At 49.5% G+C, this 113,159-nt stretch carries 118 protein-coding genes, 8 tRNA genes, 2 pseudogenes and 1 riboswitch (2 of these 129 running past the window's edge); of the genes and pseudogenes, 61 read left to right on the top strand and 67 right to left on the bottom strand.

All coding sequences use genetic code 11. The annotated features are described in order from the left end of the window. A protein-coding gene (gene aspS, locus AACS80_RS14305) for an aspartate--tRNA ligase (RefSeq protein ID WP_130208496.1) crosses the window boundary here: on the bottom strand, nucleotides 1-1,743 show its 5' portion. 30 nt of this gene lie to the left of the window's left edge; the window shows 1,743 of its 1,773 coding nt (coding positions 1-1,743); it begins with the start codon at nucleotides 1,741-1,743; its stop codon lies off the left edge, out of view. 310 nt (nucleotides 1,744-2,053) lie between these two features. On the opposite strand from aspS, the gene AACS80_RS14300 reads away from it, so the two are divergent. Genes AACS80_RS14300 through cmoB form a run of 5 tightly spaced genes read left to right on the top strand, consistent with a single transcriptional unit; the run spans nucleotide 2,054 to nucleotide 5,635 of the window. Continuing rightward, nucleotides 2,054-2,620, top strand: coding sequence for a hydrolase (locus AACS80_RS14300; RefSeq protein ID WP_135410084.1), 567 nt, complete (start codon nucleotides 2,054-2,056; stop codon nucleotides 2,618-2,620). After that, nucleotides 2,617-3,435: a DUF72 domain-containing protein gene (locus tag AACS80_RS14295; RefSeq protein ID WP_135410085.1), complete on the top strand. Its 819-nt coding sequence runs from the start codon at nucleotides 2,617-2,619 to the stop codon at nucleotides 3,433-3,435. Before AACS80_RS14300 ends, AACS80_RS14295 begins: the two co-directional genes overlap by 4 nt. 52 nt (nucleotides 3,436-3,487) lie before the next feature. After that, nucleotides 3,488-3,883, top strand: coding sequence for an MAPEG family protein (locus AACS80_RS14290; RefSeq protein ID WP_130208499.1), 396 nt, complete (start codon nucleotides 3,488-3,490; stop codon nucleotides 3,881-3,883). Nucleotides 3,884-3,923: 40 nt separating this feature from the next. Further along, complete coding sequence (cmoA, locus tag AACS80_RS14285; protein ID WP_130208500.1) at nucleotides 3,924-4,667, top strand: carboxy-S-adenosyl-L-methionine synthase CmoA; 744 nt, start codon at nucleotides 3,924-3,926, stop codon at nucleotides 4,665-4,667. Then, nucleotides 4,664-5,635 carry a tRNA 5-methoxyuridine(34)/uridine 5-oxyacetic acid(34) synthase CmoB gene (cmoB, locus tag AACS80_RS14280; protein ID WP_000564727.1) on the top strand — a complete coding sequence of 324 codons (972 nt, stop codon included), beginning with the start codon at nucleotides 4,664-4,666 and terminating at the stop codon, nucleotides 5,633-5,635. The genes cmoA and cmoB overlap by 4 nt, the downstream gene beginning before the upstream one ends. Nucleotides 5,636-5,799: 164 nt before the next feature. Here the strand turns inward: cmoB and torZ are convergent, their stop codons facing one another. The 4 genes from torZ to AACS80_RS14260 all read right to left on the bottom strand — a co-directional run bounded on the left by torZ (nucleotide 5,800) and on the right by AACS80_RS14260 (nucleotide 11,068). After that, nucleotides 5,800-8,229, bottom strand: coding sequence for a trimethylamine N-oxide reductase TorZ (torZ, locus tag AACS80_RS14275; RefSeq protein ID WP_138183839.1), 2,430 nt, complete (start codon nucleotides 8,227-8,229; stop codon nucleotides 5,800-5,802). 24 nt (nucleotides 8,230-8,253) lie between these two features. After that, the gene (locus AACS80_RS14270) at nucleotides 8,254-9,354 is read right to left on the bottom strand and encodes a NapC/NirT family cytochrome c (protein WP_138183838.1); all 1,101 of its coding nucleotides are present in this window, start codon (nucleotides 9,352-9,354) and stop codon (nucleotides 8,254-8,256) included. 387 nt (nucleotides 9,355-9,741) lie between these two features. Beyond that, the gene (gene cutC / locus AACS80_RS14265; RefSeq protein ID WP_135410087.1) at nucleotides 9,742-10,488 is read right to left on the bottom strand and encodes a copper homeostasis protein CutC; all 747 of its coding nucleotides are present in this window, start codon (nucleotides 10,486-10,488) and stop codon (nucleotides 9,742-9,744) included. 13 nt (nucleotides 10,489-10,501) lie between these two features. Continuing rightward, nucleotides 10,502-11,068 (bottom strand): VOC family protein, encoded by a 567-nt coding sequence (locus AACS80_RS14260; protein ID WP_130218686.1) that lies wholly within the window; start codon nucleotides 11,066-11,068, stop codon nucleotides 10,502-10,504. A 215-nt stretch (nucleotides 11,069-11,283) separates the two neighbouring features. On the opposite strand from AACS80_RS14260, the gene argS reads away from it, so the two are divergent. Next, nucleotides 11,284-13,017, top strand: coding sequence for an arginine--tRNA ligase (argS, locus tag AACS80_RS14255; protein WP_130208507.1), 1,734 nt, complete (start codon nucleotides 11,284-11,286; stop codon nucleotides 13,015-13,017). Nucleotides 13,018-13,069: 52 nt separating this feature from the next. Here the strand turns inward: argS and flhE are convergent, their stop codons facing one another. From flhE to flhD, 15 genes are all read right to left on the bottom strand, one after another. Then, on the bottom strand, nucleotides 13,070-13,465 hold the full coding sequence (flhE, locus tag AACS80_RS14250; protein WP_167852409.1) for a flagellar protein FlhE: 396 nt from the start codon (nucleotides 13,463-13,465) through the stop codon (nucleotides 13,070-13,072). Beyond that, nucleotides 13,465-15,543, bottom strand: coding sequence for a flagellar biosynthesis protein FlhA (gene flhA, locus AACS80_RS14245; RefSeq protein ID WP_000066967.1), 2,079 nt, complete (start codon nucleotides 15,541-15,543; stop codon nucleotides 13,465-13,467). The genes flhE and flhA overlap by 1 nt, the downstream gene beginning before the upstream one ends. Next, entirely contained in the window at nucleotides 15,536-16,684 is a 1,149-nt protein-coding gene (gene flhB, locus AACS80_RS14240; protein WP_130208511.1) for a flagellar biosynthesis protein FlhB, read from the bottom strand. Before flhB ends, flhA begins: the two co-directional genes overlap by 8 nt. 193 nt (nucleotides 16,685-16,877) lie before the next feature. After that, nucleotides 16,878-17,522: a protein phosphatase CheZ gene (gene cheZ / locus AACS80_RS14235; RefSeq protein ID WP_064529292.1), complete on the bottom strand. Its 645-nt coding sequence runs from the start codon at nucleotides 17,520-17,522 to the stop codon at nucleotides 16,878-16,880. Between the two features lie 10 nt (nucleotides 17,523-17,532). After that, a complete protein-coding gene (cheY, locus tag AACS80_RS14230) occupies nucleotides 17,533-17,922 on the bottom strand; it encodes a chemotaxis response regulator CheY (protein ID WP_000763855.1) in 390 nt (129 codons plus the stop codon). Between the two features lie 14 nt (nucleotides 17,923-17,936). Continuing rightward, nucleotides 17,937-18,986, bottom strand: a complete 1,050-nt coding sequence (gene cheB / locus AACS80_RS14225) for a protein-glutamate methylesterase/protein glutamine deamidase (RefSeq protein WP_064529294.1) — start codon at nucleotides 18,984-18,986, stop codon at nucleotides 17,937-17,939. Nucleotides 18,987-18,988: 2 nt separating this feature from the next. Further along, nucleotides 18,989-19,849: a protein-glutamate O-methyltransferase CheR gene (gene cheR, locus AACS80_RS14220; RefSeq protein ID WP_135410089.1), complete on the bottom strand. Its 861-nt coding sequence runs from the start codon at nucleotides 19,847-19,849 to the stop codon at nucleotides 18,989-18,991. After that, nucleotides 19,846-19,983, bottom strand: coding sequence for a hypothetical protein (locus tag AACS80_RS14215; RefSeq protein ID WP_165383289.1), 138 nt, complete (start codon nucleotides 19,981-19,983; stop codon nucleotides 19,846-19,848). Before AACS80_RS14215 ends, cheR begins: the two co-directional genes overlap by 4 nt. Next, entirely contained in the window at nucleotides 19,983-21,638 is a 1,656-nt protein-coding gene (gene tar / locus AACS80_RS14210; protein WP_138183837.1) for a methyl-accepting chemotaxis protein II, read from the bottom strand. Before tar ends, AACS80_RS14215 begins: the two co-directional genes overlap by 1 nt. Before the next feature lie 145 nt (nucleotides 21,639-21,783). Further along, nucleotides 21,784-22,287 carry a chemotaxis protein CheW gene (gene cheW / locus AACS80_RS14205; RefSeq protein ID WP_130218676.1) on the bottom strand — a complete coding sequence of 168 codons (504 nt, stop codon included), beginning with the start codon at nucleotides 22,285-22,287 and terminating at the stop codon, nucleotides 21,784-21,786. A 21-nt stretch (nucleotides 22,288-22,308) separates the two neighbouring features. Beyond that, nucleotides 22,309-24,273 (bottom strand): chemotaxis protein CheA, encoded by a 1,965-nt coding sequence (cheA, locus tag AACS80_RS14200; protein WP_138183836.1) that lies wholly within the window; start codon nucleotides 24,271-24,273, stop codon nucleotides 22,309-22,311. 4 nt (nucleotides 24,274-24,277) lie between these two features. Next, nucleotides 24,278-25,204 (bottom strand): flagellar motor protein MotB, encoded by a 927-nt coding sequence (gene motB, locus AACS80_RS14195; protein ID WP_131161115.1) that lies wholly within the window; start codon nucleotides 25,202-25,204, stop codon nucleotides 24,278-24,280. Then, a complete protein-coding gene (motA, locus tag AACS80_RS14190) occupies nucleotides 25,201-26,088 on the bottom strand; it encodes a flagellar motor stator protein MotA (RefSeq protein ID WP_130208527.1) in 888 nt (295 codons plus the stop codon). The genes motB and motA overlap by 4 nt, the downstream gene beginning before the upstream one ends. Before the next feature lie 125 nt (nucleotides 26,089-26,213). Next, complete coding sequence (flhC, locus tag AACS80_RS14185; RefSeq protein ID WP_064529301.1) at nucleotides 26,214-26,792, bottom strand: flagellar transcriptional regulator FlhC; 579 nt, start codon at nucleotides 26,790-26,792, stop codon at nucleotides 26,214-26,216. A 2-nt stretch (nucleotides 26,793-26,794) separates the two neighbouring features. After that, nucleotides 26,795-27,145 (bottom strand): flagellar transcriptional regulator FlhD, encoded by a 351-nt coding sequence (flhD, locus tag AACS80_RS14180; RefSeq protein ID WP_130208529.1) that lies wholly within the window; start codon nucleotides 27,143-27,145, stop codon nucleotides 26,795-26,797. A gap of 780 nt (nucleotides 27,146-27,925) precedes the next feature. On the opposite strand from flhD, the gene uspC reads away from it, so the two are divergent. Continuing rightward, entirely contained in the window at nucleotides 27,926-28,354 is a 429-nt protein-coding gene (uspC, locus tag AACS80_RS14175) for a universal stress protein UspC (protein ID WP_130208531.1), read from the top strand. Between the two features lie 6 nt (nucleotides 28,355-28,360). On the opposite strand, the gene otsA is transcribed toward uspC, so the two are convergent. From otsA to araF, 5 genes are all read right to left on the bottom strand, one after another. Beyond that, entirely contained in the window at nucleotides 28,361-29,785 is a 1,425-nt protein-coding gene (gene otsA / locus AACS80_RS14170) for an alpha,alpha-trehalose-phosphate synthase (protein WP_135410090.1), read from the bottom strand. Beyond that, nucleotides 29,760-30,563: a trehalose-phosphatase gene (gene otsB / locus AACS80_RS14165; protein ID WP_135410091.1), complete on the bottom strand. Its 804-nt coding sequence runs from the start codon at nucleotides 30,561-30,563 to the stop codon at nucleotides 29,760-29,762. Before otsB ends, otsA begins: the two co-directional genes overlap by 26 nt. Nucleotides 30,564-30,725: 162 nt before the next feature. Continuing rightward, nucleotides 30,726-31,712 (bottom strand): arabinose ABC transporter permease AraH, encoded by a 987-nt coding sequence (araH, locus tag AACS80_RS14160; protein WP_130208537.1) that lies wholly within the window; start codon nucleotides 31,710-31,712, stop codon nucleotides 30,726-30,728. 14 nt (nucleotides 31,713-31,726) lie between these two features. Continuing rightward, nucleotides 31,727-33,241 carry an arabinose ABC transporter ATP-binding protein AraG gene (araG, locus tag AACS80_RS14155; protein WP_130259923.1) on the bottom strand — a complete coding sequence of 505 codons (1,515 nt, stop codon included), beginning with the start codon at nucleotides 33,239-33,241 and terminating at the stop codon, nucleotides 31,727-31,729. 70 nt (nucleotides 33,242-33,311) lie between these two features. Then, nucleotides 33,312-34,301: an arabinose ABC transporter substrate-binding protein AraF gene (araF, locus tag AACS80_RS14150; protein ID WP_130208541.1), complete on the bottom strand. Its 990-nt coding sequence runs from the start codon at nucleotides 34,299-34,301 to the stop codon at nucleotides 33,312-33,314. Between the two features lie 791 nt (nucleotides 34,302-35,092). On the opposite strand from araF, the gene AACS80_RS14145 reads away from it, so the two are divergent. Further along, entirely contained in the window at nucleotides 35,093-35,596 is a 504-nt protein-coding gene (locus AACS80_RS14145) for a non-heme ferritin-like protein (RefSeq protein ID WP_130208543.1), read from the top strand. A gap of 82 nt (nucleotides 35,597-35,678) precedes the next feature. Here the strand turns inward: AACS80_RS14145 and yecJ are convergent, their stop codons facing one another. Together yecJ and azuC are read right to left on the bottom strand one after the other, a co-directional pair. After that, on the bottom strand, nucleotides 35,679-35,930 hold the full coding sequence (gene yecJ, locus AACS80_RS14140; protein ID WP_064529310.1) for a DUF2766 family protein YecJ: 252 nt from the start codon (nucleotides 35,928-35,930) through the stop codon (nucleotides 35,679-35,681). A gap of 115 nt (nucleotides 35,931-36,045) precedes the next feature. Next, entirely contained in the window at nucleotides 36,046-36,132 is an 87-nt protein-coding gene (azuC, locus tag AACS80_RS14135; RefSeq protein ID WP_010723106.1) for a stress response protein AzuC, read from the bottom strand. Between the two features lie 253 nt (nucleotides 36,133-36,385). On the opposite strand from azuC, the gene yecR reads away from it, so the two are divergent. Both yecR and ftnA read left to right on the top strand, forming a co-directional pair. Beyond that, a complete protein-coding gene (gene yecR, locus AACS80_RS14130) occupies nucleotides 36,386-36,709 on the top strand; it encodes a YecR family lipoprotein (RefSeq protein WP_135410093.1) in 324 nt (107 codons plus the stop codon). A 178-nt stretch (nucleotides 36,710-36,887) separates the two neighbouring features. Beyond that, the gene (gene ftnA, locus AACS80_RS14125; RefSeq protein ID WP_000917208.1) at nucleotides 36,888-37,385 is read left to right on the top strand and encodes a non-heme ferritin; all 498 of its coding nucleotides are present in this window, start codon (nucleotides 36,888-36,890) and stop codon (nucleotides 37,383-37,385) included. 37 nt (nucleotides 37,386-37,422) lie between these two features. On the opposite strand, the gene AACS80_RS14120 is transcribed toward ftnA, so the two are convergent. After that, complete coding sequence (locus AACS80_RS14120; RefSeq protein WP_130208547.1) at nucleotides 37,423-37,662, bottom strand: YecH family metal-binding protein; 240 nt, start codon at nucleotides 37,660-37,662, stop codon at nucleotides 37,423-37,425. Nucleotides 37,663-37,851: 189 nt separating this feature from the next. Here AACS80_RS14120 and tyrP point away from each other — a divergent pair, with 189 nt between their 5' ends. Next, a complete protein-coding gene (gene tyrP, locus AACS80_RS14115; RefSeq protein WP_130208549.1) occupies nucleotides 37,852-39,063 on the top strand; it encodes a tyrosine transporter TyrP in 1,212 nt (403 codons plus the stop codon). A 93-nt stretch (nucleotides 39,064-39,156) separates the two neighbouring features. Here the strand turns inward: tyrP and yecA are convergent, their stop codons facing one another. The 7 genes from yecA to uvrY form a co-directional block, all read right to left on the bottom strand. Then, complete coding sequence (gene yecA, locus AACS80_RS14110) at nucleotides 39,157-39,822, bottom strand: UPF0149 family protein YecA (protein WP_130208551.1); 666 nt, start codon at nucleotides 39,820-39,822, stop codon at nucleotides 39,157-39,159. A gap of 193 nt (nucleotides 39,823-40,015) precedes the next feature. Continuing rightward, nucleotides 40,016-40,102 (bottom strand) — tRNA-Leu (locus AACS80_RS14105). A gap of 11 nt (nucleotides 40,103-40,113) precedes the next feature. Next, nucleotides 40,114-40,187 (bottom strand) — tRNA-Cys (locus tag AACS80_RS14100). Between the two features lie 54 nt (nucleotides 40,188-40,241). Beyond that, nucleotides 40,242-40,317: transfer RNA gene (locus AACS80_RS14095), tRNA-Gly, on the bottom strand. Between the two features lie 151 nt (nucleotides 40,318-40,468). Next, entirely contained in the window at nucleotides 40,469-41,017 is a 549-nt protein-coding gene (pgsA, locus tag AACS80_RS14090; protein WP_001160187.1) for a CDP-diacylglycerol--glycerol-3-phosphate 3-phosphatidyltransferase, read from the bottom strand. A gap of 56 nt (nucleotides 41,018-41,073) precedes the next feature. Next, entirely contained in the window at nucleotides 41,074-42,906 is a 1,833-nt protein-coding gene (gene uvrC, locus AACS80_RS14085; protein WP_138183835.1) for an excinuclease ABC subunit UvrC, read from the bottom strand. Beyond that, nucleotides 42,903-43,559, bottom strand: coding sequence for a UvrY/SirA/GacA family response regulator transcription factor (gene uvrY, locus AACS80_RS14080; RefSeq protein ID WP_064529316.1), 657 nt, complete (start codon nucleotides 43,557-43,559; stop codon nucleotides 42,903-42,905). The genes uvrC and uvrY overlap by 4 nt, the downstream gene beginning before the upstream one ends. Before the next feature lie 338 nt (nucleotides 43,560-43,897). Between uvrY and AACS80_RS14075 the strand changes: the two genes are divergently transcribed. Together AACS80_RS14075 and yecF are read left to right on the top strand one after the other, a co-directional pair. Further along, nucleotides 43,898-44,032, top strand: a complete 135-nt coding sequence (locus AACS80_RS14075; RefSeq protein ID WP_240725831.1) for a hypothetical protein — start codon at nucleotides 43,898-43,900, stop codon at nucleotides 44,030-44,032. Continuing rightward, on the top strand, nucleotides 44,019-44,243 hold the full coding sequence (gene yecF / locus AACS80_RS14070) for a DUF2594 family protein YecF (protein WP_000106474.1): 225 nt from the start codon (nucleotides 44,019-44,021) through the stop codon (nucleotides 44,241-44,243). Before AACS80_RS14075 ends, yecF begins: the two co-directional genes overlap by 14 nt. A 66-nt stretch (nucleotides 44,244-44,309) precedes the next feature. Here the strand turns inward: yecF and sdiA are convergent, their stop codons facing one another. The 4 genes from sdiA to dcyD all read right to left on the bottom strand — a co-directional run bounded on the left by sdiA (nucleotide 44,310) and on the right by dcyD (nucleotide 47,680). Next, nucleotides 44,310-45,032, bottom strand: coding sequence for a transcriptional regulator SdiA (gene sdiA / locus AACS80_RS14065; RefSeq protein WP_130208555.1), 723 nt, complete (start codon nucleotides 45,030-45,032; stop codon nucleotides 44,310-44,312). 229 nt (nucleotides 45,033-45,261) lie between these two features. Further along, entirely contained in the window at nucleotides 45,262-46,014 is a 753-nt protein-coding gene (gene tcyN / locus AACS80_RS14060; RefSeq protein WP_130218658.1) for an L-cystine ABC transporter ATP-binding protein TcyN, read from the bottom strand. Next, nucleotides 46,011-46,679 carry a cystine ABC transporter permease gene (tcyL, locus tag AACS80_RS14055; RefSeq protein ID WP_130223595.1) on the bottom strand — a complete coding sequence of 223 codons (669 nt, stop codon included), beginning with the start codon at nucleotides 46,677-46,679 and terminating at the stop codon, nucleotides 46,011-46,013. Before tcyL ends, tcyN begins: the two co-directional genes overlap by 4 nt. 14 nt (nucleotides 46,680-46,693) lie before the next feature. Then, complete coding sequence (dcyD, locus tag AACS80_RS14050) at nucleotides 46,694-47,680, bottom strand: D-cysteine desulfhydrase (protein ID WP_135407089.1); 987 nt, start codon at nucleotides 47,678-47,680, stop codon at nucleotides 46,694-46,696. A 239-nt stretch (nucleotides 47,681-47,919) separates the two neighbouring features. Here dcyD and AACS80_RS14045 point away from each other — a divergent pair. The 5 genes and pseudogenes from AACS80_RS14045 to AACS80_RS14025 all read left to right on the top strand — a co-directional run. After that, a pseudogene (locus tag AACS80_RS14045) lies at nucleotides 47,920-48,054 on the top strand (tyrosine-type recombinase/integrase); the annotation flags it as partial. Nucleotides 48,055-48,494: 440 nt separating this feature from the next. Then, on the top strand, nucleotides 48,495-49,355 hold the full coding sequence (locus AACS80_RS14040; RefSeq protein ID WP_240730952.1) for a hypothetical protein: 861 nt from the start codon (nucleotides 48,495-48,497) through the stop codon (nucleotides 49,353-49,355). Nucleotides 49,356-49,636: 281 nt separating this feature from the next. Next, nucleotides 49,637-49,786, top strand: a complete 150-nt coding sequence (locus AACS80_RS14035) for a hypothetical protein (protein ID WP_240727124.1) — start codon at nucleotides 49,637-49,639, stop codon at nucleotides 49,784-49,786. A 176-nt stretch (nucleotides 49,787-49,962) separates the two neighbouring features. Further along, complete coding sequence (locus AACS80_RS14030) at nucleotides 49,963-52,473, top strand: autotransporter outer membrane beta-barrel domain-containing protein (protein WP_240727125.1); 2,511 nt, start codon at nucleotides 49,963-49,965, stop codon at nucleotides 52,471-52,473. Nucleotides 52,474-52,484: 11 nt separating this feature from the next. After that, nucleotides 52,485-52,730: pseudogene (locus AACS80_RS14025) on the top strand (integrase core domain-containing protein); the annotation flags it as partial. 21 nt (nucleotides 52,731-52,751) lie between these two features. Here the strand turns inward: AACS80_RS14025 and tcyJ are convergent. The 4 genes from tcyJ to AACS80_RS14005 all read right to left on the bottom strand — a co-directional run bounded on the left by tcyJ (nucleotide 52,752) and on the right by AACS80_RS14005 (nucleotide 56,617). Then, nucleotides 52,752-53,552 (bottom strand): cystine ABC transporter substrate-binding protein, encoded by an 801-nt coding sequence (tcyJ, locus tag AACS80_RS14020; RefSeq protein ID WP_130218652.1) that lies wholly within the window; start codon nucleotides 53,550-53,552, stop codon nucleotides 52,752-52,754. 87 nt (nucleotides 53,553-53,639) lie between these two features. Beyond that, nucleotides 53,640-54,191 (bottom strand): flagella biosynthesis regulatory protein FliZ, encoded by a 552-nt coding sequence (gene fliZ / locus AACS80_RS14015; RefSeq protein WP_130260045.1) that lies wholly within the window; start codon nucleotides 54,189-54,191, stop codon nucleotides 53,640-53,642. A gap of 45 nt (nucleotides 54,192-54,236) precedes the next feature. After that, nucleotides 54,237-54,956 (bottom strand): RNA polymerase sigma factor FliA, encoded by a 720-nt coding sequence (gene fliA, locus AACS80_RS14010; protein ID WP_135410095.1) that lies wholly within the window; start codon nucleotides 54,954-54,956, stop codon nucleotides 54,237-54,239. Nucleotides 54,957-55,273: 317 nt separating this feature from the next. Further along, nucleotides 55,274-56,617: a FliC/FljB family flagellin gene (locus tag AACS80_RS14005; RefSeq protein WP_135410096.1), complete on the bottom strand. Its 1,344-nt coding sequence runs from the start codon at nucleotides 56,615-56,617 to the stop codon at nucleotides 55,274-55,276. A gap of 246 nt (nucleotides 56,618-56,863) precedes the next feature. Here AACS80_RS14005 and fliD point away from each other — a divergent pair, with 246 nt between their 5' ends. From fliD to amyA, 4 genes are all read left to right on the top strand, one after another. Beyond that, complete coding sequence (fliD, locus tag AACS80_RS14000) at nucleotides 56,864-58,279, top strand: flagellar filament capping protein FliD (protein WP_135410097.1); 1,416 nt, start codon at nucleotides 56,864-56,866, stop codon at nucleotides 58,277-58,279. A gap of 15 nt (nucleotides 58,280-58,294) precedes the next feature. Further along, nucleotides 58,295-58,705, top strand: coding sequence for a flagellar export chaperone FliS (gene fliS / locus AACS80_RS13995; RefSeq protein WP_130208571.1), 411 nt, complete (start codon nucleotides 58,295-58,297; stop codon nucleotides 58,703-58,705). Continuing rightward, nucleotides 58,705-59,103 (top strand): flagella biosynthesis regulatory protein FliT, encoded by a 399-nt coding sequence (gene fliT / locus AACS80_RS13990; protein WP_135410098.1) that lies wholly within the window; start codon nucleotides 58,705-58,707, stop codon nucleotides 59,101-59,103. Before fliS ends, fliT begins: the two co-directional genes overlap by 1 nt. A gap of 70 nt (nucleotides 59,104-59,173) precedes the next feature. Next, nucleotides 59,174-60,661: an alpha-amylase gene (amyA, locus tag AACS80_RS13985; RefSeq protein WP_130259932.1), complete on the top strand. Its 1,488-nt coding sequence runs from the start codon at nucleotides 59,174-59,176 to the stop codon at nucleotides 60,659-60,661. A 120-nt stretch (nucleotides 60,662-60,781) separates the two neighbouring features. Here the strand turns inward: amyA and yedD are convergent, their stop codons facing one another. After that, nucleotides 60,782-61,195 carry a lipoprotein YedD gene (gene yedD / locus AACS80_RS13980; protein ID WP_064529329.1) on the bottom strand — a complete coding sequence of 138 codons (414 nt, stop codon included), beginning with the start codon at nucleotides 61,193-61,195 and terminating at the stop codon, nucleotides 60,782-60,784. 185 nt (nucleotides 61,196-61,380) lie between these two features. Between yedD and yedE the strand changes: the two genes are divergently transcribed. From yedE to AACS80_RS13965, 3 genes are all read left to right on the top strand, one after another. Then, nucleotides 61,381-62,586, top strand: a complete 1,206-nt coding sequence (gene yedE, locus AACS80_RS13975; RefSeq protein ID WP_135410099.1) for a selenium metabolism membrane protein YedE/FdhT — start codon at nucleotides 61,381-61,383, stop codon at nucleotides 62,584-62,586. Continuing rightward, nucleotides 62,583-62,816: a sulfurtransferase-like selenium metabolism protein YedF gene (gene yedF / locus AACS80_RS13970; protein ID WP_000790504.1), complete on the top strand. Its 234-nt coding sequence runs from the start codon at nucleotides 62,583-62,585 to the stop codon at nucleotides 62,814-62,816. Before yedE ends, yedF begins: the two co-directional genes overlap by 4 nt. A gap of 189 nt (nucleotides 62,817-63,005) precedes the next feature. Beyond that, the gene (locus AACS80_RS13965; RefSeq protein ID WP_135410100.1) at nucleotides 63,006-63,410 is read left to right on the top strand and encodes a DUF1398 domain-containing protein; all 405 of its coding nucleotides are present in this window, start codon (nucleotides 63,006-63,008) and stop codon (nucleotides 63,408-63,410) included. 334 nt (nucleotides 63,411-63,744) lie between these two features. On the opposite strand, the gene fliE is transcribed toward AACS80_RS13965, so the two are convergent. Beyond that, a complete protein-coding gene (fliE, locus tag AACS80_RS13960) occupies nucleotides 63,745-64,059 on the bottom strand; it encodes a flagellar hook-basal body complex protein FliE (protein ID WP_130259938.1) in 315 nt (104 codons plus the stop codon). A gap of 214 nt (nucleotides 64,060-64,273) precedes the next feature. Here fliE and fliF point away from each other — a divergent pair, with 214 nt between their 5' ends. The 14 genes from fliF to rcsA all read left to right on the top strand — a co-directional run bounded on the left by fliF (nucleotide 64,274) and on the right by rcsA (nucleotide 75,637). Then, a complete protein-coding gene (fliF, locus tag AACS80_RS13955; protein ID WP_130223611.1) occupies nucleotides 64,274-65,932 on the top strand; it encodes a flagellar basal-body MS-ring/collar protein FliF in 1,659 nt (552 codons plus the stop codon). Beyond that, a complete protein-coding gene (fliG, locus tag AACS80_RS13950) occupies nucleotides 65,925-66,920 on the top strand; it encodes a flagellar motor switch protein FliG (RefSeq protein ID WP_032184453.1) in 996 nt (331 codons plus the stop codon). Before fliF ends, fliG begins: the two co-directional genes overlap by 8 nt. Beyond that, entirely contained in the window at nucleotides 66,913-67,599 is a 687-nt protein-coding gene (gene fliH / locus AACS80_RS13945; protein WP_130216477.1) for a flagellar assembly protein FliH, read from the top strand. The genes fliG and fliH overlap by 8 nt, the downstream gene beginning before the upstream one ends. Continuing rightward, on the top strand, nucleotides 67,599-68,969 hold the full coding sequence (gene fliI, locus AACS80_RS13940) for a flagellar protein export ATPase FliI (RefSeq protein ID WP_130208589.1): 1,371 nt from the start codon (nucleotides 67,599-67,601) through the stop codon (nucleotides 68,967-68,969). Before fliH ends, fliI begins: the two co-directional genes overlap by 1 nt. 21 nt (nucleotides 68,970-68,990) lie before the next feature. Then, nucleotides 68,991-69,434 (top strand): flagellar export protein FliJ, encoded by a 444-nt coding sequence (fliJ, locus tag AACS80_RS13935; protein ID WP_130208591.1) that lies wholly within the window; start codon nucleotides 68,991-68,993, stop codon nucleotides 69,432-69,434. Further along, nucleotides 69,431-70,558, top strand: coding sequence for a flagellar hook-length control protein FliK (locus AACS80_RS13930; protein ID WP_135410101.1), 1,128 nt, complete (start codon nucleotides 69,431-69,433; stop codon nucleotides 70,556-70,558). The genes fliJ and AACS80_RS13930 overlap by 4 nt, the downstream gene beginning before the upstream one ends. 104 nt (nucleotides 70,559-70,662) lie before the next feature. Then, nucleotides 70,663-71,127 (top strand): flagellar basal body-associated protein FliL, encoded by a 465-nt coding sequence (gene fliL, locus AACS80_RS13925; RefSeq protein WP_135410102.1) that lies wholly within the window; start codon nucleotides 70,663-70,665, stop codon nucleotides 71,125-71,127. A gap of 4 nt (nucleotides 71,128-71,131) precedes the next feature. After that, entirely contained in the window at nucleotides 71,132-72,136 is a 1,005-nt protein-coding gene (gene fliM / locus AACS80_RS13920; RefSeq protein ID WP_024212474.1) for a flagellar motor switch protein FliM, read from the top strand. After that, nucleotides 72,133-72,546 (top strand): flagellar motor switch protein FliN, encoded by a 414-nt coding sequence (gene fliN / locus AACS80_RS13915; RefSeq protein ID WP_001281689.1) that lies wholly within the window; start codon nucleotides 72,133-72,135, stop codon nucleotides 72,544-72,546. Before fliM ends, fliN begins: the two co-directional genes overlap by 4 nt. 2 nt (nucleotides 72,547-72,548) lie before the next feature. Continuing rightward, complete coding sequence (gene fliO / locus AACS80_RS13910; RefSeq protein WP_135410214.1) at nucleotides 72,549-72,914, top strand: flagellar biosynthetic protein FliO; 366 nt, start codon at nucleotides 72,549-72,551, stop codon at nucleotides 72,912-72,914. Beyond that, nucleotides 72,914-73,651: a flagellar type III secretion system pore protein FliP gene (fliP, locus tag AACS80_RS13905; protein ID WP_130208599.1), complete on the top strand. Its 738-nt coding sequence runs from the start codon at nucleotides 72,914-72,916 to the stop codon at nucleotides 73,649-73,651. Before fliO ends, fliP begins: the two co-directional genes overlap by 1 nt. A gap of 9 nt (nucleotides 73,652-73,660) precedes the next feature. Then, nucleotides 73,661-73,930, top strand: coding sequence for a flagellar biosynthesis protein FliQ (gene fliQ, locus AACS80_RS13900; protein WP_000187358.1), 270 nt, complete (start codon nucleotides 73,661-73,663; stop codon nucleotides 73,928-73,930). A gap of 8 nt (nucleotides 73,931-73,938) precedes the next feature. Continuing rightward, nucleotides 73,939-74,724 carry a flagellar biosynthetic protein FliR gene (gene fliR / locus AACS80_RS13895; protein WP_130259943.1) on the top strand — a complete coding sequence of 262 codons (786 nt, stop codon included), beginning with the start codon at nucleotides 73,939-73,941 and terminating at the stop codon, nucleotides 74,722-74,724. Between the two features lie 289 nt (nucleotides 74,725-75,013). After that, nucleotides 75,014-75,637: a transcriptional regulator RcsA gene (gene rcsA / locus AACS80_RS13890; RefSeq protein WP_130208603.1), complete on the top strand. Its 624-nt coding sequence runs from the start codon at nucleotides 75,014-75,016 to the stop codon at nucleotides 75,635-75,637. A 43-nt stretch (nucleotides 75,638-75,680) separates the two neighbouring features. Here the strand turns inward: rcsA and dsrB are convergent, their stop codons facing one another. Next, nucleotides 75,681-75,869 (bottom strand): protein DsrB, encoded by a 189-nt coding sequence (gene dsrB, locus AACS80_RS13885; RefSeq protein ID WP_000867217.1) that lies wholly within the window; start codon nucleotides 75,867-75,869, stop codon nucleotides 75,681-75,683. 163 nt (nucleotides 75,870-76,032) lie between these two features. Here dsrB and yodD point away from each other — a divergent pair, with 163 nt between their 5' ends. Together yodD and AACS80_RS13875 are read left to right on the top strand one after the other, a co-directional pair. Further along, on the top strand, nucleotides 76,033-76,260 hold the full coding sequence (gene yodD / locus AACS80_RS13880; RefSeq protein WP_104895130.1) for a peroxide/acid resistance protein YodD: 228 nt from the start codon (nucleotides 76,033-76,035) through the stop codon (nucleotides 76,258-76,260). Nucleotides 76,261-76,557: 297 nt separating this feature from the next. After that, nucleotides 76,558-77,373, top strand: coding sequence for a mannosyl-3-phosphoglycerate phosphatase-related protein (locus AACS80_RS13875; protein WP_135410103.1), 816 nt, complete (start codon nucleotides 76,558-76,560; stop codon nucleotides 77,371-77,373). Here the strand turns inward: AACS80_RS13875 and dgcQ are convergent. From dgcQ to AACS80_RS13860, 3 genes are all read right to left on the bottom strand, one after another. Then, entirely contained in the window at nucleotides 77,370-79,064 is a 1,695-nt protein-coding gene (dgcQ, locus tag AACS80_RS13870; protein ID WP_130259945.1) for a cellulose biosynthesis regulator diguanylate cyclase DgcQ, read from the bottom strand. The genes AACS80_RS13875 and dgcQ overlap by 4 nt on opposite strands. Before the next feature lie 315 nt (nucleotides 79,065-79,379). Further along, nucleotides 79,380-79,562, bottom strand: a complete 183-nt coding sequence (locus AACS80_RS13865) for a YodC family protein (protein ID WP_130208609.1) — start codon at nucleotides 79,560-79,562, stop codon at nucleotides 79,380-79,382. 78 nt (nucleotides 79,563-79,640) lie between these two features. Further along, nucleotides 79,641-80,558: a DUF808 domain-containing protein gene (locus tag AACS80_RS13860; RefSeq protein ID WP_130216453.1), complete on the bottom strand. Its 918-nt coding sequence runs from the start codon at nucleotides 80,556-80,558 to the stop codon at nucleotides 79,641-79,643. Nucleotides 80,559-80,729: 171 nt separating this feature from the next. Here AACS80_RS13860 and yedA point away from each other — a divergent pair, with 171 nt between their 5' ends. Continuing rightward, complete coding sequence (gene yedA / locus AACS80_RS13855; protein WP_135410105.1) at nucleotides 80,730-81,650, top strand: drug/metabolite exporter YedA; 921 nt, start codon at nucleotides 80,730-80,732, stop codon at nucleotides 81,648-81,650. Here yedA and vsr read toward each other — a convergent pair. From vsr to drpB, 4 genes are read right to left on the bottom strand one after another with little or no spacing between them, the layout of a single operon-like run. Then, nucleotides 81,639-82,109 (bottom strand): VSPR family DNA mismatch endonuclease, encoded by a 471-nt coding sequence (gene vsr, locus AACS80_RS13850; RefSeq protein WP_130259948.1) that lies wholly within the window; start codon nucleotides 82,107-82,109, stop codon nucleotides 81,639-81,641. The genes yedA and vsr overlap by 12 nt on opposite strands. Then, nucleotides 82,090-83,508 (bottom strand): DNA-cytosine methyltransferase, encoded by a 1,419-nt coding sequence (gene dcm / locus AACS80_RS13845; RefSeq protein ID WP_135410106.1) that lies wholly within the window; start codon nucleotides 83,506-83,508, stop codon nucleotides 82,090-82,092. Before dcm ends, vsr begins: the two co-directional genes overlap by 20 nt. A 42-nt stretch (nucleotides 83,509-83,550) precedes the next feature. Beyond that, nucleotides 83,551-84,270: a phosphohydrolase gene (locus AACS80_RS13840; protein ID WP_135410107.1), complete on the bottom strand. Its 720-nt coding sequence runs from the start codon at nucleotides 84,268-84,270 to the stop codon at nucleotides 83,551-83,553. A gap of 39 nt (nucleotides 84,271-84,309) precedes the next feature. Beyond that, nucleotides 84,310-84,591: a cell division protein DrpB gene (gene drpB, locus AACS80_RS13835; RefSeq protein WP_246769576.1), complete on the bottom strand. Its 282-nt coding sequence runs from the start codon at nucleotides 84,589-84,591 to the stop codon at nucleotides 84,310-84,312. 648 nt (nucleotides 84,592-85,239) lie between these two features. Here drpB and AACS80_RS13830 point away from each other — a divergent pair. Next, on the top strand, nucleotides 85,240-86,313 hold the full coding sequence (locus AACS80_RS13830; RefSeq protein ID WP_135410108.1) for a porin: 1,074 nt from the start codon (nucleotides 85,240-85,242) through the stop codon (nucleotides 86,311-86,313). Nucleotides 86,314-86,401: 88 nt separating this feature from the next. On the opposite strand, the gene AACS80_RS13825 is transcribed toward AACS80_RS13830, so the two are convergent. After that, nucleotides 86,402-86,806, bottom strand: a complete 405-nt coding sequence (locus AACS80_RS13825) for a universal stress protein (protein ID WP_135410109.1) — start codon at nucleotides 86,804-86,806, stop codon at nucleotides 86,402-86,404. 691 nt (nucleotides 86,807-87,497) lie between these two features. On the opposite strand from AACS80_RS13825, the gene hchA reads away from it, so the two are divergent. Beyond that, nucleotides 87,498-88,349: a glyoxalase III HchA gene (gene hchA / locus AACS80_RS13820; RefSeq protein WP_131161099.1), complete on the top strand. Its 852-nt coding sequence runs from the start codon at nucleotides 87,498-87,500 to the stop codon at nucleotides 88,347-88,349. Between the two features lie 291 nt (nucleotides 88,350-88,640). After that, nucleotides 88,641-89,705: a glycosyltransferase family 9 protein gene (locus AACS80_RS13815; RefSeq protein WP_138183847.1), complete on the top strand. Its 1,065-nt coding sequence runs from the start codon at nucleotides 88,641-88,643 to the stop codon at nucleotides 89,703-89,705. Nucleotides 89,706-89,788: 83 nt separating this feature from the next. Here AACS80_RS13815 and AACS80_RS13810 read toward each other — a convergent pair. After that, a tRNA-Asn gene (locus tag AACS80_RS13810) sits at nucleotides 89,789-89,864 on the bottom strand. Between the two features lie 100 nt (nucleotides 89,865-89,964). Beyond that, nucleotides 89,965-90,762, bottom strand: a complete 798-nt coding sequence (gene mtfA, locus AACS80_RS13805; protein WP_130259958.1) for a DgsA anti-repressor MtfA — start codon at nucleotides 90,760-90,762, stop codon at nucleotides 89,965-89,967. Between the two features lie 93 nt (nucleotides 90,763-90,855). Here mtfA and AACS80_RS13800 point away from each other — a divergent pair. The 3 genes from AACS80_RS13800 to amn all read left to right on the top strand — a co-directional run bounded on the left by AACS80_RS13800 (nucleotide 90,856) and on the right by amn (nucleotide 94,165). Next, nucleotides 90,856-90,945, top strand: a tRNA-Ser gene (locus AACS80_RS13800). A gap of 347 nt (nucleotides 90,946-91,292) precedes the next feature. Continuing rightward, on the top strand, nucleotides 91,293-92,609 hold the full coding sequence (gene shiA / locus AACS80_RS13795; RefSeq protein ID WP_135410110.1) for a shikimate transporter: 1,317 nt from the start codon (nucleotides 91,293-91,295) through the stop codon (nucleotides 92,607-92,609). Nucleotides 92,610-92,710: 101 nt separating this feature from the next. Continuing rightward, nucleotides 92,711-94,165: an AMP nucleosidase gene (amn, locus tag AACS80_RS13790; RefSeq protein WP_135407118.1), complete on the top strand. Its 1,455-nt coding sequence runs from the start codon at nucleotides 92,711-92,713 to the stop codon at nucleotides 94,163-94,165. A 94-nt stretch (nucleotides 94,166-94,259) separates the two neighbouring features. On the opposite strand, the gene AACS80_RS13785 is transcribed toward amn, so the two are convergent. Together AACS80_RS13785 and yeeO are read right to left on the bottom strand one after the other, a co-directional pair. Then, a tRNA-Asn gene (locus AACS80_RS13785) sits at nucleotides 94,260-94,335 on the bottom strand. Between the two features lie 130 nt (nucleotides 94,336-94,465). Then, the gene (yeeO, locus tag AACS80_RS13780) at nucleotides 94,466-95,923 is read right to left on the bottom strand and encodes a toxic metabolite efflux MATE transporter YeeO (protein WP_339374555.1); all 1,458 of its coding nucleotides are present in this window, start codon (nucleotides 95,921-95,923) and stop codon (nucleotides 94,466-94,468) included. Nucleotides 95,924-96,083: 160 nt separating this feature from the next. On the opposite strand from yeeO, the gene AACS80_RS13775 reads away from it, so the two are divergent. After that, a tRNA-Asn gene (locus AACS80_RS13775) sits at nucleotides 96,084-96,159 on the top strand. A gap of 36 nt (nucleotides 96,160-96,195) precedes the next feature. Here AACS80_RS13775 and cbl read toward each other — a convergent pair. Beyond that, nucleotides 96,196-97,146, bottom strand: coding sequence for an HTH-type transcriptional regulator Cbl (gene cbl / locus AACS80_RS13770; protein ID WP_130208637.1), 951 nt, complete (start codon nucleotides 97,144-97,146; stop codon nucleotides 96,196-96,198). Nucleotides 97,147-97,247: 101 nt separating this feature from the next. Further along, nucleotides 97,248-98,165 carry a nitrogen assimilation transcriptional regulator NAC gene (gene nac, locus AACS80_RS13765; protein ID WP_135410112.1) on the bottom strand — a complete coding sequence of 306 codons (918 nt, stop codon included), beginning with the start codon at nucleotides 98,163-98,165 and terminating at the stop codon, nucleotides 97,248-97,250. 323 nt (nucleotides 98,166-98,488) lie between these two features. On the opposite strand from nac, the gene AACS80_RS13760 reads away from it, so the two are divergent. Beyond that, a tRNA-Asn gene (locus AACS80_RS13760) sits at nucleotides 98,489-98,564 on the top strand. Between the two features lie 55 nt (nucleotides 98,565-98,619). Here the strand turns inward: AACS80_RS13760 and ldtA are convergent. The 7 genes from ldtA to pduF all read right to left on the bottom strand — a co-directional run bounded on the left by ldtA (nucleotide 98,620) and on the right by pduF (nucleotide 104,980). Beyond that, a complete protein-coding gene (gene ldtA / locus AACS80_RS13755; protein ID WP_135410113.1) occupies nucleotides 98,620-99,555 on the bottom strand; it encodes a L,D-transpeptidase in 936 nt (311 codons plus the stop codon). Nucleotides 99,556-99,616: 61 nt separating this feature from the next. Next, nucleotides 99,617-100,696, bottom strand: a complete 1,080-nt coding sequence (cobT, locus tag AACS80_RS13750; protein ID WP_135410114.1) for a nicotinate-nucleotide--dimethylbenzimidazole phosphoribosyltransferase — start codon at nucleotides 100,694-100,696, stop codon at nucleotides 99,617-99,619. 24 nt (nucleotides 100,697-100,720) lie between these two features. Then, nucleotides 100,721-101,464: an adenosylcobinamide-GDP ribazoletransferase gene (cobS, locus tag AACS80_RS13745; RefSeq protein WP_135410115.1), complete on the bottom strand. Its 744-nt coding sequence runs from the start codon at nucleotides 101,462-101,464 to the stop codon at nucleotides 100,721-100,723. Further along, nucleotides 101,461-102,006, bottom strand: coding sequence for a bifunctional adenosylcobinamide kinase/adenosylcobinamide-phosphate guanylyltransferase (gene cobU, locus AACS80_RS13740; protein ID WP_131161076.1), 546 nt, complete (start codon nucleotides 102,004-102,006; stop codon nucleotides 101,461-101,463). Before cobU ends, cobS begins: the two co-directional genes overlap by 4 nt. A 134-nt stretch (nucleotides 102,007-102,140) precedes the next feature. After that, complete coding sequence (locus AACS80_RS13735; RefSeq protein WP_135410116.1) at nucleotides 102,141-102,575, bottom strand: cobalamin biosynthesis protein; 435 nt, start codon at nucleotides 102,573-102,575, stop codon at nucleotides 102,141-102,143. Nucleotides 102,576-102,793: 218 nt separating this feature from the next. Further along, nucleotides 102,794-102,968, bottom strand: a riboswitch (cobalamin riboswitch). Nucleotides 102,969-103,051: 83 nt separating this feature from the next. Beyond that, nucleotides 103,052-103,966 (bottom strand): transcriptional regulator PocR, encoded by a 915-nt coding sequence (gene pocR / locus AACS80_RS13730; RefSeq protein WP_135410117.1) that lies wholly within the window; start codon nucleotides 103,964-103,966, stop codon nucleotides 103,052-103,054. A gap of 204 nt (nucleotides 103,967-104,170) precedes the next feature. Beyond that, nucleotides 104,171-104,980 (bottom strand): propanediol diffusion facilitator PduF, encoded by an 810-nt coding sequence (gene pduF, locus AACS80_RS13725; RefSeq protein WP_135492821.1) that lies wholly within the window; start codon nucleotides 104,978-104,980, stop codon nucleotides 104,171-104,173. A gap of 511 nt (nucleotides 104,981-105,491) precedes the next feature. Between pduF and pduA the strand changes: the two genes are divergently transcribed. The 11 genes in view from pduA to pduM are tightly spaced (at most 19 nt apart) and all read left to right on the top strand, a layout consistent with a single transcriptional unit that may run on beyond the window. Continuing rightward, nucleotides 105,492-105,776 (top strand): propanediol utilization microcompartment protein PduA, encoded by a 285-nt coding sequence (gene pduA, locus AACS80_RS13720; protein ID WP_001183614.1) that lies wholly within the window; start codon nucleotides 105,492-105,494, stop codon nucleotides 105,774-105,776. Continuing rightward, nucleotides 105,773-106,585, top strand: a complete 813-nt coding sequence (gene pduB, locus AACS80_RS13715) for a propanediol utilization microcompartment protein PduB (protein ID WP_000097479.1) — start codon at nucleotides 105,773-105,775, stop codon at nucleotides 106,583-106,585. Before pduA ends, pduB begins: the two co-directional genes overlap by 4 nt. A gap of 18 nt (nucleotides 106,586-106,603) precedes the next feature. Then, nucleotides 106,604-108,268, top strand: a complete 1,665-nt coding sequence (gene pduC / locus AACS80_RS13710; protein WP_130259966.1) for a propanediol dehydratase large subunit PduC — start codon at nucleotides 106,604-106,606, stop codon at nucleotides 108,266-108,268. A gap of 9 nt (nucleotides 108,269-108,277) precedes the next feature. Further along, nucleotides 108,278-108,946 carry a propanediol/glycerol family dehydratase medium subunit gene (locus tag AACS80_RS13705; RefSeq protein ID WP_135491580.1) on the top strand — a complete coding sequence of 223 codons (669 nt, stop codon included), beginning with the start codon at nucleotides 108,278-108,280 and terminating at the stop codon, nucleotides 108,944-108,946. 14 nt (nucleotides 108,947-108,960) lie between these two features. Further along, a complete protein-coding gene (gene pduE / locus AACS80_RS13700) occupies nucleotides 108,961-109,479 on the top strand; it encodes a propanediol dehydratase small subunit PduE (protein WP_131161073.1) in 519 nt (172 codons plus the stop codon). Between the two features lie 9 nt (nucleotides 109,480-109,488). Continuing rightward, a complete protein-coding gene (locus AACS80_RS13695; RefSeq protein WP_138183834.1) occupies nucleotides 109,489-111,321 on the top strand; it encodes a diol dehydratase reactivase subunit alpha in 1,833 nt (610 codons plus the stop codon). Then, entirely contained in the window at nucleotides 111,311-111,661 is a 351-nt protein-coding gene (locus AACS80_RS13690) for a glycerol dehydratase reactivase beta/small subunit family protein (protein ID WP_135410118.1), read from the top strand. Before AACS80_RS13695 ends, AACS80_RS13690 begins: the two co-directional genes overlap by 11 nt. Before the next feature lie 19 nt (nucleotides 111,662-111,680). Beyond that, nucleotides 111,681-111,956 carry a propanediol utilization microcompartment protein PduJ gene (pduJ, locus tag AACS80_RS13685; RefSeq protein WP_001057752.1) on the top strand — a complete coding sequence of 92 codons (276 nt, stop codon included), beginning with the start codon at nucleotides 111,681-111,683 and terminating at the stop codon, nucleotides 111,954-111,956. Next, nucleotides 111,953-112,402 carry a BMC domain-containing protein gene (locus tag AACS80_RS13680; RefSeq protein ID WP_135410119.1) on the top strand — a complete coding sequence of 150 codons (450 nt, stop codon included), beginning with the start codon at nucleotides 111,953-111,955 and terminating at the stop codon, nucleotides 112,400-112,402. Before pduJ ends, AACS80_RS13680 begins: the two co-directional genes overlap by 4 nt. 2 nt (nucleotides 112,403-112,404) lie before the next feature. Continuing rightward, complete coding sequence (locus tag AACS80_RS13675; protein ID WP_135410120.1) at nucleotides 112,405-113,037, top strand: phosphate propanoyltransferase; 633 nt, start codon at nucleotides 112,405-112,407, stop codon at nucleotides 113,035-113,037. Then, nucleotides 113,034-113,159, top strand: the 5' end (the start) of a protein-coding gene (gene pduM / locus AACS80_RS13670) for a microcompartment protein PduM (RefSeq protein ID WP_135410121.1). The gene runs 366 nt beyond the window's last position; 126 of the gene's 492 nt are visible here — the first part of the coding sequence; it begins with the start codon at nucleotides 113,034-113,036; the stop codon falls past the right edge of the window. The genes AACS80_RS13675 and pduM overlap by 4 nt, the downstream gene beginning before the upstream one ends.

Here is a 113,159-nt window from a genome sequence, read left to right as displayed (position 1 = left end):
AATGCTCAGCTCAGCCAGTGCAGTCGGGTTAGCAAAGCTCGGTGCTTCAGTCATCAGACACGCTGCTGCCGTGGTTTTCGGGAAGGCGATAACGTCACGAATGTTGTCGGTGCCAGTCAGCAGCATGGTCAGACGGTCAAGACCAAATGCCAGACCTGCGTGCGGCGGAGTACCGTATTTCAGGGCGTCGAGCAGGAAGCCGAATTTCTCGCGCTGTTCCTCTTCGGTGATCCCCAGAATGCCAAACACCGTCTGCTGCATATCACCATTATGGATACGCACTGAACCACCGCCCACTTCGTAACCATTGATGACCATATCGTAAGCATTCGCCACCGCATTTTCCGGTGCAGCTTTCAGTTCTGCCGCCGTCATGTCTTTCGGCGCGGTGAACGGATGGTGCATTGCCGTCAGGCCGCCTTCACCGTCGTCTTCAAACATCGGGAAGTCGATAACCCACAGCGGTGCCCATTTGCTTTCGTCGGTCAGGCCAAGGTCTTTACCCACTTTCAGACGTAGTGCGCCCATCGCGTCGGCAACAATTTTCTTGTTGTCGGCACCGAAGAAAATCATATCGCCATCTTGCGCGGCAGTACGATCCAGAATGGCTTCGATGATTTCCGCATTAAGGAACTTCGCTACCGGGCTGTTGATACCTTCCAGACCTTTCGCGCGTTCGTTAACTTTGATGTAAGCCAGACCTTTCGCGCCGTAGATTTTAACGAAGTTACCGTATTCGTCGATCTGCTTACGGGTCAGCGATGCGCCACCCGGAACACGCAGAGCGGCAACACGGCCTTTCGGATCGTTCGCTGGACCTGCAAATACTGCAAACTCAACGGATTTCAGCAGATCGGCAACGTCGGTCAGTTCCATCGGGTTACGCAGGTCCGGTTTGTCGGAGCCGTAACGGCGTTCAGCTTCCGCAAAGGTCATTACCGGGAAATCGCCCAGGTCAATGCCCTTCACTTCCAGCCACAAATGGCGCACCAGCGCTTCCATCACTTCACGCACTTGCGGCGCGGTCATGAAAGAGGTTTCCACATCGATCTGAGTAAATTCAGGCTGACGATCAGCGCGCAGGTCTTCGTCACGGAAGCATTTAACGATCTGATAGTAGCGGTCAAAACCGGACATCATCAGCAGCTGTTTGAACAACTGCGGGGATTGCGGCAGCGCGTAGAATTTACCTTTGTGCACACGAGAAGGCACCAGGTAGTCACGCGCGCCTTCCGGCGTGGCTTTAGTCAGCATCGGAGTTTCGATGTCGAGGAAACCGTGGTCGTCCATAAAACGACGCACCAGACTGGTGATTTTCGCACGGGTTTTCAGGCGCTGAGCCATTTCCGGGCGACGCAGGTCAAGATAGCGGTACTTCAGACGCGCTTCTTCGGTGTTGACGTGGTTGGAGTCAAGCGGCAGAACGTCTGCGCGGTTGATGATGGTCAGCGAGGAAGCCAGCACTTCGATTTCGCCAGTCGCCATATCGCGGTTGATATTTTTTTCGTCACGCGCACGTACGGTGCCCGTGACCTGAATGCAGAACTCATTACGCAGTTCAGAGGCCAGCTTTAACGCGTCCGCACGATCCGGATCGAAAAATACCTGCACGATACCTTCGCGGTCGCGCATATCGATAAAGATCAAGCTACCAAGATCACGACGACGGTTGACCCAACCACACAGAGTCACCTGCTGCCCCACGTGGGACAAACGGAGCTGTCCACAATATTCTGTACGCATGAGATATCCCTTAACTTAGCTGCTGGCGGATGTCCCCTGCTGTGCAGGTGACCTGAGTCGCAGCGTTAGCTGTATGTCACAACTGAATGAAAAAAGGCGGCTATTATACTGGAAATTCTGCCGCACCGTAAGAGCCTGGCCCGCGCTGGAACGCCTCGTTACCACTTTATGTCGGGCCTGAAATCAGACTCTACGCCAGTTTGCTATAAAGGTGTTGCCCGAACTCATAAAAATTAACAAAATTTGTCGTTCCGCCATCGGCTAATCGCATTAAGGTGAGAGGCACAATTTTGTTTTATCTGGAGTGATCATGCTTGAACTTAATGCCAAAACCACAGCGCTAGTGGTGATTGATTTACAGGAAGGCATCTTGCCTTTTGCCGGTGGTCCGCATACTGCCGAAGACGTGGTGAATCGCGCAGGAAAACTGGCGGCGAAATTTCGCGCGAGCGGTCAGCCCGTGTTTCTGGTGCGTGTTGGCTGGTCTGCCGATTATGCTGAAGCATTAAAACAGCCGGTCGATGCGCCCTCACCGGCTAAAGTGTTGCCCGAAAATTGGTGGCAACATCCTGCTGCATTAGGTGCAACCGACAGCGATATCGAAATCATCAAACGTCAATGGGGTGCGTTTTACGGTACGGATCTGGAGTTGCAATTACGCCGCCGAGGTATCGATACAATAGTGTTATGTGGGATCTCGACCAATATCGGCGTTGAGTCCACCGCCCGCAATGCCTGGGAACTCGGTTTTAATCTGGTGATTGCCGAAGATGCCTGTAGCGCCGCCAGTGCCGAGCAGCACAATAACAGCATCAACCATATCTATCCACGCATCGCCCGTGTGCGCAGTGTGGAAGAGATCCTCAACGCGTTATGATTTACATCGGTCTGCCGCAATGGTCGCATCCTAAATGGGGGCGTCTGGGGATAACCAGCCTGGAAGAGTATGCCCGCTACTTTAATTGCGTGGAGGGCAACACCACGCTATACGCCCTGCCGAAACCCGAGGTTGTCCTGCGCTGGCGTGAGCAGACCACAGATGACTTCCGCTTCTGTTTTAAGTTTCCGGCGACCATTTCGCATCAGGCAGCGTTGCGTCATTGCGATGATTTAGTGACTGAATTTTTGACCCGTATGTCACCGTTAGCACCGCGTATTGGTCAATACTGGCTGCAACTGCCTGCCACCTTCGGCCCGCAGGATCTGCCAGCGCTTTGGCACTTTCTCGATTCTCTTCCTGGTGAATTTACCTATGGCGTGGAAGTGCGTCATCCGTTGTTTTTCGCCAAAGGGGAAGCGGAACAAACGCTTAATCGCGGTTTGCATCATCGCGGCGTTAATCGGGTGATTTTAGATAGCCGCCCGGTTCATGCTGCACCTCCGCATAATGAAGCCATACGCGACGCTCAACGGAAGAAACCGAAGGTTCCGGTACATGCCGTACTAACGGCGACAAATCCGCTGATCCGTTTTATCGGCAGCGATGATATGGCGCAAAACAGGGAATTATTTCAGGTCTGGTTACAGAAATTAGCGCAGTGGCAGCAGAGCACCACGCCTTATCTTTTTCTGCACACGCCAGATATTGCCCAGGCACCGGAGCTGGTACATACACTGTGGGAAGACTTACGTAAAATGCTTCCAGAGATCGGAGCAGTCCCGGCTATTCCACAGCAATCTTCTCTTTTCTGAATTTGCCACCTATCATAGACAAGTGCCATCGGCCATTTTAAAGGGAGTTTGTATGGTAAGCGCGCTGTATGCCGTTTTAGGTGCGTTGTTATTAATGAAGTTCTCTTTTGATGTTGTTCGCCTGCGAATGCAGTATCGCGTTGCCTATGGCGACGGCGGTTTTAGCGAACTACAAAGCGCTATTCGTATTCATGGCAATGCGGTGGAATATATTCCCATCGCGATTGTATTGATGCTATTTATGGAAATGAATGGTGCTGAAACCTGGATGGTGCATATTTGCGGCCTCGTTTTGCTCGCTGGTCGTCTGATGCATTATTACGGTTTCCATCACCGTCTGTTTCGCTGGCGACGTTCTGGTATGAGCGCCACCTGGTGTGCGCTATTGCTGATGGTGCTGGCGAATCTTTGGTATATGCCCTGGGAGTTGGTTTTCTCCCTACGTTAGCGCACAATACGCCACTTTCTTTTTCCCGGATTTTTACGTTATGTCTCACCGCGACACGCTATTTTCTGCTCCTATCGCCAGACTGGGCGACTGGACCTTTGATGAACGGGTAGCTGAAGTCTTCCCGGATATGATCCAACGTTCCGTTCCCGGCTACTCCAATATTATTTCAATGATTGGTATGTTAGCTGAACGCTTCGTTCAACCGGGTACGCAGATTTACGATCTGGGCTGTTCTTTGGGCGCGGCGACGCTCTCAGTGCGTCGCAACATTCATCATGATAATTGTAAAATTATCGCCATCGACAATTCCCCGGCAATGATTGAACGCTGCCGTCGTCATATTGACGCCTATAAAGCGCCTACGCCTGTTGACGTTATTGAGGGTGATATTCGTGATATTGCCATTGAAAACGCGTCGATGGTGGTACTGAATTTTACCCTGCAATTCCTGGAACCTTCCGAGCGCCAGGCGTTACTGGATAAAATTTATCAAGGGCTAAACCCGGGCGGCGCGCTGGTGCTTTCGGAAAAATTCAGTTTCGAAGATGCCAAAGTTGGTGAACTGCTGTTCAACATGCACCACGATTTTAAACGTGCCAACGGCTACAGCGAGCTGGAAATCAGCCAGAAGCGCAGCATGTTAGAAAACGTAATGCTGACCGATTCCGTGGAAACCCACAAGGCACGCCTGCATAAAGCCGGTTTTGAGCATAGCGAGCTGTGGTTCCAGTGCTTTAACTTTGGTTCACTGGTGGCATTAAAAGCAGAGGACGCTGCATGATCGACTTTGGTAACTTTTATTCTCTGATTGCCAAAAATCATCTTTCACACTGGCTCGAAACGCTGCCCGCGCAGATTGCTAACTGGCAGCGCGAGCAGCAGCACGGTCTGTTTAAACAGTGGTCCAACGCGGTGGAATTTCTGCCTGAAATTAAACCGTATCGTCTGGATTTATTGCATAGCGTAACGGCAGAAAGCGAAGAACCACTCAGCGCAGGGCAGATTAAGCGCATTGAAACGCTGATGCGCAACCTGATGCCGTGGCGCAAAGGGCCGTTCTCACTGTATGGCGTCAACATCGATACCGAGTGGCGTTCCGACTGGAAATGGGATCGTGTTCTGCCCCATCTTTCTGATTTAACCGGGCGCACCATTCTTGATGTCGGCTGCGGCAGCGGCTATCACATGTGGCGCATGATTGGCGCAGGCGCACACCTTGCGGTGGGTATCGACCCTACGCAACTCTTCCTCTGCCAGTTTGAAGCAGTGCGTAAACTGTTGGGTAACGACCAACGGGCGCATCTGCTGCCGTTAGGGATTGAACAACTTCCGGCACTGAAAGCCTTTGATACCGTCTTTTCGATGGGCGTGCTTTATCATCGTCGTTCACCGCTGGAGCATCTCTGGCAGTTGAAAGATCAACTGGTGAATGAGGGTGAACTGGTGCTTGAAACGCTGGTTATTGATGGCGACGAAAACACGGTGCTGGTACCAGGCGATCGTTACGCACAAATGCGTAATGTTTATTTCATCCCGTCGGCCCTGGCGTTGAAAAACTGGCTGAAGAAGTGTGGTTTTGTTGATATTCGCATTGCGGATGTGAGCGTCACCACTACAGAAGAGCAGCGTCGTACCGAGTGGATGGTCACCGAATCGCTGGCCGATTTTCTTGATTCACATGATCCGGGTAAAACGGTGGAAGGTTATCCTGCGCCTAAACGCGCGGTGCTAATTGCACGTAAGCCGTAAAGGTCTGGTAATACTGCCGGATGCGGCGTGAACGCCTTATCCGGCCTACAAAGTCTTGTTAATTCAATATATTGCAGGGACTATGTAGGCCTGATAAGCATAGCGCATCAGGCAGTTTTTCGTTTGCATAACCTCAGCGCCCGTATCCGGGCGCTATTTACTTCTTACGCCTGAATAGCTGGCTGATCAAACGCCGTTAACTTCGGCGCATTGCCCGTATATTTTTCGATATACACCAGCGCAGAGTTACCGGCACAGGCATTCGCCAGCTGCGAGCTGGGGATATCCGCCGTTAACACGTTCGCACTGCCGTTTTTACACAAGCCATTTTCCAGATCCGGCCATGCACCTTCATGCACGCATACCACGCCTTTTTTGATCCCGTCAGTCACCACAGCGCCTGTCAGGATCTGACCACGTTTATTCCAGACACGGACCAGATCGCCATTCGCAATACCAAAGCGAGCAGCATCGTCGGTGTGAATTGTGATCGGCTCACGATCGGCAACCGCATATTTTTTACGCAGTTCCGCATAGTTAAGCTGACTGTGTAAACGGTGTGCCGGATGTGCGGTCAGAAGCTGTAACTGCTTCTCGTCGGCGGTACCTTTCCATTCATCAGGAGCCAGCCAGGTTGGGTGTGCCGGGCAATCCTTATAGCCAAATTTTTCCAGTGTTTTGGAGTAAATCTCAATTTTGCCGCTTGGCGTACCCAGCGCATTTTTCACCGGATCGGCGCGGAAATCACCATAGCGAACATATTGCTCGTTCTTCTCGCTGCGGCGCATTTCAAGCAGTTTATTTTGCTGCCAGAAGGCATTAAACATTGGCATAGTCACGCGTTGCGCACGCGCACCTTTCTGGGCGGCATCATAGAAAAATTTCAGCCACGCCATTTCATCTTTACCTTCGGTATAGATCTCTTTTCCGCCAGGTTTCAGTAATTCCGCAAGATCGGCAAACACGTCAAAATCGTTACGCGCTTCAAATTGCGGAGCGACAGCCTGCTTCATCGGCACAATATGCTGGTTGCTGTAATCACCGGTCATCGTCAGGTCATTGCGCTCAAACGATGTGGTGATCGGTAATACGATATCTGCGTGTTTGGCTGCTGCGGTCCAGTAGCATTCAGAAACGACGATCATCTCCGGTTTCTGCCATGCTTTGATCAGACGATTCGTATCCTGGTGATGGGTAAAGTTACCGCCACCCGCCCACCAGATCATTTTGATATTTGGGTACGTTTGCTCTTTACCGTTGTGCTGATATTTCCCGCCAGGATTTTCCAGCGCATCGACAATACGGGCGACCGGAATCGCGGTCATTCCGCCATCATCAGCTTCCTCACTTGCCTGTCCGGCAATCGCCGCAGACATTTCTGGCAGCACGCCGCCAACTCGCGTCGGGTTGCCACCGTTGGAGTAATGATAAGAGAATCCAAAACCGCCGCCCGGTGTACCAATTTGCCCTAACATCGCCGCCAGCGTCACCAGCATCCAGTGTTTCTGTTCACCGTATTGCTGGCGTTGGATCCCCCAACCAGCCATCAGCATCGTGCGATTCGCCGCCATCAGTTCTGCAAGTTTGACAATCTGCGCTTCCGGTACACCAGTAATTTCTGCCGCCCAGGCCGCGCTCTTCGGCGTATTATCATTCTTGCCGGTCAGATACTCTTCAAACTGCGAATAGCCGGTGGTGTATTTCTCAAGGTAGGCTTTATCGTGCTTACCTTGTGTCATCAGGGTATGCGCGATGCCTAACATCAGCGCCACGTCGGTCCCCATATTCGGCGCAATCCAGGTCGCGTTATCGCCAAAGAACTCGATGGTTTCGGAACGGATAGGGTCGATGGCAATCACTGGTTTGCCCGATTTTTTCAGCTGATGGAAGTATTCCAGCCCTTGCTCATCGGTACTGCTCCAGGCAATTTTTAAGGTATTCAGCGGGTTCATGCCCCACAACACCACCACCTGACTGTTTTCCAGAATCAGTGGCCAGGAAGTCTGCTGTTCATAGACCTCCACAGAACCGACAACGTGCGGCATGATCACCTGCGCAGCCCCGGTTGAATAATCGCCACTATGCCCGGAATATCCCCCCGCCAGATTCATATAACGTTGCAGTAAGGTTTGCGCTTTATGCAACACGCCAGAAGAGCGCCAGCCGTACGATCCAGCAAAAATGGCCGATGGTCCGTTAGCTTTACGAATGCGATCGTGTTGCTCATGAATCAGTTTTAATGCCTGTTCCCAGCTCACCTGAACGTAACTGTCTTCGCCACGGCCTTTTGCCGGTTGCAGTGGATTGTCGAGATAACTTTTTCTCACCATCGGATGCTGAATACGCGCCGTGGTGTGTACCTGATCCGCCGCCGTAGACTGTAAGGAGTTCGGGATGGTCTTCGCCAGCGCGCCTGTAGAAGAAACAATCTTACCGTCCTTCACTTCTACGTTCATCGCTCCCCAACGACCCGCGGTGAGGATTTTTCCGCCCTTCTCTTCTGCCCATGCGGGTAACGGCGTAGCCGATGTCACCACCAGCGCCCCGGCAGCAATACCGCTATGTTTAATAAACTCACGTCTTGTTAATGTCATAACTTCCTCCCTGATCTACGAGGATCACTGTTTTTCGGTAATATCTTTGGCGTTGTACTGGAAGTACCGCGTCAAAATGTCCAGTTCGTTTTCGCTCATGCTGGTTCGCGCCCCCATTCCTTTGGCGATAGAGGGCCAGGCATTGACGGTGTAATGGTCAGCGGCAATAGGCGCATGGCATCCAGCACAATAGGTGTCATCGAGTTTTTCAGCGTATTGCCATAATGGTTTACGATCCGCTAATACGGGATCGATTAGCGCCCCTTGTAATGACGCCTGACGCCATTGATTACCGTATTCGTCAGCCTGCCATTCCCCGTTTACTGTTAGCGCCTTGATACCTTCATCACTTAATGTGGCAAGCGCCAGACGTTGACCTGCCGCCAGGTAAAGTGTGTTTTCACTGCCCTGCATTTGATAACCCTGCAACAGAATGATCGGCTGTTTGCCACTGGCATCAACGACGGTGAGATCGGTACCAGGATTCACAGTGGCCAGTTCGCCTATGTGGGAAGGTTTGAAAGGATAAATATGTGCGCCATTGGTCACAGAAGTGGCAGCCTGACTTTCCAGTTCATGCGCCGCGTTGTCATCCATTTTTATTTCTGGCGGGAAATGGGCAATTCCTTTATGACAATCAATACACGTTTCACCCTCCTTTTGCGCTTTGGTATGCATTTTCTGCGCAGATTCACTTTGCGAGGCAATATCCATCGCATCAAAAGAATGGCAACTACGGCACGTTGCAGAATCCGATGCTTTTAATTCTTTCCATACTGTTTCGGCCATTTCCTGACGATGCGCTTCGAACTTATCGTCACTGTCTATTTTGCCGCTAACAAATTCATGATAAATATCTTTAGATGCTTTTAATTTGGCAAATAAATAATCCATCCCTGACTTTGGAATATGGCAATCGGCACATTCCGCACGTATACCTTTCTGGTTCGCAAAGTGGACAGTTCCCTGATATTCCTCAAAAGGTTTACTCATCGAGTGGCAGGAAAGACAAAATGCTGTATCCGACGTTTTATGTAAGGCTTTTTGCGCAAGCAATAACCCGCCGCCACCAACCACAAGCGCTATCAGCAGAAAAAATAACCCAATGCGTTTTTTCCCTCGCATAGATTCCTCTAATTAAATTCCAGGACACCGACATCATTGTATAAATAAATATACAACGAATTGACTACTTGCTTAATTCGGCACAACACTGCCTGAAATAATCGATAAAGAATATGATTTATTACAATGTAATCATTAATTGCGAAAGAATAACCCAGTCGTTATTTATAATATATATTTGTCAGTTTTAGTAATTTAAATCGCATAATTAATATGAATATATAAAATATTTTTAGCACAACGCTATGCGCACTGTCACCCGTTCTACACATCACAGTAATCGTTCATTTTTTATACTAACAGGGAATAAAAAAAGGCCCCTGTTGAAATTGCAGGGGCCTGGTACGAGCAAGCATCATATTGGGCGACATGATGCAACGGTAAAAATCATTTGGCCTGATGGCGTTCAATGATTCCTTTCATTTCAGCAACCGCCGCCCCGTCTACGACATAACGCGAATACTCGTCCGCGTGTGCATCTGATGACATGGACAATCCTTGATTACGATAACGCATCGGTGAGGCTTGCCACGCTCCCGCGGAGCTATGGACTTCCAGCACTCCGGCATCGAGGAAGTGGTGCAGGTTTTCTGCACGGACTCCTGCTCCGGCCATGATGATTGGAGTATCACCATAGGCAATAAGTTCCATAATTTTTGATAAACCTTGCAGAGCGTCTGATTTTTGCCCGGAAGTCAGTACCCGGGCAATGCCCAATTGCGCAAGATTATTCAGTATATTTAATGGGTTAGCACACATATCGAAGGCACGATGAAAAGTAACGGCCAACGGACCGGCAGCAGACATTATTTTTTCCATTCGTGGCATATCGACATTACCGTCAACATCGAGAACGCCCGTCACCAGTCCCGGAAAGCCTAATTCGCGGACAGTACGAACATCCTCAAGAATGGCGGCAAACTCGCCGTCGCTGTAGCAAAAATCACCACCGCGCGGGCGGATGATCGGATGCACGGGAATCGTTATCTGCTGACGCACGGATTTAAGCACGCCCAGCGACGGCGTTAAGCCCCCTTCTTTCGGAGCCGCACACAATTCAATTCTGTCAGCGCCATTTTGCTGCGCCGTTAGTGCGCATTCCATGCTGTAACAGCAAATTTCCAGTAATGCCATTTTTGCTCCTTAATTACGCCGACTGCTCGCTGGCCACGATCTCTTCAATGGACCATGGATGAAATTTAATCGTCGTTTTGCCATCGGTGACCGCCAGCGTCGGATTCGGTAATCGCTCATGCTCACCTTTTGGCGAACTGGTTTTAACTGAGATCCCTGGCAGGCTGAGTCCTTCATCAGAAAGCAACGCCAGCGCACGGGCATTCAGCGTTTCTGGCTCGCCCGGCAGAACGATTTCAATATGTTCCCAACCTTCGTGCGGGTAACGTTTTTCCCCGGGCCACGGTAGCTCCACAATGGAAAACTGCCAGTGCGCAACCTGTACCGGTTCATGCAATTTAAACAGACAAATCGGCCTGCCATTGATCATATTTTCTGACAGGAGTTCGCCGCACTGTTCAAACCCGCGACGCCAGCGTTCAGCGGTGGCGTTTTGATGGCAACGCAAAGAAATGTGATCGGCAGTCAGCGGAGTGATATCCAGCCCCAGACGGCGGGAAAGTTCATCTAATGCGTGGGTAAATCGCGGTAAATCCGATGCAATATCCTGCAGCTCGTCGATAGATTGCCAGTTCGCCATAATCACTCTTCGTCTTTCAGTAAAAGCGTTAATTTACCCTGTTGCCCTGTGCCAACCAACCGCTGATTTCACGCCGCTTCTGATGCAATAGTGAAAACGGCAATACGCCGCGCGCACGTTGCTGACGAAAACAGCCATTTGCAGTATACTCCCGCCCTAATTTCTTTAACTGGTGCGGGCAATTTTTGCTCGCTTCATCAATGTAAGGTATTCCGGTGAATATTCAGGCTCTTCTCTCAGAAAAAGTCCGTCAGGCCATGATTGCGGCAGGCGCGCCTGCGGATTGCGAACCGCAGGTTCGTCAGTCAGCAAAAGTTCAGTTCGGCGACTATCAGGCTAACGGCATGATGGCAGTTGCTAAAAAACTGGGTATGGCACCGCGACAATTAGCAGAGCAGGTGCTGACTCATCTGGATCTTAACGGTATCGCCAGCAAAGTTGAGATCGCCGGTCCAGGCTTTATCAACATTTTCCTTGATCCGGCATTCCTGGCTGAACATGTTCAGCAGGCGCTGGCGTCAGATCGTCTCGGTGTTGCTACGCCAGAAAAACAGACCATTGTGGTTGACTACTCCGCACCGAACGTGGCGAAAGAGATGCACGTCGGTCACCTGCGCTCTACCATTATTGGTGACGCAGCAGTTCGTACTCTGGAGTTCCTCGGTCACAAAGTGATTCGCGCGAACCACGTCGGCGACTGGGGTACTCAGTTCGGTATGCTGATTGCGTGGCTGGAAAAACAGCAGCAGGAAAACGCCGGTGAAATGGAACTGGCTGACCTTGAAGGTTTCTACCGCGATGCGAAAAAGCATTACGATGAAGATGAAGAGTTCGCTGAGCGCGCACGTAACTACGTGGTAAAACTGCAAAGCGGTGACGAATACTTCCGCGAGATGTGGCGCAAACTGGTCGACATCACCATGACGCAGAACCAGATCACCTACGATCGTCTGAACGTGACGCTGACCCGCGATGACGTGATGGGCGAAAGCCTCTACAACCCGATGCTGCCGGGTATCGTAGCGGACCTGAAAGCCAAAGGTCTGGCAGTAGAAAGCGAAGGCGCAACCGTCGTATTCCTTGATGAGTTCAAAAACAAGGAAGGCGAACCGATGGGCGTGATCATTCAGAAGAAAGATGGCGGCTATCTTTACACCACTACTGATATCGCCTGTGCGAAATATCGTTATGAAACACTGCATGCCGATCGCGTGCTGTATTACATCGACTCCCGTCAGCATCAACACCTGATGCAGGCATGGGCGATCGTCCGTAAAGCAGGCTATGTGCCGGAATCCGTACCGCTGGAACACCACATGTTCGGCATGATGCTGGGCAAAGACGGCAAACCGTTCAAAACCCGTGCGGGCGGTACGGTGAAACTGGCCGATCTGCTGGATGAAGCCCTGGAGCGTGCACGTCGTCTGGTGGCAGAAAAGAACCCGGATATGCCAGCTGACGAGCTGGAAAAACTGGCCAATGCGGTGGGTATCGGCGCGGTGAAATACGCGGATCTCTCCAAAAACCGCACTACCGACTACATCTTCGACTGGGACAACATGCTGGCGTTTGAGGGTAATACCGCGCCATACATGCAGTATGCTTACACGCGTGTTTTGTCTGTGTTCCGTAAAGCAGAAATTAACGAAGAGCAACTGGCTTCAGCTCCGGTAATCATCCGTGAAGATCGTGAAGCGCAACTGGCTGCTCGTCTGCTGCAGTTTGAAGAAACCCTCACCGTGGTTGCCCGTGAAGGCACGCCGCATGTGATGTGTGCTTATCTGTACGATCTGGCCGGTCTGTTCTCTGGCTTCTACGAGCACTGCCCGATCCTCAGCGCAGAAAACGAAGAAGTGCGTAACAGCCGTCTGAAACTGGCACAACTGACGGCGAAGACGCTGAAGCTGGGTCTGGATACGCTGGGTATTGAGACTGTAGAGCGTATGTAATCGCGTTATGTGTCAAAGGCCGATGTCGCAGTTACGGACATCGGCTTTTTTATCACCGCCGATAATTCACAATCACTTCATTACGTTGTACTTTCAGCGGCGGAATTAACCGCCCACCGCCAGGCACTTCCCAGATAAAGCGCAACGGTTCTGCTGCCGCTATACCGGAAAAAGCCACGGTGGTTCCGCTCTGCCCCTCTAATTCGACACAACGAGATTGTGAGCATAAACGTACCCGCAGTCCCGCGGGGGTCGGACCGATAAGCTGATAATGCCACGCTACCAGCGTCATCAATCCTGAAGCAGGTTGTCGCGTAGAAAGAGGCGCAGACGACATCGACTCACCGCGATGATTTAGCGTAATTCCGACACTACTTGCCTGCCACATCCCCTCCCCGGCGGCTTGCGCAATCACCGGAAACAACAGCATAGCCAATAAGGTTCTCATCATTTACCGCCAATTGTCGCCGTCATGCGGATATGTCGGTTATCAGATAGTTCCAGATTCGACAGCACCACTAACTGCGGCAAGCTGCGGCGCAGGAAGCGAGACAATAATGGTCGCAGCGCGTGGTTCACCAACAATACAGGCGGCGCACCCAGCATCTCCTGACGGGATAGCGCTTCCTGAGTTTGCGCCAGTAAACGATCCGCCAGCCCTGGTTCCAGTCCGCCCCCGCCCTGCAACGCCTGTAGTAACAAACGTTCCAGCGGTGTATCGAGGCCAATAACATGGACTTCATCTTTGCCAGGAAACCACTGCTGGGTAATCGCCCGTCCCAACGCCACGCGCACGACGGCGGTTAATTCATGTGGATCGCTTTGGATGGGCGCATGCTCCGCCAGCGTTTCGAGAATGGTGCGCATATCGCGAATCGGCACCTTTTCATCGAGCAGATTTTGCAGCACTTTATGTAGCGTGGTGAGCGTGACAACACCAGGAACGAGATCTTCCGTCAGCTTTGGCATCTCCTGGGCGACGCGATCCAGCAATTGTTGCGCCTCCTGGCGACCAAACAACTCTGCGGCGTGCTGGCTAATGAGATGGTTAAGATGCGTTGCCACCACTGTGCTGGCCTCAACCACGGTGTACCCCTGAATCTGCGCCTGTTCTTTTAGCGCACTTTCGATCCAGATAGCGTTCAGACCAAAAGCCGGATCGACGGTCGCTTCACCAGGTAACGTCCCGGCAGCGGTACCAGGGTTAATCGCCAACCAACGCCCCGGATAAGCATCGCCACTGCCAATCTCTACGCCTTTCATCAAAATACGATAACGTGCCGGTTGCAGATCCATATTGTCACGAATGTGCACCACTGGCGGCAGGAAGCCCATTTCCTGAGCAAATTTCTTGCGGATACTGCGTATACGGCCCAACAACTCGCCATCTTGTTGGAAATCAACCATCGGGATCAGTCGATAGCCCACTTCCATTCCCAGAGAATCTTCCAGTTGTACATCGTTCCACGTCGCTTCGACAACGGCATTATTCTCTGCCATTTTTACCGGTTTGGGTTCGGCAGGCGCTTTTTGTTCGCGTCCGCGGATCCACCAGGCCAGCCCGAGCAATCCGGCCGTGAACAGCAAAAATACCAGGTTCGGCATTCCAGGCACCAGGCCGAGTAAACCGAGCACGGCTGCGCTTAACAACATAACGCTTGGGTTACTGAAAAGCTGATTCACCATCTGCTCGCCAACATCCTGATCGGTGCTGACACGCGTAACGATGACCCCCGCGGCGGTAGAAATCACCAGTGCCGGGATTTGAGCCACCAGACCGTCGCCAATGGTCAATAGCGTATAACTTTCCGCCGCGTGTCCCATGCTCATGCCATGTTGCAGCACACCGACCAGCAATCCGCCGACAACGTTAATGACCATGATGAGGATCCCGGCGATGGCATCGCCGCGAACAAACTTACTTGCCCCGTCCATTGAGCCGTAAAAATCGGCTTCCTGAGTCACTTCGGAGCGGCGTTTTTTCGCCTCATCTTCACCAATCAATCCGGCGTTCAGGTCGGCGTCAATCGCCATCTGCTTACCCGGCATACCATCGAGAACAAAGCGCGCGCCCACTTCTGCGATACGCCCAGCACCTTTGGTAATGACCATAAAGTTGATGATCACGAGAATGACGAACACCACGATACCGATAGCGAAATTGCCACCAACGAGGAAGTGACCGAACGCTTCGACCACCTTCCCAGCCGCCGCCGCGCCGGTATGCCCTTCCATCAAAATAATACGGGTTGAAGCTACGTTAAGAGCCAGACGCAACAGCGTGGTGAACAGTAAGATTGTCGGAAACGCGGCAAACTCGAGCGTACGCTGGGTAAACATCGCCACCAGCAACACCATAATCGACAACGCGATATTAAAGGTAAACAGCAGGTCGAGAATGAATGCAGGCAATGGCAGCACCATCATCGACAAAATCAGCAAGATCAAAATCGGTCCGGCAAGGATCTGCCATTGTGTCGATTTCAGGTTTGCAGGCAGGCGCAGCATCGCGGCCAGATTACTCATGGGTCGGTTTCTCGTTAATAAAATCCAGGGCTTCCGGCACCGGAAGATGAGTAGGTTGTACAGGGCGCTGTCCACCAGCCAGACGCCAACGTTTCAGTTGCCAGACCCAGGCCAGCACTTCCGCCACGGCGGCATATAGTTGACCCGGTATTTGTTGACCGATTTCAGCATGTCGATACAGCGCACGCGCCAGCGGCGGCGCTTCGAGGGTCGGGACGTTATTTTCAGCGGCTATTTCACGAATGCGTAATGCCACCAGCCCCGCGCCCTTGGCAACGACTTTTGGCGCACTCATTTTGTTTTCGTCGTACTGCAAAGCCACTGAGTAGTGAGTTGGGTTATTGACGATAACGTCCGCTTTCGGCACATCGGCCATCATCCGCCGCCGCGCCGCTGCTCGCTGCATCTGACGGATTCGCCCTTTGACATGAGGGTCGCCTTCGCTTTGTTTGAACTCATCACGAATATCCTGCCGTGACATACGCAGCTTTTTCAGGTGGCTGAAGATTTGGAAAAAGACGTCAAATCCCACCATCGGAATGACACCAAGCACCACCAGCAGTGCGCACAGCCCTACCAGATCCATCGCATTACCCATGGCGGTAATGGGGGACTCCGCCATTAAGCGCATCATTTGCGGCCAGTGGTGCCAGAGATAAAACCCCGTCACACTGCCGACCAGGATGGATTTCAAAATCGCTTTAAGCAACTCCGCACCGGTTTGTGCCGAGAACATCCGTTTAATGCCCGGTAGCGGGTTGAGTTTGGAAAACTTCGGCTGCAAGGATTTGCCGCTAAATACCAGCCCACCCAGCATCACCGGAGAAATGAGCGCCACCAGCACCACGCCGCTAATCAGCGGCAGCAGCGCCAGCATGGCTTCTCTGATCAGCAAAATAATCTGCCCGAGGATCAGGTTCGGGTCATTGATAATACTGTGATCAAAATGCAATCCCGCGGAGAGCATGCCCGACAATCGACGAGCCAGCGACACACCGCCAAACCAGATAACACACACGCCCACTAACAAAATCAGCAGCGACGTTAATTCACGGGAACGCGGGATTTGCCCCTCTTCCCGCGCTTTTTCAAGTCGGTGAGGTGTGGGGGCTTCTGTTTTGTCGTCGCTCTCGTCAGACACGTCGCCAATCCTGGAAAGAGTAATAAGCGTGAATGATGCCAGAGCGCAAAGCGTTCAATGGTTTGAGTAAGGGGTAAAAAAGGCGGGATTTAGGGCTTTTGCTGCCACACATCATGCATAGTGTGCGTTTGTCGGATGCGGCGTCATCCGACCGCCTGATGTGACGCGGCCGCGTCACATCAGGCAATACAAATCAGAATCCAAGGCTATCCAACAAATCGTCCACCTGGTCCTGACTGGCTACCACACCGGCTTTGCTGGTATCAACCTGTGGTCCATTCAGCAAACTCTGGCTTTCACGTTTCGGACGTGCATCCTGTTCTGGGATATTTTCCAGCAGCACCATTAGCAACTGGCGTTCAATCTCCTGAATGACATCCATCATTCGTTTAATGACCTGCCCGGTGAGGTCCTGAAAATCCTGCGCCATCATGATTTCCAGCAACTGCGCATTGGTAAAACCGGTATGCGTCGGCACATCCGCCAGAAATTGCCGTGTATCGGTCACCAGTTCGCGAGCGTCGGCAAGGTCAATGGGATCGGCAAACCAGTCATCCCAGCGTTGGGTTAACGCTTTTGCTGATTTCTCCATGTGATCCTGATGCGGTTGTGAAGCCTCAACACTGTTGAGCGCCCTTTCCGCAGCCTGGGCAGTCATCTGCACAACGTAGTACAAACGATCGCGAGCATCAGGGATGGCTTCCGCCGCTTCTGCAATGGCCTGGTCCAGCCCCAGCTCCCGCAGACTATCGCGCAGCATACGCGTCAGGCTGCCGATGCGCGCAATGATATCGCCAGCAGAATTTTCATCAGCAGGTTTAATTGATGGTTGCATCATAGTCGCATCCTCACATGCCCAGTTTCTCAAAGATTTTGTTGAGTTTTTCCTCCAGCGTCGCGGCGGTAAATGGCTTAACCACGTAGCCACTGGCCCCCGCTTGTGCTGCGGCAATAATGTTTTCTTTCTTCGCTTCCGCAGTCACCATTAACACCGGCAATGCTGACATCGCGCCATCAGCACGAATCGTTTTCAGCAATTCCAGGCCGTCCATGTTTGGCATGTTCCAGTCGGAGATAACAAAACCATATCCTCCCGCCTGCAACTTATTGAGAGCATCGGCGCCATCCTCCGCTTCCTCAACATTATTAAATCCAAGCTCTTTCAGCAGGTTACGCACGATGCGTCGCATGGTGGAAAAGTCATCCACAACCAAAAATTTAAGCTCTTTATCCGCCATCTCACACTCCTGATTTAAATACGTATCGCCTGTCCGGCACTGATTTTTGCCAGCATTTGCTGGCTTACCTGGCTAAGATCGACCACTTCGCAGACGCCACCCATATTGATGGCCTCGCGCGGCATGCCGAACACCACGCTGCTTGCTTCATTTTGCGCAAGAGTCCATGCCCCCGCCTGACGCATTGCTAACATTCCCGCCGCGCCGTCGTTGCCCATGCCCGTCAGGATCACCCCAACCGCATTACGCCCCGCCTGTTTGGCCACCGAATGGAACAACACATCTACCGATGGCCGATGGCGATTAACCGCCGGGCCATCGTGAATTTTGATTTGATAATTCGCGCCGCTACGCGCCAGTTCCATATGCCGATCGCCCGGGGCGATATAGGCATGCCCCGGCAAGACGCGTTCTCCGTCCTCGGCTTCTTTCACGCCGATTTGGCACAGCTTATTTAGTCTGTCGGCAAAAGAGCGGGTAAAACCGGGCGGCATATGCTGGGTAATTAACAGTGCCGGGCTGGAAAGCGGCAACGGTTGCAATACGTGACGAATCGCCTCTGTTCCCCCCGTTGAGGCGCCAATCGCAATCAGCTTTTCTGAGCTCAAGAGCGGTCCGGCCTTCAGCGTTGTCGGTGCCGATAACGGTTTATGCGCAGTAAGGCTTGCCCTTGCTGCTGTACGCACCTTTTCGGCAATCATTTCGCTATACGCCAGCATTCCTTCGCGGATCCCCAGTTGCGGTTTGGTGACAAAATCTATCGCCCCCAACTCCAGAGCACGCAGCGTGACTTCGGAACCTTTGCCAGTCAGAGAAGAAACCATCACTACTGGCATCGGTCGCAAACGCATTAATTTTTCGAGGAAATCCAGTCCGTCCATACGCGGCATTTCGACGTCCAGCGTCAGCACATCAGGGTTGAATTTCTTAATCAAATCACGCGCGACCAGCGGATCGGGAGCCGTCGCTACCATTTCCATGTCACTATGACTATTGATGATTTCTGTCATTATCTGGCGCATCAGTGCCGAGTCATCGACCGACAACACCCTGATTTTGCTCATCGTTAATCCTTACTTAGCGCATACACCGTCTGTCCACGCAATGTGAAGCTGCGCTCAAGGTGGCTAAAGTTTTCAGAGTGACCCGCAAACAATAATCCGTCGGGTTTAAGCAGCGGTACAAAGCGGCGCAAAATCTCCTGCTGGGTCGCTTGATCGAAGTAGATCATGACGTTACGACAGAAGATCGCATCGAACGGCCCCGGCGCAGCGTACTGTTTCGCCAGCAAATTCAGCGGGGAAAAATCGATGTAGTTCGCCAGTGCCTGACGCACACGCACCAGCCCTTGATGCGGCCCTGTGCCGCGCATGAAGTAGCGCTGGAGTTGTTGCGGCGTCAGGTTTTTCAGCTCTTCATGGCGATAAATGCCGCTTCTGGCTTTCTCCAGCACTTCGGTGTCGATATCGCTGGCGAACACTTTCCAGCGTCCGGGCGCGGTGCCCAGCGTGTCCGCCAGCGTCATCGCAATGCTGTACGGTTCTTCACCTGTCGATGCCGCCGCACTCCATACGCGATATTCACCAGAGGCGTGGCGGGCGTGCTCCGCGAGCAATGGGAAATGATGCCCCTCGCGGAAAAATGCCGTCAGGTTTGTAGTCAACGAATTAATAAACGCCTGCCACTCGCCGCTGTGCTGATTAGATTCCAGTAAATTCAGATAATGGCCGAAGTCTGCAAGCCCCAGCGAGCGCAAACGGCGCACCAGGCGGTTGTAAACCATGTCGCGTTTGTGGTCCGCCAGGACTATCCCCGCACGTTGATAGATCAATTGACTTATCCGCCGAAAATGCGCGTCGGAAAGCGCCAGGCGCTCGGTCATCTGTAACAATAAAGACGTTTGCCCGCAGGGCAGAGATGATGTCATAGCGCCTTCTCAGTCACTTCAGGAAACCACTGATTCACCCGTTGTGCCGTTGCCGCCGCTTCTTCTGCCAGTGCGACGTTTTGTTGCATCACCTGATCCATCTGGCTGAAATGACCGAGTGAGTAAATACTCATCAAAATGTTTCCCAGTTTGGATCTTGTTCAGTAATACGCAGTCGCGGCTGTGCGGGTGGTTGTTCAGTGGTTGGACGGGATTGTGGTTTATTCGTTTGCGAGCTTGCAGCCAGACGGAATGTGGAAACTGCTTGCGTTAAACGGCTGGCCTGCTCTTCAAGGGCCGCCGCCGCCGCGGCAGACTCCTGCACCAGCGATGCGTTTTGTTGGGTGACGCGATCCATTTCCGACACTGCCAACGCCACTTGATCGATACCGCGACTCTGTTCATCCGATGCAGAGGCAATCTCGCCCATAATGTCGGTAACACGGGTGACGGCATTGACAATATTCGTCATGGTTTCCCCGGCACTTTCTACCAGCACCGAACCGGTATCAACGCGGGAGGCGGAATCTTCAATCAGCGCTTTGATCTCTTTTGCCGCCTGGGCGCTGCGACTGGCGAGATTACGCACTTCGCCCGCCACCACGGCAAAACCACGCCCCTGTTCCCCTGCTCGGGCGGCTTCAACAGCCGCGTTCAGTGCCAGGATATTGGTCTGGAAAGCAATGCCATCAATAACGCTAATAATGTCAGCAATTTTCTGCGAACTGTCGGCAATTTCGTGCATGGTTTTCACCACACCGTCCACGACTTTGCCACCATGCTGAGCAGTATCGGAGGCACTTTGCGCCAGTTGCGAGGCTTGACGGGCGTTATCGGCGTTCTGTTTCACTGTTGCTGTGAGCTGTTCCATGCTGGCGGCCGTTTCTTCCAGCGCCGATGCCTGCTGTTCAGTACGGGAGGAAAGATCGGTATTCCCCGCAGCAATCTCACGAGTACCAGCATAGATAGCGTCTGAACCTTCTCGCACATGGTTGACCGTGTCAGTCAGAGAGCGTTGCATATGTGAAACGCTCTGTGCCAGGTCGCCCATTTCGCTGCGTCCAGCAATGCTGAGGGTATGCGCCAGATTGCCACCAGCAATTTCCCGGATGTGAGAAATGATCTTCGCTAACGGGTTAAGTAGCATGCGGCGGATGCCGTACCACGCCACCAGCAGAATCAATACCACCACCAGCGCGATAACCGCCAGTTGCCACTGGGCAAATCGGTAATCATCCGCGTTGTCAGTGACGATATCTTGATACCGTTTTTCACTACTGAGGGCGTACTGGGCAAAGGCTTCGCCCATCGCATTTTGCATTCCCTGGGTTGGCTGAGCGAAATAGGCTCCGGTATTGCCATAATCAAGATAATCAATCAGTTCTGTTAATGCTGTGTGATAGTTTTTATATTTTTCGTCGATATTACGACTGGTAGCGACCATTTCAGGTAACGGTGCCATGATTTTGAATTTTTTATAATGGATTGCAGCCTGGGCCAATGTTTTCCTGGCGCTATCAAGCAATTCAACTTTAGCGTTACTTTGTTGATTGGATGAATCCATCATCATCCGCACCGCTGAACGACTCAGGTTAATGCGCGTTTGCAGCATTAAATCCCAGGTTGAGGTCAGCTCGCTTTGTTGTTCCCGTAATTGATTGGAAACCACAAAACTTTTCTGGCTATGGTGAAGAGAAGAAAAAAACAGACTTCCGGAAATAAGCTGTAACAGTGCGAATACCCCCAGCACCATTACCAACAGCGTGACTACGCGGATACGGTTAATCATAAGGCACCTTCCTGAAAACAAGTTGGTTTCGTTATCGGCAGGAAGGAGGGAAACTTTATTTCTGATGCCAGTCATGGCGAAATTAAAATGAAAAACCCGATCCGCAGGGTATCGGGCTCATTTCATTTGAGTACAGCGGGATAAATTATGCGACTTCTGATGCCGTGCTATCCAACAGAGCCATCTCTTCGCTATTCAGCAGTTTTTCGATATTAACCAGAATTAGCATGCGATCGCCCAGCGCGCCCAGGCCGGTGAGGTATTCTGTGGAAAGCGTCACAGCAAATTCCGGTGCCGGGCGAATTTGTTCCGTCGTCAACGAAAGAACATCTGAAACGCCATCTACCACAATGCCGACCACCCGCTGCCCAAGATTCAGAACGATAACCACCGTGTTATCGTTGTACTCCACATCCACCTGGCTGAACTTAATACGCAAATCGATAATTGGCACAATCACGCCGCGCAGATTAGTGACGCCTTTGATAAACGCGGGTGTATTGGCAATCCGCGTAACCTGATCGTAGCCACGGATCTCCTGCACTTTCAGAATATCGATGCCGTACTCTTCGTCACCGAGGGTAAATACCAGAAACTCCTGGCCTGACGGTTCGCTGGCCAGCTTTGTTACATTTGTCATACCGGTCATATTTATTCCCTTTTTACTCAATCAGGCGGCGGTATTCGCCATACGTTGTTCGCGGTTTATCGCCTGCAAGGCGGAGACATCAACAATCAGTGCCACGCTGCCGTCGCCAAGAATGGTTGCAGCAGAAATGCCAGGGACTTTGCGATAGTTACTTTCAAGGTTTTTAACCACCACCTGATGTTGACCAATTAACTGATCCACCAGCAAGGCGTAGCGGCGACCGCCACTTTGCAGAATGACAACAATCCCCTCTGTAGCTTCGGTTTTCGCGCCTGTGACGTTGAACACTTTCCACAGTTCGACGATGGGCAGATATTCACCACGCACTTCCAGTACTCGCTCGCCGCCTGCCAGTGGATGGAGATCGGCTTCACGAGGTTGTAGTGATTCCATGACGGCGTTAAGCGGCAGAATGAAAACTTCGTCAGCAACGCGTACCGACATGCCATCGAGGATCGCCAGCGTTAGCGGCAGTAAAATGCGGATTGTGGTGCCAACGCCCTGCTTCGACTGGATTTCAACGTGGCCACCCATCTCCTGGATATTACGTTTGACGACATCCATGCCGACGCCGCGCCCGGAGACATCGGTGACCTGCTCCGCCGTGGAAAAACCAGGGGCGAATATCAACATCGCCACTTCGTCGTCAGTCATGTTGTCGCTAACGCTCAGACCTTGCGAGGCGGCTTTTGCCAGAATCCGCTCTCGATTAAGCCCCGCGCCATCGTCGGTCACTTCGATGCAGATGTTGCCGCCCTGATGTTCGGCAGACAGGATTAAATTTCCAACGCTATCTTTACCCGCAGCGAGTCGTTTTTCTGGCAGTTCAATACCGTGGTCGAGGCTATTGCGTACCAGGTGGGTCAGAGGATCGATAATGCGTTCTATCAGACTCTTGTCGAGTTCGGTGGAACTGCCCACCAGCGTCAGTTCCACCTGTTTGCCAAGTTTACCCGCCAGGTCGCGCACCAGCCGGGGATAGCGGCTAAAGACATATTCCATTGGCATCATGCGAATCGACATCACTGATTCCTGCAAATCGCGGGCGTTACGTTGTAACTGCCCCATGCTGGTAATCAAATCCCCATGATTCACCGGGTCCAGTTCACTGGAGCGCTGGGCCAGCATCGACTGAGTAATCACCAGTTCGCCAACGAGATTAATCAGCTGATCAACCTTCTCAACCGCCACGCGGATGCTGCTAGATTCGCTACCGCGCGACGTTTTTTCCCGTTCCACTCGCCCTGCTGGTGCTTGTTCGGCTGCCAGTTTAAGTACCGGTGGCGGGGATATTTTGGGCGCGGACTCTACTGTTTCGAAGGTAATCTGATCGGCCTCAATCACAAAACAGAGCACCGCTTTGATGTCATCTTCGGCGATGTCGCCCGGTAATATTGCCGAGAGAGAATCCGCCCCCTTCACCACATCAGTTAACGTTGTCAAATGACCCAGCTCTTCTTCCAGGAGATCGACTTCTCCCGCCTTCAGACGCGAAAGTAGAATTCGTCGCGGCGACTCACTGTTACCCTGTTCATCTTGCGGTTCACTTTTGGCAACCACACTTAACCGGGCCATGGCGGGTGTCGATTCGCCTTTCGCTTCTATTGCCAGTTGACGTAAGGCCTGGCAGATATAGTCAAAGCTGGCGGCATCCGGCTCTTGCGACTGTTTATAAGCGTCGAGCTGTTCCTGCATGATGTCCTTCGTTTCCAAAAACAGATTGATAATGTCGGTGTTAAGCAGCATTTCACCGCGTCTGGCTTCGTCGAGCAGGTTTTCCATCAGATGCGTGGTTTCCTGCAATACGCTAAAGCCAAAGGTTCCCGCCCCTCCTTTGATGGAGTGGGCCGCACGAAAGATGGCATTCAATTGTTCGGCATCTGGCGCTTCTGGCTGTAAATTCAGCAGATGCTGCTCCATATCGGCCAACAGTTCGTCCGCTTCATCAAAAAATGTCTGGTAAAAATCGCTTATATCCATGCTCACGCTGTCACCTCGATTCGGCTGATGGCATTGTGGAAACACTGACCTGCGGTGTTACCCCAGGTTTTTCCAGGACGCTTACCGGCTCATTCTGGCTTTCGGCGTTTTCATGCAAAATGGCCTGTTCGGCTTGTTTATTCAGTACCAACAGACTGATTCGACGATTAACGGCATCATCCGGGCCGCGATCGCTTAAGCGCATGGTCGCCGCCATGCCGACAACGCGTAAAATTTTGCCATCAGCCAGACTTCCCACCATTAGCTCACGGCGCGACGCATTGGCGCGTTCAGTGGAAAGCTCCCAGTTGCTGTAACCTTTCTCACCATTGGCGTAAGGGAAATCATCGGTATGACCGGAAAGGCTGATACGGTTAGGAATACCGTTCAGCACCGGCGCGATGGCGCGCAGAATGTCGCGCATATAGGGCTCGACATCAGCACTACCGGTTTTAAACATCGGGCGATTCTGGCTATCAATTATCTGGATACGTAAACCTTCCTGTACCAGATCGATTTTGAGATGTGGACGCATCGCCCGTAGTTTCGGGTCTGATTCAATAAGCTGGTCGAGATCGCCACGCAATTTCCGCAGCCGACTTTGCTCCATGCGTTTTTTAAGTTCTTCAATGTTCGGCTGCTTATTCACTTCTCCCTGGCTTTGGGTGAAATCATCACCGCCGCCGGGAATTGGGCTTTCACTATTAGAAATGCGATCTCCGCCCGTTACCGCTGTCGCCAGCGGCGTACGGAAGTATTCCGCAATCTGAATCAGCTCTTTTGGGCTGGAGATGGAGATAAGCCACATCACCAGAAAAAAAGCCATCATCGCGGTCATAAAGTCAGCATAAGCAATCTTCCACGAACCATGTGCTGCGCCGTGGGATTTCGCTTTGCGTCGTTTGACGACAATAATCGGATGCGCTTGATTCTTCATGCTTCCTCGGTTGTCGTCTGCTGCTGCGGATTTTTCACCGCGCGCACATGCTCTTCCAGTTCAACAAACGACGGACGTTCACTGGAATAGAGCGTTTTGCGACCAAATTCAACGGCGATAGGCGGCGCGTAACCGTTCAGATTAGAAAGCAGGGTGACTTTGACGCACTGCATCATTTTGCTGGTTTCGGCGCTTTTCTGGCGCAAAACACTCGCCAACGGGGAAATAAATCCGTAAGCCAATAAGATACCGAGGAAAGTCCCCACCATCGCATGTGCGATGAGCGCCCCCAACTCGGCGGCAGGACGATCGGCTGATCCTAGTGCGTGCACCACCCCCATTACAGCCGCAACAATACCAAACGCAGGAAGAGAGTCTCCGACCAACGCCAGGCTGTTCGCCGGGACTTCCGCTTCGTTTTCATGCGTTTCTATCTCTTCGTCCATCAGGGCTTCAATTTCGAAGGTATTCATGTGGCCGCTGATAATCAGGCGCAGATAATCGACGATAAAATCCAGCATAACGGCATCCGCGAGGATGCGCGGATAACTGGCGAAGATCTCGCTCTCTCGTGGATTTTCAATATCGCGTTCCAGTGAGAACATGCCCATTTGCCGCGATTTCGCCATCAGACGGTAAAGCAACGCCAGCAAATCCATATACATTGCTTTGGTATATTTAGAGCGACGAAACAACAATGGCAGCGCCTTAAGCGTACCTTTGATTGCTTTGCCATTATTGCCGACGATAAACGACCCAATGCCTGCACCGGCAATAATCACCAGTTCAGCGGGTTGATAGAGTGCTCCAAGGCTTCCACCGGTCATCAAATAACCGCCGAAAACTGTACCGAGAACAACCAGGTAACCTAATAAGATAAGCACGACATCATCCTTTCACTGTTGACCATGACAGGATGTTCAGTCGGCAGACGTTACCTTACGGCTGGAGAAAAATAAGCAGCGGCAATTAATTACCGCTGCTGGAGTGTTTCGCCACACCGTATGGGTTAAACAGCCTGTATTCTCTGTTCATCCAGCAGTTGAGGGATAATATCGGCAGGGTTCTGAGAAAGTTTACGTCTTTTTACGGCGCGTGATGGCGGTTGACATAAGCTGCAGGCAAAACTGCCGACAGGTTGATGAGCATGAGTGATAAAATTACCGCCGCAGCAGTTGCAGCTGGAAAGTTGCAGTAAATCGCTTTCGACAAATCGCACCAGAGTCCAGGCGCGGGTTAGCGCCAGCAGTGGTCCGTTTTCGGCTTGTGGGCACTGTTCAAGGTATAAACGATAGGCTTTGATTACCGCATCGACGCCATTACATAACCCGGTTTTCAGTAAAAACTGCCATGCATTACAGAACATCGACGCATGGACATTTTGTTCCCAGGTCATAAACCAGTCGGTAGAGAACGGCAACATCCCTTTCGGCGGCGGGCTTCCGCGCAGCTCTTTATAGAGCTTGATCAGGCGTCCGCGACTTAATTGTGTTTCACTTTCCAGCATCTGCAAACGAGCGCCCAGGGTTATCAACTCCATGGCGAGTTGGATATCACGGGCTTCCTGAACAATGCTTTTTTCACTCATGATCAGGCCCTTTTCTTACGTTGTGCTTCTTCGGGCTGATTAACATCATTCAATAAACGCGTGGAGAGCATAATGCCGGTATGAATTTGCTGGAGATCGTCAACACGGGAATCCTGCGTCAGTTGGTTAATAGTCTGGTGGCTGTCAAAGCGGAATTGACAAATCAGTTGATTGGTTTCGGCCAGTTTAACCATTTGCGGAAGAGTCAGCGTCGCCAGCGTTGTAGCCATTTCTTCATTAATACCGAGACGAAACATGGCGGACGCTTTGTCCTGAACGATCAGACGCTGTGCAAGAAGTAAATATGACAAGTTAATGTCATAAATATGTTTCAGCAACTCGGAGGTATGCATTATTCCCACCCAGAATAACTAACTTTATTTTTTATGCGGTATCACCGCATCCCGTGATGTCGCCGGGAAATCCCGGTAAAAAGTAAATAAAAATGGAATAGTAGCGATCAACGAAAAAACACACAGACATCATAAGAGGTGAAACACATCTTACACAGAGTGATGCTTTTTACACTTATCTAAGATTTTTCCTAATTCGACGCAACTGTACTCGTCACCACTCATACATACAACGGAGCGGAGCTGCGATTTTCGACAATGTGTGACACGGATCACACAAAACACTCAATTACTTAACATTGATGTATAAGTCATACTTTTGTTTTGCGTATATTTCATTCTGTTAAAAAGTTTTTCAGCTTATCTGCCAGCAAAAATGATGTGGCGGGATAAAATTGAGATGTTGCGCGCTGTTAATATAAATCACCGTGAATAACCATATCCCGGATATGGGATAAATATCTATGATCTCTGTAAATCATTAAAAAAACAGCCAATTAAATAATAATATGCCATTTAAAAAAAATTAAGCCTGCCAACAATACCAATGTTAAAAATATGTTTTATTAATATTAACCATTTGTTTAGTGAGAGAAATCAATTTCTCCACTTCCTCATCATCACCCGCATGACTACATAGTAACACTACGATATTGATTAATTATTTTTATTAATGATCATGCTAATATTTGCATTTTTGACCAAGTTGTTATTGCATCTATAGCTCATTCAGGGTAAAGCTGTGATCTCACCTGAAGTTCATAGAATAAGGAGCAGGTTATGAGTTACGCCAATATTCTTGTTGCCGTTGCTGTCTCACCGGAAAGCCAGCAACTGTTAGCAAAAGCGGTATCTATCGCCCGTCCCGTTAATGGGCGTATCAGTTTAATCACCCTCGCTTCCGATCCAGAAATGTACAATCAATTAGCCGCGCCGATGCTTGAGGATTTACGCAGTGTGATGCATGAAGAAACACAAAACTTTCTGGACAAATTAATTCAGGATGCTGGATATCCCGTTGAAGAAAAGTTTATAGCTTACGGAGAGTTGAGCGAACATATTCTGGCGGTATGCCGTAAACATAAATTCGATTTGGTGATTTGCGGTAATCATAATCACAGTTTCTTTTCGCGAGCATCCTGCTCTGCGAAAAGTGTGATTGCCTCAAGTGAGGTTGATGTGCTGTTGGTTCCGCTTAAGGGAGATTAAGCGCAATTACGCCAGCTTTGGAAAGGTCGCAACTTTATCGCGCTGCTGGCTTTCCGCGCTGCGCGGAACTATCAGCTTTAGGTCGCTAATAAAGCACTCCTGCCAGTGGTTAATATCGTTTTTCACGATAATTTCCAACATTTCTGCATGACGGGAAATACGTTCTGCCAGCGACATAGTCAATGCCCGATTCAACGCCGCCGCGACTTCATCACGATCGTATGGGTTAACGATTAACGCTGACGTCAGTTCATTCGCCGCCCCCGCAAATTGTGAAAGTACCAGTACGCCGGGATTGGCAGGATCCTGGGCGGCGACATATTCTTTCGCCACCAGATTCATCCCGTCACGCAGCGGCGTCACTAATCCGACATCGGAATAGCGGAAGATTTTCATCAGTAATTTACGGTCGAAATGCTGGTTCAGATAATAAAGCGGCGTCCAGCCTAATTGCCCATATTTTCCGTTAATTCTCCCGGCTTCATTTTCCAGCTGATGACGAATATCCTGATACGCCTGCACATCACCACGCGAGGTTGGCGCTATCTGGGTATAACGTATTTTGCCATGATGTTGCGGATATTTTTCCAGCAAGGCTTCATAGGCGAGAAAACGCTCAGGCAGACCTTTGGAATAATCCAGTCGTTCGACAGAAAAGATATTTTGTACGCTTTTCAGCTCCGCTTTTAATTGCGCCAGTTTGGGCGGCAGCGGTCCGGCAGCCTGTTTGGCTATTTCATCCGGTTCAATACCAATAGGGTAAACTTCGGTGCGAAATGCCTTGCCCCAGGCCGTATGATTGCGCGAACTACGCGTCGTGACGCGCGTCAGGTTGGAAAGGCAATCCAGAAACGCCAAGCGATCGTTTTCTGTCTGAAACCCCAGCAAATCATAATCACAAAGCTGTTCAAGCAACGTGTTAGAAGTCGGCAGCGCGTTGAAAATTTCCGGCGTCGGGAAAGGAATATGCAGGAAGAAACCAATACGATTATTCACGCCACGTTTGCGGAGTTCATGCGCAAATGGCAACAGGTGATAATCGTGGATCCAAATAATGTCATCGTCTTCCAGCAACGGCAGTAATTTATCTGCCAGCAATGCATTCACGCGTAAATAGCCTTCCCAGGCGGAACGCTGAAATTGCACCAGATCGAGTCGATAATGAAATGCGGGCCAGAGAACAGCATTGGAGAATTGGTTGTAGTATTCGTCGAGATCCTTTTCACTGAGGTTAAAAGAGGCCCTGGTGATATTTCCTTTTTTCACCTTTTTTAGCGGCTGATCCTCATTCCCTGTTTCGCCACTCCAGCCAAACCACAGTCCACCTGCGGCTTTCAGCGCCCCCAGTATACCGACAGCAAGGCCACCGGCACTGGCGGCGTGCTCGTCTGGTGGTGCAATCCGGTTAGATACTACGACTAAACGGCTCATAGTCATCACTCCTGTTATTGTCTCTTTTTAGTTGTTGTAATGCGTTGGTTATCATTTCAAGCCAGCGCCAGACATCCGGCACGCCCGCCAGCCGCCATGATGCCTGAGTTGCGCCTGTGCCAATTTTCACTGACATTCCGCCCAGCCTGTTAACGACCGAGAAGCCAGATTCATCGGTTAAGTCATCGCCTAAAAAAATAGGCTTGCGGCCAATAAAGGGAACTTCCTGCATAAATGCGGCAATCGCGTCCCCTTTGCTGGTACCTCTCGGTTTTATCTCAACGACACACTTTCCCTGTTGTAACGCCATTTGCGGCCAAATCTGGGTAATGCGCTGCGCTAATGTCAATAAGGCGTCCTCATGCTGCGGTGCCTGACGATAATGCAGCGCAAACGCCATCCCTTTAGCCTCAATCTCCACACCGGGAAGCCTGGCGATAGCCGTATGCAGTTGAACGCTAATATCCCGGGCAATCGCTTCCGGCAAATGAACAATATGCGTTTTACCATTGATGTCACGGCGCTCCGCCCCATGCACACCCGCTAACGGAAAGCGATAAAGTTTCGCCAGTGCGTCAAGCTCTACCATTGAGCGCCCTGATATCAATGCCAATGCACCATCACTTGCGGTTGCCAGCAGCTGGAGTCCTTGCAGAATATTTTCAGGTACGACGACCTGATCGGGATGCGGTTTGATTTCCGCCAGCGTTCCATCGAGATCAAAAAACCAGGCATAATTCGCGGATAGTTCAGGGGGTTCGGTTAACGGTTCTGTCACCCGGTACTCCTCCTTATCTTTTTATTGTTCGCGCAGAACGCGCTTTACAGACATGTAAGTATAGACAGTGTGACGAGGCTCGCCATTGGCAAAAAGAACAGCCAACCGTTGTGGCGGTTGGCTGTGGAGGATTTTGGAACTAAATAATGTTCAGATGAAGCATTAAACAGTGCGTTTCGCTTTTTGCTTATAACGGTCGAAGATCACCGCAGCCAGCAGGATTAAGCCACGAACAACATACTGTGCAAACGGAGAAATATTAAGCAGGTTCATGGCGTTTTCCACGGTGCCTAAAATTAAGATACCCGCCACTACATATGAGATTTTTCCGATGCCGCCTTTCAGAGAAACGCCACCTAAAACGCAGGCAGAGATAACAATCAACTCATAACCAATAGACGTCATTGGCTGGCCGCTGGTCATACGAGAAGCCAGAATGATCCCGGCAATCGCCGATACGAGACCAGAGAGAACGAAGATAATAATTTTGGTACGGACTACCGGTACACCCGCGAGGCGTGCCGCCTCTTCGTTACCGCCAATTGCCAATGTATTACGACCAAAAGTGGTTTTGTTCAACAGCAAACCAAAGACGACCAGGCAAGCCACAGTGAGCCAGATTGGCGCAGGCAGGCCGAACCAGTTGGCATAACCGAGTGCAAAGAAGCTTTCATCTTCGATGCCCACCGCTTTACCGTCAGAGATAATATACGCCAGACCACGGACAATCTGCATCGTCGCCAGCGTGGTAATCAGGGCGTTGATTTTCAATTTAGCGATAACAAAACCATTCACCAGGCCGCAGAGAACGCCCAGCAGTAAACCTGCCGCCACGCCAATCCACAAACTTTCGGTCAGGTTAATAACCACCGCAGTGGTTACGCCTGCGCAGGCAATCACCGAGGCGACAGAAAGGTCAAAGTCACCTGAGGCCAGGCAAAACAACATACCGCAAGCCACCATCCCCGACATGGAGATTGCCAGTCCCAGCCCTTTCATATTAATAAAGGTGGCAAAGTTCGGCACGAAGATGGCACAGGCGATAAAAAGCACTGCGAACACCACCAGCATACCGTACTGATCCCAGATACGCCCGAGGCTGAATGACGACTTAGGTGCGCCAGAACCCGATGTAGAAACAGAAGACATCTTATTCTCCTTACTCAGGCAACTGCCTGGCTGACTTTAGGCATAGCAAGGCTTAGTGCCTGACGCTCATCTGCCTGCTCGTGTAGCAATTCACCGGCGATTTCACCTTCCCGCATAACTACGATCCGGTCGGCGACACCAAGGACTTCGGGCAGGTCACTGGAGGCAAACAGTACCGCCACGCCCTGCGCGGCCAGCGCATAAATCACGTTATAAATTTCATGTTTAGCCCCCACATCGATGCCGCGCGTAGGTTCATCAAGCAAAATGACTTTCATCTCTTCGGATAACCAACGCCCCAAAATGGCTTTTTGCTGATTACCGCCGGAAAGATTCATGATCAATTGCTCTGCACCTGGCGTTTTGATGTTGAGAGAACGAATGTGGTGATCGGCATTATTGGCTTCCCAGCCGTTGTTGATCACGCAACCGCCGTGCACATGTTTGCGACGAGCGCTGATGTTGATATTGTCGCGCACCGAATGCACTGGAATAATGCCCTCCGCTTTGCGATCTTCCGGGCAGAGCATCATGCCAGCGGCAATGGCGTGGCCCGGTTTACGGATATCGATCGGCTGTTGGTCGATATAAACCTGCCCAGCGGTAATTTGCGTACCGCCAAACATGCCTTTCATTAATTCGCTGCGCCCTGCCCCCACCAGACCAAACAGGCCGACGATTTCGCCACTGCGAACAGCCAGGCTTATTGGCGTACGCACACCTGGCGCCTTTACCGCATCCAGACGCAAGCGCTCCTCGCCATAGTTGCGCGGTTGCCAGCCGTAGATATCGCCGATGTCGCGACCAACCATTGCCTGTACCAGCGAGTCATGATCTACCTGCTGCATGTCGGTAAAGGTTTTGACGTAACGACCATCTTTAAAAACAGTGATGGCATCGCTGAGCGCAAAAATTTCTTCCATACGGTGAGAAACGTATAAGATCACCCGCCCCTCTTTTCGCAGTTCACGAATGACGCGAAACAGATTGTCTATTTCACGCGCGGATAAGGAGCTGGTTGGTTCATCAAAAGCGATAATTTTGGCGTTACGTGCCAGAGCTTTGGCAATTTCAACCATCTGCCATTGCCCGATGGAGAGATATTTCAGCGGCGTATCCGGGTCAATATCCATACCCAGATGTTTGAGCTGTATCCCAGCTTCATAATTCAGCAGTGAACGATTCACGATGCCGCCTTTATGAGGAAGCTGGCCGAGATAGATGTTTTCCGCGACGGTCATTTCCGGCACGAGATGCAGTTCCTGGTAAATAATCGCGACACCCGCATTCAGTGCTGCGGTGGTATCGGAAAAGGACATTTCCTGCCCATTAATCACTACAGAACCCGTGGTTGGCGCATAGTTTCCACTAAGGATTTTTAAAAGTGTTGATTTTCCGGCGCCATTTTCACCCATCAATGCATGAACCTGACCGGCATAACAGTCAAAACTGATATCCGTAAGCGCCTTGACGCCTGGAAAGGTTTTACCAATGCCGCGAAATGAGAGATACGGGGTAGACTGTTGCATAACGTCTCCGTGAATCACTGGTCGTTTTACACCCCCTCTGCATCACGCAGAGGGGAATTTTTCCGGCAGATTACTTACCGCCTAAACCTTTTTTCTCCAGTTCTTCTTTAAAGTTGTCACGCGTGATCAGCACCACGTCGGTAACTTCAGTGAATTTTGGCGGTTCAACGTCTTTTGCTACCCAGTTGTAAAGCATTTCGCTGGATTTATAGCCATGAACGTCCGGGCTTGGCAGCAGTGAACCATAGAAACCCGTAGCCTGTGCCTTTGACAGTTCACTCACCGCATCCACACCGTTAATACCGATACCGATAATATCTGCGGCTTTAAAGCCCTGACCTTCCGTCGCGCGTACGCCACCCAGCACGGTGCTGTCGTTCATACCGACGATCAACCAGTGTTTAACTTCAGGATGCTGAACCAGCATAGAGTTGGCGGCGTCAAACGCCCCTGGAATGTCGTTAGATTTGGTAGGAACTTGATAAATTTGTTTTTCCGGGAATCCGGCGGCTTTCAGCGCATCCATAGAACCGGTGGTACGACGACGGGCGGTATCCAGTTCGTTGGCAGTAATCGCCATTACGGCGCTTTCTTTCACATCCCAGCCACGTTTCTGCATCTCTTTATACAGTTCCTGGCCCTGACGTTCGCCAATTTTCGTCGCCGCCATCATCACCAATGGAACGGTATCAACCGGCTTACCTTTGGCATTAACAAACTGATCATCCACGGCAATAACTTTCATATCGTAGCCACGCGCTTTCGCCACGATGGCTGCACCCAGTTTCGGGTCCGGAGTACAGATAACAAAACCTTTCGCGCCACTGGCTGCCAGGCTATCAATAGCGTTCAGTGTTTTTTCGCCATCAGGTACGGCTATCTTAATAACTTCAAAGCCTAAATCTTTCCCGGCTTTATCGGCAAACTTCCATTCAGTCTGAAACCACGGTTCTTCTGGTTGCTTCACCAGGAAACCGAGTTTCAAATTTTCCGCCATAGCGGATTGTGACATAACGGCAGCCAGACCGATGGCTGCAAGAGCTTTAGTAAATTTGTGCATGGTTATCTCCAGCTTTAGCATCATTTTGTGTAGGGCAAAACCTAAGAACTTTCGTTAATTCAATCGGAAAACAAAGCATTACCTTTGGCGAAAAGATAAGTGACTGTGTTGGCATAGTTTTAGCGAGAAATTAATTCTCCATAGGAGAGCAATATCACACCGCAGAATTACAGTGAGAACGTGCATGAATTTAGCAATAAAAGACATACGGAAGACGTAAATTGTATGACAAATGAGAAATGACTTAGCAGATTAGTCCATAAGATTAGCCTGGAAATCCTTGTGGCATCATTTGATAGCTCTGGCGTGTCTTCTTTTTAATCTAATTTGCTCGGGCAAGAAGCTGCTCATTACAGCTGAATGGTGAATGATGTAAGAAGAATAAAAATTCCAGACAAAATTCCTTTCGCTGTTAATTATCACCACCTTCATTAATGAAGGATAAATCCATAATGCGAGCATCATCGCAAAACTGAAAAAATACCTAAAAATATAAGAACAGCATCATGAAATTGATAAATTCATTTAATATCAATAACATCCATAAATTCACAACATTGAGAGTTATTGCAAATCAATAACTCTAATCAATGAAATGTAAAAAAATATAAACTTGGTGATTTAAGGATTTTCTTATAATGCTTCAGACGTTATGCTTATTTCAGATCATCGTCAGAATTGACTCCAGGATCACATTTCGGACCCGCAGAAAGGAATTATTCTGCAAACAGTAATTACGGTGTTTTGATTTATCTTGCACCTCTCGTCTTCTGGATATAAGGATATTAGGTATGGCAACCACTGGAATGCTTCTCAAACTCAACACTCAAATGAACCGCGAGTTTTATGCATCCAATCTCTACCTCCACCTGAGCAACTGGTGTTCTGAACAAAGTCTGAATGGCACCGCGACTTTTCTTCGCTCCCAGGCACAAAGTAACGTGACTCAAATGATGCGCATGTTTAACTTCATGAAAAGCGTCGGAGCGACGCCCATCGTTAAAGCCATTGATGTACCTGGCGAAAAACTGAACTCTCTGGAAGAACTCTTCCAAAAAACGTTGGAAGAATATGAGCAGCGTTCAAGCACGCTGGCGCAATTAGCAAATGAAGCTAAAGAATTGAATGATGATTCTACTGTCGATTTTCTGCGCGATCTGGAAAAAGAACAGCAGCACGATGGTCTCTTACTGCAAACCATTCTTGATGAAGTGCGCAGTGCGAAACTGGCCGGTATGTGCCCTGTCCAGACCGACCAGCATGTTCTGAATGTCGTGTCGCATCAGATACATTAATAAAATCGGCGCATGAAAAGATGCGCCGAATACACAAAAAGTGGTGAAAACCGCTGCCTCACATCGCTGAGGCGGCGGTTTTTTAATGGGATTCGTTTTGTGGGGTAAACTTTAGCTCAATCAACGCGATGGCTTTTTGAATAGCACGCATAGTGACTGGGTCAGCAGCAGCCGGATGGTGGGTAAAATCAATATTCTTCAGCTGGCTGGACATTTTTTCACGAACCTCAACAGGCGCGATCACATCGAGCACGTCGAGAATTTGTTTGATCACCAACTGGCAAGCAACAACATCAGAAACCAGTTCCTGATCGGCATTCAGCGGCTGGGACATCCTAAACTCCTGATAGCATTTTGAAAGCCGTTATAGTAGCGGCTTCCCTTCCTCAACGATAGTCACATCAGCCCGCATCAGGGTATAAAAAAACCTGCCGGAGCAGGTTTTTTTATTATCTGAACATATTGCCTGGCGGTACGTCTTTGAACGTCTTGCAATAATTATTGAACATGCTTTTCAGGATCTTACGCAGTTTCATCGCGCCACTCCGATTATTTGTTATGCAGGTGTTATTGTTCTTGCTGCTTATAATATGACATCCATCACAAAAATCAATCTTTATGTGATGCAAATCACATAAATACCCCTTTAATGTTACGCAAATGATAACCACAAGATATGTGCGTTCTGCAGAAAGCAAGGAATAGCGCTAATCCGTCGTCTTTTCTGTCCATAACCTGGCTGTGTCCACAAGTACAATACCTGTTTCTTCTCCCTCTTCAGGCTGTGACATGAAACATCTGATAATTGTTTTTTCACTTTTAACAGTAGCGGGCTGTACCGTAACTCGTCAGGCTCACCTCAGCGATGTTGACGCCACGAGTGGCATTGTCCGCCTCGTTTATAATCAGGCTTTTTTACAACACACCCGCACTGACAACTATCTCGATCAGGGAATCGCGAACCGCGCATGTCAGCAGGTTGGATTTACCCGCGCCTTTGCGTTTGGGCAACCTGTAAGTAACTGTAGTTTGTTTGCAGGATCATTATGTCTGAATACGCAATTTACACTGTCGTATCAGTGCCGATACTTAACCCCCTCGGCTTATCAATAAAGATTTTAATCAGCGAGGGAGGCTTCGCTGGTTAATTACCATCTCAAATAGTGTTAATGCGTTTTATTCACATTCGCATTTTTAATAATTGAATTTAATATTTTACCTTTTGCAAATAATAAAATAACAAATTATAGTGGCGCCACAGCAACAAATATAACCTTTGTGGAGCACTATCATGCTGAAACCAGAAATGATTGAAAAACTTAATGAGCAGATGAACCTGGAACTCTACTCTTCACTGCTTTATCAGCAAATGAGCGCATGGTGCAGCTATCACACCTTCGAAGGTGCTGCCGCGTTTCTGCGTCGCCACGCCCAGGAAGAGATGACGCATATGCAGCGTCTGTTTGATTACCTGACCGATACCGGAAATTTACCGCGAATTAATACCGTTGAATCACCGTTTGCTGAATATTCTTCACTTGATGAATTATTCCAGGAAACCTATAAACACGAACAATTAATTACGCAAAAAATTAACGAACTCGCTCACGCTGCCATGACTAATCAGGACTACCCAACGTTCAATTTCCTGCAATGGTATGTGTCTGAGCAACACGAAGAAGAGAAGTTGTTCAAATCTATTATTGATAAATTGAGCCTGGCGGGGAAAAGCGGCGAAGGACTTTATTTCATCGATAAAGAACTCTCTACCCTCGACACACAAAACTAATCTTCTCTGGCGGCAGATTTTCTGCCGCCGTTTCAGATCAGTGACGACAAATCTTACTTTTATCGGTTGAGAACCCTTCTTCGCAGGGAATAAATTTGCCTTTTTCCGCCAGAAAAGCCACCAACTCTCCCGCTGTCATCCCTTCAGCCGAGCAAGTATGAAAACGTGTCTGATCACCAAAACGCGCTTTGATCGCCGCTTCCAGGCTGGCGTGCGTATATTGCTCACCTGATTCAATCATCATATTTAACACTTCATGACCGTGAATAGATTCCATCGTTCCTCCTCAAAAAAAGCATAGCGTAACGATCCCTGCGCTTTATGGCTTTGCGCCAGCTCAGTTCTGAATGCATTTATCGTACATTTTTGTTTACACTGTATGTAACGTCGATTTGACGAAGTATAGATAATACCTTAACCTGCGCCGCAGATATCACTCATAAAGATCGTCAGGACAGAAGAAAGCGTGAAAAACAGAACTCTGGGAAGTGTTTTTATCGTGGCGGGAACCACAATTGGCGCAGGTATGCTGGCAATGCCGCTGGCAGCGGCTGGCGTCGGTTTTACCGTCACTCTGACATTGTTAATCGGCTTGTGGGCCTTGATGTGTTACACCGCGCTGTTACTGCTGGAAGTGTATCAGCATGTCCCTGCAGATACCGGCTTAGGCACACTGGCAAAACGCTATCTGGGCCGCTACGGTCAGTGGCTGACCGGCTTCAGTATGATGTTTTTAATGTATGCCCTGACCGCAGCATATATCAGCGGTGCCGGTGAATTACTTGCCTCCAGCATCAGCGACTGGACAGGCATTTCAATGACCACAACCGCTGGCGTGCTGTTGTTTACTTTTGTTGCCGGTGGTGTGGTTTGTGTTGGGACGTCGCTGGTCGATTTGTTTAACCGTTTTTTGTTCAGCGCCAAGATTATTTTCCTGGTACTAATGCTGGTATTGCTGCTACCACATATTCATAAAATCAATCTGCTAACGCTGCCACTGCAACAGGGTCTGGCATTGTCTGCAATTCCGGTGATTTTTACCTCGTTTGGTTTTCACGGTAGCGTACCGAGCATCGTCAGCTATATGGATGGCAACATTCGTAAATTGCGCTGGGTGTTTATTACCGGTAGCGCGATCCCTCTGGTGGCATATATTTTCTGGCAACTGGCGACACTGGGCAGTATTGATTCAACAACCTTTATGGGACTGCTGGCGAATCATGCTGGATTAAATGGGCTGTTACAGGCATTACGCGAAGTGGTGGCCTCGCCGCATGTCGAGTTGGCAGTGCATTTATTCGCTGATTTAGCCCTCGCCACATCTTTCCTGGGCGTAGCGTTAGGCTTATTTGATTATCTGGCGGATTTGTTTCAGCGTTCCAATACCGTTGGTGGAAGACTGCAAACCGGTGTAATTACCTTTCTGCCGCCACTGGCGTTCGCGCTGTTTTATCCACGTGGTTTTGTAATGGCGCTCGGGTATGCTGGCGTAGCGCTGGCAGTATTAGCGTTGATAATTCCTTCACTGCTGACCTGGCAGAGCAGGAAGCATAATCCACAAGCAAGCTATCGGGTGAAAGGTGGACGTCCCGCACTGGTGTTGGTGTTTATCTGTGGCATTGGCGTGATTGGCGTGCAATTTTTGATTGCGGCAGGATTGTTGCCAGAAGTGGGATAAATGCTTTGCCGTGTATATGGACATAGTCCAGATTTTTGTCCGCATCCTTAAAACATGGGTGCCAGAGTTAATTCTGACACCCAATATAGCCTCTTAATGCAGGCAGCACTGCTTATATTTCTTGCCACTACCACATGGGCAAGGGTCGTTACGACCAGGTTTTTCTTCAGCTTTAATCGGTTGCTGAACAGCTTTTTCCTGAGGATGCGTCATCCAGTAAGCATGCAAATCAAGCGCCGCCAGTCGAATGGCATCCACGCTTTCTTCAAACGCTTCTGGCGACATCTTCTCTACGCGCTCGAAGTTTTCCTCAGTACCGTGCAACGCAATCGCTTCAAGCGCTGGTTTTAATGAGTCAGGCAATGCTGACCAGTCAGAAAGCGCAACGCCACGCATATAGCCAAAGCACCACTCTTCGACAATCGTCAGCTCGCTACCGTCAACTTCTCGCAGACCAAATAACGGTTCAAACTGTTCAGGAAACTCGTTGAGGCGCTCTGCAGTATCGGCCATATGTTGAAACGCCAGGTTCATAAAGCGCGTCATCTCTTTCTCTGACGCCCAGCGCGGCACATAATCCGCCCCACCCCACACAGCAACCAGCCACTGTTCTGGTTCAATTTCTTGCGGAGAACTCAACACCGCCGTCAACAAACCGTCCAGCTCTGCCACATCAAGGATGGCGTGGTCAGTGTTGTATTTGGTCAAGATATCATCCAGCCATTCCAACTCACTTTCGTTTAACGGTCCAGTTTTCATACGCTTTTCCTTGTGGATCTCGACTCGCCAGCACCTATCTTACATGTCGGTCTGGCATAGAGATACTTTTCGAGTGGATTACCCGGAGATTAAAAATCAGAGAGGGTGTAACGACAAGTTGCACATACAAAAAAACCACCCGAAGGTGGTTTCACGACACTGCTTATTGCTTTGATTATTCTTATCTTTCCCATGGTACCCGGAGCGGGACTTGAACCCGCACAGCGCGAACGCCGAGGGATTTTAAATCCCTTGTGTCTACCGATTCCACCATCCGGGCTCGGGAAAAATTGGAGGCGCGTTCCGGAGTCGAACCGGACTAGACGGATTTGCAATCCGCTACATAACCGCTTTGTTAACGCGCCAAATTCCTCAGGCTTTTAAGCCAGACACCCGCTTAATGCCGATGTCGTTTAAACTGGAGCGGGAAACGAGACTCGAACTCGCGACCCCGACCTTGGCAAGGTCGTGCTCTACCAACTGAGCTATTCCCGCAATCATCAAGCAATCAGCTAATCACTTGATTTTATTATCGTCTGGCAATCAGTGCCGCCGTTCGATGCGTTGCATTCTACTTACCTGACGCGTTGAGTCAACGATATTTTTCATCACTTTTGATCGTTTGCTGAAATTTGCGTCGAAACGATCACTGATCAAGCAAATCTGCGCGAGCAGCGCTCAAATATTGCAACATTGACCAGAGTGTCAGCACCGCAGCCACAAAGAAAAGGGCAATACCGGCGTACTCAACCCAAATATTCGGGCGCCACAGCAACCAAGCCAGCGCGACCATCTGGGCAGTCGTTTTGACTTTACCAATCCAGGATACGGCCACACTGCTACGTTTACCGAGTTCAGCCATCCATTCACGCAGAGCAGAAATGATAATTTCACGGGCAATCATCGTTGCCGCCGGTAAGGTCACCCACCAGCTATGATAATGCTCGGTTACCAGCACCATGGCGATGGCGACAAGCACTTTGTCTGCTACTGGATCAAGGAAGGCGCCAAAACGGGTACTCTGGTTCCAGCGACGCGCCAGAAAACCATCGAACCAGTCAGTCACCGCCGCGACGCAGAAAATGAGCGCGGCAGCAAACGGCGACCAGGTAACAGGTAGATAAAAAACCAATACAAAGAATGGGATAAGGATGACACGGAACAGTGTGAGCAACGTAGGGATATTAAATTGCATAATGACGGGTAACTATCTGTTGTCAGTAAGATTACCCCTATGTTGCTACAGAGACATCAATGTTTCAACGACCAGAAGATCTTTTCTGCCAGACCTTGCGAAATACCCGGCACTTTTGCAATTTCTTCGACGCTGGCGTTACGTAAACCTTGCAAACCGCCCATATATTTCAACAACATTTGCCGACGTTTTGGCCCGACGCCTTCAATGGTTTCCAGGGTGCTGGTATTTTTGACCTTCGCCCGTTTTTTGCGATGTCCGCCAATCGCATGATCGTGTGATTCATCGCGAATATGCTGGATGACGTGCAACGCAGGCGAATCTGGCGGTAAGCAAAAGCCCTCTCCTTCAGGCTCGAAGAACAATGTTTCCAGCCCAGCCTTACGGTCGGCCCCTTTGGCAACGCCAAGTAACAACGGATGGTTTTTATCCCAGGGGACGTCCAGCTCGGCGAAGACATTTTTCGCCTGCGCAAGTTGTCCTTTGCCACCATCAATCAGGATCACGTCCGGAATCTTACTGTCATCGATGGCTTTACCATAACGCCGACGCAACACCTGATTCATCGCCGCATAATCATCGCCCGGCGTAATGCCATTGATGTTATAGCGCCGATACTCCGCACGCAGTGGGCCATTAGCATCAAACACCACGCACGAGGCAACGGTTTGTTCGCCCATCGTATGGCTGATATCGAAACATTCCATCCGTTTCACTTCCGGCAATTTCAACACGCTGGCAAGCGCTGTCAGTCGCTGATGAACGGTTGATTGCTGCGAAAGTTTGGTGGTTAACGCTGTTGCTGCATTCGTCCGCGCAAGTTTCAGGTAACGCGCCCTGTCGCCACGCGGTTTGGTCTGAATGTTTATCTTGCGCCCCGCCAGTTCTGATAATGAATCGGCGAGCAGCGTTTTATCGCTAAGATTAAAATCGAGCAGGATCTCACCCGGGAGAGTGCGCATCTGGCTGCCCTGTAAATAGAACTGACCAACAAAGGTTTCCACGACTTCGCCCAGTTCCGTACCGCCCGGCACCTTCGGAAAATAGCTACGGCTACCGAGCACTTTGCCCTGACGAATAAACAAAACATGGACACATGCCATACCAGCATCGAACGCCACGCCAATAACATCAAGGTCGTCGCCCGTATTAGAGACAAATTGTTTTTCGGTGACGCGTCGCACCGCCTGAATTTGGTCGCGAATACGTGCCGCTTCTTCAAACTCCAGATTCTGGCTGGCTGTTTCCATGCGGCTAATCAGTTGCTTAAGCACCTGATCGTCTTTACCCGATAAAAACAGGCGCACATATTCAACCTGCTGGGCATACTCTTCTTCGCTAACCAACCCGGCTACGCACGGCCCAAGACAGCGCCCTATCTGGTATTGCAGGCATGGACGCGAGCGATTGCGATAAACGCTATTTTCGCACTGGCGAATGGGGAAAATCTTTTGCAACAACGCCAGAGTTTCACGCACCGCATAACCATTCGGGAACGGGCCGAAATACTCTCCCTTGGCGTGCTTCGCACCGCGATGCATCGCCAGACGTGGATGTGTATCGCCACTGAGGAAGATAAAGGGGTAAGATTTATCATCGCGTAACAAAACGTTGTAACGCGGCTGATAGAGTTTGATGTAGTTGTGTTCCAGCAATAATGCTTCGGTTTCAGTATGAGTCACCGTGACATCGATTTGCTGGATCTGGGCGACCAACGCTTCCGTTTTGCGCGAAGCGAGATTGCTACGGAAATAGCTGGAAAGCCGTTTTTTCAGGTCTTTCGCTTTACCGACATAAATAACCGTACCACCAGCATCATACATGCGATAAACGCCCGGCTGGCTGGTGACGGTTTTTAAAAACGCTTTTGCGTCAAACTGAACACTCACTGACTTGTTAACGTCTCCGCATTACACAAACCATGGCGAATAGCCAGGTGAGTCAGCTCAACATCGCCATGAATGTTTAATTTACTGAACATACGGTAGCGATAGCTGTTCACCGTTTTCGGGCTGAGATTAAGCTGTTCTGAAATCTCATTGACCTTCTGGCCTTTGGTAATCATCAGCATAATCTGCAATTCGCGTTCAGACAAACTGGCAAATGGGCTTTCTGTTTTTTCTGGTTCGATCTGGCTTAACGCCATTTGTTGCGCAATGTCAGAAGCAATGTAACGCTGCCCAGAATAGACAGAACGAATCGCGCTCACCACCTCCTGCGGGGCCGCACCTTTGCTTAGATAGCCCGCAGCGCCAGCCTGCATGACTTTTGCTGGTAAAGGGTTTTCGGTGTGAACCGTAAGCATGATGATTTTGACATCTGCGGTTGAACGGGCGATTTTACGCGTCGCCTCAAGGCCGCCAATGCCAGGCATGCTCATGTCCATTAGCACCACGTCGACGGAATTTGCCCGGCACCACTTAACGGCATCTTCACCACAGGAAGCCTCACCAACGACTTTAATACCCTTTATATCTTCCAGAATGCGTCGTATCCCTGCGCGCACCAGTTCGTGGTCATCAACAAGTAGAACGTTGATCAAAGGAATATCTCCAGAAATAGGGATAACGCTACTGATAGTTAGTCATCCGTATATTAGCGGGTTTTATTGCAACTTTGAAACGTTAAAAATGGTGGGTATTCGATTTTTCTCTCATTTTTGATAATTCGATTGTCCGCAGTTATGGTCACGTCCGTCACCAAAAAGCTTCCGCAGCGTTGTAACCTGCCGGTTAGACTGAAATGTGACAAAAATTGACTTCATTCAGCACAAATGAAAAATCATCAGCATGAATATGTAACATTAATTAACTCAATAAATACGCACAAAAAACATTCATGATATAAATATTTATTAACCACTATATTAACTAATTTAATATCAATCATGATTCAGCGACCAAAAAACAACCACTGCTATTTTTAGCAAAGCTTATGGTATACTCCGCCGCCTTAACATTTTTTACTGCAAATTTTCATTGCAACATGACGAGGAAAATAAATGAGTACGCCTGATTTTTCTACTGCCGAGAATAATCAAGAACTGGCAAATGAAGTCTCCTGCCTGAAAGCGATGCTGACGCTGATGCTGCAGGCGATGGGACAAGCTGACGCGGGCCGCGTGATGTTAAAGATGGAAAAACAGCTTGCGCTGATCGAAGACGAAACCCAGGCTGCGGTATTTTCCAAAACGGTTAAGCAAATTAAACAGGCCTACCGTCAGTAATATAAAACCGGCTGAAAGCACACCTTTCAGCCGGTTTTACACCTGGCACGCAGAATGAAATAGAGGTCATATTAAGCCAGTTGCGGCAGCGTAGCAGGCAACCTGGGTCTTATTCGGCGCGTTGATTTTTTTCTGCATGTTTTTCTGATGAAAATTAACCGTGTTCTCGGAGATTGACAAGATCATTGCAATCTCTGCCGATGTCTTACCTTCCGCGGTCCATTTCAAAATTTCCTTTTCCCGCTTACTGAAATTCATCTCCGGCGTCATCACTATTTGATCATTTAAACGCATCAGCGCCATCAGACTTTCGCGCACCAGTAACTGCATTTTTAATTGCAGCTCATCACTAAGAACAGGTATTTCGCGCGTACTGCTACGAGAAAATGACAAAAATCCCAACGCCCGGTTCGGTAGCATTAAATACTGAGTAACTCCCCTGCGTAAACCATGTGCACGCGCAGCCTCCCATAATGGCTGGGCTTCACTGAATAAGTCATCATTCCACAATAAATGGCCCTGACTGAAGTTTTCAGGGTTGAGCACGGGATCAATAGCGAGAAAGTTTTTTGCCTGATAATAACTAACCCACGACTCAGGGTAATTGGTGTAGAAAGCCACTTTGGGTCGCGTGAATGGCACCGGGTGGCGAACACATAACGAATAGTAATCGTACTCGAGCTGCTGAGCCTGAAGCTCTATTTCATGGTAGACCTCTTCTGCGGCCTCCATCCTCTGAAAGCGCGACAGCATTGTGCGACGCCAGCTAAAAAAATCCGTATCCTGCATAGTAAACCGCAATGCCCCTGAGAGTGAGTATCATTTATACTGAAAACTCAAGCTATCACATAAATAAGATTTATATATAATTTATATTATTCAGATAATGAATTACTTTTGCAAGACATCGCATTCTCTTATGTTATTAATGAGTTATGCTGATTTATTGACCGTTTATTGAGTCTTCAGAAGAGTGGTTCGCCCCGGTAACTAACTCACCGGGGCTGATTTTTTCTTATTATTGCAGTAGAAACTTCTCGAGAAACTGGCGGGTACGGGGCTGCTGTGGATTAGCAAATAACGCTTTCGCCGAGCCCTGCTCTACTATCCGCCCCTGGTCCATAAAGATCGCGCGGTCAGCAACGTCACGGGCAAAGCTCATTTCGTGCGTAACAATGACCATTGTGCGCTTTTCCTGTGCCAGCTGGCGGATAGTATTCAGGACTTCGCCCACCAGCTCTGGGTCCAGGGCCGACGTTGGCTCATCAAACAAAATCACCTCGGGACGCATCGCCAGCGCCCGGGCAATCGCCACACGCTGCTGTTGACCGCCAGATAAACGACGTGGATAGCTGGTTTCTTTGCCTGCAAGGCCAACTTTCGCCAACAACTCACGTGCGCGCGCCGTGGCTTCCTCTTTTGGTTCACCTTTGACAATCACCGGCCCTTCAATAATGTTTTCCAGCACCGTACGATGCGGAAACAAATTAAAGTTCTGGAAAACAAAACCAACGTGCTGGCGCAACTGACGAATCAGGGATTTTTGCTGACTTAACGAACGCGCGGTATCAATGGTGATATCCCCGACGGTAATCGTCCCCGCTTCTGGTTGTTCCAGCAAATTTATGCTGCGTAGCAACGTGGTTTTCCCGGATCCGCTTGGACCTATAATAGCCACCACTTCGCCGGTTTTAACCTCCAGATCTATGCCATGCAGCACCGTCTGACCGTGGAATTTTTTCACCAGGTTTTTAACGTCAATGGCACTCATTTTGGATCCCTCTCCTGGCGATTAAGTTGATTCTCAAAATGGTTCTGCAACGTCGATAACACCGTCGCCATAATCCAGTAGATGAGCGAAGCCGCCAGATACATGGTGAAAACTTCCAGTGTGCGCGAAGTAATCAACTGCGCCTGACGGAACAGCTCTGGCACCTGAATCGTCGCAGCCAGAGAAGTATCTTTTACCAGGCTGATAAAACTGTTCGACAGCGGCGGCAGTGCTACCCGCGCGGCCTGTGGCAAAATAGCACGACGCATAGTTTGCCACGGCGTCATGCCGATACTGGCAGCTGCTTCCCACTGACCTTTATCAATGGACGAAATCGCTGCCCGCAGCGTTTCGGCTGCATAGGCGGCGGTGTTCAGTGACAGGCCAATCATCGCTGACGGAATCGGGTCTAATTCAATGCCAAACTGAGGTAAACCGTAGTAGATCATAAACAGCTGTGCGATGAGTGGCGTACCACGGAAAATGGAGATATAAAAACGCGCCAGCCAACGCACTGGCCAGACGGGCGACAGGCGCATCAGCGCGAGAATAAATCCCAGCAGTAAGCCAAAAAACATGCCGCCGATGCTGAGTTGCAGCGTATACCCTGCCCCTTTCAACAGGAACGGCAGCGAATCAATAACCAGTTGTATACTTTCTTGCATGAGCATTTCCGGCGCTAAACGTGGGGATGATAGGCGAACAGTGCAGGCGCGCCCCCGGTATGAATAAACAGAATCGGTCCTTCATCTTTGAAGCGTTTCTGACTTATACCATCAATCAGCCCCGCCATCGCTTTTCCGGTATACACGGGATCAAGCAGAATGCCTTCCAGACGCGCCAGCAGTTTCACCGCCTCCATGCCTTCGTCATTCGGCACACCGTAACCAGGCGCAAAATAGTCATCCCAGAGTAAAATTTCCGCTGATGCAGTCAGCTCCAGTTCTTTCGCGATCGTCTGTTGTAGGCTAACCACCTTCGGCAACTGGTCAGCAACAGAACGTGAAACAGTCACGCCAATCAGTTCTGTTTCAGGCATCAGTTGTTCCAGCCCTACAGCAAGCCCGGCGTGAGTTCCGGCACTGCCTGATGCCACCACCACCGACGATATATTAACCGCCCCTTCACACTGCTGGGCGATTTCCAGCGCACTCTCCACATAGCCCAACGCACCTAAAGCATTGGAGCCGCCAACCGGAATGACGTATGGGCGAAAGCCTTGCGCTTCGACGCGAGTCGCTAACTCTTCCAGTTGGGCATCAGGATCGGTCAGCGCATCGCACATTTCAATCTGAGTATTGAACAGATCCAGCAACAAGCGGTTGCCGTTGGTTAAATAGTTTTCTGCGGCAGTGCCAATGGGATTTTCCAGCAGCGCCACGCAATGCAAACCAAGTTTTGCGGCCACTGCGGCAGTCTGGCGCACATGGTTAGACTGAATCGCTCCGGCGGTAATCAGTGTATCAGCACCTTCGCGCAAGGCGTCTGCTGCGAGAAATTCCAGTTTGCGTAACTTATTTCCGCCCATTGCCAACGGGGTGACGTCATCCCGTTTGATGAAAATGTCCCGCCCGAGATAATCAGAAAAACGTGGCAGATATTCGAGCGGTGTCGGTGCGCCGATAAACTCCAACCGTGGAAAACGAGTTAAATTATGCAATGGCATAAAAGCCTCCGATGTGTGTTGTTGTGATCTTGTTATTATGCACGCTGGAAACGTATAAATAAAAAATGCACCGATTAAAGCGCCCTTTTTTGTCATTATGCCCGTCCAGAATAGCGTTGACACGTTCCCTACTGTGAGTTCAACCGAGGGATGCAACACAGTGGTTGAACCGATCTGCGGGTGATTCGTACTCTGGAGTTTTCTCGGTCTTTCGTTGAGCATATGGCAACTGTAGTACTCATGGATTCCGGGCGATAGCAGGTAGTGTGTTAATAGAATCAGATTTGTGGTCCCGTGATGCTGTTGAATATCCGATGGGTCATCAGGAACGTAACGGTGTAAAGGCTGCTTATGTCCATAAAGCAGAAAATCTGATGTCCCCTGGTTGCGGGGATAACTTCTCCTGGCATCTTAGGTTGATCAAGCCTGGTTATCCATACCCATTCATTAATAAGGAAACCATTATCTTTATATTAATTATTATTTATATCCATGTCTGTTTTTAGGATAAAAATATTATATTCCATGACGGTATTTTCAGGCACTTTTCTTATAAAAAAGCAGAGAAACACTCACTATCTAAAATTACACCGACCAATAAACAAACTAACATCCAGAAAACATTACAATTTCAAATTACTCGCCAAAAAAAAATCAACCTGATTGCTTGAGATGGATTTTCTCTGTTTATTTGCAATAATGCTCGCATCGATCATTTGTATGATGATTGGATGATGCATATTACTTCCCAATGACATTACACAGTCAAAAAATTTAACTCACCATTTTCAAACAAAGTATTATTGGAGATTTTGTGAAAATGAAAATTAATAAAAAAGAAAAATTTGATATCCATATAAAAAACAGAAAAACATTCGGCATAACGCAAGAGGGAATGAAGACAACATTACTATTCAGCCTTATATCTGCCACTCTGACCATTCAGCCTGCTTTGGGAGCCAAAAAGGAAGTTACTCTTTCTGAAGGAAACCCTACAGAAATATCTGAAAATATCCTTGGTGCTGATGGCGTGCGTCACCCCCCGGGTAATGATGATGGGGAAGCTGGTGAAGATGCTCTCATTGTTAATGTTGTACCTGGTTCGTTACAGGATGAAAATATCCTGACAATTAACAGCGGTACCAGCATTAGTGGCGGTGAAGGCGGATGGGCTGGTGATGATGATGTTACTAAGATGGGATCGGCAGGAGGCCAAGGCGGTACAGCCATTACTGGAAATAATTTTACTCTTGTTAATTCTGGTGATATTTCCGGTGGTAAGGGGGGTTGGGGAGGTTATGGTAATGGCGGAGGCGATGGAGGTGAAGCAGGTACCGCTATTTCCGGAGATGATCTTACCATTACGAACAACGGTAGCATTACGGGTGGCAATGGCGGAATGACTGGAGCCAGTGGTTATGGCGATGAGAGCGGTGGTTTAACTGGGACTCCTGCTGTTGGTGGGACAGCCATATCTGGCAACAATCTTCAAATAAGCAATAACGGAAACATCACTGCCGGGCAAGGTAGTAGTGGTGCCTGGTGGGCGGTATGGGGACCTTCTGCCGGCACAGGAGGGAATGGAGGCACGGCAATATCCGGAAATAATATGGAGATAACAAATAATAATCACATTACAGGTGGCCAGGGGGGGGGATGGTGCTCGCGGTGGTGAAGGTAGTGTCGAATTTTCTACCGTTCCGAATATTAATGGGAGTACCGGTGGTAGTGGTGGTATTGGAGGGTCTGCTATATATGGTAATAATATTAAGATAAATAATACGGGAGATATAACTGGCGGACAGGGGGGCACTGGTGGTGAAGGTGGTAGTGGTTATACAGAATATGATCCCACTGATTCAGTGCCTCTTGGCACTGGTGGTACTGGTGGTATTGGTGGTATTGGTGGCACCGGGGGGATTGCCATATCTGGAAATAATATGGAAATAAATAATTATGGAAATATTATTGGTGGCACTGGTGGTGATGGTGGTTATGGTGGCGACCCCGGTGAAAATATGCATTCTGAAAATACTGGTAACGGTGGTAATGGTGGCGACGGAGGTAATGGTGGTACTGCTATATCCGGGAGTGATATTACGATAAATAATCATGGCGTGATATTGCCTGGTAGTGGCGGACGGGGAGGTAACGTTAACCTCTTCGAGTCCGGGGAGATATCTGGTAACAGAGGGCAAGATTGTGATACCGCAATATCTCTGAATGGTGGAACTAACTCGTTGAATCTCTTCGCTGGTTCTGTCATTCAAGGTGATATTGTTTTGAATAATGTTGAAAATAATGCTGATGGTAATTCTCTGTCCATTACAAATAAAGACTCCGCCAGCTCTGAGATCAAAGGCAATCTGAGTGCGGGTACAGGTACACATATTTCCGTTTCGGGAGCTGATGTCACCTTTAGCGGAAGTTCGGTATTTGACAGAGATTCATCGCTGAATATGAGTACAGGTTCCAGTCATTTAACTGCCAACAATATCCAGTTCAATAACGGTGCAGTGCTTAATGTTGATACTGCCATGACAATATGGAAGCAAAATGAGTACGGCTTGTTGACGACCTCCGACGGCATAACAGGGCTCTCTGAAAATAATATTTATCAGCATAATAATCTACTGAGTGATGGTGCTGAAGACTATGTTTTAACATCACTTAGTGGTAACGGGCAGACAGTAAAAGAGGTTAGTTCTTCCCTGAAGTGGAATGACCCTTCAGGAAATGGATATGGCACGTTTGACCTGAGATATGGCGCGGTGTTAGAGCTGAAGGTACGGCTTGCAGATAACAATGCTGTTCAGTTATCTCATGGCTGGGATGGAAAAACGCTGACCAAAGCCGGCGAAGGAACACTGATTCTGTCCTCCCAAAACACTTACACAGGTGTAACAGACATCCGCGGCGGCAATGTCCGCATGAACAGCAACAGTGCTCTGGGGCAGACCAGCGAGATTCGTCTGGCAGACGACACCATGCTGGACATGAACGGTCACAGCCAGACCGCAGGTAAACTGAACAGCGCAGCAGGTTCCATACTGAACATTAATGGCGGTAATCTGACCCTCACAGGTGGAGGCCTGTCTGCAGGTACCCTCATCGGCTCTGGCTCCCTGAACATCAGCGGTGGCGTGTTCGATATTACTGGTGCCAGCCGCGCCCTGAATGCCACCACCACTATCGCAGAAAAGGCAATGGTGAAAGTGCTTAATACTGACGGACTGGGAACAGGCTTGGTTAACACTGCCGGCACACTGATTCTGGGCAAGGCTGATGCACCTGTCATGCTTGCCAACAGCCAGGTCACCATCGCTCAGCAGGGGACACTCTCCGGCTCTGGTGGTGTCGCCGGGAACGTAACCAACAGCGGTACCCTTGACCTGAGAGCTGATGCACCAGGTAATGTACTGACGATCGGAGGTAACTATACCGGTAATAATGGCATACTGCTCATGAACACCGCTCTGGGAAATGACAGCTCCGCAACAGACAAACTGGTTATTAAAGGCGATGCTTCCAGTCAGACCCGAGTGGTTGTTATAAATGCAGGTGGTACCGGAGCACAGACACTGAACGGTATTGAGTTGATTCATGTCGACGGAAATGCTGACAGTGCTGCATTTATTCAGGCCGGGCGTATTGCCGCTGGGGCTTATGACTACACGCTGGGACGTGGTCAGGGAAGCAACCGTGATAACTGGTATCTGACCAGTGGTAAAAACACTCCGTTCCTGCTGCGCGCTCTGAAAGCAATGCAACCCCCTGCCCCTGAACCTGCTCCGGGTGGTCATGACAACGACCTGCGCCCGGAAGCTGGCTCCTACACGGCGAACATGGCTGCCGCAAACACTCTGTTCGTGACCCGTCTTCATGAACGCCTGGGGCCAATGCATTACACCGATGTGATTACCGGTGAGCAGAAAGAAACCAGCATGTGGATGCGCCATGAAGGGGGACACAACCGCTGGCGTGACGGTACAGGTCAACTGAAAACACAGGGTAACCGTTACGTCCTGCAGATGGGCGGTGACCTGGCCCAGTGGAGCCGGAACAGATCTGACCGCTGGCATCTGGGGGTTATGGCTGGTTACGGTAATGACCATAACAATACAGATTCTGTACGTACCGGATACAGTTCAAAAGGCAGTGTGAAAGGATACAACACAGGTCTGTATGCCACCTGGTATGCTAATGATGAGACACATAGCGGGGCTTATCTGGATAGCTGGGCACAGTACAGTTGGTTCGATAACGATGTGAAAGGTGACGGACTACCGGGGGAATCCTGGAAATCAAAAGGTCTGACAGCCTCACTGGAAACCGGTTATGTCTGGAAAACCGGTGAGTTTACCGGTAGCCATGGCAGTCTGAACGAATGGTATGTCCAGCCTCAGGCTCAGGTTATCTGGATGGGCGTAAAAGCTGATGAGCACCGCGAACGCAATGGTACCCGTGTTGAAAGCACTGGTGACGGTAACGTCCATACCCTTCTGGGCGTGAAAACCTGGATTAAGGAACACAGCAGAATGAATGACGGCAAATCCCATGAGTTCCGTCCGTTCGTTGAGGTGAACTGGCTGCACAACACCCGTGATTTTGGCACTCGCATGAACGGTGTGACGGTACATCAGGACGGCGCCAGCAATATCGGAGAAGTAAAAACCGGTGTTGAGGGGCAGATAAATGACCATCTGAACCTGTGGGGCAATGTGGGTGTACAGCTCGGTGACGAGGGATACAGCGACGCCTCTGCCATGCTGGGTATGAAGTATACATTCTGAACCGGGTAGCTCTTTATCAGTCAGTGCATGAGAGAATCGGGATAACCTGCTCAATGACCGTTGGTTATGACTGCGACCAGAATGCGCTGGCTGAACGAATAAATGGGCTCCTGAAAAACTCGCGTCCTGCAGGTCCGGAAAATAGTAAAAAATCCGTGGCTATTTATAACCATGAGCGGCCACACCTGGCACTAAAATACAAAACGCCCGATGACGTTCATCAGGCGTTTTACAGACAAAAAACTGTCAACTTATAGCAGGGCCCGTCAATACGTTGATTACTTGGTCACATCAGCACCAAACCATTTTTCGGAAAGGGCTTGCAAGGTTCCATCTTTTTGCATTTCTGCAATGGCATCGTTGACTGCTTTCAGCAAGTCTTCGTTACCTTTACGCAGCGCGACACCTGACTCCTGGCGGGAGAAGGCTTCGCCAGTTACTGCCAGCGTATCATTGGTTTTCTTCACCAAATCCAGCGCCGCCAGACGGTCAACCAGGATGGCATCAATACGGCCTACGCGCAGATCCTGGTACTTGGTCGGGTCGTCATCATAGGTGCGCACATCAACCCCCTGAACATTCTGACGCAGCCACTCTTCATAGTTGGTGCCTAAACCAACACCAACTTTTTTACCTTTCAGGTCGTCTGCGGTTTTTATTGTGCCTTCATTACCTTTTTTCACCAGCGCCTGAATACCGGAAATGGTGTAAGGGGTAGAAAAATCGTATTTTTTCTTGCGTTCATCAGAAATGGTGACCTGGTTAATCACCACATCGATGCGTTTAGAATCCAGTGACGCCAGCATCCCGTCCCATTTGGTCGGTTTTAATGCGGCATCAACGCCCAGATGTTTTGCCAGTTGTTGGGCAAATTCCACTTCAAAACCAGTCAACTTGCCGTCATCTCCCTGAAAGCTGAACGGCGGGTAAGTCCCTTCCAGTCCCACCAGCAACGTGCCACGCTCTTTTACTTTATTGAGCAGGCCTTCGTTGGCAAAACTTTTCACGCTCATACCCGCAACCAGCGCCACGGCCATAACGCCCATCAACGCCTGATGTCCCAGATGTGCTAGTTTCATATTCACCCCGAATGTTGTTTTGTTGGTTTGCAGTGTAGAGCCATTGTTTGTAAACACAAAAACAACTCTGCTACATCTTATTCTTATTTAATATATATCAGAAGCTGACATGCAGGGGGATATCTGCGCAAGATCACCGCGGGTTTGCGTCTGGTAACACTGATACTTACGTAATGCGATGCGGTAATTATTGGTGCTTGTGGTGGGTAGCCAAGGCGCCAGGTTTTCATCAAGAAAACCATCCTGCAGCAGGTCGGTGGAAATATCTTGCTCGCTTAAATAATTACCCAAACGACGCAGACGTACCACATACTCGCGCACAGTACCGGGGCTCATTTCAGTATGGTCAAAGAGAAACTGCTTGAAGCCGATAATATCAAAAAAATCACTCTGCGTTTTGCAGTGTAAATCGCCGCAAAAACGACACAACGCGGACCATGATTTTTGTTCTTCCTGCCAACCATTTTCATCAAGCAGTGTATCGAGACGGGAAATCTCGATTTTATTCACTATTTTGCCGTCGCGAACCAGCGTAATGCGATCAAGTAGTTTACGGCAAAATGCGCAATGGGTTTGACTGTGTTTAAAGTCTTTAAGATAGCGACTCAATGGCCGCCTTTTCTGGTGCTGCATCATTATTAAGAACTCCTGGTATTCAAAATTAATGTGCGGCATTTACTTAAGTTATAACTTACCCAGTTTGGTGCGTAACCGTTTAATGGCCTGACTGTGTAACTGACTGACCCGCGATTCACCGACTTCCAGCACCGTGCCAATCTCTTTGAGATTAAGCTCTTCCTGGTAATAGAGCGTTAATACTAACTGTTCACGCTCCGGCAACATTTCGATGGCTTCCATTACCCGTTGACGCAAATTACTTTCCAGTAATTTTTGTAACGGGTTTTCGCGCTGATGATCGTCACTTACCAGTTCAATACTATCGCCGTGCTCTTCACGCCACTCATCGTAGGAAAAGAGTTGGCTATTATTAGTATCAAGCAACATTTGTCGATAATCGGCGATTTCGATCCCTAAACGTTCTGCCACTTCAGTTTCTGTGGCGTTACGGCCAAGTTCCTGTTCCAGTTGCCCCATTGCCTGCGCCACTTCACGCGCATTGCGTCGCACGCTTCGTGGCACCCAGTCACGGCTGCGAAGTTCATCCAGCATAGCGCCACGGATTCGCTGCACTGCGTAAGTTGTAAATGCCGTTCCTTGCAGGGCGTCATAACGTTCAACGGCATTAAGTAATCCAATGCCGCCCGCCTGTAGGAGATCATCAAGTTCTACACTCGCGGGCAGTCGGACCTGCAGGCGCAATGCTTCGTGACGCACCAGCGGGATATAACGCTGCCACAGCGAGTATTTATCCATTACACCTTCAGCGGTATAGAGTGATTTCACGATAAACAACCCTGCGTTATATAAGTAATCGGCATAATTATCCGTTTCTGCAGGTTTTTTAATCGGACGATTAATGGGTGAAATAAGCGGTTATTTAGAGTGATCGGTAAATAATGAGCAAAATAACCCCGCCGGACGCGGGGTTAAGAGATCTGACAACGTACGCTTCATCTTGCCGGATGCGGTGTAAATGCCTTATCCAGCCCAGACGAATATGCAAATTTAATTAATTGCGATTCATCTTGTAGGCCTGATAAGCGCCGCGCATCAGGCAATTTGGCGTTTGCTGTCATTATCGGTTAGTCAGGTTTTGGCGATTAACCCTGCAGCAGAGACAGAACTTGCTGCGGCACCTGGTTAGCTTTAGACAGCACGGAGTTACCCGCCTGCTGGATGATCTGCGCTTTCGACATATTGGACACTTCGGTCGCATAGTCGGCGTCCTGAATACGGGACTGCGCTTCAGACAGGTTGGTGGTGGTGTTGTTCAGGTTAGTGACCGCAGAATCCAGACGGTTTTGTACGGCACCGAGGGAGGAGCGGAAAGTATCAACTTGCGAGATAGCTTTGTCTAAAAGTGCCAGCGGATCGTTGGTTGCAGTACCAGAAAATGTTGCTGTTGCCGCTGTTTTTACAGAACCATCAACATCGAGTTCATCAGTAAGTTGGATTTTTGTGGCTTCATTTGTTGCAGCGTCACCACCGTTTTCAATTGCATCCTTACCGTCTGCACCAGCAAGGTAATCTTTGCCTTGAATAGTAACATAGCCAACAGCCGCGCCAGCACTATTCGTCGTGACCTTGATAGGCTGACCTGTCTGTGTTGCTGTGGTAACACCGTTCGCAGGATCAGTGAAAGTAACATTGGTGGTATTAAGCGTAACAACGCCACCAGCATTAACGGAAGCCGAATAGAAGTCATTACCAGATTGAACAACATAGGTTCCTGTCGCTTTACCATCCGCGCTTTGTACGTTATGTAGGGACAAGCCTGATGTATCACTTATTCCCAATGTTTTAGCCATTGCGGCAGCAGCGGTATCGTTCGCACCAAATTTAACCGTAACCGGGGCATCGCCAGCAGCAGCGCCAGGAACTGTAGTTATCGCGTCGCTAACTTTTAATGCGTTCCCTGATACCGAGAAACCTTTCAGCCCCAGCGTTGAAGAATCAATTTTCTGCAAGTCGATAGAGATGGTCTGCCCATCATTCGCGCCAACCTGAATCTTCATCGAACCGTCTTTCGCCAGCACATTCACGCCGTTGAACTGGGTCTGACCGGAAACACGGTCAATTTCATCCAGACGGGATTTGATTTCGTCCTGAATAGAAGACAGGTCAGAATCAGAGTTAGTCCCGGTCGTCGCCTGAACGGTCAACTCACGCACACGCTGCAAGTTGTTGTTGATTTCAGACAGTGCGCCTTCTGCGGTCTGCGCCAGAGAAATACCGTCATTGGCGTTACGCGCGGCCTGAGTCAGCCCTTTAATGTTAGAGGTGAAACGGTTAGCAATCGCCTGACCAGCGGCGTCGTCTTTCGCACTGTTGATACGCAGACCAGAAGACAGGCGCTCGATAGAAGTCGACAGCGCAGACTGGTTTTTGTTGATGTTGTTCTGAGTGATCAGCGAGAGGCTGTTGGTGTTAATGACTTGTGCCATAATTTTTATTCCTGTTTTTTAGCTCTACGGTTTAAGTATTGGGCTTCCACCCTTCGGCTTCGTCGCCGTCAACCCTGTTATCGTCTGGTCACTCACAACCTTTAGAATTTTTTTCTAGCCGTCGAAATACTCCCCTTCCTCGTTGCTGTTCGTGTCATTAAGCCCAAAAATAAATCGTAAACTTTGCCCCGCTTGCGCCGATAACCCCGGTATTCGTTCTACATGTCGCATGATTAAGGAATATATATGGCTAGTATTTCAACGCTCGGGGTTGGGTCGGGGCTGGACTTAAGCAGCATCCTCGACAGTCTTGAGGCGGCAGAAAAATCTACCCTGACGCCGATATCAAAACAGCAAAGCTCGTACACCGCGAAACTGAGCGCCTACGGGACGTTGAAAAGCGCGCTGGAGAGTTTTCAGACCGCCAACACGGCACTGAATAAAGCCGACTTATTTACCGCTACCTCAACCACCAGCAGTTCCTCGGCTTTTAGCGCCACCACCACGGGCAGCGCAATTGCCGGAAAATACACCATTAGTGTCAGCCAACTGGCACAGGCACAGACGCTCACGACCCAAAACAGCCAAAAAGACAACAAAGCCGCCATCGCCACCAGCGATAGCGTACTGACCATCCAGCAAGGCGGAGGAAAAGATCCCGTCACGATTGATATCAGCGCGGCTAACTCGTCACTCTCTGGCATCCGCGATGCAATTAACAACGCCAAAGCCGGCGTCAGCGCCAGTATCATCAATGTGGGTAACGGCGAGTATCGTTTGTCTATCACCGCCAATGATACCGGTAGCGATAACGCCATGAAACTGAGCGTCAGCGGCGACAGCGCCCTGCAAAGTTTTATGGGTTACAACGGAACGTCGGGTGATAGCAGTAATGGCATGATTGAAAGCGTCACCGCGCAGAACGCCAAACTGACGGTTAATAACGTTGAGATTGAAAACAGCAGCAACACTATCAGTGACGCGCTGGAAGATATCACTCTCAACCTGAATGACGTCACCACTGGTAATCAGACCCTCACCATCAGCAAAGACTCCTCCAAAGCTGAAAATGCGGTTAAAGCGTGGGTGGATGCCTATAACACGTTACAGGATACGTTCAGCAGCTTAACAAAATACACCGCAGTCGATGCCGGGGCAGAAAGTCAGGACTCCAGCAACGGCGCGTTACTCGGTGACTCCACGCTGCGCACCATCCAGACCCAGTTAAAAACGCTGCTTGCCAATACGCATAGCAGTTCGGCCTATAAAACATTGGCACAGATCGGTATCACCACCGACGCCAGTACCGGTAAGCTGGAAATAGCAACTGACAAGCTGCAAACGGCCCTGAAGAAAGATGCCACTGGCGTAGGTGAAATGTTTATTGGTGACGGTAAAAGCACTGGCGTAACCACCAGCATTAGCAGCAACCTGACCAGTTGGCTCTCCTCCACCGGGATAATCCAGGCTGCAAAAGATGGCGTAAGCAAAACACTGAACAATTTGACGGATCAGTACAACGCTGCCAGTGAACGTATCGATACATTAATGGCGCGCTACAAAGCCCAGTTCACCCAACTGGATGTGTTAATGAACTCGCTTAACTCCACCAGTAGCTATCTGACACAGCAATTCGACACCTCAAATAGCAGCTCGAAATAATCTTCAGGAGAGACTATGTACAGCGCAAAAGGCACGCAGGCCTATGCACAAATTGGCGTTGAGAGCGCCGTGATGAGCGCCAGTCCACAGCAACTGGTTACCATGCTATTTGACGGCGTGTTGAGTGCGCTGGTAAGAGCACGCCTGTTTATGCAGGACAACAACCTGGAAGGTAAAGGCGTGTCTTTATCGAAAGCTATCAACATCATTGAGAATGGGCTGAAGGTGAGCCTCGAAGAAGAAAGCCAGGATGAATTAACCCAGAATTTAATTGCGCTCTATAGCTATATGGTCAGGCGTTTGCTGCAAGCGAATTTGCGTAACGATGTCTCCGCAGTAGAAGAAGTGGAAACGTTGATGCGCAATATTGCCGATGCCTGGAAAGAGACTTTACTCTCCCCTTCTTTGATTCAGGATCCTGTCTGATGAACCATGCACCGCACTTGTATTTTGTCTGGCAACAACTTGTCGAAAAAAGCCAGCTCATGTTACGCCTGGCGACAGAAGGACGATGGGATGAACTCATCGCCAGCGAAATGGATTATGTGAATGCGGTGCAACAAATCGCGCACCTGACGGAAGAGATGGAACCCTCTGCCATGATGCAGGAACAACTCAAACCAATGTTACGCCTCGTCCTGCACAACGAAAGCAACGTTAAGCAGTTATTGCAGGTGCGAATGGATGAGCTGGCGAAGCTGGTTGGTCAGTCATCGATGCAAAAATCCGTATTAAGTGCTTACGGCGACCAGGGCGGCTACGTACTGGCGCCGCAGGAGAATATCGTCAATTTTTCTCCCCATCTGAATTTTGGCAAAGTATAAAAGTTGGATTACTCGCGAATAACCTGATTACGGCTACGCTTCTAATGTTCCCCTCATGTGGAGTCGAAGAATGCGTAATCCCACGCTGTTGCAATGCTTTCACTGGTATTACCCTGAAGGCGGCAAGCTCTGGCCCGAGCTTGCCGAGCGCGCCGACGGTTTAAATGATATTGGTATCAATATGGTCTGGCTGCCGCCTGCCTATAAAGGCGCATCGGGCGGATATTCTGTCGGCTACGATTCCTATGATTTATTTGATTTAGGCGAGTTTGATCAAAAAGGCACTGTCGCGACGAAATATGGTGATAAAGCGCAATTGCTGGCGGCCATCGACGCGCTTAAACGCAACGACATCGCCGTACTGCTGGATGTGGTGGTGAACCACAAAATGGGTGCCGACGAAAAAGAAGCGATTCGCGTTCAGCGAGTTAACGAAGAGTGTCGCACGCAAATTGATGATGAAATTATCGAATGCGAAGGCTGGACCCGTTACACCTTCCCTGCACGCGCCGGAAAATATTCACAATTTATATGGGACTTCAAATGTTTTAGCGGTATCGACCATATCGAAAACCCGCATGAAGATGGCATCTTTAAAATCGTCAACGATTACACTGGCGAAGGCTGGAATGATCAGGTCGATGATGAATTAGGCAATTTCGATTATCTGATGGGCGAAAATATCGATTTTCGTAACCATGCCGTCACCGAAGAGCTCAAATACTGGGCGCGCTGGGTAATGGAACAAACTCAGTGCGATGGTTTTCGTCTCGACGCGGTAAAACATATTCCGGCGTGGTTCTATAAAGAGTGGATCGAGCATGTGCAAGAAGTTGCGCCGAAACCACTCTTTATTGTGGCGGAATACTGGTCGCGCGAGGTCGAGAAACTGCAAACGTATATTGATCAGGTGGAAGGTAAAACCATGCTGTTTGATGCACCGCTGCAGATGAAATTCCACGAAGCGTCTCGTATGGGGCGTGATTATGATATGACTGAGATTTTTAGCGGCACATTGGTTGAAGTCGATCCTTTCCACGCTGTGACGCTGGTCGCCAACCACGACACTCAGCCGTTACAAGCCCTTGAAGCTCCGGTGGAGCCGTGGTTTAAGCCGCTGGCTTATGCCCTTATTTTGCTACGGGAAAATGGCGTGCCTTCGGTGTTTTACCCTGATCTGTACGGGGCTCATTACGAAGATGTCGGCGGTGACGGACAGACCTATCCAATCGATATGCCAATAATCGAACAACTTGATGAGCTAATCCTCGCCCGCCAGCGTTTTGCCCACGGTGTACAGACGCTATTTTTCGATCATCCGAACTGTATTGCCTTTAGTCGCAGTGGCACCGATGAATATCCTGGCTGCGTTGTGGTTATGTCGAACGGTGACGATGGCGAAAAGACGATTAAACTGGGTGAGAACTACGGCAATAAAACCTGGCGCGATTTTCTCGGTAATCGACAAGAGAGCATAGTTACCGATGAAAATGGCGAAGCGACATTCTTTTGCAACGGCGGCAGCGTCAGCGTTTGGGTTATCGAAGAGGTGATTTAAAACCGATCGCTGACAATACACGCATCGTTATTGCGGCGCCGTTACAGTTTCAGGCCCGATAAGCTTGCGTATCGGGCACTTTTTTTGACATGAAAATCCCCCAGAGCCAGGGGAGTTTCATTACGGCAGCGGCGTCGGTAACGGCGCTTTTTCCAGCGCGGCGGCACACTCTGCCGTCGGACGCGCCACACGTTCCATCGTCATGCCATCATACTCAATAGTGTTACCGTCACGCTCAATCTCGTACAGCTCACGTTTCACAGTAACGTTAGTGAGAGAATCAGACATCAGCGTCAGCTTACCCGGTAACGCAATCACTCGCTGCCATTGACGGCAATCCAGGGTATCACCCTCTTTAGTGACAATCAGACTACCAATCGCTTCCGGGCTGACCAGCGCACGTTGCGGCCCTTTGGTCTGCCAGTACCCTGCCAGCCAGTCTGGTGCGGGGGTTTTTACAACATTATTATAGTTTTCGACTTCGGCACAGCCCGCCAACAACATGAGTGCGCCTGCAATTGCGAGTTTTTTCATCATTCGTCCTGCATGAGAAGAAAAGTGGATTGTGGCATTAAAGCCCTGACGCTGCCACCCTTTCCAGGCCCAAAGAGAAATTTGATCTAACTATTATTTTTGTGAATTATTGCCGCGCAAATAAATTCTCCTGATGTATGATTCGCGACTCTTGTTTAAACCTTCTGAGTTCAGAGGCTACATACATGTCATGGCAGCAATTCAAACAAGCCTGGTTGATTAAATTCTGGGCGCCAATCCCTGCGGTCATCGCGGCGGGCATTCTCTCCACTTACTATTTTGGCATTACCGGCACCTTTTGGGCAGTTACGGGTGAATTTACCCGCTGGGGCGGTCAGCTCCTGCAACTGTTTGGCGTCCATGCTGAAGAGTGGGGCTATTTTAAAATCATCCATCTGGAAGGATCGCCATTAACCCGCATTGACGGGATGATGATTCTCGGTATGTTCGGCGGCTGTTTTGCCGCGGCATTATGGGCCAACAACGTCAAACTGCGCATGCCGCGTAGCCGTATCCGCATTATGCAGGCCATTATTGGCGGGATTATTGCTGGTTTTGGTGCACGTCTGGCGATGGGCTGTAACCTGGCGGCGTTCTTTACCGGCATTCCTCAGTTCTCGCTGCACGCCTGGTTCTTTGCCATCGCTACCGCCATCGGCTCATGGTTTGGCGCGCGCTTTACCCTGCTGCCTGTCTTTCGTATCCCCGTGAAAATGCAGAAAGTCTCTGCCGCCTCACCGTTGACGCAGAAACCAGATCAGGCGCGGCGCCGTTTTCGTCTCGGGATGCTGGTCTTTTTCGGTATGCTTGGCTGGGCGCTGCTGACGGCGATGAACCAACCAAAGCTGGGGCTGGCGATGCTGTTTGGTGTCGGCTTTGGCTTGCTGATAGAACGTGCACAAATCTGCTTTACTTCGGCGTTCCGCGACATGTGGATCACCGGACGAACCCACATGGCGAAAGCGATCATTTTCGGTATGGCGGTTAGTGCAATCGGGATTTTCAGTTATGTACAGTTAGGCGTAGAACCTAAAATCATGTGGGCGGGTCCGAACGCGGTAATTGGTGGATTACTGTTTGGTTTTGGTATTGTGCTGGCGGGCGGCTGCGAAACGGGATGGATGTACCGCGCGGTGGAAGGCCAGGTGCATTACTGGTGGGTCGGTCTGGGCAACGTTATTGGCTCCACGATTTTGGCGTATTACTGGGATGATTTCGCCCCGGCACTGGCAACCGACTGGGACAAAATCAACCTGCTAAAAACCTTTGGTCCAATGGGCGGCCTGCTGGTGACATATTTACTATTGTTCGCTGGGCTGATGCTGATTATCGGTTGGGAAAAACGCTTCTTCCGCCGTGCGGCGCCGCAGACAGCTAAGGAGATCGCATGAAAAATATCGTTCCTGATTACCGTCTTGATATGGTGGGCGAGCCCTGCCCTTACCCGGCGGTTGCAACCCTTGAGGCGATGCCGCAGTTAAAAAAAGGCGAGATCCTCGAAGTGGTCAGCGATTGTCCACAGTCGATTAACAATATTCCGCTGGATGCGCGTAATCACGGCTATACGGTACTGGATATTCAGCAAGACGGGCCGACCATTCGTTATCTAATTCAGAAGTAATCTTTTCTCCCGCTGTTTCAGGCAGCGGGAGTCACTTGCTACGAATACTCCGTTGTCTATTTTCCGTACCGCAGTTAGATTATTATTGATTCACACAGACACAGCATTAAGTGATCGGACCAGATTGAAGGAATAACACCGATCATGCAAACTACTCTCCCTCACAACTGACGAGAGATTATTTCCCTGATGGATCAGGTTGCTAATTTTCAAAAGATGTTTGAGCAAGTGAGAACGGAGCTAAACTTTTCCTGGTTTTATGCTGAGTTAAAACGTCATCGTATTGCACATTATATTTACTATCTTGCCACAGATAACATCAGGATCGTCACGCACGATGACAATGTTTTGTTAATCAGAGGGAGCAGGAGTCTATTAAAAGTCAGTGCCATCAAGGATCCTGAGCAAGTCAAAAAAGCAGCCCGGACTCACATTTCAAGACAGTCAACATTTCGGGAATATTGTATAACGCTTGCAAAGGCTGGCGTTTTCCGGTGGGTTACTGATGTCAGTGATAATAAGCGACGTTACTATTCTATCGATAATACACTTTTATATATTGAAGATGTCGAGAACAACAAACCACTCATTTAGCTGTTCTCGCCAGCTCAGCCCTGACAGTGACTGGTTATTAATAAAATTTTTTAAATGAACGGTTCTGAAATAGCGATTAACTAACGCCTTCATGTTCATGCCTGTGACCATGTATTTTTCGGTGATGACAAAGAAAGCCCTGGGGCGCACCAGATAACAGGCGGAGTGAATCATCAAGCATCATCGTTCACCGTAGATCTCCCGGTGTGTCATACCCTATACACGCCCATCACTCGATGGGCATTCTGAAAGCAAGTTACTGCGAAGCGTTCTTCCAGCGATGGCTCCATACAATGGTGATTGGCCACTTTTATTATCGCCTCAGTTACAAAACCTACACCTGCATGCTCATCATTTCCTGGTACGCCGCCACCAGCTTATTACGCACCTGAATCCCCATTTGCATTGAAACTGAAGCTTTTTGCATATCGGTCATCACATCGTTTAGCGCTACGCCGGGTTCGCCGAGGGTGAATTTTTCTGCCTGAGTGCGGGCGGCGGTTTGCGTATCACTTATACGATCGAGCGCGGCATGAAACTGTCCGGCAAAACTGATGCCAGGTTGTGGTAGTGATTCCTGCGCACGGGCACTCATCGCCGTAGCCTGTAACTGGCTGATAACCCCTTCAATCCCCTGTATGGCTGACATATTCATCTCCTGGACCATTTCTGGTAGCAGAGATTAACAGTAAGTCAATAAGATAAAGGCGTTAAATAACGATAAAAAACCGGGTTAATTGGCGCATAGAAAAAAATAAAACCACAAATAATGAGGCCGTCAATTTTTCGAGTTTGCTGACCCGGGAGTGCGTCTTGTTCCACTTTGCTAATAACGCCGTCTTTCATCTGCCGCGAGGTGCGCGATGAATACGACTGCAGCCCAGACAAAATCTCTTGAGTGGCTTAATCGCCTACGCGCGAATCCGAGAATCCCTTTGATTGTTGCTGGTTCCGCTGCAGTGGCAGTGATAGTCGCGTTAGTTCTATGGGCAAAAGCCCCTGATTACCGCACGTTATTCAGCAACCTTTCCGATCAGGATGGTGGCGCGATCGTCAGCCAACTGACGCAGATGAACATCCCTTACCGCTTTAGTGAAGCCAGTGGTGCAATTGAAGTTCCGGCGGATAAGGTTCACGAATTGCGTCTGCGTCTGGCGCAGCAAGGCTTACCTAAAGGCGGGGCGGTCGGCTTTGAGCTGCTCGATCAGGAAAAGTTTGGTATCAGCCAGTTCAGCGAACAGGTGAATTATCAGCGAGCGCTGGAAGGCGAACTTTCTCGTACCATCGAAACCATCGGCCCGGTAAAAGGGGCGCGCGTGCATCTGGCGATGCCGAAACCGTCTTTATTTGTCCGTGAGCAAAAATCCCCTTCCGCATCGGTAACGGTGAATTTATTGCCAGGACGAGCGCTGGATGAAGGGCAAATTAGCGCCGTTGTGCATCTGGTTTCCAGTGCAGTAGCTGGGCTGCCACCGGGTAACGTTACACTGGTGGATCAAGGTGGGCATCTGTTAACCCAGTCCAACACCAGCGGGCGCGATCTCAATGATGTTCAGTTGAAATATACCAGCGATGTCGAAGGCCGCATTCAGCGTCGTATTGAAGCAATTCTGTCGCCTATTGTCGGCAACGGCAATATTCATGCGCAAGTCACAGCGCAGCTGGATTTCGCCAGTAAAGAGCAAACAGAAGAGCAGTATCGCCCTAATGGCAATGAGTCACAGGCGGCGCTTCGTTCCCGTCAACTGAATGAAAGCGAGCAAAGCGGTTCCGGTTATCCGGGCGGCGTGCCGGGGGCATTATCTAATCAACCCGCGCCCGCAAATAACGCGCCGATCAGTACGCCTCCGGCAAATCAAAACAATCGCCAGCAACAGACGAGCACCACCAGCAATAGTGGACCGCGCAGCACACAGCGTAATGAAACCAGCAACTACGAAGTCGATCGCACCATTCGTCATACCAAAATGAACGTCGGCGACGTGCAACGTCTGTCTGTCGCGGTAGTGGTGAATTACAAAACGCTGCCGGATGGCAAACCGTTGCCACTGAGCGCCGAACAGATGAAACAAATTGATGATCTGACCCGCGAGGCAATGGGCTTTTCGGAAAAACGCGGTGATTCGCTCAATGTCGTCAACTCGCTGTTTACCAGTAGTGATGAAAGTGGTGGTGAGTTGCCGTTCTGGCAACAACAAGCGTTTATCGATCAGTTACTGGCTGCCGGACGCTGGTTGCTGGTGATACTGGTGGCGTGGCTGCTGTGGCGTAAAGCGGTACGTCCGCAATTAATCCGCCGCGCTGAGGTGGTGAAAGCCGTTCAGCAACAGACACAAACTCGCCAGGAGACGGAAGATGCAGTGGAAGTACGCCTGAGCAAAGACGAACAACTGCAACAACGCCGCGCTAACCAACGTCTGGGGGCTGAGGTAATGAGCCAGCGCATCCGCGACATGTCTGATAACGATCCGCGCGTAGTGGCGCTGGTCATTCGCCAGTGGATAAATAACGATCATGAGTAACCTGACAGGCACCGATAAAAGCGTCATTCTGCTGATGACCATTGGCGAAGACCGGGCGGCAGAGGTATTCAAGCACCTGTCCCAACGAGAAGTGCAAACCCTGAGCGCGGCAATGGCGAACGTCTCGCAGATCTCCAACAAACAATTAACTGAAGTACTGGCAGAGTTTGAACAAGAAGCCGAACAGTTTGCCGCACTGAATATTAACGCCAATGATTATCTGCGTTCAGTGCTGGTCAAAGCGCTGGGCGAAGAGCGTGCCGCCAGCCTGCTGGAAGATATTCTCGAAACCCGCGACACTGCCAGCGGTATTGAAACGCTCAACTTTATGGAGCCACAGAGCGCCGCCGATCTGATTCGCGATGAACATCCGCAGATTATCGCCACCATTCTGGTGCATCTGAAACGCGCTCAAGCCGCCGATATTCTGGCGTTGTTCGATGAACGTCTGCGCCACGACGTGATGCTACGTATCGCCACATTTGGCGGCGTACAACCTGCCGCGCTGGCTGAACTGACAGAAGTGCTGAATGGCCTGCTCGATGGCCAGAATCTCAAACGCAGCAAAATGGGCGGCGTGAGAACAGCAGCGGAAATTATCAACCTGATGAAAACTCAGCAGGAAGAAGCGGTTATTACCGCCGTGCGTGAATTTGACGGCGAGCTGGCGCAGAAAATTATCGACGAGATGTTCCTGTTCGAAAATCTGGTGGATGTCGACGATCGCAGCATCCAGCGTCTGTTGCAGGAAGTGGATTCCGAATCGTTACTGATCGCGCTGAAAGGTGCAGAACAGCCACTGCGCGAGAAATTCCTGCGCAATATGTCGCAGCGTGCCGCCGATATACTGCGCGACGATCTCGCCAACCGTGGTCCGGTGCGTCTGTCGCAGGTGGAAAACGAACAGAAAGCGATTCTGCTGATTGTGCGCCGCCTTGCCGAAACCGGCGAGATGGTGATTGGCAGCGGCGAGGATACCTATGTCTGATAATCTGCCGTGGAAAACCTGGACACCGGACGATCTCGCGCCACCACAGGCGGAGTTTGTGCCACTGATGGAGCCAGAAGAAACCGTCACTGAAGAGGCCGAACCCAGCCTTGAGCAGCAACTGGCACAACTGCAAATGCAGGCCCACGAGCAAGGTTATCAGGCGGGGATTGCCGAAGGTCGCCAGCAAGGCCATGAACAAGGCTATCAGGAAGGTCTGGCTCAGGGGCTGGAACAAGGACTGGCACAAGCAAAATCCCAGCAAGCGCCGATTCATGCCCGGATGCAGCAACTGGTCAGCGAGTTTCAGACCACCCTTGACGCGCTGGATAGCGTGATTGCTTCACGCCTGATGCAGATGGCGCTGGAGGCAGCGCGTCAGGTGATCGGCCAGACGCCAACGGTGGACAACTCGGCACTGATCAAACAGATTCAACAGTTGTTGCAGCAAGAACCGTTATTCAGCGGCAAACCGCAGCTACGCGTGCACCCGGATGATCTGCAACGTGTTGATGAGATGCTCGGCGCAACCTTAAGTTTGCATGGCTGGCGCTTGCGCGGCGACCCGACCCTGCATCCTGGCGGTTGTAAAGTCTCCGCTGATGAAGGCGATCTCGACGCCAGTGTCGCCACCCGCTGGCAAGAACTCTGCCGTCTGGCAGCGCCAGGAGTGGTGTAATGACCACGCGGCTGACTCGCTGGCTAACCTCGCTGGATAACTTCGAAGCCAAAATGGCGCAGTTGCCTGCGGTGCGTCGCTACGGGCGATTAACCCGCGCCACCGGGCTGGTGCTGGAAGCCACCGGATTGCAACTGCCGCTCGGCGCAACCTGTGTCATTGAACGTCAGAACGGCACTGAAACGCACGAAGTAGAAAGCGAAGTGGTTGGCTTTAACGGTCAACGGCTGTTTTTAATGCCGCTGGAGGAAGTGGAAGGCGTGCTGCCCGGCGCACGCGTTTACGCCAGAAATATCTCCGGCGATGGGCTGCAAAGCGGCAAGCAGTTACCGCTCGGTCCGGCGTTATTAGGTCGCGTTCTGGACGGCGGTGGTAAACCGCTCGATGGTCTGCCCTCCCCCGACACGACTGAAACTGGCGCCCTGATTACCCCGCCGTTTAACCCGTTGCAACGTACACCGATTGAGCATGTGCTGGATACGGGCGTGCGCCCAATTAATGCCCTGCTTACCGTTGGGCGCGGGCAGCGTATGGGGCTGTTTGCCGGATCTGGCGTTGGTAAAAGTGTGCTGCTGGGAATGATGGCACGCTACACCCGTGCCGATGTGATCGTCGTTGGTTTGATTGGTGAACGTGGGCGAGAAGTAAAAGATTTTATTGAGAATATTCTCGGTGCCGAAGGGCGTGCGCGCTCCGTGGTGATTGCCGCTCCGGCGGATGTTTCTCCGCTCCTGCGAATGCAGGGTGCCGCCTATGCCACGCGCATTGCCGAAGATTTTCGCGATCGTGGTCAGCATGTATTGCTGATTATGGACTCCCTCACCCGCTACGCGATGGCCCAGCGTGAGATTGCGCTGGCGATAGGCGAACCACCCGCCACCAAAGGTTATCCGCCGTCGGTATTCGCCAAATTACCGGCGCTGGTCGAACGTGCCGGAAACGGAATCAGCGGCGGCGGCTCGATTACCGCGTTTTATACCGTGCTCACCGAAGGCGATGACCAGCAGGATCCGATTGCCGACTCCGCGCGGGCGATCCTCGACGGTCACATTGTGCTTTCTCGTCGTCTGGCTGAAGCCGGGCACTATCCGGCAATTGATATTGAAGCCTCAATCAGCCGTGCAATGACGGCGTTGATCAGCGAGCAGCATTACGCGCGGGTACGCACATTCAAGCAGCTGTTGTCGAGTTTTCAACGTAACCGCGATCTGGTCAGCGTCGGCGCGTATGCCAAAGGCAGCGATCCAATGCTCGATAAAGCTATCGCCTTGTGGCCGCAGCTGGAGGGCTATTTGCAACAAGGCATTTTTGAACGCGCGGACTGGGAAGACTCTCTCCAGGGGCTGGAACGTATTTTTCCGACGGTGTGATTACGCAGGAGATAACAGCAGATGGCAGAACATGGCGCCCTGGCGACCCTGAAAGATCTGGCAGAAAAAGAGGTGGATAATGCGGCCCGCCTGCTGGGTGAAATGCGTCGCGGATGTCAGCAGGCGGAAGAACAACTCAAAATGCTGATCGATTATCAAAACGAATATCGCAGTAACCTGAACAACGACATGAGTGCAGGAATGACCAGTAATCGCTGGATCAACTACCAGCAGTTCATTCAGACGCTGGAAAAGGCCATTACCCAGCACCGCCAGCAGCTTAATCAGTGGACGCAGAAAGTTGACATTGCTCTGAACAGCTGGCGAGAAAAGAAACAACGTTTGCAGGCCTGGCAGACCCTCCAGGAACGGCAATCCACGGCGGCCCTGTTAGCAGAAAACCGCCTCGATCAGAAAAAGATGGACGAGTTCGCCCAGCGCGCCGCCATGAGGAAAACTGAATGATTCGTTTAGCGCCCTTGATTACCGCTGACGTTGACACATCCACATTGCCCGGTGCTAGCGCCACTGACACGGCACAGGATTTTCTTGCGTTGTTGAGCGGGGCATTAGCAGGAGATGCAGCACCAGGCAAAGCTTCGCCATTGCTTCAGGTTGCAGTGGATACCCCACACGCGCAAAGTAAAGAACGCGCCAACGAAATTCTGGCCGGGGTACTGCCGTCTGATTTATACATCGCTACTGACGAAACGCTGGCTGAAATAACCGCAGCACGACCCGATACAACGCCGCTGACGACGGCTCTGGTTAATACGCTGGCAGCCATGCCAGAAAAGGAGACGGTCGCCGACGATAAAACGGATGACCTTAATGAAGATGCTGTCGCCAGCCTGAGCGCCCTTTTTGCTATGCTGCCCGGTTTTGACAATACCCCCAAAGTGACTGATGCGCCTGTCACAGCGTTACCGACGCAGAAGCAAGCACTCTCAACAAAACTGACTACCGCGCAACTCGCAACAGCACAACCTGACGACGCCCCTGGTGCGCCAGATCAGCCATTAACACCGCTGGTCGCTGAAGCCCAGAGTAAAGCGGAAATCATCAGCACGCCTTCACCTGTTACTACTGTCACCAGTCCGCTAATTACTCCGCACCAGACGCAGCCACTGCCCACCGTCGCAGCGCCTGTTTTGAGCGCACCGCTGGGTTCCCACGAATGGCAACAATCCTTAAGCCAGCATATTTCGCTGTTTACCCGCCAGGGGCAACAAAGTGCCGAACTGCGTTTGCATCCGCAAGATTTAGGCGAAGTGCAAATCTCCCTTAAGGTGGATGACAACCAGGCGCAAATTCAGATGGTTTCACCGCATCAGCACGTGCGCGCCGCTCTGGAAGCGGCTTTGCCGGTACTGCGCACACAACTGGCAGAAAGCGGAATTCAGTTGGGGCAGAGCAATATCAGCGGTGAGAGTTTTAGCGGTCAGCAGCAGGCAGCTTCCGAGCAACAACAAAGTCCACGCACATCAGGCCATGAACGCCTGACAACCGAGGATGACGATGCATTGCCAGTTCCAACAACTCTTCAGAGAGTTTCATCTGGCAATAGTGGCGTCGATATTTTCGCCTAACGTCAGAGGTAGCACCTTAATCCGCGTCTTTTCCCCGCTTTGCCACACTTAAGACGCAGGATAATTAGCCGATAAGCAGTAGCGACACAGGAAGACCGCAACACATGACTGATTACGCGATAAGCAAGAAAAGCAGGCGATCGCTTTGGCTCCCGATCCTGGTATCCATCACTCTCGCGGCTTGTGCCAGCGCGGGTTACAGCTACTGGCATTCGCAACAAGTGACCGCTGGCGACAAAGCACAGCAACGCGTCGTGCTCTCACCTGTCTTCTATGCGCTAGACACTTTTACGGTCAATCTTGGCGATGCAGATCGCGTGCTTTATATCGGCATAACGCTGCGGTTGAAAGATGAAGCCACCCGTTCGCGGTTGAGCGAGTATTTGCCGGAAGTCCGCAGTCGCTTGCTGTTACTGTTTTCGCGCCAGGATGCCGCCGTGCTGGCAACGGAAGAAGGCAAGCAAAAACTGATTGCCGCAATTAAAGCCACACTTTCCCCCCCGCTTGTTGCCGGGCAACCGAAACAGGATGTCACCGACGTGCTGTATACCGCTTTTATTCTGCGATAACGACATGGGCGATAGTATTCTTTCTCAAGCTGAAATTGATGCGCTGTTGAATGGTGACAGCGAAGTCAAAGACGAACCGACGGCTAGTGTTAGCGGCGAAAGTGACATTCGTCCGTACGATCCTAATACCCAACGACGGGTTGTGCGCGAACGGTTACAGGCGCTGGAAATCATCAATGAACGTTTTGCCCGCCATTTTCGTATGGGGCTGTTCAACCTGCTGCGCCGTAGCCCAGACATTACCGTCGGGGCCATTCGCATTCAGCCGTACCATGAATTTGCCCGCAACCTGCCGGTGCCAACCAACCTGAACCTTATCCATCTGAAACCGCTGCGCGGCACAGGGCTGGTGGTGTTTTCGCCGAGTCTGGTGTTTATCGCCGTGGATAACCTGTTTGGCGGCGATGGTCGCTTCCCTACCAAAGTAGAAGGTCGTGAGTTTACTCATACCGAACAGCGCGTCATCAACCGCATGTTGAAGCTGGCACTTGAAGGCTATAGCGACGCGTGGAAGGCGATTAATCCGCTGGAAGTCGAGTACGTGCGTTCCGAAATGCAGGTGAAATTTACCAATATCACCACCTCACCGAACGACATTGTGGTTAACACGCCGTTCCATGTGGAGATTGGCAACCTGACCGGCGAATTTAATATCTGCCTGCCATTCAGCATGATCGAGCCGCTGAGGGAATTGTTGGTTAACCCGCCGCTGGAAAACTCGCGTAATGAAGATCAGAACTGGCGGGATAACCTGGTGCGCCAGGTTCAGCATTCACAGCTGGAGCTGGTTGCCAACTTTGCCGATATTTCGCTGCGCCTGTCGCAGATTTTAAAGCTGAAGCCCGGCGATGTCCTGCCGATAGAAAAACCCGATCGCATTATCGCCCATGTTGACGGCGTTCCGGTACTGACCAGCCAGTACGGCACCATCAACGGTCAGTATGCGTTACGGATAGAACATTTGATTAACCCGATTTTGAATTCTCTGAACGAGGAACAGCCCAAATGAGTGACTTGAATAATCCGGCCGATGACAACAACGGCGCAATGGACGATCTGTGGGCTGAAGCGTTGAGCGAACAAAAATCAACAAGCGGCAAAAGCGCGGCTGAGGCCGTGTTCCAGCAGCTTGGCGGCGGCGACGTCAGTGGAACATTGCAGGATATCGACCTGATTATGGATATTCCGGTTAAGCTGACCGTCGAACTGGGCCGCACACGAATGACCATCAAAGAGTTGTTGCGTCTGACGCAAGGGTCAGTCGTGGCGTTGGACGGTCTGGCGGGCGAACCACTGGATATTCTGATCAACGGTTATTTAATTGCTCAGGGCGAAGTTGTCGTAGTCGCTGATAAATATGGCGTGCGGATCACCGATATCATTACCCCGTCCGAGCGGATGCGCCGCCTGAGCCGTTAGTGATGAATAACCACGCTACTGTACAACCTTCCGCACCGGTTTCTGCTGCTCCGCTCCTTCAGGTGAGCGGCGCGCTAATTGCCATTATTGTCCTGATCCTCGCTGCGGCCTGGCTGGTAAAAAGGCTGGGATTTGCTCCCAAACGTAATGGCACGAACGGGCTGAAAGTCAGCGCTAGTGCCTCGTTGGGGGCGCGTGAACGGGTCGTGGTGGTCGATGTGGAAGATGCGCGACTGGTGCTCGGTGTTACTGCCGGGCAAATCAATCTGCTGCATAAACTTCCCCCTTCTGCGCCAACGGAAAAGTTACCTCAAGCCGATTTTCAGTCGGTCATGAAAAATTTGCTTAAGCGTGGCGGGAGAGCCTGATGCGTCGCCTCTTGTCTGTCGCACCGGCCCTTCTCTGGCTGCTTACTCCCCTCGCCTTTGCGCAACTGCCTGGCATCACCAGCCAGCCGCTGCCTGGCGGTGGACAAAGCTGGTCACTCCCGGTGCAGACGCTGGTGTTCATCACCTCGCTGACTTTTATTCCGGCAATTTTACTGATGATGACCAGCTTCACCCGCATCATCATTGTTTTTGGTTTATTGCGTAACGCACTGGGAACGCCCTCCGCGCCGCCCAACCAGGTTTTGCTGGGGCTGGCGCTGTTTTTGACCTTTTTTATTATGTCTCCGGTAATCGACAAAATTTATGTCGATGCGTACCAGCCATTCAGCGAAGAGAAAATTTCAATGCAGGAGGCTCTGGAAAAAGGGGCGCAGCCACTGCGTGAGTTTATGCTGCGCCAGACCCGCGAGGCGGATTTAGGGTTGTTTGCCAGGCTGGCGAATACCGGCCCGTTGCAGGGACCTGAAGCAGTACCGATGCGCATTTTGCTCCCGGCCTACGTGACCAGCGAGTTGAAAACCGCCTTCCAGATAGGCTTCACGATTTTCATTCCGTTTTTGATTATCGACCTGGTTATTGCAAGTGTGTTGATGGCATTGGGGATGATGATGGTTCCCCCCGCGACCATTGCCCTGCCGTTTAAACTGATGTTGTTTGTACTGGTGGATGGCTGGCAATTGCTGGTCGGCTCGCTGGCACAAAGCTTTTACAGCTAGAGAGGCCAAATGACACCCGAATCGGTCATGATGATGGGGACAGAAGCGATGAAAGTCGCGCTGGCACTGGCTGCCCCGCTGTTGCTGGTGGCGCTGGTCACCGGTCTTATCATCAGCATTTTGCAGGCCGCCACGCAGATTAACGAAATGACGCTGTCGTTCATTCCGAAAATCATCGCCGTATTTATCGCCATTATTATTGCCGGACCGTGGATGCTCAACTTGTTGCTGGATTACGTTCGTACCTTATTCACTAACCTACCGTATATCATCGGGTAATCGATGTAATGTTGCAGGTAACAAGCGATCAATGGCTTTCCTGGTTAAGCCTGTATTTCTGGCCATTACTGCGCGTGCTGGCGCTGATCTCCACCGCGCCCATTTTGAGCGAACGCAGCGTGCCAAAACGGGTAAAACTGGGCCTCGCAATGATGATCACGTTCGCCATTGCTCCGGCAATACCCGCCAACGATGTGGCTATTTTTTCGTTCTATGCACTATGGCTGGCGGTGCAGCAAATCCTGATTGGCATTGCTCTCGGCTTTACCATGCAATTTGCCTTCGCCGCTGTGCGCACCGCTGGCGAAATTATCGGTCTGCAAATGGGGCTGTCATTTGCGACGTTTGTCGATCCTGGCAGTCATCTCAATATGCCCGTCTTAGCGCGCATTATGGATATGCTGGCGCTACTGTTGTTCCTGACATTTAACGGTCATTTATGGCTGATTTCGTTGCTGGTCGATACATTTCATACCCTACCCATTGGTGGCGAACCACTAAACAGCAATGCATTCCTGGCACTCACCAGGGCAGGGAGTTTGATTTTTCTTAACGGGTTGATGCTGGCGTTACCGCTCATTACCCTGTTGCTGACGCTGAATCTCGCATTAGGTTTACTGAATCGTATGGCCCCGCAATTATCAATCTTTGTTATTGGTTTTCCATTAACGTTGACTGTCGGCATCTCATTAATGGCGGCATTAATGCCGTTAATTGCTCCTTTTTGCGAACATTTATTTAGTGAAATTTTTAATTTGCTGGCAGATATTATCAGCGAATTACCTGTAATATGATTCCCTAATGTTTATCTTGTTATCCTAAGGATTATCCGAAAAATAATACCAGCGAACATCTTCCAGGATACTCCTGTGGCGAAATATTTGTTTTAACCTCACTCACATATCGCAACATTTACTTTACTTTAAGACAATTCCAGGCAAATTATACAACGCTTTACGGGATAGTAAGTCCGCCTGAAAATTCGCGAGAGTGGCGCATTAGGTGACCCATGTCGTTCCGTTTAGTCATGATGAAATATTCAGGTAAGGGGAATTATCGTTACGCATTGAGTGAGGGTATGCCATGTCAACGATTATTATGGATTTATGTAGTTACACCCGGCTGGGTTTGACCGGGTATCTGTTGAGTAGAGGGGTGAAAAAAAGAGAAATCAACGACATTGAAACCGTTGATGACCTTGCCATCGCTTGTGATTCACAGCACCCTTCAGTGGTGTTTATTAATGAGGACTGTTTTATCCACGATGCTTCTAACAGTCAACGTATCAAGCACATCATTAATCAACATCCCAATACGTTATTTATCGTTTTTATGGCAATTGCCAATGTTCATTTTGATGAATATCTATTGGTCAGAAAAAATTTATTGATCAGCTCAAAATCGATTAAGCCGGAATCTCTTGATGATATCCTTGGCGATATTCTGAAAAAAGAGACAACGATGGCCAGCATTTTAAATATGCCAACGTTATCATTAAGCCGGACCGAATCAAGTATGTTGCGAATGTGGATGGCTGGCCAGGGAACGATTCAAATATCTGACCAAATGAATATTAAAGCCAAGACCGTTTCATCGCATAAAGGCAATATTAAACGTAAGATCAAAACGCATAATAAACAGGTTATCTACCATGTCGTCCGACTGACCGATAATGTGACAAATGGTATTTTTGTTAACATGCGCTAAGGCATACTGACTGGTGGGATACCACCAGTCAGGCTGGCAGAAATTACTCGGCTTTCTCCACAAAGATACCATCCTGATGCCCTGCTTCATTAAAGAACCAGATGCCGAGCGGGTAGTCTTCCAGCGAAACCAGGTACATTGTGCCTTCACTAAACTCCTCAACTGCCAGTACCACGCCAGGACGACGCGGACCGCCATCCGTTTTGACTGTTACCCGATCATTCACCTTCATCGTTTTCCTCCTGTGGCTTTGTGCCAGTTTAGAACAATTTCGTTTTTCTGACAGCGCCGGGCGCGTGCGAGTGCTGATTTTCTCAACGGTCTATACTTAAGAAATGCCTGGCTGACATGACGTGTCGGCAGCAACATATAAGCAACGGTTGCGAGGAAAGATGATGAAAACCGCAAAAGAGTACAGCGATACCGCAAAACGTGAGGTCAGCGTCGATGTCGATGCCCTGCTGGCGGCGATCAATGAAATTAGCGAAAGCGAAGTTCATCGCAGCCAGAACGATTCAGAACACGTTAGCATCGATGGCCGTGAATATCATACATGGCGTGAATTAGCCGATGCCTTTGAACTTGATATTCATGACTTTAGCGTCTCTGAAGTGAATCGCTAAATGCGTCATAAAAAAATCCCGGCCCTTGTTGGGGTCGGGATCAAACTTGCTTAAGCAAGAAGCACTTAAAAAATTCGTTACACCAGGAAATCTGATGCGTTCATCACCTTATCCGCAATTTTTTATGCTGACAAGAAAATATTCTTGATATGAATGATTAACGTCACTTATGAATGGAAGTGTGATCCGCGTCACCCCCTGGAGGCTCTGGCGTTCACGGGATCGCTCCCGAAAAACGATTTTTTATTATTCGTGCTGTTTTAAGAAACATCCAGGCAAAGGGAGTACTGCGCGATCATGCTTTCAATTCATCAACCGCTGCTGATTTTTACCGATCTTGATGGCACCCTGTTGGACAGTCATAGCTATAACTGGCAACCTGCCGCCTCCTGGTTAATCCGCCTGCGGGAAGCGGATATCCCCGTGATCCTGTGTAGTAGTAAAACCTCGGCTGAGATGCTGTACCTGCAAAAGATGTTAGGCCTGCAAGGGTTGTCATTCATTGCGGAGAACGGCGCGATGATCCAACTGGATCAACACTGGCAGGATTTGGACGGCTTTCCGCGCATCATCTCGGGGATTGCTCATAGTGAAATCAGCCTGGTATTAAATACGCTGCGTGAGAAAGAACACTTCAAATTCACCACCTTTGATGACGTCGATGATACAACCATCGCTGAATGGACTGGCTTAAGTCGCAGCCAGGCCGCACTGACGCAGTTGCATGAGGCTTCGGTCACGCTTATCTGGCGCGACAGTGACGAGCGGATGGCGCAATTTACCGCTCGCCTGAATGAACTGGGCTTGCAGTTTGTGCAAGGTGCGCGTTTCTGGCATGTGCTGGATGTCTCAGCCGGGAAAGATCAGGCAGCCAACTGGATCATTGCGGCATATCAGCAATCGCGTGGAAAACGTCCGACCACGCTTGGCTTAGGCGACGGCCCAAATGACGCACCATTACTGGAAGTGATGGATTATGCGGTGATCGTAAAAGGGCTAAACCGGGAAGGCGTGCATTTGCAAAATGAGGATCCGGCCCGTGTCTGGCGGACACAGCGAGAAGGACCGGAAGGCTGGCGCGAAGGGCTGGATCACTTTTTCACGGCCAGTTAAGGGCTATCACTCGCGCAGACCTGATTGCGCCCCGCTTGTTTTGCGAGATACAACCGCCGGTCGGCCAGAGACTGTAATTGCTCAAAATCATAATCGCCGGTTTCCTCGCTGCTACTCACCCCCAGCGAAGCACTGATGCGTAGGGTCGTGCTCTTGGCGATCAACATCTCTTTTTCATTCAGCTTCAGGCGAATACGTTCGGCCACTTCCGTTGCCTGCGCCAGGTTAGCGCCAGGCAGAATCACACAAAACTCCTCGCCGCCCACGCGGCCTGCAACGTCCTGTGAACGCAATGAACGACTGATTAATCCTGCAGCATGCGACAGCACACGATCGCCTGCCTGATGACCAAAGCGGTCATTAATCGCTTTAAAATGGTCAAGGTCGACCTGTATGACAGAAAACGGATGTTTGTGTATCTGACACAATTCGGCAAGCGGACGCGCTTTTTCGAACAATGCGCCACGGTTATACAAGCGCGTTAAGGTGTCATGCCACGCCTGCCACTGCAACGAGCTTTGCAGGACATACATATTGCTGACCATCTGGCGAATCACATACCATGAGATAAGTAACATCGTCGTAAAGAGCGCCCACAGAAGGGTTAACGCAATGCTGATGCTGCCGAAATCACCACGCACACCTTCACTAAGCGTATGAATGCGCACTAATGCGCCGTCAAAATGGTCCAGTCGCTCCCAGCTAACATAGCGACTGTTCATCCTAATACCACCGCGCGTATCGTGTTCCATAGCCTGCGCCAGAGATGCCAGCTCTCGAGGATCAAAAAGGTCCTCCGCCGAGTGTTCCGGGTTAGATGAAGTCAATAATTTTAGTTTGCTGTCGTAGAGCTGGTATTCGCCATCCAGTTTTTTATCAATAGCGTTTTTTAGAAATTGCTGCATCGAGCGCACAGGGATACTCATTCCCAACACGCCATACCAGTAATTGTTACTGTCGACCGGTACGCTTACGGTGACCTGCGGTTCAGTAACATTGTTATGGTCATGCTGAGAGGTAAACCATCGTACGCCACGTTGACGATTTTCTCGTTCTGATTGGCCGATAAACCAGGGTTGCGTGACAAATTCGTAGTAACGCGTAGGGATATTTCGGGTAAACAACGTCGGCTGCGTCGAAACGTAGAATCCGGCGCGTGAGACATACATTGCCTGTTCAACCATCGAAGTAGAGTTGTGCGCCAGTCGTAGTAAGTAGCCGACTTCCAGTGCGGCAGTAATTTCATTGTCGAGTAATTCATTTTCGCGAGAAAGCTGATTTCCCTCGCTCACTAACGCATCCGAGACACCGTTTACTGACAGAGTGCGTCGTCTGTTGAGTTCGATTTGCCAGGCGTGCTCGTCGCGATGTTGTTCAAACTCGACAACAGCGTTACGCATAGAGGTGAAATCCAGCGGCGCAACAAGGGCTTCACGCATTCCATTACGCAAAAAAATCAGTTTATCGACGTTATATTGCAATTGCTTGTCGAGCGCGTTGGCAACGTTTTCCAGATGATTACGCTGACTGGAAATATAGGCGTCTTCCAGCACCACGACTTCACGCCAGGTGAGCAAAGTGGAGAAGATCAACACCACGATAAAACACAGATTAACGACATGACCTGGCCCCAGGCGGCGCGCGAGTTTTTTTAGCCAGCTCTGGTTTTCCATTTTTGTCTCGTGCTGCACCCTGACGACTCCCAACCTGCTTTTTAATGATTCTGGCATAACCTGGCGATAGCGTACCGCCAAACAACAATAATTTTATAATGTTGGCATGATACGAGGCATCAGGCCTTCGATATTGACGCTGGCAGGACTGCCGGATGCGGCGTGAACGCCTTATCCGGCCTACTTTTGATTCTATCGCCAGATATCGATTATTTGTATAACCCAGGCATGATAAGACGCGACAGCGTCGCATCAGGCACTCCATACAGACGCTGGCACAACTGCCGGATGCGGCGTGAACGCCACATCCGGCCTGGTGTTAATTACACATTTTCAAACTTCTTCCGACGAACAACTCCCCTCCCCCGGAACAAGCTCGGTTTCATGAAAAGCTTCCCGCTTGACCCCATAACCGTCATACCACCGGCACTCAACCATACCGCTGGAATACCCAGTGACAATCATCCGCGGGCCGCCCTCTTTTACCGTGACTTCCTCACTAACCATAAAGCTCATACTCGCCTCCTTTTTTCGAGTGAAACTTGTTCACCTTAGTCGAGGATGGCGAATTTTGCATAACAGCCAATGTGAATTTTAATGTGCCTGGCCGCGCATTTTCGCTACCACTTTCACTCCCAGCACCACGATGCCACCGATGATAAATCCAAGAATCAGATTTAAAACAGTCGGTAATATCATCGCCACCAGCGCGTTCTGCTGTCCGGCAAAATGTTCAATGGCATGATGCAGCGGCGCGATGCCATGCACCACAATGCCGCCACCAACCAGGAACATCGCCAGCGTGCCGACAACCGATAATGCTTTCATCAGCCAGGGCGCGATAATCAACAGCCCCTTACCCAACGCCTGCATCAACGTACTGGACTTTTCTGCCAGCCAGTAGCCCAGGTCATCAATCTTAACGATAATCCCCACCAGGCCATACACGCCAATCGTTACCACCAGAGCAATCCCTGAGAGCACCAGCACCTGATTAATCAGCGGCGCTTCCGCCACAATACCCAGCGTTATGGCGACAATTTCCGCAGACAAAATAAAATCGGTGCGAATGGCCCCTTTTATTTTGTCCTTTTCAAACTTGAGCGGGTCTTGCTCCGCCAGTTTTTCCAGACGCTGCTGACTCTGCGCCGGATCCTCTTTGTGTTTACGCGCCTCCAGCATATGTAGCACTTTCTCTACCCCTTCAAAGCAGAGAAACGCACCACCAATCATCAACAGTGGCGTAATTGCCCACGGGATAAATGCACTGATGATCAGCGCCAGCGGCACCAGAATCACTTTATTGATTAGCGATCCCTTCGCCACGCCCCAGACCACAGGAAGTTCCCGGTTGGCACGCACGCCTGAAACTTGTTGCGCATTGAGCGACAAGTCATCCCCTAATACGCCAGCGGTTTTCTTCGCCGCCAGCTTGCCCATCACGGAGATATCGTCCAGCAAAGTGGCGATATCATCGAGCAACGTCAATAAACTACTCCCGGCCAAAAGCATTCCCTCTCATTTTTTCGTTGACGCGCTAAGTATGAAGCAAAATCGGCTTGCCTGATACTGTGCTTCATAGGTCAACATTTTTTTAACAATCAAGCACAATTATATCTCTCGCCAGCAGAATGATTTTCACGTTTACTATGAACCACCTTTTTATTTCCACCGTGAGGGATTATGCGTTTCCGCCAGTTGTTACCGCTTTTTGGCGCGCTGTTTGCGTTGTATATCATTTGGGGCTCGACCTATTTTGTCATTCGGATTGGCGTTGAAAGCTGGCCACCGTTAATGATGGCGGGGGTGCGATTTTTGGCAGCAGGTCTTTTATTGATGGCATTTTTACTGCTGCGTGGGCACAAATTGCCGCCGCTACGTCCCCTGCTCAACGCCGCGCTTATTGGCCTGTTACTGCTGGCTGTCGGTAACGGTATGGTGACGGTTGCCGAACATCAAAACGTCCCTTCCGGCATTGCCGCCGTGGTGGTGGCAACGGTGCCACTGTTTACTCTTTGCTTCAGCCGCCTGTTTGGCATTAAAACGCGCAAACTGGAATGGGTGGGTATCGCCATTGGGCTTGCCGGGATCATCATGCTCAATAGTGGCGGTAATTTAAGCGGTAACCCGTGGGGTGCAATGCTGATTTTAATCGGCTCAATTAGCTGGGCGTTTGGGTCGGTTTATGGCTCGCGCATTACCTTGCCGGTAGGGATGATGGCAGGCGCCATTGAGATGCTGGCAGCAGGCGTAGTGTTAATGGTTGCGTCGATGATTGCGGGTGAAAAACTGACAGCAGTCCCTTCGCTTTCTGGTTTCCTTGCAGTCGGCTATCTGACGCTGTTTGGCTCGATTATCGCCATCAACGCTTATATGTATTTAATCCGCAATGTCAGTCCGGCTCTGGCCACCAGCTACGCCTATGTTAATCCCGTGGTCGCGGTATTGCTGGGTACGGGTCTGGGCGGCGAAACGCTGTCGAAGATTGAATGGCTGGCGCTAGGAGTGATTGTTTTCGCCGTGGTGCTGGTCACGTTGGGGAAATATCTCTTCCCGGCAAAACCCGTTGTCGCTCCCGTCATTCAGGATGCATCAAGCGAGTAAATGAATCCCCAGAGTGTCGATCTGCGCGCTGGCGCCCTCGCCGCAGATCCACTCTTCCAGACGCTCGGTAAGTGCCGCGTCCGTTAATTTCTCCCGCCCGCGTAACGCACATTCCCAGACAATCAACACACGCCAGCCGAGTTCCTGCAAACGACTGATATCGCGCCGATCGCGCTCGACATTTTTACCAATCTTCTCCAGCCAAAAATCTGTTCGCGTGGCGGGGACGTTAAACAGATAGCAATGGTGATGGTGCCAGAAGCAACCGTGGGCAAATATCACACAGCGAAATTCATCAAGGACAAAATCCGGACGTCCGGGAAGACTGGCTTCCTGAACACGAAACGCCAGCCCCTGCTCAGTTAACAGGCTGGCGAGACGTTTCTCGATTGCCGTATCGCGCGTGGCAATCGCGCGCATATTTTTGCTGCGCGTGGCCTTATCGTGAACGTCGGCCATGTTGTGTTTCTCGCTGACGCAACGCCACCGCTTGTCTGATTTTTGGCTCGAGCAGTTTTGCCACCGCGGCAAAAACCGGTACTACCACCGAATTACCGAACTGACGATAGGCTTGCGTATCAGAAACCGGTATACGGAATTTCGCTTCTCCCGGCGCTTCAAAACCCATCAGGCGCGCGCATTCACGAGGCGTTAATCTGCGTGGGCGATGTTGCTGATTCTGCGGATCGTCAAAGTCTTTCTCACCTGTCGCCATATCCCAGCCGCGATCGATTAAGATTTCCGCGCCGTCTTTATAATAACGGGCAGAAAGCGTGCGCGTGACACTTTGCGGATTGTGCGGATAAACCATCCCATAACCGAAGCCGTTACCGCGCGCCTGATGCTTTTTCGCATAGCGATAGAGATACTTCCATAGCACCGGCGTCAGGATATATTTCGCTTCGACCATCGGGTCCAGCAACTGCGCCAGCGTCACTCGCTGCACCGGGAAACAATCGCTAATATCACGCAGGGTGAAATCTTCTTTCAGATTAAGATCGCGACGGAAGCCCACCAGCACGATGCGCTCACGGTGCTGCGGTAGAAAATGTTTGCCATCGATGATTTTCGGATCGTCCGGGCCGTTATCTTCTGCGTCGGCAACGTCATAGCCCAGTTCGTCCAGCGTCTGCATGATGATGCGAAACGTTTTACCCTGGTCGTGGCTTTTCAGGTTCTTAACGTTTTCGAGCACAAAAATCGCCGGACGACGAGCGTCGATGATGCGCACCACATCAAAGAACAACGTCCCCTGGGTATCGCAGGCAAAACCGTGCGCCCGCCCAAGCGAGTTCTTTTTCGATACGCCAGCCAGTGAAAACGGCTGGCAAGGAAAACCGGCCAGTAAAACATCGTGTTCAGGAATGTGCTGACGGATATGTTCCGCCGCCGCATCATCACTTACGCCCTCTTTATGGCTCAGGGTAATGTCGCGGATATCTTCATTAAAATGATGAGTCGCCGGGTCGCAATAATGGTTGGCTTTATAGGTGCGCACCGCATGTTTATTCCATTCACTGGTAAATACGCACTGACCGCCAATTGACTCAAAACCGCGACGGATACCACCAATCCCGGCAAAGAGATCGATAAAGCGAAACGCATAATGCGGATGATGTGCTGGCGGTTTGGGTAGCAACGTTTGCAGGTGGGCGAACTCATTTTCACTTAAACGGTGCCATACCGAATCATTCGCCAGCGCACGTTTTAAAATCGCCGCGCTCCAGTGGTTCTCACCCACACCATTAAGTTGCGCCACCAGCGTTTTAACATCATAAATTTGCAGCAGTTTCTCCAGCATTGCCTGTGCGGCATTCCCGGTGCTGTATGAATCGGTTACTGAAATATTTTCCTGCATAGATTTAACCGGCCATATGAGATGGCCGACAGGTTAACATAATTACATCGGTTTAGGGCCACGCGCGCAGTCAGCTGGCGAAAACGCATCAATCACGTTGTGATCGATACCTTCATTCTCCCCCGCCAGTTCAGCACTAAGTTTGGCCATAAACTCCACCAGAAAACGGGCGTTGTGTTGCGCCAGTTGTTTACCTTTTGTGGTTTGCATCATTTGAGGTAGTTTTAGCAGCTTGGTCTGGAAGTGGTCCAGCGCGTAACGTTTATCATCGAGCGGGCGATGCTGCGCGAACGGATCTTCGCCATCAAACAGCGCCACACCCAACGCGCCTGAAACCGCAAACACGCGCGCCAGGCCAATCGCGCCTAATGCTTCCATCCGGTCCGCATCCTGCACGATTCTAGCTTCCGCCGTTAAGGGCGTAATTTGCGCACTGAAACTGTGTGCGGCAATAGCATGACAAACGGGCTCTATTTTCTCCGCTGGAAATTGCGCAAACTCTTCACATAGCAGGCGACGCGTCTCTTCTGCTGCCAGCATTGAAGATTGCTGCCGTTGCGGATGATTTTTCGCCAGACTCACGATATCGTGAAAATAACAGGCGGTTAAAATCACCAGCATGTCCACGTCTTCATCGACCGCCAGTTTTTGTGCCGTCGCCCAAACGCGGCGAAAGTGACACAGGTCATGGGCCGCGTCCTGATACTGATGATGGCTCTTCAACCAGTTCTCGAATTGTGCCTGCCAGTGTTGTAAGTCCATATGCGCTCCGCTGCCAAAGAGTCGCAACCTTAGCAGTTTTTACTCATAGCGTCTGCTACGTACGGGGCGAGGTCGCGTGTACCAGGCAATGCCGCCTAACAACGCCCCGACCATGGCCATAAACAAAAACCCCACTAACGCGCCTAACCACTTTCCCGCAGTTGAACCTAAATCACTTTCAAATCCAGACACGGGGGCATCGGGGATGCGGCTCATTACCCAGATGTAACGCGCCATTACCCAGACAAAATAACCACACCAGGTATAGAAAGCCCATAAAGCCAGTTTGCCGCCAGGGCTACGAGAGAGTCTTTCTTCCATTGCTGTCGAACCATACTCCATTTTGAGATAACCCGGAAAATTCAGACTTATACTGTTATGTGATAAAAGTCACATTTTTCCACATCGGTCGAGCCAGTCAAGTCTCACTCATTTTTTGAACAAATATATGAATCTTAACCACTGACATTATGTGCAGAAAAAACAAGTCGGAAGGCATTTGTTTATTGTTTGGGCATAATTGATTAATTCATATTTTGAATATATTGGCATTGAATACAATTATACCTTTTTTGTTTTCTGTGTCATGATGACTACGTTATTAGCCTTTTATCGTCTTGTTTATATTTTTTGGGCCGGCATGATGCCGGCTTTTTTTATGCGTTCATTAATGTGCAGTAGATCACACTCAGTCTTTAGTTCAACAATCATTGATGCAATCCATCCTTCCAAAAGAACAATAACCAATTGATATACAAATATAAATATGATGAATGCTTATGTCTGAAATTCATAATTATGAATTATATTAAATAGAATAGAAACATTTTGAAATCTTTTAAATACATTTGTTACATGTAATCTTTAAAATAAAATGAACTTCATAGAATAGTATCCAAATGTGCTTTTTTTTGGATAACGGCACTTATTGATATATTCATGAAGATTATAATCACAAGGGAATACATAATGAAAAGAAAAGTTCTGGCAATGCTGGTCCCGGCGTTATTAGTTGCTGGCGCAGCAAATGCGGCTGAAATTTATAATAAGAATGGCAATAAAGTTGATTTCTACGGCAAGATGGTTGGTGAGCGCATCTGGTCGAACACTGATGATAATAACAGCGAAAACGAAGATACCTCCTATGCTCGTTTTGGCGTTAAAGGTGAAACTCAAATCAACAGTGAACTGACTGGTTTTGGTCAGTTTGAATACAACCTTGACGCCAGCAAGCCTGAAGGTACTAACCAAGAAAAAACTCGTTTAACCTTCGCTGGTTTGAAATATAACGGACTTGGATCTTTCGATTACGGTCGTAACTACGGTGTTGCCTATGATGCCGCAGCTTATACCGATATGTTAGTTGAATGGGGTGGCGATTCCTGGGCTTCCGCTGACAACTTCATGAACGGTCGTACCAACGGTGTTGCAACCTACCGTAACTCTGATTTCTTTGGTCTGGTTGACGGTCTGAATTTTGCTGTTCAATATCAAGGTAAGAACAGCAATCGTGGCGTTACTAAACAAAACGGTGATGGCTATGCGTTGTCTGTAGACTACAACATCGAAGGTTTTGGTTTTGTAGGTACATATAGCAAATCTGATCGTACTAATGAACAAGCTGGTGACGGCTACGGTGATAACGCTGAAGTGTGGTCATTAGCAGCCAAGTATGATGCAAATAATATCTATGCAGCAATGATGTACGGTGAAACCCGCAACATGACCGTTTTGGCTAATGATCGTTTTGCAAATAAAACCCAAAACTTTGAAGCTGTTGTACAGTATCAGTTCGACTTCGGTTTACGTCCGTCTTTAGGCTACGTATTTTCCAAAGGCAAAGATCTTTATGCTCGTGATGGACATAAAGGTGTTGATGCTGACCGCGTAAATTATATCGAAGTTGGTACCTGGTACTACTTCAATAAGAACATGAACGTTTATACAGCATACAAATTTAACCTGCTGGATAAAGATGATGCAGCGATTACCGATGCCGCAACTGATGACCAGTTTGCAGTTGGTATTGTCTACCAGTTCTAATCAGCCAACGCGCCGCGGCACGTAACTGTAAATATAATATCGGCCTGAGTTCGTCCCTCATCGAACTCAGGCTTTTTTATATCCCACATCAAATCACCAACAGCGGCACGCTAAACTGCCGTAGCATGTCGATAAACCCTAATTCCTGCGTAGCTCCCAGCACAATAACATCAGCCAGTTGTTGTTCAGCAAGTTCCTTTATCCCTTCCGGAAGAGTGCCGAAATGAACATATGTATGAATAAATCCTTCAGGCAAAACCAGTTGTTCTGCTATATGAGCTAAACGGCACACAGCCTGCCCACGTAGACCTTCTTTAAAACGATGCATATCAGAAATATACCCACGCTCGAGAACTCTTAAATATTCCGGTATAAAGCCAAGTAAGTGAACATGTCCAGAAGAAACATTGGCGAAAAATTGCGCGTGCAAAAACGCTTGCTCTCTATCATCCCGAGAAAAAATATTCACCGGAATAACAATATTTCGGTACATAGGTATTCCCTGAAAAAATTCAATATAATCAACTGCACTTGAATTATTAGTGCATATTTCTAATACTATATTTAAGTCGTTTTTTTTGGAAAAGTTATCGTTGCTGCCCCACTTTAGTCTCCAGGCCATTCCCTCTGACAATTTGTGCAAAGAGTACATCTGATGACAAGTAATTAATCATATCTGTCATCAGTTAAACCTTAATCTGGATCATCATTCTTTCGCGATAATCTCTCGTGCCAGACAGTTTTACGATTATTTTTTTGCTAATAATCTCATTTTCTTAACTTACACTCTCATAGCATGGCCCGGCGAGATTCTTCGCTTCAGCATTTACCTGTTTTAAGCAGGCCTCAGGCGAATCCTCCTATTGTAGGCACATCTGGCGCCGCTCTAAACTTCACGTGAGCACAAAAAATCACCACAATTAAAAATTGTGCTACCGTGAATCAATATCCTGATTTCTGAAAAATAGACTAAAATAAATTAACACCAATTACGACCACTTTACGCAATAAGGAGAAATCGGCATGATTAATATTCGACACAAGTGCAGCATAATCATCGCACATTCCCCCTTGCATACCGCTTTCGATATATTGACTCCAATTTACCACCTGGTTAAAAATAGCAACCAGCTCAGTCGCGAATATAGTGACTAACCTACATAAGTAACAACAAGGAATACACTATGACTGTTCAACAAAGTAAGAATCCGCAAATCGATATGGCTGAAGATAATGCTTTCTTCCCGTCAGAATATTCGTTAGGCCAATATACCAGCCCGATTTCTGATCTTGATGGGGTAGACTATCCAAAATCGTATAGCGGAAAGCAAAAAATTCTGGTAATCGCCGCCGATGAACGCTATTTGCCAACTGATAATGGTAAGCTCTTCTCAACAGGAAACCATCCGATTGAAACGTTGCTGCCGTTATATCATCTGCATGCTGCTGGTTTCGAGTTCGAGGTTGCGACGCTTTCTGGCCTGATGACAAAATTTGAATATTGGGCTATGCCGCGTAAAGATGAAAAAGTGATGCCATTCTTTGAGCAGCACAAATCTCTGTTCCGCAATCCGAAAAAATTGGCAGATGTTGTCGCCAGCCTCAACGCAGACAGCGAGTACGCAGCAATCTTTGTTCCTGGCGGTCACGGTGCACTCATTGGTTTACCAGAAAGCAAAGACGTGGCTGCCGCTCTGCGGTGGGCAATCGAAAATGACCGTTTTGTTATCTCCCTTTGCCACGGTCCGGCAGCCTTTCTGGCGCTTCGCCACGGCGATAACCCATTAAATGGTTATTCAATTTGCGCATTCCCTGACGCTGCAGACAAACAAACACCAGAGATTGGCTACATGCCGGGTCATCTGACCTGGTACTTTGGTGAAGAACTGAAGAAAATGGGCATGAACATCGTCAATGATGATATTACCGGCCGGGTACACAAAGATCGTAAACTTTTAACCGGTGACAGTCCTTTCGCAGCAAATGCGTTAGGCAAACTGGCAGCACAGGAGATGCTGGCCGCATACGTAGGTTAATCGGCTGACACTTACTGTGGAATAAAAGTGGGGGTAACTCTCCCCCACTTAACAAACATGAAAACGACCACCTCCAATTACTGACGTTTTAACGCTTCCCTTCACTTTATGCACCCCAGACTGAAGAATGCGACACAAGCTGTTTTTAAACAAAATGATAATTCTCGAAAATAATTAACACATAAACAATAAATATATAACATATTCCACGTTATTATTTATCGATTTTAGAAATCAATCATTTCTGTTAAACTTCACCACGTTTTAACCAGAATGGAAGCGAGGTTGGAAATGTCATTTGTATCATTTTTCAGACGTATTGCATTTGCGTATTATGATTATCGCTGCAAAAATACTGATATTGCTAAAAGTGAATTCGTAGTTATTCACATTCCCGATCAAATTGGGGATGCAATGGCTATTTACCCAATAATCCGATCGCTTGAAATGCATAAAATAAAACACTTATTAATTGTCACATCAACAATTAATAAATCTGTTTTTGATGCACTTCATCTGGAACAAACAAAATTAACATTGGTCACTATGACAATGCAGGATCATGCCAGTATTAAAGAAATAAAAAAATTAGCAAAAAACATCAATGAACAATATGGAACTCCTGATCTTTGTATTGAAGCAATGCGCAAGAAAAACCTGAAGACGATGATATTTATTAGCCATTTACGAGCCAATACAAATTTACAGGTTGTGGGTTTAACAATGAAATGTTATTCACCGATATGTAAGTCAGCGTCGAAAATGGATCAGTCACTACGCGCCCCAGTACCGCTGACATGGGCCTTCATGATGCGAGAAGTAGGATTTCCGGCGCCCCCGCCCATATTTGAATTGCCCCTCAGCGAAATAGTGCTAAAAGAAGTACGTTGTGAGATGCATTCATTAGGTTCATATATTGCTCTTAATTTAGAAGGTAGCGTGCAAGCGAGAACATTTTCACTAACAATGGCACAAAAAATCATCGAGATGATTAAAATACAATCAGACATGCCAATTGTCATTGTTCATGGTCCGAAAGGTTCGGAAACAGCCCTGGAACTAACCCGGCATTTTGATAACGTTTATCATTTGTCGTTATCACCTTCAATAATGCGGTCTGCAGCAATCATAAGAGCTGCCTTCCTTGCAATAACGCCAGACACATCTATTTTACACATGGCAAGTGCTTATAATGTTCCTGTCATCGCCGTGTATGCTGATTATAAGACTCGCTGGCCTGCCATGGCCGACATTTCAGAGACGATTGTGGTAGGAAAGGCTATTGATCATCTAAATTTGGATGAATTCAGCAATACGCTGAAAAGGATTATCGCGAAAATTTCAGTCACAGCGTAATGAAAGCTCTAACAAAAATTCAAACACTAAAGCACGTTTGCAGAAAAGCAAAAAGCCTGCTCGAAAGCAGGCTTTTTTGAATTTGGCTCCTCTGACTGGACTCGAACCAGTGACATACGGATTAACAGTCCGCCGTTCTACCGACTGAACTACAGAGGAATCGTGAGAACGAGGCGAATATTACTTAGCAGCGCAGCGAGTGTCAACAATAAAATTCGTAAGTCATTTCAATCGGTTAATTAAGCAACAAAATTTATATTTAATGAACATTTGGTACTGAATTGGTGTCTCGCCCATTGGCATTTCGTAGCCGTTGTAATGGATCCTGCTTATAAAATTGGCAGAAACGTTGCCACAGCGAGGGGAAGCGTGGCGCAAAAAGTTCCGGTGCACTAAAAAAGTATTCGGAAAGTACGGCAAAACATTCTGCAGGGTCACTGGCAGCATAAGCATCGATGCTGGAGGCATTTTCGCCCACTAACTCAATTTCTTCCTGAATGTTATCCATCGCCGCATGAAGATCGTGTTCCCATCCAGCGACTTCACGCAAAGAAATGAAGGGAACCCCACTGGCGCGATCGCCATTTCGTGTATCCAGCTTATGTGCAACTTCGTGGATAATCAGATTAAAGCCCGAGGCATCGAAAGAATCTTGTATATCGAGCCAGTTCAGCACGATTGGGCCTTGCTGCCAGCTTTGTCCTGATTGAACGATACGTTGATTATGCACCAGCCCTATATCGTCTTCCCATTCATCGTCTACCACAAATGGCGCAGGGTAAATTAGCACTTCATGAAAACCATCCAACCATTCCAGTCCAAGCTCCAGAACAGGCAAGCAGAAAAGTAAGGCGATGCGACTACTTTTCAATGCATCAAGTTCAAATCCTTGTAGCGGGACCAGTCTTTTTTGCTGTAAAAAACGTTCGGCAAGAGTGACTAGTTTGCTTTGCTCCTGCTCTGTCAGACATGTCAAAAGAGGTATCGCCAGAGCTTCCTTCCATGGCAGCGTATCTTCATGATCTGTTTCTTGTACTTTCCAGGGCCACTTAATCATCGTTTTGCTCGCAAACTCGTCACTTGAACAAAATTGCACGGACAGGGACTGTTAAAATGCCAAATTTCCTGGCATCATGGCAACCATCTGAACGGAGAGATGCCGGAGCGGCTGAACGGACCGGTCTCGAAAACCGGAGTAGGGGCAACTCTACCGGGGGTTCAAATCCCCCTCTCTCCGCCAATCATTCAAGCAATTAGCTCGCCTGGTGTCAGTGACACAAATCCCATTAGGAAAATTCAAAAAACCCCATCAGAGATAAATAGCATCAGCCAAGCATGCTTTGCGGCTTTAGCATTCACATTTTTCTGTTCAACGCGGTTGTAATATGCAACTGAACCTAAAATTATGTTTCGTTTCCAGCATATTACCGTTACCCTCTCCCGGCCCTTCATCCTCAGTTCCTGGCATAAAAACATTTGCAGATGCTTTCTGTCGCGTTAGTCTCATAAGGTTCGTTTATAGATCGACGGCAATGTGAGTTACCTTTTCCATACTAATTATAAAAAGACAGTACAAACAGGATCACTATGGACTCCACGCTCATCTCCACGCGTCCCGATGAAGGAACGCTTTCGTTAAGTCGCGCCCGACGCGCTGCGTTAGGCAGTTTCGCGGGTGCCGTCGTCGACTGGTATGATTTTTTACTCTATGGCATTACTGCCGCATTGGTGTTTAATCGCGAGTTTTTCCCGCAGGTAAGCCCGGCAATGGGAACGCTCGCTGCATTTGCTACCTTTGGTGTCGGTTTCCTTTTTCGTCCGCTCGGTGGTGTCATTTTCGGCCATTTCGGCGACCGACTGGGGCGTAAACGCATGTTGATGCTTACCGTCTGGATGATGGGCATCGCCACAGCATTGATCGGCATTCTCCCTTCGTTTTCAACTATTGGCTGGTGGGCTCCAATTTTGCTTGTGATGCTGCGAGCTATTCAGGGATTTGCTGTTGGCGGAGAATGGGGAGGCGCTGCGTTGCTGTCCGTTGAGAGCGCGCCAAAAAACAAAAAAGCCTTTTACAGTAGCGGCGTGCAGGTTGGTTACGGAGTAGGTCTACTCCTTTCAACCGGACTGGTTTCATTGATCAGTATGACGACAACTGACGAGCAATTTTTGAGCTGGGGTTGGCGCATTCCTTTCCTGTTTAGCATCGTACTGGTGCTGGGTGCATTGTGGGTGCGCAATGGCATGGAGGAGTCCGCTGAATTTGAACAACAGCAGCATAATCAAGCGGCGGTGCAAAAACGCATCCCGGTTATCGAAGCTCTGTTACGACATCCCGGTGCTTTCCTTAAGATTATTGCACTGCGACTGTGCGAGTTGCTGACGATGTATATCGTTACCGCCTTTGCACTTAACTATTCGACCCAGAATATGGGGCTGCCGCGCGAATTATTCCTCAATATTGGTTTGCTGGTGGGTGGATTAAGCTGCCTGACAATTCCCTGTTTTGCCTGGCTTGCCGATCGTTTTGGTCGCCGTAGGGTTTATATCAGCGGCGCAATAATCGGAACGTTAAGCGCATTTCCTTTTTTTATAGCGCTTGAGGCACAGTCCATTTTCTGGATCGTTTTCTTCTCCATTATGCTGGCGAACATTGCGCATGACATGGTGGTTTGCGTGCAACAGCCGATGTTCACCGAGATGTTTGGTGCCAGTTATCGCTACAGCGGCGCTGGCGTCGGATATCAGGTTGCCAGCGTGGTAGGCGGTGGATTTACACCTTTTATTGCTGCTGCTCTGATTACTTATTTTGCAGGAGACTGGCATAGCGTCGCCATTTATTTGCTGGCTGGCTGCCTGATTTCCGCAATAACCGCTTTGTTGATGAAAGACAATCAACACGATTGATAGCCTGGCGAAGATCGTCCGATCTTCGCCTTACACTTTTGTTTCACATTCCTGTGACATACTATCGGAAATGCGGTAATTGCATGGAACAGGAGACACACATGAATAATAAGGGCTCCGGTCTGACCCCAGCTCAGGCACTGGATAAACTTGACGCGCTGTATGAAAAATCTGTAGTCGCTTTACGCAACGCCATTGGCAGATATATTAAAAGTGGCGAACTGCCTGATGAAAACGCCCGAAAACACGGTCTTTTTGTCTATCCATCGCTGACCGTGACCTGGGACGGTAGCGCAACAAACCCTCCCAAAACACGCGCGTTTGGTCGTTTTACTCACGCTGGCAGCTACACGACTACCATCACCCGCCCTGCTCTCTTTCGTTCATATCTTAATGAACAATTAACTCTGCTGTACCAGGATTATGGTGCACATATTTCCGTGCAACCGTCAGAGCATGAAATTCCTTATCCCTATGTCATCGACGGCTCAGAGCTGACGCTTGATCGCTCAATGAGTGCCGGATTAACTCGTTATTTCCCGACAACCGAACTGGCACAAATTGGCGATGAAACGGCAGACGGCATTTATCATCCAACGGAATTCTCCCCGCTATCGCATTTTGATGCACGTCGGGTAGATTTTTCCCTCGCACGGTTACGCCATTATACGGGTACGCCAGTCGAACATTTTCAGCCGTTCGTCTTGTTTACCAACTACACACGTTATGTGGATGAATTCGTACGTTGGGGGTGCAGCCAGATCCTAGATCCTCATAGCCCCTACATTGCCCTTTCTTGTGCTGGCGGGAACTGGATCACCGCTGAAACCGAAGCACCGGAAGAAGCAATTTCCGACCTCGCATGGAAAAAACACCAGATGCCCGCATGGCATTTAATCACTACCGATGGTCAGGGTATTACTCTGGTTAATATTGGCGTGGGGCCGTCAAATGCCAAAACTATCTGCGATCATCTGGCGGTGCTACGCCCTGATGTCTGGTTGATGATTGGTCACTGCGGAGGATTACGTGAAAGCCAGGCTATTGGAGATTACGTACTTGCGCATGCTTATTTACGCGATGACCACGTTCTTGATGCGGTTCTGCCGCCCGATATTCCTATTCCGAGCATTGCTGAAGTACAACGTGCACTTTATGACGCCACCAAACTCGTCAGCGGCAGGCCGGGTGAGGAAGTTAAACAGCGGCTACGCACTGGAACTGTAGTAACCACAGATGACAGGAACTGGGAATTACGTTACTCAGCTTCTGCACTTCGTTTTAACTTAAGCCGGGCCGTAGCAATTGATATGGAAAGTGCCACCATTGCCGCGCAAGGATATCGTTTCCGCGTACCATACGGGACGCTACTGTGTGTTTCAGATAAACCGTTGCATGGTGAGATTAAACTTCCCGGTCAGGCTAACCGTTTTTATGAAGGCGCAATTTCCGAGCACCTGCAAATTGGCATTCGGGCGATAGACTTGCTGCGCGCAGAAGGCGACCGACTGCATTCGCGTAAACTGCGGACCTTTAATGAACCACCGTTCCGATAATGAGTTCAGATCCTTTGCGTCAGGGAAAGATGTGAAGGATTTGATTAAGTAACAAAGCAAAAAGCCCGCTATAAAAGCGGGCTTTTCAGAAATTTGGCTCCTCTGACTGGACTCGAACCAGTGACATACGGATTAACAGTCCGCCGTTCTACCGACTGAACTACAGAGGAATCGCGAGAACGGGGCGAATATTAACGATGCCCATCCACAATGTCAAAGCCTGTTTTTTAATTTTGAATTCGTTTGCTGAAATAATCTGCGCTTTGTCGTTTATTCCGACACATCTGGCTTTTTTTCATACTATTTATGCTCAGGACGAGGGTATTTCCATAACCATCGCCCTGTCACCATTCGCCAGTAAAACAGCACCGCCCGCACGGCCCAGTCGGCAAACATCCCCATCCAAACGCCAACCACGCCCCAGCCAAGCATAATTCCCAGCACATAACCGACTACCACCCGGCATCCCCACATGCTCAGCATAGAAACCCACATGGCGTAGCGAGCATCTCGAGCACCTTTAAAACCAGCAGGTAGTACCCAGGAGGCGGACCAAATCGGCATAAATAAAGCATTCAACCAAATCAGAATCACAACGACATGTTTAACCTGCGGATCCTGGGTATAAAACGACGCCATAATCCCGGCAAAGGGGGCTGTTAACCAGGCTATTGCCGTTAATCCAATAGTGGACAGCCAGAAAACATGCCTCAATTGAATTTCTGCTTGTGCTATCTGCCCTACCCCCAACCTTCGACCCGTAATGATTGTAGAAGCAGATCCAAGTGCACTTCCTGGTAAATTGATAAGAGCTGCAATCGAAAAAGCGATAAAATTCCCGGCAATAACACTCGTCCCCATCCCGGCAACGAACATTTGTGTTAATAACCGGCCACTGGTAAATAATACGGATTCCACACTTGCAGGAATACCAATCCCCATGACTTCCCAGATAATGCTGAAATTCAATGGCTTAAAATAGCTTTTTAACGAGATCCGTAGCGCAGGATTAAAACCAATCGCCAGAACCCACAAAATGGCGACTGCGCCAATATAACGGGAAATAGTTAATCCCAGTCCTGCCCCGACAAACCCTAACCCCTGCCAGGAGAAAAGACCGTAAATCAATATGCCGCTAATGATGATATTAAGGATATTCAAACTACCATTTATAAGAAGCGGTATTTTCGTATTCCCTGCGCCGCGAAGTGCTCCGCTGCCAATCAAGGTGATTGCCGCCGCAGGATAACTGATGACTGTCAGCTCCAGATAAGTCCGCGCCAGTGCTTTTACCTCCGGCGTGGCCTCACCTGCAACAAAATCGATAATTTGCTCACCAAAATGATGAATAAGCGCTGCCAACAGCACGGCAAACAATGTCATGATCACTAATGACTGCCGTGTCGCTACCCTCGCTCGCCGTCGATCACGCTTACCGAGACTAAATGCCACAACGACTGTAGTACCAAGGTCGATAGCTGCAAAAAAAGCCATAATGACCATATTAAAACTGTCCGCCAACCCAACGCCTGCCATCGCATCTTTTCCCAGCCAACTGACCAGAAACGTGCTCAGTACGCCCATCAACAGGACACAGGCATTCTCCATAAAGATAGGAACAGCAAGCGGGGTTATCTCACGCCAGAACAACACCTTGTAGCTCTTACGTTTTGCGTGCCAGCGAGTGCCGTGAACAAACTGGCGTAAAGCTGAGGAGATATTCAAAACTGACCTTAATTGCAGAAAGTGAAACCACATTTCAAATAATGAGGGAGAATCAGCAAAGCTGCAAAGATTTTCGCCAGCAAATTGTCTGCAAATGCAACAAACTGTTGATAGAAACGGCAAACGGTTGAGAAATTTAAAAATCAGGTTTGACAAAAGATTTTTCGCCGTTAAGATGTGCCTCAACAGCGATTCCTCTGTAGTTCAGTCGGTAGAACGGCGGACTGTTAATCCGTATGTCACTGGTTCGAGTCCAGTCAGAGGAGCCAAATTTCTGAAAAGCCCGCTTTATAGCGGGCTTTTTGCTATATCTGATAATCAATTTCCTCTTCACTATTTTCCATCACCTGTCGCTTAATATCCTCAACCGACAGTCCTGCATTGCACAGTTCCAGAAAACGCCAGACGTAGTTACGCTGTAATTGTCCTCGTTTTAGTCCCAACCAGACGGTATTAGCATCGAAAAGATGGCGCGTTTCCAGACGGATTAAATTCTCTTCCTCTTGTTCGCCACTGGATTGTTCGGCGACTAATCCAATCCCCAGGCCAAGGGCTACGTAGGTTTTGATAACATCAGAATCCTGCGCACTCAATACAATATCTGCCAGCAAACCTTTGCGGACAAATGCGTCATCAATCCGCGAGCGACCAGTAATCCCCTGTCGGTAAGTGATCAACGGCCACTTCGCTATTGATTCCAGCGTCAATGGCGTAATTTTTGTTAAGGGATGATTATCTGGGACGAGCAAACTATGATGCCAACGAAACCATGGGAAGGCGACGAGTTGCGGATCATTGCTCAGACGCTCACTGGCGATGCCAATATCGGCCCCGCCATTTTGCAGCAACGTCGCAATTTCCTGTGGTGTTCCCTGGATAAGCTCAAGCCGCACTTCCGGGAAAAGTTCGCGAAAGGCTTTAATGACCTTTGGCAAGCTGTAGCGTGCCTGAGTATGCGTCGTTGCGATAGTGAGAACGCCAGATGTATTGTTGGTAAAGAGATCGGCAAGTCGACGAACATTACTGGCTTCATTCAGAATGCGTTCTGCAATTACCAGCAATGCTTTGCCCGGTTCAGTCATACCAAGCAGTCGTTTTCCCCGACGAACGAATATTTCTATACCAAGCTCATCCTCCAGCTCTCGAATATGACGGCTGACACCTGACTGTGAGGTAAAAAGCATATTCGCAACCTCTGTCAGGTTGTAATCCTGACGTGCAGCCTCGCGGATTATCTTTAGTTGTTGGAAATTCACGGTAAACTCCGGGCAGATCAGACATTCCGCTATTGTTAAAGTCTAACGCCCGGCATAACAAATAATAAAAACCCGCATCTTATTCCATCCAGATATAACGTTTAGCTAACCAATTGCCATTGTCTTTTTTCCTTGACTGGGGGAGTGATCACTGACAATAACAGCTCTTTCACTGCTTGTGCCTGTGGCGACAGTTTTGCTCTGGCAGGTAAATTTAATGACAAAGAGAGACTCATTGACGGTGTGGTAATACGTGACATCCATCCGTTAACTGCGTCACATAACGAGCGCGCGGCTGATTCGGGTAACACTGCAACCCCCATGCCGCTGGCAATCGCTGCGGTAAGCGTGGCGATAGACTCAATTTCACCGATGACTTTTGCCGTGAGTCGCCGTAAAGAAAAAGCCTCATCAACGCGGAGTCTTACGGCACTGTAATCGCTGGGAAGAAAGAGATTCATTTGCGCTATAGCATTAACATCAACGCTTTGCCCTGGAAAATCCTGAGTTCCGACAAGAAAAAGATCTTCTTTTAACAAAGCCTGGCTGGATACGCCTGCCACAGGGGAATGCTCGTAAATTACCGCCATATCAAGCTGGCTATTTATAAGTTTATCGTTAAGAACAGCGCCGCTGTTTTCATGTAGATAGATAATCACTTCCGGAAATTCGGCTCGTACCGCCTGTAATAAGGGCATGGTGATAGACGACGCGGCAGTTCCTGGCGCAAAGCCAATTGAGACTTGACCCGATAATGTCTGACCTACGTTATGAACTGCCAGTTGGGCCTGTTCACACTGACGTAAAATTGCCCGCGCATGGGTATAGAGAATTTTTCCGGCGTCTGTTGGAGTAACGCCACGTTTAGTGCGAATCAAAAGTTGTTGATCCAGCTCGCCTTCCAGTGTGGCGACCTGCTGACTGAGCGCAGGCTGCGCGATATGTAACACTTCAGCAGCCTGGGTCAGGCTACCAATGTCTACAATTTTTACGAAGTATTTCAGGCGTCTGAAGTTCATGTTGCCTCCGGTTTTTAAGAATCGGCCCAAGTGCCGGTATTACTCACAACCAGATTGCAAGATGCTTGCCAGTTTAAGTTTGGCACTAATGCGAAAGCTAATCGCCTGTCAAATAAGAGATTATGATTGTTTTGTCCTTTCGTCTGGGTTACAGAACGAGCGTTCATTGCCCCATAAAAGGATGGCATGCACTACAATGGAACATTACAAAAAGATTGAATGTTCATCGCTTTGTCGAAATTGCCAGCAAACGAACAAAAAAATGCATTTCCCCCTTTGACATCGCGGAACGCTGCCATTAATATGCGCCCCGTTCACACGATTCCTCTGTAGTTCAGTCGGTAGAACGGCGGACTGTTAATCCGTATGTCACTGGTTCGAGTCCAGTCAGAGGAGCCAAATTCAAAGAAGCCTGCTTTCGAGCAGGCTTTTTGCTTTCTACGTAACAACTATTTTAAAACATCTGCCTCGCCCCAGAATTAACTTGCACAGGCATTCCCGATCGACGCTGCAAAGCTGCGTTTGCGCGATTTACATCAACTTCTTGTCCATTGATAAATGCCTGCAATGAAGGCGTTACCGGCAATGGCACTTTTCTGTCGGACTCATATTCCGCCCGATTACGCGATAACGGTTCATGAACTTCCAGCCACTTTGAGCCATCCAGTTCCGTTGTGTATTTCACCGGCTGATCGATAATTTGCACGCGCGTCCCGACTGGAACATTATCGAACAAATACTTTATGTCATCATTGCGCAGACGAATACAGCCCTGACTCACCCGTAAGCCAATGCCAAAATTGGCATTAGTGCCGTGGATGGCATAAAGCCGACCAATATAGATGGCATAAAGCCCCATAGGATTATCGGGACCCGCAGGGACAAATGCGGGCAGGCTCTCCCCTCGTTTTGCATATTCACGGCGAGTATTAGGGGTCGGTGTCCAGGTTGGTGCTTCTTGTTTGCGTTCAACGGCCGTCACCCAATTGCGCGGTGTTTCGCGCCCGGCCTGACCGATACCGATAGGAAAGACCTCCACAGTATTACTGTCTGGCGGGTAGTAATAAAGACGCATCTCAGCGACGTTAACCACAATCCCTTTACGAACAGTGGCGGGCAAAATCAGTTGCTGCGGAATGGTGAGTTGCGAGCCAGACTTCGGCAAGAAAACATCAGCGCCCGGATTCGCTTCCAGTATATTACTCAGACCTTGCCCATACTGTGCAGCAAAGGTTTCCAGCGGCTGGGTATTGTGATCAGGAACCGTTATTGTCAGTGGTTGCCCGACTAAACGGCTACCCTCTGGAGGGAGTGGATAAGTTACCGCCAGACTATTATGGCTGGCAAAAAGCAGAACAAATGAACAAAGAATATTTACACGACGCATCATGTCCCTTTCCTAAGTCGCGAAAGCTATCCGATAATTATAGCTTTTATCTGACTTTTCGTTTTTAACTGTTCAATTCAGAAGTCGTCTTCCCCGGTAGAACAATATTACTGGCGGCAAGTTCTCCCATGTTGCTGTATATCGCGCAGGCGGCTTCGATGATGGGCATCGCCAGCGCTGCGCCACTCCCCTCACCTAAACGCATTTCCATATTGAGATAAGGCTCCAGCCCCAAATGTGACAGCGCTATACGCGCCCCTTTTTCTGCCGACAGGTGAGAAGGAATGAGATACGGTTTGATTGCAGGACACATCCGGCAGGCGGCAAGTGCAGCGGCGTAAGAAAGAAATCCATCCAGCAACACGGGTAAACCGCAGGAAGCGGCACCTAACATTACGCCAGCCATTCCGACCAAATCAAACCCACCGACTTTGGCCAGCACATCAATACCATCCAGTGGATTCGGTTGATTCAATGTTATTGCCCGACGAACAACATCAACTTTATGCGCCAGTTTATCTGTCGGCAGGTTTGCGCCAATACCGACCACTTCTTCAGGATCGCGTCCAGTAATCGCACTGACTATCGCCGCTGCCGGTGTGGTATTTGCCATCCCCAGTTCACCCACACCAAACAGCGTGACGCCATTTCTCGCTAACTCGCGCGTATATTGTATGACGTCCAAAAGCAACTCTTCAGCCTGACAGGGGCTCATTGCCGGACCCGAGGCAATATTACCGCTACCTCGTGCGACACGCATGTTAATAAGCCCAGGGATAGGCTCAACGCTATCAATCCCAACATCAATCACGTGAACTTTAGCGCCCGCTTGTGCTGCCAGCACACACACACCAGTTGTTCCACGTGTCATATTTTCAGCCTGGATGGCTGTCACTGCTTTCGGAGAAATAGCGACACCTTCATCCCAGACACCATGATCGGCACACATAACCAGCACTGCTTTTTGGCCCACATGAGGCACACCATTCAGTCCCGGCATTCCTGCCAGTTGTACGGCAAGCGCCTCCAGTCTTCCCAGACTACCGACAGGTTTGAGTAACCCATCAATATACCGTTGGGTACGCGACATAGCAGCAGGATCGATGGCAGGGATCGTATTCAATAATTCGGCGAGTGTTTGCATGTAGCGTCTCTTCGGTAATCAGTCTTATAGCAGTGCCAGCAGGAAGACCAGTTCACCAAGTTCTATGGCTGCTCCTAGCGTATCGCCGGTTTGCCCGCCCAGAGTCCGTTTGAGAAGCTGGCCGAGGATGAAAATCGCCACCATCGTCACCACCATAGCAGCCACACCATGCATACCCGGCAATAATACGGCAGCAAAAATAGCGGCTAAACCGAGGGTGACACAGGTTTGTCGCCCGTCAATTTTGCCAATGAACACATTACCAAGCCCTTCTTCCCGGGCATAACAATGACGATACATCAACAATGCGGCAGTCCCACGGCTAACCGCACATGCAGCCGCCAGCGATGCAAGGATCGGTTCGCCACGCAGTGCCAACTCGCTTAGCACCAGAATCTTTGCCAGAACCACAAAAATCAGCGCCAGACCACCGTGGGTACCCAAACGGCTATCACGCATGATTTCCAACATGCGATCGCGGCTACGTGCAGAAAATACGCCATCACAGGTATCTGCGAGGCCGTCCAGGTGGAATCCCCCTGTCATCAGCGCCAGCACCAGCACGCTAAACAGTGCCGCCAGCGGTATGCCACACCATGCCTGCAACGCCATGAAGACCAGTCCACTAATGGCGCCAAGCAATAAACCAATTAAGGGAAAAGCAATGATACCGCGAGAATAATGCTCGAAATCCAGCCCCTGGGACCAACGACGCGGTACAGGCAGACGCGTAATAAAAGAGAGCATCGCCCAAAATAATTTACTCATTTGATTTTTACTCCAATACCCGAAACCACCAGCCATACTTCATCTGCCGCAGCGGCCAGCTGCTGATTTACCCGCCCGGCAATATCACGAAAATGTCGCGCCAGACGATTCTCCGGCACAATCCCCATGCCCACTTCATTGGTCACTAATACGACCTTTGCAGTACAACGTTGACAGGCGGCAATCAACGACTGAATCTCACCGTTAATCGCCTGCTCCATCGCGTCATAATCCCATTTTTCAGGATCTTTATCGCCGCTATATTCAAACAAAAGATTAGTCACCATTGTTGTAATGCATTCCAGCAATACGGCAGCCTGCGGGTTAATGTCTGCGTTAATTAACTCATCAAGATTTTGCCAGCGTTCCACCGTGTGCCAGTGCGCCGGGCGGCCTTGCCGATGGTGTTCAATCCGTGCGGCCATCTCATCATCAAAAATTTGCGAAGTAGCGATATACAGGACCTGTGGAGTGTCCCCAATAAGCGCCTCGGCGTGCCGGCTCTTCCCGCTCCGTGCGCCCCCCGTCACCAAAATCATCATACGGACTCCCGGTTCAATTGTATGATGGTATTCATTGACCAGAGCAATGGATGTTCCACTGTTACTGACCGTAATAACATTTCTTCGATTAATACTGCGCGTATTAAAAATAAAAATCCAGCATTCTCAATCCATTACGAATGGGGGAGGCTTTGTGAAATAGCCCAATTTCCCTGCGTTAACGACCGACAAAATGTGTCATTAGCAACGGTTTCTCTGAATTGACACATTTCATTCAGATAATGGATTAACGCTACAGCCCCACCAGCCGTGCCATTCAGCAAACGAGCATTGTGCTCTGCTATTAATATTACCGTCACGCCATCAGGCAGAGGGAGCCTTTCTGGTATGAGTGTCCCGCTTTCAGCAATCAATAACAGCACTGAATAATCGCTATACGCATCTGATAATGATTGTTCTGGCCCACCGTTAAAAGGCAGGAAACCTTGCTGCCAGTCCTCACCAACAAAACAGGTCATTGGCAACATTTCAGCCAGATGTTTAGCGAGTTCAATATCACCAGATGAGAGGCAAAAAAGAGCTATCGATTCAGGTTTTATCGTTTTCATGACCACCACCCTCCGCTTAGTTTCCTGTAATAACGGTCAGGTTGATATGCCACAAAAAAAGATTGCCACACCATAAGTGCAGCCCTGGTGCCTGTCGACACGACGATGAATGAAATAAATGCTGCAGCCATCCCCTGATCCTTTCAGGGTGGTAGGGGTATAAAGACGCGCCAGTGCTCAACCGGTCGCTTCCAGACCACCCACTTCCCACCGAAGTTGTTGGTATTAACTGACAGGCTGGTCTTCTGGCTTAGCGTCATCCTCCCCCGACCTTCCCGATCTCACGATCAGTGGCATTTTCGGGGTTGTCAGCATTACAGCAGCGGGGGCTGCGAGGGATTTCCACCCTCTTCCCAGGCACAAATGTGCCAAACATGTCAGCGTATGTAATGAGCCGATTTCAATTTTCCCATAACACGTAAATGAATTATTACTGCCAGAGTATATTTAATCATCCCTCATTTTTTACATTGAATTTATGCCGTTTCCGCAGCCGTATTATCGCTAATTTGCTGACGGTAAACCTGCGGCGTTACCTGATAGGTCTGTCGAAAAACTTTGCAAAAATAACTGGTTTGAGAGAAGCCTAAATTACGCGCAATGCTGGCGATGCTCCAGTCACTATGGCACAGCAACTCACGGGCGCTGGCCATGCGTTGTTGGTTTACCCATGCATTAAAACCAATCCCATGATATTTCTTAAACAATTTACTGAAATAATAAGGGCTTAGATAAACATGCGAGGCAACATCCTCCAGGCGTAAATCGTCTGATAAATGCGCATCAATATAGCGCAATGCTTTTTTCATTTTATTATCGTGGGGATTAGACGCTCGGGTCTGACGAACGGAATCCGAATGAGGTTTATTCTCTTTAATAACGACAAAATTGAGTTGCTTTTTGAGGCAATTTTCCACAATCAACTTCAACAAATCAGCAGAGGCCATAACTCGCGAGTAATCCATCTCCGGGACTTTGCGAAATTCATTAAGTAATTCGGGATCTGCTTGCCAACGATCATCGACATTCAGAATATCGATCAAATCGACATCACCATTACGCAGGCGGACTTGTCCACACAACACAAAGCCGACTAAATGCCCAGCAATCACCAAAGGAATAGAGAAATCGGTTAATCCTGCATGGCAACGGTAAATACAAGGTTGATCGGATTTAGAAGCTTCCAGGCCTCCACAACGATCGCTCATGCGGCAGCGAGTGCTAAGCTGTGGATGTTGCCGCATCATCTGACAAAACGGGGTGAAGTTAAAAAGTTCGGAAATTTCATCACCGTGGATATTGACCACGACAACCGCAAGGCTGGTCGCCTGCGCAAAATCCTGCGCGATTTTATTAATGAGTTCTGAATTAAGTGTCGCCGCAGAAATCATGATAAAACCTCCCAGTTAATTTATTGTTATTGTAAAAAACAATTGTTTTACATTTAATCTTCACATCATCCCTGATGATTTACTGACGAGAAGCACAAAGGACAATAACAAAAGCCTCCATGAAGCGGGAGACTTTTTAATAAGTTCGGAAAGCAGATCACAAACAGTAAAAAAATAAACGTTTATAACCGCCAGGTTATTTCGCTATTCGCGGATATCTTTAGGCGTAACACTATTGACAGGTAAATTTTGTGCAATGAGAAAGCGATAAATCGCCGCACCAACGCAGGCACCAATGACCGGGGCAATAATGGGTACAATGAAATAAGGAATATTGCGTCCGCCAGTCATCGCTATTTCTCCCCAACCCGCAAGCCAGGTGAAAATTTTTGGCCCAAAATCACGCGCTGGATTCATGGCAAAACCGGTTAATGGTCCAGTAGAAGCACCAATAACAGCAACCAGAATACCAATCAGTAAAGGTGCAAGAGGCCCCTTCGGTACACCGTTGCCGTCATCGGTCAACGCCATAATCAATCCCATCAACATAGACGTGATGACTATTTCAACCATTGCCGCCTGCCATACATTTATTGCCGCTGCCGGGTAAGTACTGAAGATACTGGCGAGTTGTAAACTTTCTGCACTTCCACGAACCATATTGTGGGCAGATTCAAAATCGGTAAACAAATTGCTGTATAAAAAATATGCCAGAACCGCACCACCAAAGGCACCCGCTAATTGCGCCACACAAAATGGCAGCACTTTACGGGCTGGGAAAGAGGCAAACAGCCACAGAGCAATGGTAACTGCAGGGTTGAGATGAGCACCGGAAATACCTGCCGTAAGGTAAACAGCAAGCGAAATCCCTAACCCCCAAATAATACAAATTTCCCACAGCCCCAGACTTGCCCCAGCAAGTTTGAGGGCACACAAACAACCAATGCCAAAAAAGAGGAACAGTCCGGTGCCCAAAAACTCGGCAACGCATTGCGCCTTGAGTGAATCATTCATAGTGACACCTTTTTTACAAAGTTTTTCTTTATCAGCCAACAGAATTGCTGATTGTTGTGTATATCGAGGGCAACTATAAAAATTGCTCTGCGGAAAATATTGCCAACATGCATGACAGACTCGTGGAAAAATCGTGCTGACATAGCAAATTATTGTCATTGCAGAAGCATGCAACACAGCGTTAATCAGTGTTGAAAGTAATAATTACCGCCAAACTTTCACAATAAAAAATTGTCATCATGACATAATAAAATTTAAACAAATATCACAGTTCCTTTCCGCGAACCAAACCCAACGAAATATTATTCGCGATTAAACCCTTCAGCCAACGCAATTAATTCACATTGAAAGTCCCACAAAACAACCAATAAATTAATAACATATAGTATATAAAAGCAATTTTATAATATTTGTCCTCTATTTATTTTTCTCATTGGCCGATTAAGTCAGCCATTCTTTTTCCTCGCTTTTTTTTATAGTCATATCGTCAAAAAATCCAGGGGAGGTCTTTATGCAACAAGAAGCGTTAGGAATGGTAGAAACCAAAGGTTTAACTGCCGCCATAGAGGCCGCAGACGCCATGGTGAAGTCGGCAAATGTATTGCTGGTTGGCTACGAAAAAATAGGTTCCGGGCTGGTGACCGTCATCGTTCGTGGTGATGTCGGGGCTGTAAAAGCGGCAACCGACGCAGGTGCCGCCGCCGCGCGTAACGTCGGTGAAGTAAAAGCCGTACACGTTATTCCCCGCCCACATACCGATGTCGAAAAAATCTTACCAAAGGGAATTAACCCATGAGTAGCAATGAACTGGTCGAACAGATCATGGCGCAGGTCATCGCTCGCGTAGCGACGCCAGAGCATGAGGTTCTCCCGGAAACCACTCATCAAACACGAGAGACGGCTATGGCAGAAAAAAGCTGCACGTTAACGGAATTTGTTGGCACCGCTATTGGCGACACTGTAGGTCTGGTCATTGCGAACGTTGATAGCGCCCTGTTGGACGCGATGAAACTTGAAAAACGCTATCGCTCCATTGGCATTCTGGGTGCACGTATTGGCGCAGGTCCACACATTATGGCCGCTGATGAAGCGGTAAAAGCTACGAACACTGAAGTTATTAGCATTGAACTTCCTCGCGATACCAAAGGCGGTGCCGGACACGGCTCATTAATCCTCTTAGGTGGCAACGATGTTTCCGACGTGAAACGCGGTATTGAAGTTGCCCTGAAAGAACTCGATCGGACCTTTGGCGATGTCTATGCCAACGAAGCCGGGCATCTTGAACTGCAATATACCGCCCGCGCCAGCTATGCACTGGAAAAAGCGTTTGGTGCACCACTGGGACGGGCTTGCGGCGTTATTGTCGGCGCTCCAGCCGCTGTGGGTGTTCTGATGGCCGACACCGCGCTGAAGTCCGCCAATGTGGACGTGGTGGCATACAGCTCTCCCGCTCAAGGCACCAGCTACAGCAATGAAGTCATTCTGATTATCTCGGGTGACTCCGGCGCAGTCCGTCAGGCGGTCATCTCCGCACGCGAAATCGGTAAAACCGTACTTTCGACTCTCGGCGATACACCGAAAAACGATCGCCCTTCCTACATCTGAATTCCCTGAGGCAGATTCATGAGATCGAAAAGATTTGAAGCACTGGCCAAACGCCCGGTCAACCAGGACGGTTTCGTTAAAGAGTGGATTGAAGAAGGCTTCATTGCGATGGAAAGCCCGAACGATCCAAAACCGTCAATCAAAATTGTTAATGGCGTCGTCACCGAGCTGGATGGAAAACCCGCCAGCCAGTTTGACCTGATCGACCACTTTATCGCCCGTTACGGCATCAATCTCGCGCGCGCCGAAGAAGTCATCGCGATGGATTCGGTCAAACTTGCCAATATGCTGTGCGATCCAAATGTCAAACGTAGCGATATCGTTCCCCTTACCACAGCAATGACGCCCGCCAAAATCGTCGAAGTGGTTTCGCAGATGAACGTGGTAGAGATGATGATGGCGATGCAGAAAATGCGCGCCCGTCGAACACCATCACAACAGGCTCACGTCACTAACGTCAAAGATAACCCGGTACAAATTGCCGCCGACGCAGCTGAAGGCGCATGGCGCGGGTTTGATGAACAGGAAACCACCGTTGCCGTGGCTCGCTATGCGCCGTTCAACGCCATCGCTCTGCTGGTAGGTTCCCAGGTAGGGCGCCCGGGCGTCTTGACCCAGTGTTCACTGGAAGAAGCCACCGAACTGAAACTCGGTATGTTAGGCCACACCTGTTACGCCGAAACGATTTCTGTTTACGGCACGGAACCTGTTTTCACCGATGGCGATGATACCCCGTGGTCAAAAGGATTTCTCGCGTCATCTTATGCTTCTCGCGGCTTAAAAATGCGCTTTACTTCCGGCTCCGGCTCTGAAGTACAGATGGGTTACGCGGAAGGCAAATCAATGCTTTATCTCGAGGCTCGTTGCATTTACATCACCAAAGCCGCAGGCGTACAGGGGCTGCAGAATGGTTCCGTAAGCTGCATTGGTGTTCCATCAGCTGTGCCGTCAGGCATCCGCGCAGTGCTGGCGGAAAACCTAATTTGCTCATCGCTGGATCTGGAATGTGCCTCCAGTAATGACCAGACCTTTACCCACTCAGATATGCGCCGTACCGCGCGTTTCTTGATGCAGTTTCTGCCGGGCACTGACTTTATCTCTTCCGGTTTTTCCGCTGTGCCGAACTACGACAACATGTTTGCCGGTTCAAACGAAGACGCCGAAGACTTCGATGATTACAACGTCATTCAGCGTGACCTGAAGGTTGATGGCGGTCTGCGACCGGTGCGCGAAGAAGATGTTGTCGCTATCCGCAATAAAGCCGCACGCGCCTTACAGGCTGTCTTTGCCGGTATGGGATTACCCCTTATTACCGATGAAGAGGTCGAAGCGGCGACCTATGCCCACGGTTCGAAAGATATGCCAGAGCGCAACATCGTAGAAGACATTAAGTTCGCCCAGGAAATTATCAATAAAAACCGTAACAGCCTGGAAGTGGTGAAAGCCCTGGCGCAAGGCGGTTTTACCGATGTCGCTCAGGACATGCTCAACATGCAAAAAGCGAAACTGACCGGCGATTATCTCCATACCTCAGCCATTATCGTCGATGACGGACAAGTACTCTCTGCGGTCAATGACGTCAATGATTACGCCGGACCGGCTACAGGTTATCGCCTGCAAGGGGAACGCTGGGAAGAGATCAAAAATATTCCCGGTGCACTTGATCCCAACGAAATTGACTAAGGGTGAGAAATGGAAATTAACGAAAAATTACTGCGTCAGATTATCGAAGACGTGCTGGCAGAAATGCAAACCAGCGCCAAGTCCGTTTCATTTCGCGCGCCTGTCGCCTCCACTGCCCCTTCCGCACCGGATGCCGGGAGTTTTTTGACCGAAATTGGCGAAGCCCAACAAGGCACTCAGCAGGATGAAGTCATTATTGCTGTAGGCCCAGCATTTGGCCTGGCGCAGACCGTCAATATTATCGGTATTCCGCATAAAAACATCTTGCGTGAAGTGATTGCCGGTATCGAAGAAGAAGGCATTAAAGCGCGTGTGATTCGTTGTTTTAAATCGTCCGATGTCGCATTCGTAGCAGTCGAAGGCGATCGCCTTAGTGGTTCCGGCATTGCTATTGGTATTCAGTCAAAAGGCACCACGGTTATCCACCAGCAGGGGCTTCCCCCTTTGTCTAACCTGGAACTTTTCCCGCAAGCGCCTTTGTTGACGCTGGAAACTTATCGCCAGATTGGTAAAAACGCCGCGCGTTATGCGAAGCGTGAGTCTCCACAACCAGTTCCGACCCTCAACGATCAAATGGCGCGGCCTAAATACCAGGCCAAATCAGCCATTTTGCATATCAAAGAGACGAAGTACGTGGTCACTGGCAAAAAACCGCAAGAACTGCGCGTGACGTTTTAACAAAGGAAACCTTCATGAATACCGATGCAATTGAGTCGATGGTCAGGGACGTGTTGAACCGCATGAACAGTCTACAGGATGCAGCTCCTGTTTCTGCGACACCCAACGCGTCAATACAGAACGCCAAAGTGACGGATTATCCGCTGGCAAATAAACATCCGGAATGGGTTAAAACGGCGACCAATAAAACGCTCGACGATTTCACTCTGGAGAATGTACTCAGCGATAAAGTCACCGCCCAGGACATGCGCATAACCCCTGAAACATTGCGTATTCAGGCCGCGATTGCCAGAGATGCGGGTCGCGATCGTCTGGCGATGAATTTTGAACGTGCCGCCGAGCTTACCTCAGTGCCGGACGATCGCATCCTTGAAATCTATAATGCATTACGCCCTTATCGTTCAACTAAGCAAGAACTCATTGCCATTGCTGACGATCTTGAACGTCGTTATCAGGCCAAAATTTGCGCTGCATTTGTCCGCGAAGCCGCAGAACTTTATGTCGAGCGTAAAAAACTGAAAGGCGACGATTAAGGACGAACTATGCGATATATAGCAGGCATTGATATCGGCAATTCATCTACAGAAGTTGCTCTGGCGACGCTCAGTACGTCTGGAGAATTGTCATTCGTGAGCAGCGCCCTTGCGGAAACCACCGGAATTAAAGGTACGTTGCGTAACGTATATGGCATTCAGGAGGCGCTCGCACAGGCAACGAAAAAAGTCGGCATCAATGTCAGCGATATTTCGCTTATTCGTATCAACGAAGCAACTCCTGTCATTGGCGATGTGGCGATGGAAACCATTACGGAAACCATCATCACCGAGTCAACCATGATTGGTCACAACCCAAAAACGCCAGGCGGAGTAGGACTGGGCGTGGGGCTCACCATCACTCCACAAGAGTTGTTAACACGTCCGGCGGATACACCGTACATTCTGGTCGTGTCATCGGCATTTGATTTTGCCGATATCGCGACCATGATAAACGCCTCCGTGCGTGCCGGATATCAACTGACTGGCGTTATTCTGCAACGTGATGATGGCGTGCTTGTCAGTAACCGCCTGGAAAGCCCTTTACCCATTGTTGATGAAGTCCTCTACATCGATCGTATTCCGCTCGGCATGCTGGCCGCGATTGAAGTCGCCGTTCCCGGGAAGGTTATCGAAACCCTGTCTAATCCGTATGGGATTGCCACTGTTTTCGCCCTCAATGCTGAAGAGACTAAAAATATCGTTCCTGTTGCACGAGCACTCATAGGCAACCGTTCTGCAGTAGTGGTGAAAACACCTTCTGGCGACGTTAAAGCCCGTTCGATACCCGCCGGAAACATCGAGCTGCTTTCTGCCGGACGTACAATACGAGTTGATGTTGCTGCTGGTGCCGATGCCATTATGAAAGCGGTCGGCGAGTGCTCAAAACTGGAAAACGTAACGGGAGAACCGGGCACCAACATCGGCGGTATGCTGGAACATGTTCGCCAGACTATGGCGGAACTGACCAATAAACCCAGCCACGAAATTTTTATTCAGGATTTACTGGCGATAGATACCTCTGTTCCCGTCAGCGTAACCGGTGGGCTGGCTGGTGAATTTTCACTGGAACAGGCAGTGGGTATCGCTTCAATGGTGAAATCCGACCGACTGCAAATGGCGATGATCGCCAGTGAAATTAAGCAAAAACTGCATGTTGATGTTCAGGTCGGAGGCGCTGAAGCAGAAGCTGCAATTCAGGGAGCCTTGACTACCCCAGGAACCACACGCCCTCTGGCAATTCTGGACTTAGGCGCAGGTTCTACCGATGCCTCCATCATCAATCAGAAAGGGGAAATGATAGCCACTCACCTTGCGGGAGCGGGCGACATGGTGACGATGATTATTGCCAGGGAACTGGGCTTAAATGATCGTTATCTGGCAGAAGAAATCAAAAAATACCCGTTGGCAAAAGTAGAAAGCCTGTTCCATTTACGCCATGAAGACGGCAGCGTTCAGTTCTTCCCTACTCCGCTGTCCCCTCATGTATTTGCCCGCGTTTGTGTGGTGAAACCTGACGAACTGGTGCCTATTCCCGGCGATTTAACACTGGAAAAAGTACGTGCTGTTCGCCGCAGTGCGAAAGAGCGCGTCTTCGTCACCAATGCCCTGCGCGCGCTACGTCAGGTAAGTCCAGGCGGAAATATTCGCGATATTCCGTTCGTCGTTCTGGTGGGCGGTTCTTCGCTGGATTTCGAAGTACCGCAGTTAGTCACCGATGCATTGGCGCATTATCGATTGGTCGCCGGACGGGGGAATATCCGTGGTAGTGAAGGCCCGCGCAATGCGGTAGCTACCGGGCTACTGATTTCCTGGCACAGGGAGTTGGCTCATGGAAAGTAAAGAACATACGCCCGCTATTGTCGTTACGGAAATAGGTGACTGTATCAGTACATGGAATGCTGTGCTTCTTGGCATTGAAGAGGAAGGTATCCCCTTTCGCATTCAACATATCCCGTCAGGTGAAGTCATCGATAGCGCCTGGCAGGCTGCTCGTCAGTCCCCCCTGTTGGTTGGCATAGCCTGCGACCGGGAAAAGCTGATTGTGCATTACAAAAACTTACCGGCATCAGCGCCACTATTTACGCTGATGTATCAACAAGATAACCATGCCCGGCGCAGCATCGGCAATAACGCTGCCCGCCTGGTAAAAGGCATTCCCTTCAGGGAATGCCACTCATAATCCACAGGAGAAACGCTGTATGAACAACGCACTAGGACTGGTTGAAACAAAAGGGTTAGTTGGCGCAATTGAAGCCGCAGATGCCATGGTTAAATCCGCCAACGTGCAACTGGTTGGCTATGAAAAGATTGGTTCGGGTCTGATTACGGTGATGGTCCGTGGCGATGTTGGCGCAGTAAAAGCCGCCGTTGATGCAGGAAGCGCCGCCGCAAGCGCCGTTGGCGAAGTGAAATCCTGCCATGTCATCCCGCGGCCACACAGCGATGTTGAGGCCATTTTACCTAAATCTGCATAACCCCATTCGCTAAGGAGCACAGCGTGAAGCAATCACTGGGATTACTTGAAGTCAGTGGTCTGGCACTCGCCATCAGTTGCGCAGATGCTATGGCAAAAGCCGCGTCCATCACGCTGGTTGGCCTTGAGAAGACCAATGGCTCAGGCTGGACGCTCATTAAAATCACCGGTGACGTCGCCTCGGTTAATGCGGCGATCGCGACGGGTGCCAGTTTCGCCGAACAGCGAAATGGCCTCGTCGCACACAAAGTGATTGCCCGCCCGGGTGAGGGAATACTGCCCCGCCCAACAGAAGCAATGAATGTGACGGTGGCAGTAAGCGAAACGCCAGCAACAGTCGCCCCCCCAGAGATTATCAGCTGTAATTTGTGTCTAGATCCCGCGTGTCAACGGCAAAAAGGCGAGCCACGTTCACTTTGTCTGCACTCTGATAAGCGAGGGGAGTAGCAATGGATAAACAAACCTTGCAGGAGACTGTTAGCCAGGTTCTGGATGAAATGCGCGAGCGCCCTATCCCTCTTGGCGTCTCCAGTCGCCATATTCATCTTTCAACGGCGGATTATGTGCGCCTTTTTCCTGAACAACCGATCAGCGAGAAAAAGTCATTACTGCAACCTGGTCAATTCGCTGCTGAACAGGTTGTTACGCTGGTGGGTCCAAAAGGCAAATTACACAACGTTCGCTTGTTAGGGCCACTACGTAACTCAAGCCAGGTGGAGATTTCCCGGACTGACGCCAGAACATTAGGGATCACCGCCCCGCTACGTATGTCTGGCGATCTCAGCGGCACACCGGGGATTCGTCTGGTAAGCCCGTTTGCAGAGCTGGAAATCGCTTCTGGCGTTATTGTCGCACAACGGCACATTCATATGTCTTCGCTAGATGCCCTGATTTATGGCGTTACACATGGCGATAAAGTGGCGGTCGCCATTGAAGGTGATGAACGACGACTGATATTCGATAACGTTGCTGTTCGCGTCTCACCAGATATGCGCCTTGAAATGCATATTGATACCGACGAGGCCAACGCCGCAGGCGCTGATAATCCTGACGTTTTTGCCACTCTGGTGTCGGTACCATGAATAACAAACTGATGCAACACATTGTTGAAGAAGTGATTTTTCGCCTGAAACAACGTGCGGGGAAAACACTCGCGCTGACGGTTTCGCAACTGCGAGAAGCCCGCGTTAACGAAATAGTTCAT

The sequence above is a fragment of the Escherichia sp. E4385 genome (assembly GCF_963883145.1).
Classification (GTDB): Bacteria; Pseudomonadota; Gammaproteobacteria; order Enterobacterales; family Enterobacteriaceae; genus Escherichia.
Note: the sequence above shows the minus strand (reverse complement) of the source record. Positions and strands in the feature narration are given on the sequence as shown.

Excerpts from the sequence above, each read along its gene's own strand:
- pduE (WP_131161073.1), top strand. The coding sequence starts at position 108,961 with ATGAATACCGATGCAATTGAGTCGATGGTCAGGGACGTGTTGAACCGC.
- flhE (WP_167852409.1), bottom strand. The coding sequence starts at position 13,465 with ATGAGAACCTTATTGGCTATGCTGTTGTTTCCGGTGATTGCGCAAGCC.
- flhA (WP_000066967.1), bottom strand. The coding sequence starts at position 15,543 with ATGAGTAATCTGGCCGCGATGCTGCGCCTGCCTGCAAACCTGAAATCG.
- fliG (WP_032184453.1), top strand. The coding sequence starts at position 65,925 with ATGAGTAACCTGACAGGCACCGATAAAAGCGTCATTCTGCTGATGACC.
- flhD (WP_130208529.1), bottom strand. The coding sequence starts at position 27,145 with ATGCATACCTCCGAGTTGCTGAAACATATTTATGACATTAACTTGTCA.
- fliP (WP_130208599.1), top strand. The coding sequence starts at position 72,914 with ATGCGTCGCCTCTTGTCTGTCGCACCGGCCCTTCTCTGGCTGCTTACT.
- AACS80_RS14270 (WP_138183838.1), bottom strand. The coding sequence starts at position 9,354 with ATGCGAGGGAAAAAACGCATTGGGTTATTTTTTCTGCTGATAGCGCTT.
- pduJ (WP_001057752.1), top strand. The coding sequence starts at position 111,681 with ATGAACAACGCACTAGGACTGGTTGAAACAAAAGGGTTAGTTGGCGCA.
- hchA (WP_131161099.1), top strand. The coding sequence starts at position 87,498 with ATGACTGTTCAACAAAGTAAGAATCCGCAAATCGATATGGCTGAAGAT.
- pduF (WP_135492821.1), bottom strand. The coding sequence starts at position 104,980 with ATGAATGATTCACTCAAGGCGCAATGCGTTGCCGAGTTTTTGGGCACC.
- cmoA (WP_130208500.1), top strand. The coding sequence starts at position 3,924 with ATGTCTCACCGCGACACGCTATTTTCTGCTCCTATCGCCAGACTGGGC.
- AACS80_RS13830 (WP_135410108.1), top strand. The coding sequence starts at position 85,240 with ATGAAAAGAAAAGTTCTGGCAATGCTGGTCCCGGCGTTATTAGTTGCT.
- flhC (WP_064529301.1), bottom strand. The coding sequence starts at position 26,792 with ATGAGTGAAAAAAGCATTGTTCAGGAAGCCCGTGATATCCAACTCGCC.
- fliF (WP_130223611.1), top strand. The coding sequence starts at position 64,274 with ATGAATACGACTGCAGCCCAGACAAAATCTCTTGAGTGGCTTAATCGC.
- sdiA (WP_130208555.1), bottom strand. The coding sequence starts at position 45,032 with ATGCAGGATACGGATTTTTTTAGCTGGCGTCGCACAATGCTGTCGCGC.
- cobS (WP_135410115.1), bottom strand. The coding sequence starts at position 101,464 with ATGAGTAAATTATTTTGGGCGATGCTCTCTTTTATTACGCGTCTGCCT.
- AACS80_RS14290 (WP_130208499.1), top strand. The coding sequence starts at position 3,488 with ATGGTAAGCGCGCTGTATGCCGTTTTAGGTGCGTTGTTATTAATGAAG.
- AACS80_RS13695 (WP_138183834.1), top strand. The coding sequence starts at position 109,489 with ATGCGATATATAGCAGGCATTGATATCGGCAATTCATCTACAGAAGTT.
- yecR (WP_135410093.1), top strand. The coding sequence starts at position 36,386 with ATGAAACATCTGATAATTGTTTTTTCACTTTTAACAGTAGCGGGCTGT.
- yecA (WP_130208551.1), bottom strand. The coding sequence starts at position 39,822 with ATGAAAACTGGACCGTTAAACGAAAGTGAGTTGGAATGGCTGGATGAT.
- AACS80_RS13815 (WP_138183847.1), top strand. The coding sequence starts at position 88,641 with ATGTCATTTGTATCATTTTTCAGACGTATTGCATTTGCGTATTATGAT.
- AACS80_RS13840 (WP_135410107.1), bottom strand. The coding sequence starts at position 84,270 with ATGGACTTACAACACTGGCAGGCACAATTCGAGAACTGGTTGAAGAGC.
- AACS80_RS13675 (WP_135410120.1), top strand. The coding sequence starts at position 112,405 with ATGGATAAACAAACCTTGCAGGAGACTGTTAGCCAGGTTCTGGATGAA.
- fliL (WP_135410102.1), top strand. The coding sequence starts at position 70,663 with ATGACTGATTACGCGATAAGCAAGAAAAGCAGGCGATCGCTTTGGCTC.
- fliE (WP_130259938.1), bottom strand. The coding sequence starts at position 64,059 with ATGTCAGCCATACAGGGGATTGAAGGGGTTATCAGCCAGTTACAGGCT.
- azuC (WP_010723106.1), bottom strand. The coding sequence starts at position 36,132 with ATGAAACTGCGTAAGATCCTGAAAAGCATGTTCAATAATTATTGCAAG.
- motB (WP_131161115.1), bottom strand. The coding sequence starts at position 25,204 with ATGAAGAATCAAGCGCATCCGATTATTGTCGTCAAACGACGCAAAGCG.
- drpB (WP_246769576.1), bottom strand. The coding sequence starts at position 84,591 with ATGGAAGAAAGACTCTCTCGTAGCCCTGGCGGCAAACTGGCTTTATGG.
- fliD (WP_135410097.1), top strand. The coding sequence starts at position 56,864 with ATGGCTAGTATTTCAACGCTCGGGGTTGGGTCGGGGCTGGACTTAAGC.
- tcyN (WP_130218658.1), bottom strand. The coding sequence starts at position 46,014 with ATGAGTGCCATTGACGTTAAAAACCTGGTGAAAAAATTCCACGGTCAG.
- nac (WP_135410112.1), bottom strand. The coding sequence starts at position 98,165 with ATGAACTTCAGACGCCTGAAATACTTCGTAAAAATTGTAGACATTGGT.
- fliR (WP_130259943.1), top strand. The coding sequence starts at position 73,939 with ATGTTGCAGGTAACAAGCGATCAATGGCTTTCCTGGTTAAGCCTGTAT.
- cheB (WP_064529294.1), bottom strand. The coding sequence starts at position 18,986 with ATGAGCAAAATCAGGGTGTTGTCGGTCGATGACTCGGCACTGATGCGC.
- pgsA (WP_001160187.1), bottom strand. The coding sequence starts at position 41,017 with ATGCAATTTAATATCCCTACGTTGCTCACACTGTTCCGTGTCATCCTT.
- dsrB (WP_000867217.1), bottom strand. The coding sequence starts at position 75,869 with ATGAAGGTGAATGATCGGGTAACAGTCAAAACGGATGGCGGTCCGCGT.
- fliS (WP_130208571.1), top strand. The coding sequence starts at position 58,295 with ATGTACAGCGCAAAAGGCACGCAGGCCTATGCACAAATTGGCGTTGAG.
- AACS80_RS13865 (WP_130208609.1), bottom strand. The coding sequence starts at position 79,562 with ATGAGCTTTATGGTTAGTGAGGAAGTCACGGTAAAAGAGGGCGGCCCG.
- AACS80_RS14120 (WP_130208547.1), bottom strand. The coding sequence starts at position 37,662 with ATGGAATCTATTCACGGTCATGAAGTGTTAAATATGATGATTGAATCA.
- cheW (WP_130218676.1), bottom strand. The coding sequence starts at position 22,287 with ATGACCGGTATGACAAATGTAACAAAGCTGGCCAGCGAACCGTCAGGC.
- fliJ (WP_130208591.1), top strand. The coding sequence starts at position 68,991 with ATGGCAGAACATGGCGCCCTGGCGACCCTGAAAGATCTGGCAGAAAAA.
- yecF (WP_000106474.1), top strand. The coding sequence starts at position 44,019 with ATGAGTACGCCTGATTTTTCTACTGCCGAGAATAATCAAGAACTGGCA.
- tar (WP_138183837.1), bottom strand. The coding sequence starts at position 21,638 with ATGATTAACCGTATCCGCGTAGTCACGCTGTTGGTAATGGTGCTGGGG.
- fliM (WP_024212474.1), top strand. The coding sequence starts at position 71,132 with ATGGGCGATAGTATTCTTTCTCAAGCTGAAATTGATGCGCTGTTGAAT.
- yedF (WP_000790504.1), top strand. The coding sequence starts at position 62,583 with ATGAAAAATATCGTTCCTGATTACCGTCTTGATATGGTGGGCGAGCCC.
- cutC (WP_135410087.1), bottom strand. The coding sequence starts at position 10,488 with ATGGCATTACTGGAAATTTGCTGTTACAGCATGGAATGCGCACTAACG.
- AACS80_RS13735 (WP_135410116.1), bottom strand. The coding sequence starts at position 102,575 with ATGAAAACGATAAAACCTGAATCGATAGCTCTTTTTTGCCTCTCATCT.
- AACS80_RS14300 (WP_135410084.1), top strand. The coding sequence starts at position 2,054 with ATGCTTGAACTTAATGCCAAAACCACAGCGCTAGTGGTGATTGATTTA.
- cheY (WP_000763855.1), bottom strand. The coding sequence starts at position 17,922 with ATGGCGGATAAAGAGCTTAAATTTTTGGTTGTGGATGACTTTTCCACC.
- amn (WP_135407118.1), top strand. The coding sequence starts at position 92,711 with ATGAATAATAAGGGCTCCGGTCTGACCCCAGCTCAGGCACTGGATAAA.
- fliT (WP_135410098.1), top strand. The coding sequence starts at position 58,705 with ATGAACCATGCACCGCACTTGTATTTTGTCTGGCAACAACTTGTCGAA.
- yedD (WP_064529329.1), bottom strand. The coding sequence starts at position 61,195 with ATGAAAAAACTCGCAATTGCAGGCGCACTCATGTTGTTGGCGGGCTGT.
- pduB (WP_000097479.1), top strand. The coding sequence starts at position 105,773 with ATGAGTAGCAATGAACTGGTCGAACAGATCATGGCGCAGGTCATCGCT.
- fliN (WP_001281689.1), top strand. The coding sequence starts at position 72,133 with ATGAGTGACTTGAATAATCCGGCCGATGACAACAACGGCGCAATGGAC.
- cheR (WP_135410089.1), bottom strand. The coding sequence starts at position 19,849 with ATGACATCATCTCTGCCCTGCGGGCAAACGTCTTTATTGTTACAGATG.
- cmoB (WP_000564727.1), top strand. The coding sequence starts at position 4,664 with ATGATCGACTTTGGTAACTTTTATTCTCTGATTGCCAAAAATCATCTT.
- pocR (WP_135410117.1), bottom strand. The coding sequence starts at position 103,966 with ATGATTTCTGCGGCGACACTTAATTCAGAACTCATTAATAAAATCGCG.
- rcsA (WP_130208603.1), top strand. The coding sequence starts at position 75,014 with ATGTCAACGATTATTATGGATTTATGTAGTTACACCCGGCTGGGTTTG.
- AACS80_RS14260 (WP_130218686.1), bottom strand. The coding sequence starts at position 11,068 with ATGGCGAACTGGCAATCTATCGACGAGCTGCAGGATATTGCATCGGAT.
- uspC (WP_130208531.1), top strand. The coding sequence starts at position 27,926 with ATGAGTTACGCCAATATTCTTGTTGCCGTTGCTGTCTCACCGGAAAGC.
- vsr (WP_130259948.1), bottom strand. The coding sequence starts at position 82,109 with ATGGCCGACGTTCACGATAAGGCCACGCGCAGCAAAAATATGCGCGCG.
- ftnA (WP_000917208.1), top strand. The coding sequence starts at position 36,888 with ATGCTGAAACCAGAAATGATTGAAAAACTTAATGAGCAGATGAACCTG.
- fliH (WP_130216477.1), top strand. The coding sequence starts at position 66,913 with ATGTCTGATAATCTGCCGTGGAAAACCTGGACACCGGACGATCTCGCG.
- yodD (WP_104895130.1), top strand. The coding sequence starts at position 76,033 with ATGAAAACCGCAAAAGAGTACAGCGATACCGCAAAACGTGAGGTCAGC.
- AACS80_RS13965 (WP_135410100.1), top strand. The coding sequence starts at position 63,006 with ATGGATCAGGTTGCTAATTTTCAAAAGATGTTTGAGCAAGTGAGAACG.
- fliQ (WP_000187358.1), top strand. The coding sequence starts at position 73,661 with ATGACACCCGAATCGGTCATGATGATGGGGACAGAAGCGATGAAAGTC.
- AACS80_RS14215 (WP_165383289.1), bottom strand. The coding sequence starts at position 19,983 with ATGAGTATTTACTCACTCGGTCATTTCAGCCAGATGGATCAGGTGATG.
- AACS80_RS13825 (WP_135410109.1), bottom strand. The coding sequence starts at position 86,806 with ATGTACCGAAATATTGTTATTCCGGTGAATATTTTTTCTCGGGATGAT.
- pduA (WP_001183614.1), top strand. The coding sequence starts at position 105,492 with ATGCAACAAGAAGCGTTAGGAATGGTAGAAACCAAAGGTTTAACTGCC.
- mtfA (WP_130259958.1), bottom strand. The coding sequence starts at position 90,762 with ATGATTAAGTGGCCCTGGAAAGTACAAGAAACAGATCATGAAGATACG.
- araH (WP_130208537.1), bottom strand. The coding sequence starts at position 31,712 with ATGTCTTCTGTTTCTACATCGGGTTCTGGCGCACCTAAGTCGTCATTC.
- araG (WP_130259923.1), bottom strand. The coding sequence starts at position 33,241 with ATGCAACAGTCTACCCCGTATCTCTCATTTCGCGGCATTGGTAAAACC.
- araF (WP_130208541.1), bottom strand. The coding sequence starts at position 34,301 with ATGCACAAATTTACTAAAGCTCTTGCAGCCATCGGTCTGGCTGCCGTT.
- fliI (WP_130208589.1), top strand. The coding sequence starts at position 67,599 with ATGACCACGCGGCTGACTCGCTGGCTAACCTCGCTGGATAACTTCGAA.
- yeeO (WP_339374555.1), bottom strand. The coding sequence starts at position 95,923 with ATGTGGTTTCACTTTCTGCAATTAAGGTCAGTTTTGAATATCTCCTCA.
- otsA (WP_135410090.1), bottom strand. The coding sequence starts at position 29,785 with ATGAGCCGTTTAGTCGTAGTATCTAACCGGATTGCACCACCAGACGAG.
- tcyL (WP_130223595.1), bottom strand. The coding sequence starts at position 46,679 with ATGCAAGAAAGTATACAACTGGTTATTGATTCGCTGCCGTTCCTGTTG.
- pduC (WP_130259966.1), top strand. The coding sequence starts at position 106,604 with ATGAGATCGAAAAGATTTGAAGCACTGGCCAAACGCCCGGTCAACCAG.
- dcm (WP_135410106.1), bottom strand. The coding sequence starts at position 83,508 with ATGCAGGAAAATATTTCAGTAACCGATTCATACAGCACCGGGAATGCC.
- amyA (WP_130259932.1), top strand. The coding sequence starts at position 59,174 with ATGCGTAATCCCACGCTGTTGCAATGCTTTCACTGGTATTACCCTGAA.
- AACS80_RS14005 (WP_135410096.1), bottom strand. The coding sequence starts at position 56,617 with ATGGCACAAGTCATTAACACCAACAGCCTCTCGCTGATCACTCAGAAC.
- AACS80_RS13930 (WP_135410101.1), top strand. The coding sequence starts at position 69,431 with ATGATTCGTTTAGCGCCCTTGATTACCGCTGACGTTGACACATCCACA.
- fliO (WP_135410214.1), top strand. The coding sequence starts at position 72,549 with ATGAATAACCACGCTACTGTACAACCTTCCGCACCGGTTTCTGCTGCT.
- AACS80_RS14145 (WP_130208543.1), top strand. The coding sequence starts at position 35,093 with ATGGCAACCACTGGAATGCTTCTCAAACTCAACACTCAAATGAACCGC.
- AACS80_RS13875 (WP_135410103.1), top strand. The coding sequence starts at position 76,558 with ATGCTTTCAATTCATCAACCGCTGCTGATTTTTACCGATCTTGATGGC.
- AACS80_RS13860 (WP_130216453.1), bottom strand. The coding sequence starts at position 80,558 with ATGCTTTTGGCCGGGAGTAGTTTATTGACGTTGCTCGATGATATCGCC.
- cobT (WP_135410114.1), bottom strand. The coding sequence starts at position 100,696 with ATGCAAACACTCGCCGAATTATTGAATACGATCCCTGCCATCGATCCT.
- cheZ (WP_064529292.1), bottom strand. The coding sequence starts at position 17,522 with ATGATGCAACCATCAATTAAACCTGCTGATGAAAATTCTGCTGGCGAT.
- yedA (WP_135410105.1), top strand. The coding sequence starts at position 80,730 with ATGCGTTTCCGCCAGTTGTTACCGCTTTTTGGCGCGCTGTTTGCGTTG.
- cobU (WP_131161076.1), bottom strand. The coding sequence starts at position 102,006 with ATGATGATTTTGGTGACGGGGGGCGCACGGAGCGGGAAGAGCCGGCAC.
- AACS80_RS13705 (WP_135491580.1), top strand. The coding sequence starts at position 108,278 with ATGGAAATTAACGAAAAATTACTGCGTCAGATTATCGAAGACGTGCTG.
- torZ (WP_138183839.1), bottom strand. The coding sequence starts at position 8,229 with ATGACATTAACAAGACGTGAGTTTATTAAACATAGCGGTATTGCTGCC.
- dcyD (WP_135407089.1), bottom strand. The coding sequence starts at position 47,680 with ATGCCATTGCATAATTTAACTCGTTTTCCACGGTTGGAGTTTATCGGC.
- tcyJ (WP_130218652.1), bottom strand. The coding sequence starts at position 53,552 with ATGAAACTAGCACATCTGGGACATCAGGCGTTGATGGGCGTTATGGCC.
- shiA (WP_135410110.1), top strand. The coding sequence starts at position 91,293 with ATGGACTCCACGCTCATCTCCACGCGTCCCGATGAAGGAACGCTTTCG.
- yedE (WP_135410099.1), top strand. The coding sequence starts at position 61,381 with ATGTCATGGCAGCAATTCAAACAAGCCTGGTTGATTAAATTCTGGGCG.
- AACS80_RS13690 (WP_135410118.1), top strand. The coding sequence starts at position 111,311 with ATGGAAAGTAAAGAACATACGCCCGCTATTGTCGTTACGGAAATAGGT.
- yecJ (WP_064529310.1), bottom strand. The coding sequence starts at position 35,930 with ATGTCCCAGCCGCTGAATGCCGATCAGGAACTGGTTTCTGATGTTGTT.
- AACS80_RS14295 (WP_135410085.1), top strand. The coding sequence starts at position 2,617 with ATGATTTACATCGGTCTGCCGCAATGGTCGCATCCTAAATGGGGGCGT.
- ldtA (WP_135410113.1), bottom strand. The coding sequence starts at position 99,555 with ATGATGCGTCGTGTAAATATTCTTTGTTCATTTGTTCTGCTTTTTGCC.
- AACS80_RS14035 (WP_240727124.1), top strand. The coding sequence starts at position 49,637 with ATGGAAATATTATTGGTGGCACTGGTGGTGATGGTGGTTATGGTGGCG.